Here is a 115,343-nt window from a genome sequence, read left to right on the forward strand (position 1 = left end):
CTCCTCAATCCCGACCTCGGGGTGCCGCGGCCCGCTTCTGTCGGCCACGCCGGGCAATCACAGCGCCGACCAGTCGGGAATGACAGGTGCTATAACGCGATCCTCACGACGAATGCGCAATTCTTCACGCCTTTTTCACGCGAAGTGGCCTGCTGCATCCGGCGAGGCGAACCGACGCAGCCGGTCGACGACGACAACTGGCGAGCGGTGGCGGACGTCGTACCTCGCGACGACCAACGGGACTTCGTCGCCCCGTCGGCCGCGCGATATCTGCTGCTCAGTCTGCGTGAAGGGGTGTGGCACTCGCTGGCGGTCTGCGCCGACGACGAGGTCGTCGGTCACGTCATGTGGGGTTGGGACGACGACGACCAGAGCTACTGGATCGGTGGGATGGTCATCGACGCGTCGCGGCAGGGTGCCGGGCTGGGCCGGGCCACCGTACTGACCCTGGTGCGCTGGCTGATGGAGCGGCCCGACTGTCAGGGCGTGCGGCTGTCCGTACACACGTCGAACGACCTGGCCCGGGGTCTCTACGGCTCGATCGGCTTCCAGGAGTTGAAGCCGGACGAGGACGGCGAGATCGTCGCGGAGCTCACCCGCCAGCGGTTCGCTGATTCGGTGGCCTGACCCGGCACCTCAAGACCGCCCTCGAACAGGGATCACGTGGTGATGGTGCCGCGCCGATGCCACTCGATCATGTATCGAGCGTGATCTTTGAGGGGCCATCTTCGGGATCGTGGCGGAGCGTGGCCAGGCCTACGATGGGCTGGCTCCCTGGCCCTGAGGTGCATCGTCCTTCCGCTCGATCTTGGAGATGTCGTGAAGCTGTTGCTGACGTCCGGCGGTGTGACGAACCCGAGCATCCATACCGCGCTCCGGCAGCTTCTCGGTAAGCCGGTCGCCGAGTCCCGCGCCCTCTGCATCCCGACGGCACAGTGGGGCCACCCGATGTGCGGGCCGGCGTCGGTGCGGGGTCTGGTGGCCGCCGACCCCGGGTCCGACTGGCGGTACCTGTCCGGCCTGGGCTGGGGTTCGCTCGGTGTCCTGGAGTTGACCGCGCTGCCCAGCATCGGCGCGCAGCGGTGGGTGCCCTGGGTTCGGGAGACTGATGTGCTGCTGGTCGACGGTGGCGATGCGACGTACCTGTGTCACTGGATGCGAGAGTCCGGGCTGGCCGATCTGCTGCCCTCGCTGCCCGACCTCGTCTGGGTGGGGGTGAGTGCGGGAAGCATGGTGATGACGCCGCGGATCGGGGCGTACTTCGTCGAGTGGGCGTCGGCGCCGGACGACCGAACTCTGGGCGTCGTCGACTTCTCGATCTTCCCGCACCTGAACCTCTTCCCCACGAACACGCCGGCCGATGCGCAGCGGTGGGCGGCTGACATCGGCGGCCCGGCCTACGCCATCGACGAACAGACGGCCATCAAGGTCGTCGACGGCGCCGTCGACGTGGTGTCCGAGGGGCAGTGGACGAGGTTCGGCTGAATCTCCACCCACGGCCTCGATGCTCAGGCTCGTTGCGAGGCCCGGCCGGCGCCAAGCGAGGCGCCGGTACCGCTCGCGGCCTCACTCCTGCTGGCCCGCCGCCCGGCGTACGGCGCGCTCGTGGCGGTCGACCGCGCGGGCGTGCGCGACGGCGAGGAGCTGGTCGACCTCGGGCAGCAGGTGCGGGCCGGGCATGACGATGCTGGCGAAGCCGTACAGGGCGTAGCCCGGGTGCGGCACGACGGTGTCCAGCCGGGCGAAGTCGAACTCGTGCCGGTGTTCCTCGAAGTCCTTGGGTGGGAAGCCGAACCGGCGCTCGAACTCGGCGCGGCCGAGGTCGAGGTTGAGGCGGAAGACGCCGGGACGGTCGAGTTGGGACGCTTCGTCGAAGCCGGGCACGTCGTGTTCGACGATGGTGGCGAACGGTTGGCGACGGTCCGCGCCGACGTGGAAGAACCGGTCGCCCCAGGCGACCTCGGGTGATCCGTTCTCCTGGCTCGCCACGACCTGCTCGACGCCGGGCAGCGCGAGGATCCGCTCGGCGAGCGTGGCCGCGCCGACGCCGGTCGGGATGTGCAGCACCGCGTCGGCGTGGGCGACGGTGGCGTCATCGAGGGGGAAGTAGCGGTAGTCGTGCGTTCTGCGCTCGGCCGGTTCGATGTCGGACGCCCGGACGTACCGGGGAAGCCCGGTGTCCTGCTGGAGTCTGCCTTCGTAGGTCGACAGGGCGGGCGCTTCGATGCCGAGTGCGGGGCTCGCGCCGAGGCTTCCGACGATCACCGCGTACCGGTCGCCCAGCAGCGAGGAAACGATCGCGCCGGCACCGGCCCACGACAGGTCCGTTCCGGCCATCGTCATCGTGCTCAACTGGCGCTGAAGGTGCGTGTTGTGCGCGAAGACCACTGTGGGTCCGCGGTGTGCCTCCACCGACCGGATCGCGAGCAGGTTCTCGGCCATCAGCGCGTCCCGGACTCCGGCCAGGCGGGCGAAGCGTGCCTCCTGGGTCAGTGGTGCGGCGGCTGCGGCGTGGTAGCGCAGCACCGCGACGGCGGACATGGCGTGGACGAACGCCGACTGCCAGCCCTCGGGTCGACGGGGTGCCTGCAGGTACAACTCGGTCAGCAGGTCGTCGGCGATCACCCGCAGGCGCTGGGCGTCGGCCGAACCCCCGATCGACCTGCCCGGCTCCCAGATCGCTGCCGGGTCGCTCCAGCGCGCCTCGTCGCCGACCAGGTCGTCGATCTCCGCCGATCGGTCCAGGTCGAGGAACTCACACACCCGGACCAGGTGACGCCGTGGACTGGGGGCACCCTCCAGTTCCAACGGGGCGTCGAAGCCGTGGAACGTCAGGCGTTCGGCAGCCGGCCGCCCGGTGTTCCATTCGCGCATCCGCAGCAGCAGGTCACGGTTGGCCGGGGCGGCACCGAACCCGTGACTGAACCCCTCGGCGAGCGCACGGTCGAGCGGGACGGCGGCGGAGCCCTGCACGAAGTCGTCGGCGATCAGCCCGGCAGCCCGGTCGCTCTCCAACGCGATCGACCGGTAGCCGTGCTCGGCCAGCGAGAGGAAGACCTCGTTGCGGATCTGGAGGAAGGCGGATTCGCCGTGCGTCGGCTCACCGAGCGCGAGCAGGGACGGCGGTACGGCAAACAGGTCGAGAAGCGACGTCATTGCATCAACCGTATCGTTGAACCACCGATTGAGGCTTTCAACCGATGGAGCACGGTGACCGCCCCGAAACCCTCCAACCCGGGTGTACGCCGACCGGTCGACCTCGCCCGCCGTCACGGGCTGTCCGCGCAGGCGGTACGCAACTACGAACGAGATGGCGTCCTGCCGCCGGCCGAGCGCAGCCCGACCGGCTACCGCCGGTTCACCGAGGTGCACGCCACCGCGCTGAGCGCCTACCTCGCGCTGATCCCCGGCCACGGCTACGCGGCCAGCGGCGACATCATGCGGGCCGTCAACCGTGGCGACATCGACGCGGCACTGCGCACCATCGACCACAGCCATGAGCTGCTGCAACGCGACCGGGACACCCTCGACGCGGTCGAGGCGGCCGTCGCCGTGCTCACCGGCTCGCCGCCGCAACCGCAGCGCCGCACCGCCGTACCGATCAGTGTGCTGGCCCACCGGCTCGGCGTACGACCGGCGACCCTGCGCAAGTGGGAGCGGGCCGGCATTCTGCAGCCGGTGCGCGACGTGGCCACCGGCTACCGCGTCTACTCAGCAGGCGATGTCCGCGACGCCGAACTCGCGCACCTGCTGCGTCGCGGCGGCTACCGGCTCGACCACATCGCCGACGTGCTGCGTCGGGTACGCGAAGCCGGTGGTGCCGAACCGCTCGCCGCGTCGCTGCGCCAGTGGCGGGACCAACTCACCGCGCGCGGCCGTGCCCTGCTCACCGGGGCCGCCCGGCTCGCCGACCACATCGAAACCCTGGACCCTCCCGCACGGGGAGCGTTCAGGATCGGGTGAACGCGCGAGTTCACCAGGCAATCTGACGCCGACCAGCCAGCGTCCGATGCCGTCAACGGGGGAGTGGAATGAGCATGAAGACGTGGTTTGTCACCGGAGGCACCCCAGGCGGGTTCGGCATCGCGTACGCAGAGGCCGCCCTCGACAACGGCGATCAGGTGGCGGTGACGACGAGGCGGCCCGACGAGCTGCACTCGTGGGCGCGGCGATACGGCGACCGCGTCCTGATCCTGCCCATGGACGTCACCGATACCGAGGCCGTCGAGCAGGCCGTGCGTGCTGCCGAAGACCGTTTCGGTGGCATCGATGTGCTTGTCAACAATGCCGGACGCGGCTGGTTCGGGTCGATCGAGGGCATGGCGGACGCCGACGTCCGACGCATGTTCGAGTTGAACTTCTTTGCCGTGCTCTCGGTCATCCGGGCGGCTCTGCCCGGAATGCGCGCCCGAGGCAGTGGGTGGATCATCACCATGTCCTCGGTGGCCGGGCTGCGCGGTATCGAGGGATTCGGGTACTACAGCGCCGCCAAGTTCGCGCTCGAAGCCATCACCGAGGTGCTGCGCGGGGAGGTCGCGCCGCTGGGCATCCAGGTGCTGGCGGTGGAACCGGGTGCCTTCCGTACCCGCGCCTATGCCGGCTTCGCCGACGAAGCCGTCGCGGAGACCATCCCGGCGTACCTGCCGATGTTGGAGCAGGTACGCGCTGCCATGATCGATCAGGACGGTAAGCAGCCCGGTGACCCGCAACGCGGAGTGCAGGCGGTGATCGCCGCGATGGCCCAGGCCACGCCCCCGCACCGACTCGTGCTCGGCAGCGACGGATTCGACACGGCCGTCGCCACGCTCGAACGCAATCTCGACGACATCCGTGCCTGCGAAGCGCTGTCCCGGGGAGCCGACTTCCCGGCCGCCTGACCGACCTTCGGGGTACGGCATCTGCTGCCTGGTCGGCGACCGCGCGGGAGACCGTCGAGACGCCGAATGTCGACCCTCTCCTCGGGGGAGGCGCGAGGATGACACCGTGACGTTGCGCAAGGGCTTGACCATCGGCGAGTTCGCCACCGTGACGCGGCTGAGCGTACGGACCCTGCGGCGCTATCACGAGTCCGGGCTGCTGGTGCCGGCGACTGTGGATCCGCACACGAACTATCGGTACTACCTGCCCGACCAGATCGCGACGGCGCAGGTCATCCACCGGCTCCGTGAGCTCGACGTGCCGCTTGCCGAAGTCAGGTCGATCATCACGACCGGCGATCCGCACCAGCGGGCCGAGCTCATCGCGGGTCACCTGCGCCGGCTCGAGGCCGAGCTCGACCGTACGCGCGCGGCGGTGGTGTCCCTGCGCCAGCTGCTGCAACCGGACGCCGCGACACTCGACGTCGAGCTGCGTTCCGTGCCTGCGCGGACGGTGGTCGCCATCAGCGCGACGGTCCGGATCGAGGATTCGCTCGTCTGGTTCGACACGGCCATGGACGAGCTGGATGCCGCCTTCCCGCCGGCCGAACGCGCCGGGCCGCCCGGTGGCCGGTACGCCAACGAACTGTTCACCGACGGCGTCGGCGTCATGACCGTCTTCCGACCGGTCCGCAGCCCGCATGGCGGCGGCCGGATGGAGGTTGTCGAGTTCCCGGCGGCGGACCTGGCCGTGGCCGTGCACGCGGGTCCGCACGACGACATCGACGTCACCTACGGCCGGCTGGGGGACTGGGTCGTCTCACATGCCCTGGGCATCGACGGGCCCGTCCACGAGACGTACCTGGCGGGTCCCCGCGACACCGGGGACGCCCGGCGGTGGCGTACCGAGATCGGGTGGCCGGTGTTCCGACTCACTCCCGGCTGACGCCAGTCGAGGCGCCGGAGCGGCGCACTTGACCTTCTCGCCGGGGGAGACCCCACCGTTGGGAGTATGCACATGACACCAGACCGAGAAACCGCCCTCACCTGGGCCGAGTTGCCGACCGTGATCACCGCGTACCTTCGCGCCCACGAAGCCCGGGACACCGAGACCGCCGTGCGCGCGTTCGCCGCGGCCGCCGTGGTGGCGGACGAGGGTCACACCTACCGGGGCCGGGACGAGATCAGGAGCTGGCTGAGCAACGCCGGCAGCCAGTACACATACACCACGGAATTCGTCGGCGCTCACCGGATCGGTGCAGCACAGTTCGATGTGTTGCAGCATCTGGAGGGGAACTTCCCGGGCGGCTCGGCGGACCTGCATTACCTGTTCACCCTGGAGGGTGACTCGATCACCCGCCTCGCGATCGCACCGTAGGCGACGCCGTCCCGACAGGAGAGCGACGGGTGTGCGGCGGGCGGGTCGGGCAGCAGTGCCCGGATCGAGATCGGGTCTTGGCGTAGCCCGCGGCGGACGTTATGCTCCGCCGCGATGAAACCTTCTCTCAGATTGGGGGCCCGGTTCGCACAAGGTGAGTGCTGATGCGCTCCCCGACCGCGAACGCGGATTCCCGTCTCTCCCTCTGGCGGCGCGTACGTGAGTACGCCGTACCGCCGTCCATGATCGAAGCCGCGACTGCGCGTCGTCACGTCGGTGACTGGGCCGGGGCGTGCGCCGCCGCCCGCGTCGATGTCGACCTGGACCTGCGCGCCGTTGCCCGTATTCACGGCCGGGAACTGGCCACCCGGCTGCGGACCGATCTCCGTCACCTCGCGCCGGACCTGCTGCGCTGGCACATGCCGAGGATCGCCCCTGACGGACTGCTGCGCCCGGGCGTGACCATCCCGCTGACCCGGTACGGCCCGGCGGATCACGACGGTGCCGAGGCGGTGCACCTGGTCGCCCGGACTCCACCGGCCTGGGCGGATGCGGGCCAGCGGATCAGCCTGGCGTTGTGGGCCGCCGGATTCCCCGACAGGACCGACAGCTCGCATCCGCATCCGCGCCCGGACCGTCGCTTCCGTCTGGACCTGCATCGTCACCTGTGGGATGCGCGGAGAACCGACGAGTTGCGCACCCGTTCGGGCCTGCTGCCGTCGGCCTCCGACAACACGATGCGCCCCGACCCGCCGTGGGACGCGTTGCGGGAACGTGGTTACGCGGTGGACCGGTGGGTGGCCGAGGCGACGTTGCTGCTCCGACAGGAGGGCCGCACCAACGGCTCGGTGGTGGTGCGGCTCGGCCCTCGGCGTCGTCTGGTCGTGGACGTCGCTGCGGCGAGCACGGACGTACACCCGCCTGCGGCGCGCCTCGGCAGGGCCGCACGGACCGGTGGTGTCCCCGGCGTGCCGGTGCTGCCCGACGCGGCGACCTGGACGCCACCTGATGTGGAACTGCTGCGTCATGGGTTGATCGAGGTCGACCGGCTGCACCCGCTGGTGGCCGCCGCGCTCGCGCCCGGTCACCGACCGAGGGTCACGCCGACGTCTCCGGGCCCGGAAGCAGCGCCCCGTCTCGTGGCCTGCCGGGGCGTCTGGCACCGCATCGGCCTGGTGGACGGTGTGCTCACACCCCTTGACCACGACCCGGCGGAGATCCGCCGGGAGGAGTTGCTGGCCGCGCTGACCGGCACCCCGCTGGCCTGCCTGCGGGCAATCGACGAGGCGCACCGCAGCCCGCAGTGTCTCCCCGACATCCGTGCCCGACTGGACCACGGCGACACGGCAGGTGCGCTGGCCGCCGTCGAGGCCCTCCTCGGACCCGATGCGCTGCTGCGCCACGGGGAACTGCGGAAGGAACTGGAGAACGCCGCGTCGCGGCGGATCACGTACGGGCTGTTCCGCGCCGGATTGATCGGGTCGGGACCTGCCACCTGCTCCCGGGACTGGCAGCCCAAGCGGGCCCGCCGCTCGCACCCACGTCACGCGATCGCCCGCTGACCGGCGGGACCGCTTTTCCTCCTCACTCGGCCCAGGGCCGAGCCACGACGACCTCACAAGGTGATCACACATGTCTTCCACCCGTACCTCGATCGACCCCACCCCGATGCCGCAACTCGACGTCGCCGCCGACCTGCTCACGCTGCTGGCCGACACCAGCACCGAGATCCGCTGCGACCCGCAGCTGGAGGCGCTGACCCTGGCTGTGGCCGCCGACCTGCCGGTGCTGCTGTGGGGCGAGCCGGGAATCGGCAAGACCGCCGCGCTGACCCAGCTCGCCGCATCCCTGGACCTGCCACTCACGACGGTGATCGCCAGTGTCCACGAGCCGTCCGACTTCGCGGGGCTGCCCGTCGTCGGCGATGACCCGGCGCACCAGGGCGTGCCGATGGCACCGCCGGACTGGGCGGTGCGCCTGGTTCGCGCCGGCCGCGGACTGTTGTTCCTGGACGAACTGTCGACCGCCCCGCCGGCGGTGCAGGCAGCGCTGCTCCGTCTGGTGCTGGAACGCCGGATCGGCAGCTTGCGCCTGCCGACCGGAGTCCGCATCGTGGCGGCGGCCAATCCGCGATCCTCGGCCGCCGACGGCTGGGAGCTGAGCCCGCCGCTGGCGAACCGCTTCGTCCATCTGCAGTGGACCCACGACCACGAGACCGTCGTACGCGGGCTGGGCGGGACCTGGCCCCGGGCCGTGCTGCCCCGGCTCGATCCGCAGCGGCTGCCGGAGGCCGTCACCTTCGCACGCCGTGCCGTGTGCGGGCTGCTGTCGGCACGCCCGGCGCTCGTGCACCGGCTGCCCACCGGTGAGGCCGGTCGGGGCGGCCCGTGGCCGTCACCGCGCAGCTGGGAGATGACGCTGCGCCTGATCGCCTTCGCGACCGCAGCCGGCTCCTCTCGGGAGGTGCTGTCGTTGCTGGTCCGAGGTGCCGTCGGTGACGGTCCCGGACTGGAGCTGCTGGCCAGCCTGGATCGGATGGACCTTCCCGACCCCGAGGTGCTGCTCGCCGACCCGGACGCCGCCGTGCTGCCCGAGCGGGGCGACCTGCGTCAGGCCGTGCTCGACGCCGTGGTGGAGGCGGTACGCCGACGTCCGGAGCGGGCCCGCTGGGACGCGGCCTGGGACGTGCTGGTCCGCGCGCTGCAGACAGGTGCCCCGGATCTGGTGGTGGTGCCCGCGTCCACGCTCGCCCGGCTGCGTCAGGAAGGCTGGGACGTGCCCGCGTCGATCGAGCAACTCGCCGGGGCGGTCTCGGTGTCCCGGCGGGCCGACCGGACGGCGGCCCGGGTCGCGGCGGTCGCGGGGACCGGCCGATGAGCACCGGCCAGGCCGGGACACTGGACCGGGACAAGCTCTTCACCGCCCGGCTGCACGCCGCCCGGGTCCGGCCGTACCTGGCGACGGCATTGTTCGCCCTGCACGTGGTCGAGTCCCGGTGGGTGCCGACGATGGCGGTGGATCCGCACTGGCGGTGCTACGTCTCGCCGAGGTTCGTGGACCGGACACCCGTGGAGGAACTCGCCGGAGTGTGGGTGCACGAGGTCTCGCATCTGCTGCGTGACCACCACGGGCGCAGCGATCGGGTGGCACGGGAACGCGGGCTGACCGGGCCGGGGGAGCGGCTGAGGATGAACATCGCCGCGGACTGCGAGATCAACGACGACATCTTCGGCGACGGGCTCGCCCGCCCGGAAGGCGCCGTCGAGCCCGGTGACCTGCTGCTGCCCGCGGGCCAGTTGATGGAGGCCTATCTGCGGCAGTTCCGGCTCGGGCCGCGCCTCCAGCATCTGGCCTGGCTGGACTGCGGCAGCGGCGCCGACGGACTGCACCGGCAGTGGGACCTCGGGCCGGACGGCGCGCACGCCCTGAGCCCGCAGGAACGGGACGCGGTGCGGTTCCGGGTGGCCGAGGGCATCACCGGTCGACCCGGAAACGTCCCCCAGGGCTGGCGACGGTGGGCGGAACGGGCGTTCCACCCACCGCAGCCGTGGCGGGAACTCCTGGGAGCCGCGGTCCGCTCGGCGGTATCCGCGCCCGGTGTGGGGGAGGACTACACCTACGGGCGGCCGTCGCGGCGCTCCGCCGGCACACCCGGCGTGGTCCTGCCGGCGCTGCGACGCCGGCCACCACGGGTATGCGTCGTCATCGACACCTCCGGCTCGGTCAGCGACGCCGAACTCGGCAGCGCTCTGCTCGAGGTCGCCGCGATCTCCCGGGCCGTGGGTGGCCGCCGCGACCTGGTCAGCGTGCTGCCCTGTGACGCGGCACCCCAGGTCGTACGCGCAACGTGTCAAGCCGAGGACATCCCCCTGATCGGTGGCGGCGGCACCGACCTGCGCGCCGGTTTCGCCAGGGCACTGCGCGGCAGGCCGGGCCCGGATGTCATCGTCGTACTGACCGACGGGCAGACACCCTGGCCGACGTCACGCCCGCCGTGCCGGACCGTGGTGGGGCTGTTTCCGCGGGCCAGGCGGTGGGACGAGGACGACCCCGACCACGTGCCGGACTCACCGCCGCAGTGGGCGCGCGTGGTCACCATCGGATCCGCTCCCGCCGCAAGGTGAGCCAGAGCGGCAACGCCATCGCATCGACGCACGTCAGCGGTATCACGTGGGTGCCGACGGGGTGGGTGGCGCAAATCACGGTGAGTTGATTGATCCGAAACTCATCGCAACCAAGGGCTGGTGCATTGCCGTTCGTCGTTGGATGATGACCGCCGGTACACGACGTTGATCTCGGCGCCAGCGCCCAGACGGAGGGCTATTCCGTGAAGCACGACCATTCGCCTGTCCTGCCAGGTCAGGGCGCTACGGACTATGCGCGCTACATGCGTATCGATGCGCTGCTCGGTTTGCAGCGGTCGCCGGACGAGGTCATACATCGCGACGAACTGCTTTTTCAGGTGGTGCATCAGTCGACCGAGTTGTGGCTCAAACTGGCGGCGGCGGAGTTGGCGGAGGCGACCGCACAGGTGGCTGCGGGGCGGCTGGCGGCGGCGGAGGCGTTCCTGGTCCGGGCGACGCTCGCCGTCCGCTTGATCACCGACCAGTTGGAGATGTTGCGATACCTGTCACCAGTGGATTTCCAGGCGATGCAACCGGCGCTGGGCAACGGCTCCGGTGCGGAATCACCTGGTTGGCGCGACGTCCAGCGGGCCAGCCGAAAGCTCGGTCGGGCGTTCGACGAGCAGCTCGCCACCCGCGGCATCACGGCCACGGCACTGTGCCCGACCGATCCGGCGGAACCGCTGCACCGGCTCGCCGAGGCGATGGTGGAGTGGGACGAACGGGTGTCGGTGTGGCGGGTCCGCCACTACCAGGTGGCACTGCGAATTGGCGGCCATCGGCCCGCCGGCAGCCCCGGTAGCGCGGCGAACATGCTGGCGAAACTCGCCGGACACCGATTCTTTCCCGAGTTGTGGCAGGCGCGGACGAGCCTTACCACCAACGAATAACCCTGCTCAACTCAGCATCTGCGGTCGACGGCAGCGTATTCGTATTTTCACGTTTTGAGGGGTGGCATGTGCGTGCGTTGACTTCCTGGTTGTCCGGCCCGAGTGAACCGCACAGTTTTCCCTACTCGCCGGTGCTTGCCGAATTTCACCGACTCGGTAAACACTTTGTCGAAAAGGATTGCCTCGCCCTGCTCGACAGCGCCCGGCAAGCAGTGGCCGGCCGGGCCACCACCACCGGCGACGCCGCGACCCGGCAGCTGACCGACTTCCTGGACATCGCACTCGACAAGTGGGACGGCCGCTACGACTATCGCAGCTACCTGGCTCTGCGGCTGCTTCGACTACCGGATTCCGCCGACCATCCGCCCACAGTGGAGGCCGGTGACGGGCGGCGGGCCCGGGACCGGCTCCTCGTCCGCCTGGTCGCCGACACGCTGGCGTTCGAGTTGGCCGCCGCCGCGCACACCACCGGGCTGCTTCCCCAGGAGAGGCCCGGGCCGGTGCTGGTGGCCAAACGGTGCCGGCTGGGGGTGCGAGCCGTCGCCCCTGCGCTGGCTCGTCTCGGGGTGGTCGAGGCGGTCGGCGCGGGCACCCCGGCCGCTGCCACGGCCCGCCTGCTCGCCGTCGCCCGTGAGCTGGTCTCCCCGGGGGACCCGTCATTGCGGCTGAGCATGCTGCCGGTGCATGTGACGCACGACGAGTACCTGTTCATCCGGGTGCTCCAGGCGTACGAGTGCATCTTCGCCGGCGTCGCCGAGGAACTTCGCGCGGCAGTGACGGCCCTGGCGGGAAACACGCCGGCCACCGCCGCCGACCGGCTCGGCTACGCGGGTGACCTGCTGCGCACCGCAGGGCCCCTCTTCTCCCTGCTGGCCACCATGCAACCGGAATCGTTCCGCACCTTCCGGCAGTACACCGAGGGCGCCAGCGCGATCCAGTCCCGCTCCTACAAGCTGGTCGAGTCGCTGTGTCGTACGCCCGAGGTGGGCCGGCTGGACTCGGTCGCCTACCAGTCGGTGCCGGAGGTGCAGGCCCGGGTACGCGACGGCCAGCCGACGGTGGACCAGACGTACCGGCGGGCGGTTGCCGACGGCCGGCTCACCGGGGCGGACGCCACCCTGGTGGCACGGCGGATGGCCACGTTCGCCGGTGCCCTGACGCAGTGGCGTCGTACCCATCTGCGGGTCGCGGTGCGGATGCTCGGTGCCCGGTCCGGCACGGGCTACACCGAGGGCACGCCCTACCTGGCGGCGGTCAGCACCGCACCGGTCTTCGCCGCCGTGACCACCGACGCCGCCACGCCCGAGCAGAACGAGAGGCGGTGCGCGTGAGCCAGCCCGAGCAGAGCCCCCGGTGTCTCGACGCCGCCGCACACGCCGCCCTGCGCGCGGAGTTCCCCCTGCTCGCGAGCTGCGTCTACCTGAACAGCAACTCCACCGGCGTCGTGCCGAGAGGCGTGGAGACGGTACTGCACGACTACTGGGAGACCCTACGCACCTGGCGCGACGACGTCTGGCAGGACTGGCACATCGGCCTCGACCGGTACGCCGACTCGGTGGCCACCCTGCTGGGCGCGCCGCCGGGCAGCGTGCTCACCGACGCGAACCTGAGCACCTTCCTGGCCCGAGTGGCGTCCTGTTTCGACTACCGCCCGCCCCGCAACCGGGTGGTGATCACGGATCTCGACTACCCGACGGTGCCGTTCATCTTCCGGGCGTACGGCCGATACGGCGCGCAGCTCGACGTGGTCGGCACCGGCGGCCCCCACCTCGACCAGGACGCGCTGGAAGCCCGGATCGACGAGCGGACGCTGCTGGTGTGCGTGCCGCACGCCAGCTTCACCTCCGGCGCCACCGTCGACCTGTCCCGGCTGGTGACCCGAGCCCACCAGGTCGGTGCGCTGGTGGTGGTGGACGCCTTCCAGACCGTCGGGGTGGTGCCGTTGGACGTCACCGCGCTCGGCGTCGACGTCGTCCTGGGCGGATCCCACAAGTGGCTGTGCGGCGCCGGCACCGCGTTCCTCTACGTCCGGCCGGACCTGGTGTCACGGCTGACTCCGGCGGCCACCGGCTGGCAGGCCGGCGACCGCGCGTTGACGTTCCGACCGTCGCCCGGCTGGGCGCCCGGCATCCGTCGCTTCGCCGGCGGCACACCGTACCCACTGACCTCCCTGATCTCCCAGGTCGGCCTGGACCTGCTGCTCGACGTGGGAGCCGACGCCATCCGGCGGCACTCGCTGGCGCTCACCGGGCGGCTGCTGGACCGGGCCGACGCCGCCGGCATCACGGTGGTCAGCCCCACCGACAGCGCGCGGCGAGGCGGCGTGGTGTGCCTGGACGTCCCCGACGGTGAGGCCGTCAAGCAGCGGCTGGCCGCTCGGGACGTGATCTGCAGCTGGCGCGGCTACCTGCGGGTCGGCCCGCATGTCTACAACACCCTCGACGAGATCGACCTGTTCATGGATGCGCTGGAAGAGGAGCTGCACCGGTGACCGTCACCCTCTCGCCCCGGGCGTTGATGAGCCTGCTCGTCAACGGCCCCAAGGCCGCGGACGTGCTGCACACGGCACTCGACCTGGGACTGCTCGACGCGCTGGAGGCCGGACCGGTCCGCCTCGACGCGTTGGCCACCCGGTTCGGGGTGCTTCCGCTGCGGCTGTACAAATTCCTCGACTGCATCGAGAGCCTCGGCCTGCTGACCCGCGACGAGCCCGACGACGACATCGGCGCGACCAGCTACCGCGCCGTACCGGGACTGCGGGACGCGGTCAACGCGGTGGTCGGTCCCGACGCCACCGAGCGGGACAGAGACCGCTACCCGTGGCGGCAGTTGCACGGCCGACTGGCCGAGAGCCTGCGCGGTGAGGTCAGCATCGACGACGGGTTCGCCTGGCCACCGAAGACAGCCGAACAGACCGCCGAGTTCGAGCGCAGCATGGCCCTCGGGCTGGGACCGGCGATCGAGACGGTACGCCGGCACTCGGATCGACTCTGGTCGGACCGCCACCGGCTACTCGACGTCGGCGGCGGTGACGGAACCCTCGCCGCACACATCCTCGACACCGCGCCGGACCTGCGGGCCGACGTGTACAACCTGCCGGCGGTGGCACCACTGGTGGCCGCCACCCGCGACGCCCGTGGCCACGCCGACCGGCTCGGCTTCGTCGGCGGCGACTTTTTCGTCGAACCCCTACCGCGCGGTTACGATGCGCTGTCCTTCGTCCGGGTCCTGCACGACTGGCCGAACGCGGTGGCCCGCGAACTGGTCCAGCAGGCGTACGCGGCATTGGACCCGGGCGGGCTGATCCTGATCTGCGAGGAGTTCCGCACCCCGGACCGGCTGGCCATGCAGTTCTTCTGGAGCTACTTCCTGATCGGCGTCGACAGCAGCGTCAGTCGACTCCGCGAGGCGGACTTCTACACCAAGCTGCTCACCGAGGTCGGCTTCCAGGACGTGGCAGTGCTGCCGGGCACCTGGGAACTCGTCATCGCGTACAAGCCGTCCGGGCGGGAGTGAGCGCCGTGTCCGGCGCGTCGACAAGGCGAGTCACATCCTGACCGAGGGAGCCCTTCCAGTCCTCGGCGCCACCCGGTAGGCCACGACCCGCGACGCTGGCAACGCTGTCGGCCGATCCCTGTGGCCACCGATGCGACGGCATCGGTGGTTCTCGTGGGGACGACCAAACGCGAACGGGGTGCCGCACGACAGTGGGTTGTGATGATGACATTGCCCAAGCACGGAGCATGGGCGGTACTGACCGCCCTGACTGCGGGCCCCCTGCCCTGGCAGTCGACCACCCTGATGGCGGGCATGCTGGCCGTCTGCACCGCGATGAGCCTGCTCGCCGAGTGGCAGGCGCGAGGCAGCCTGGTCACCCCGACCCGCGCCGCTCTCACAGTCCGGCTCGAGTGCTGGAACGCGACGGGCGTGCAGACTGTCCGGCTGATCTGGAATGCCGCGGCAGATCGGCACCGACAGCAACCAGGGACGTGATGTGGGGTCCGTCGAGTCCCGGCCAAAGCTCACCAGAGCCCAGGTCGAGCAGATCGAACAGCTCTACCTGCATGAGGCCGAGGACCTGTACCGGTATGCCCACTCGCGTTCGTGGATCCGGGCCGGCGATGCACATGATCTGGTCCAGACCACGTTCCACGAAGCCATCCGCGCCTGGGAGAAGGTCGAGCCGCTCGGTGTCGACGAGCGCAGACGATGGCTACGTCAGGTGCTCAGGAACAAAGCAGTCGATGTTTGGAGAAAGCAGAACCGGGTCGATCTGGCCGTCGATGTCTCCGAGCTGCACCCTACGTCCGACGACGAGACAGCCGAGCACGTGGCGCTGACGATCGCCCTGGCCAACTGCTGGAGGGCGATCGAACAGATGCCACCGCGTCGGCGGATGGTCGCGTTCCTGGTCTGGGGTCAGGCATGGGATGTCAAGCGCGCCGCCGAGCACCTCGGGCTGGCGGCGAGCACCGTTCGCGTCCATCTGCGAGAGGCACGTCTGCAGCTGAGAGCCAGCGTCGGCCACCTGGTGCCGTTCATCGAAGACGAGGAAGACTGGGAGTCTGCGTAATGACCGACAACGAGGAGCGGATGCCGCTCACGTTCGCAGAGGTCTACCGACGCGCCCGTGCGGCCGGGGGAGAGGCGATCCCACCGTTTGACCTCAGGCGCGGCCTGGACGAACTGAGGGCCTGGATCGACCGGGAAGTCGACGTCGTGGAGGAGACGGGAGAACACCGCGCCTCTGCTGGGGTGCGACGCTCGCAGATGGAACTGCGGGGACGCCATGACCTGCTAAAAGAGTTGCTGACCCTGGCACACCGACCCGCAGCGGGCGGTCCGGCCGTGCTCGTCGGGGCAGGCGGTTCGGGAAAGTCCACGTTGGCCGCTGCCCTGACGGAACGGGCGCGAAGCTGGGACCGCCAGCTGTGGTGGGTCTCCGCCGCCGATCCGGCTGGCTTCTTCGAGGGTTTGACCAGGGTGATGAGCGACCTCGGCGGCTCCACCACAGACCTGGAATCGATCGCCAACGGGGCGTCTGACGGCCCCGACCGGCTCTGGCGTCTGCTGGAACGCTCACCCAGAAGATGGCTGCTCGTCATCGACAACGCCGACGATCCCTGGATCCTTGCCGCGGCGGACTCGCCGGCGGGTATCCAGGACGGCCGAGGCTGGGTGCGGGCGTCGCAGCGAGGCCTGGTCGTGGTGACAAGCCGGGAAACCGACGCACGCATGTGGGTGGGTGCCCGACTCTTCGCGGTCGGTCAGCTGAGTGAGGTCGACGCCGCGCAGGTCCTCCGCGATCTCGCGCCGCAGGCCGGGGACGAGACCGAGGCCCTGGCCCTGGCGCGACGTATCGGTGGTCTGCCGCTCGCCCTTCACCTGGCCGGGACCTACCTGGGCTCCGGGATCGCGCAGTCGCACACCTTCGCCGCCTACGAACGGGCCCTCGGCAGCCGGGAGGGAACCATGGTGGACCGTACTGCGGAGATCTCGCTGGACGGGCTGGCTCAACAGGGCATCCCTCAGGCCCGGACGCTACTGCGGCTGGCCAGCTGCTACGCACCCGAGTCGATTCCGACCCGCATGCTGTCCATGAGTGGCCTGCAAGAGGCGCTCGACGGGTTGACAGGTGTGGGTCTGATCCAGAGCGGCGTCGCCGCGATCACCCTGCATCCCGTCGTCACCGCCACCCACCGCGCCCGCCTCGCGGGACCAGAGGTCTGGCAGACCGCAGTCGCGCATCTGGTCGACGCACTGCGGGAGCTCAGCCACAGCCAGCCGGAATGCTGGCCGGAGTATCGGCGGCTCAGCCAACACCTGCTGGCCCTGCTCGATGCCGTCGCCGAACACGGAGACCACGAGCACCTCGCCCTGCTGGCCGACGCCACCGCCGATGTCGCCAGGGCCTTCAACCACAGCGGCGCGTTCGGGGCCGCCGGCATGCTGTGCCGGATCGCTCTCGACCGCTGTGCAGCACTGGGTGAGGAACACCCGGCGGTGCTGGGCGTCCGGCACCAGTTCGCCTGGACCGTCGCCAACAGGGGCGATCTGTCCCAAGCGGAGAGCATCTACCAGGAGGTGCTCAGCATCCGAGGGCGGGTCCTCGGCGACTACCACCCCGACACCCTCCGCAGCCGCCACGAATCCGGGTGGATCGCCAGTCTGCTCGGCAGATGGGCCGAGGCTGAACAACGCTATCGGGACACCCTTCACGACTGCCTGCTCCACCTCGGGCCGGACTCGCGGGACACCCTGACCACGCGCCACGAGCTGGCGTACGCGATCGCCCGGCAGGGCCGCCTCGACGAAGCCCAACCGATCTTCGAGGACGTCCTGCGCGACCGGCGACGTGTCCTTTCCGATCTCGCTCCACAAACCCTCCAGACCCAGCACGCGCTCGCGTGGATCACCGCCAGCCAGGGCAGATGGGCAGCGGCCGAGGCCCTCTACCGCCAGCTCCTCGACCTGCGTCAGGTGCTCGAGGTCGACCACCCCCACGTCCTGCTCACCCTGCACGAACTCGCCTGGACGATCGCACGTCAGGGCCGCCGAAGCGAGGCGGAGACCATCTACCGACAAGTCCTGGAGCGACGCGACCGCACCCTGGGCACCGATCACCCCGAAACCGAGACCACCCGATGGGCGCTGAACGAGCTCCTGCACGGGCGGATTGTCGACGCCGTACACCCGGCCTGACCGTTCGGAGACCCACATGATCTTCGAGGAACACCTCGCCACCGCCCTGGCAGGCCTGCACCTGACCGAGCGCCCCGTCATGCTGCACACCTCACTGCGGTCCTTCCGGACAGTGATCGACGGCGGTGCCGACGCCATACTCGACGCACTGCTCAACCGTGGTTGCACCGTGATGGTGCCCGCCTTCACGGAACCCCAGTTCGCAGTGGCTGCCCCCACCGACATGCGTCCGGCACGCAACGGCGTCGACTACGCCGCCCCGCCGGTCGAGGACACCCTGCTGGAACCCAGCCCCTACCGTGTCGACTGCGGACTGATCAACCCTGCGCTCGGCCTGCTTCCGGCTGTGCTCGTCGGGCGCCCCGACGCCGTACGCGGCCGGCATCCACTCAACTCCTTCGCCGCGGTCGGCCCGGAGGCCGCCCACATCATCGACGCCCAGAGCCCCGATGATGTGTACGGGCCGATTCGCGAGCTTGCCGACCGCGACGGCGTGATCCTGCTCATCGGTGTGGGCCTCAACCGCATGACCGCCCTGCACCTGGCCGAACAGTGGTCCGGCCGCCGCATGTTTCGCAGGTGGGCAAAAGACATCGACGGTGCCGTCCGCATGGTCGAGGTCGGCTCCTGCTCCGCAGGGTTCCCGAAGCTGGAGCCGGTCCTCGGTTCGCTTGACCAGAACATCATGGTCGGCGCCTCGCGCTGGCGCGCCTTCCCAGCCCGGCAGACCCTCGCCGCCGCGACGGCCGCCATCGCCGCCCAGCAGGACATCACCCGTTGTCCTGACACCGAATGCATGCTCTGTCGAGACGCCGTCGCCGGAGGCCCGACGACTTGCCACACACGTCGGCCCGCCTTCCGAACGTGAACAAGTCCGCATGGTCGACCTGGCATCTAGATCGAACAGCGCTGAGCCATTCTCATCATGGATAGCGGGCGTCCTCGGTGGCTTGGAAGACGAGGATGGCCTCTTGCATTGATAGCCCTGTCCGTGAAGGTCAGCACGTTCGCGCTGTCAAGGGCGTCAATCAGGCCGTGGGTTTGGGCGGCGGGTCAGGTCGTGCACTGAGCCGGGCGGTGAGGTCGGGATTCGGAGTCGCCACAGATGTCTTCGGCTTTCGAATCCCACTCACCGAGGCGTGTACTTGTCGCAAGTGGTTGACGCCCAAGCTGCGTTGTAGACGTAATCATTGTGCCAGTAGCACTTATTGATGATCGACGCGACGTGAGGCGGATTTGTTTTCCAACACTGCTGAGTGTAGTTCGAACAGTGGTACCTCCCATCAGCGGCTGACGTCGGCTCGCGGGCGCGATCACTGGCCGGCCGCCGGGTTCGATCTTACTGAGGCACTCCTTTGTCCCGCCTGCCGCCGGGGTCACTGCGTCGCTGATCTCGCACTGTTCTGTAGACCCGGGTGGACGCCGGCCGGGTGTCCGGTGTGCTCGGCGAGCCGTTGCAGGACGGCGATGAGATGTCCGCGTTCGTTGGCATCGAGCGGAGTGAGGATCTCATCCTCGTGCTGGTCGGCGATCCTGCGGGCGCGGGGTAGCAGGGCGCGTGCGGCGTCAGTCAGGTGAATGGCGTGGGCGCGGCGGTCGGTGGGGTGTCGCCGACGTTCGATAAGGCCGCGATGCTGAAGGTCGTCGAGGAGTCCGACCATGACCTTGCGGTGGATGCCCAGCACGTCGGCGAGCTGTTGCTGGGTGCTCCCTTCGCCGCGCTCAAGGTGCATGAGCAGCCCGAAGTGATTCGGCCCGATGCCCAGCGGCGCCAGTCGCGTCGCGAAGGTCTGCGCGGTGTGGAACCCGAGCTGGGAGAGCAGGAAGTTGGCCCGGCCGGCCAGCGGCCGGTCCGTGCCGGGTGCGAGATCATCGGACACCCCATTATTGTACGCCTTCGTGACTGTCTTGTACGGTAACAGTTACCACTGCTCCGCAGTTGGGGATCGGATGAGGCTCACCGCACTGTCCCCTCTACGCCGAAGGATGCCGGATGTCCTACCCGCTGCCCCAGTTCGTCGAGCCGGAACCACACGGATTCATCTATCTGGGCTTCCAGGTCGAGCCCCCGCGACAGGCACCCGTCTACACCCACACCCCGCGCCGGCAACGGGCGGCGGCGCGGCTCGTCCAGGCCGTCCCCGCACTCCTGCGCCGCCCGGACGTGGCGTCCGTACGCATCTTCCGTGCGGTGTTCATCCCGCCACTGCCCGGCGCGCCCCGCTACGACCTGGCGACGCTCATCCGGACGAAGCACGTGGACGACCTGAAAGCGGTGCGCACCTGCGGCGAGGTCGCGGCCCTCGACGGCGAGCAGATCCTGGCCGGCGTCAACGTGGCCCGGATAGGTGACACCGAGGCCCGCACCGACGGTGTCTTCCTGCTCAACCACTTCACCGCCGCGCCCGGCACCGACGCCGACGCCGTCTGGCGCTCAGTCGCCGGCTGGTACACCACCAAGACCGCAGTGGACAACTCCACTGCCCTGCGGCCCACCGAGCCTTCGCCGTTCGCCTTGGTGAACTATGCGCGGCTGCCGGCCGGGCCGATCCGTTTCCTGGTCGGGCAACTCACGCGTCCGAGCTTCCACCGCTTCGTGCGGGCCCGCCTCGACGCCCACGGGATGCGGGCGCTACCCGCCTTCCACCGGCTCGTGCACACGTCGGCGTGACGTCGAACGGAGGTCGACCCTCATGCGTTTTTCTCGTCCTGCCGGGGTGGCCAGGACCTCGACAGCGTCAGGTTGCGGCGAGTGCGGGTGGGGTGATTGTGCGTAGGAATATCCGCGAGGGGTTTGCGTGACTGTCCGATGCGGAATAGCCTCGGCTCACTCTTCTGGATACCGGGTATTCAGATGAAACCGGGCGATGGGGTCGGGCGTGTGTAGTACTGGCAGGGCTGGCCCAGCGTGACCGACCTGCGCCGCGAACAGGAAGTCACCCACTCGAAGGAGTCCGTCGATGGTAACCAGACGAAATGCCCTTGCGGCCGGCGCGTTCGCCGCTGCAGCGCTTCCGGTGACCGCAGTGATGATGCGTGGTTCGGCCTCGGCCGAGTCGACGCCGACCGGCGGGCAGACCGCCCCGCGTACGTTGTCGCGACGGGCAGGCCGGGTGCGCGCGGGCGCCCGGGTGAGCGGCACCTCGTTCCCGGTCAGCCACCTCGGAGTGCGCTGGGCGGGTGACAATCCTCTGCGGATCCGCTTCCGGACGACTTCCGGATGGGCGTCCTGGCAGATGGTGAACGGCTGCGACGGCGGTCATGACGATGCCGAGGTAGGCGGCCACGCCGCTCTGATCTCCGCCCCGCTGGCGACCAGCTACGAACTCGACGCGGGTAGTGCCGACGCGGTGCAGATCATCGAGCTGAACACCGTGGACGGGCCGCGGGACCTGCGACTCGCGGGTGCGCGCCGAGGAATGCCGATCGGTGACCGGGTCGTGCCGGTGCGATACCTCAGCCGGGCAGCCTGGGGGGCCGACGAGTCGTTGCGGTTCAACCCGGACGGCACCCCGAAGTTCGGTGCCGACCAGTTCTTCCCCGTGCAGACCGTGACGGTGCACCACACCGCAGGCCAGAACGACGATCCGGACCCGGCCGGGTTCGTCCGAGGGCTGTACCAGTTCGACCTCGACCGCTACGGGGACCTCGGCTATCACCTGATGATCGACGAGGCGGGCACCGTCTACGAGGGCCGCGCGTCCGGCAGTGACTCGCAGCCGATGTTCGGACCGGCCGGTGCCGACGGCCGTCCGCTGATGATCAGCGCCGCCCATGTCGGCGGCATGAACAGCGGCAACCTCGGCATCGCGCTACTCGGCGACTTCACCAGTCGGCAGCCGACCGCAGCGGCCCGGTCGGCGCTGACCAAGGTCCTGGCCGGTATCTGTGCCGTACAGCGGCTCGACCCACGGGCCGCCACCACCTTTGTCAACCCGGTCAGCGGTGCCCAACTGGCAGTCGACACCATCTCCGGTCACCGGGACTGGATGGCCACCGAATGCCCCGGCAACGCCTTCTACCCCAAGCTGCCCGCGCTTCGGAAAAAGGTGGCAAGCCTCCTGCGCTGACCCTTCTCACAGACTCCGAGACGGGGTCGGTGGCCGGCAACCGCGGCAACGATGAGGCGGCGCTGATGAGCAACTCGCATCCGCCGCCTCACTGCGCTCCCCGGTAATCGCGTTCTGCCGCCTGTGGCCGTGCCATAGACTCCGCCGGTGCCTGAGGTGTCGGGGGACTTCGACGGTGCAGCGTTGGGAACGCGAACTGCGCGGGGTGGGGATATACCCATGCCGCTCGAAGATCGAGGCGGCCCCATGGTGCGTCGGCGTACCGCAGTCGGACGAGCAGGTGGTAGCCGAGCCGGGTGGCCGGTACTTCGAGCATCACGTCAAACTGCTGTTACCCACCACGGCGGTTGCGGATCTGGTGGCTCTCACCGATCTGGTCGCGCCGCACGGGGCGCGGCTGTCTCGCAACGCCCGCCGGGAGCTGGCGGACGGCGCGCAGGAACGCTTCGTCAACCAGCGCTGTCACGGTGTCGGGCTCGCCACGGCCCGGCATCGGCTGGACAAGCTCGTCGAAACCCTTCGAGCCGCAGGCCACGAGCCGACCACAGTGGAGCAGGAGTACGTCGTCTTCGACAGCGCCCTGCACCACGACCATGGCTGGCTGGACTCGCCGGAGCCGGCCGCGAGCGGTTACCAGCGGAAGCGCGAGAACAGGATGAGGTCCGCGCCGGCCGACTCCCCGGACTACCCGCCGACCTACCGGCCACTACCCGCCGGCCCGACCGTACGCCAGCGGGCGGCCTTCGACCCCGCCCTCAAGCAGTACCCGAACGCCTACCGCGCCGGCGAACCCGACTTCCTGGTGCCGGCCACCGGCCAGCGGTGGACCGACGCCCGACGTACCGCCATGAATCACATCCTGGCGGCCGCCGCCGCAACCACCTGGAATCAACATCTGGTCCTGCGCGGCAGCGTCACCATGGCGGCCTGGGTCGGCGACGCCGCCCGCGAGCCGGGCGACCTCGACTTCGTCGTCACGCCGCACACCATCACCAGCGACAGCACCGACGCCCGCACGCTGCTCGATGACATCAAGACCACCGTCCGCACCGCGACCGGCGGCGGCCTGCAACCGGACCGCATCACCGAATCCGCCATCTGGACGTACGAACGCGCTGACGGACGCCGCCTGCTCGTGCCGTTTCGCACCCCGGAGGCGCCGGACGGTCACGTACAGATCGACATCGTCTTCGGTGAGCGACTGCCCCTCCCGCCAGAGGTGCTGATCCTGCCCGGCGTCGACGAGCCGTTGCTGGCCGCGCCCGCCTCGCTGGCGCTGGCGTGGAAGCTGCTGTGGCTGGCCACCGACATGTACCCGCAGGGCAAGGACCTCTACGACGCGGTCCTGCTCGCCGAACACACAAGCGTCGACCAGGCGCTCGTCCGCGAACTCATACGACCGGAACTCGGCGTCGAGGCCGACACCTTCACCGCCGAGACCGTGCTGTCCTGGCAGGTCGACTGGTCCAACTTCACCGACGAGTACCCCGGTATCTCGGGCACCGCCGAGCAGTGGACCAGGCGGCTGGCACTGGCCCTCGACCAGGCCTGGAACTGACCGAACCGGAACAGGTCGGCGGCAGGGACCGCCCGGCTCAGCGTGGTCCCAGCCCGGTGCGCCCGTCGATCAGCTCGCGCACGACATCGAGGTGACCGGCGTGCCGAGCGGTCTCCTCGATGACGTGCAGGGCAACGGCTCCGCCGCGCCACGGAAGACCTCCTGGAACCGGTGGCGCTCGGCATGCCCGAGATGCTCCACCAGGCCGAGCGGCGACCATCCGGAGGGCAGGACGGGCACCGCGCGTCTGGTCGTGGAGGCGCAGGGCCACTGGTCCGCAACGCCGGGCTCACAGTTGGACGACGTGGCCCACCCGTGGCGGCGTGCGGCCCGCGAGGACGTCGAGCCAGGCGTGTCGCAGCGCCTCGGGACCATTGCCGACCTGCACGTCGAGCCACTTGTTCAGCACCGGCACGAATCGCTGCCACGCAGCGGTGAACCGTTCGTCGAGGCCGTCGCGGCCCCAGTCGCGGCTGCGCTTGCGCATCTGCACCGGCGCGAAGAAGACCTGCCCGGCGGCGTCGGCGTTGGGAGTCTGCTGGGTGAGCCCGACGGCGATGTCCCGGACGAGTCGGTCGCCGAGATGGTCGCGCAGGGCGCGTCGGGTGGCGGGTGCTCCGGCCAGGTCGAGGTAGACGGTCGGGACCGGGTCGAGGGCGCTGATGTCGTCGTAGGTGAGGACCGTGTCGTAGCAGCCGAGTGACCGGGTGAACGCCAGATTGCCGGGGGAGGTGAGCCCGATCAGGCGCGGTCCGCGGCCGTGCAGTTCAAAGGCGGCAGCGTACGCCGTCTTGCTCGACGCCGACGACAGCACGAGCGACTGCGCACCGTAGTGGTCGTTGTCGATGATCTGGTCGGCGAGCATGAACGAGGTGAAGAACAACGGCCGGAACAGGATCAGCAGGTCCTCCTGCTCCGCCCGGTAGGCGGGGTCCCCGGTGGTCGACCGGTACGCGTTGTACGGCGAGGGCAGATCGGCCCGGTGCCCGCTGGCGTCCCGGAACCCGGACGCGTCCACCCGATCGGGGCGTACCACCAGATGCCCCGCGGGCGGCAGGTAGCCGTAGACCCGCTGACCCGGCTCGACGCCGGCCACGGTGGACGCGATCACCTCGGCGAAGCCCCACAGCGGCGGAAGCCCCCACTGCCGGTCGAGCCCGCGGGGCTCAGGCGGAAAGAACTCCCAGTAGCGCATCGCCTCGCCGAGCACCGCGTACGTCACGTTGTTGGCGGTCAGACCGACCCGGTCCACGCGCAGCAGCGCCTCCCCGTCGGCGACAGCGGGCATCGGGCTGTCGACGAGTGTGGTGCGAGCACGGTCGTCACGGGCCACGGCGAAGGTCCACGAGTCAGCCATGCTGTGACGTTAGGCAGACGCGAACCCGGAGACAAGTGCACTGGGAGTGCAAAATCCCACTCGTGGCGGGCAGGGGAGACGCGTCACCACGAGGACCTGTCGGGATATCGGCGAGGAGGCGGTCTCTTATTGACCACCGACCAGGTCGCCGCTGCCCTGTTCCCGTCCCTGGACTTCGCCCAACGCCGGCTCCTGCCGTCGACGGCTCACGGTAGCCCTGCGACGAGCTGACCGGTGTCCCCAGCGAGAGGACCGAGCCACCGCCCTGCCCGACGCGGTGGCTCGGTGGACGACGCCACGGTCCTGATCCCGTCCCGGTCACCCGGGACAGTCGTCCCTGGTGCCTGGGTCTGTGGCCCGCACAGACTCACCAGCCGGAGCCGACAGGGAGGAACCGGTGGAGAGCGCACGTCACGAACCCGTCGCAGGCACGCTGCTGGAGGACGAGGACCCGGAAAGTCATGTCGGGGAGGCGGTCGACTTCGACCTCTTCGACCACGAGGACCAGGCGGAGCCGGAGCCCGCTGCGGAGGACCCGGCAGGGTTGCGGGCGGCGTACCACCTCGCGCCGACGCTCAGGGTACTGCGCGACGAGGTGGACCGGCGCTGGCCGAAGCGGGACCGAACCTCGGACGGCTGGATCGGTGACGCCGCGCACCGGGGCACCCGGTCCGACCACAACCCCGACGCGGACAACGGGTCGGTCAACGCCCTGGACATCGACCGGGACGGCATCGACCCGATGCTGGTGGTCCGCCGGTGCATCGTCCATCCCTCGACCCAGTACGTCATCTTCGACCGGACCATCTGGAGTCGGACCCGCAACTTCGCCGCCGCCCGGTACACCGGCAGCAACCCCCACGACCGGCATCTGCACGTCAGTGTCAGCCACGACCGGGCGTTAGAGGCCAGTACCCGGAGCTGGGGGATCGCCGACGCGGTCGTCCCGAAACTCGGCGACCGGGTGCTGCGCCGCGGCAGTACCGGCAGCGACGTGCGGGAACTACAGACCCTCGCGGGCCGGCTCGGCGGCGACCTCGCCGTCGACGGTGACTTCGGGCCCCGGACCGAGACCTGGGTCCGCGACTTCCAGAAGGCGCAGCGGCTCACCGTCGACGGTGTGGTCGGTGCCCAGACCCTCGCCGCACTGCGGGCGGCGACCGCACCCGCCCCGCCCTCGGCCGGTCGCCGGCCCGGTTCGCGGACCGTACGTCGGGGCAGCACCGGCGAGGACGTGGCCTTCGTGCAGCGATTCGTCGGCGAGCGGCGGTGTGGGCCGGCGACCGGCTCGTTCGACGCGAAGACCGAATCGGGCGTGCGGTGGTATCAGGGAATGCGTGGGATCACCGTGGACGGTGTGGTCGGCCCGCTGACGTGGCGACAGATGGGTGTCCGGGTGACCTACTGACCCTCGCCCCGGCCGGGCCGACGGTGACCGGGGGCTGCAGGGCGGCGGTGGGACCGAATGGGCGCGGTGGTGTCGCAACGGTGGATCGTCGGTGCCGGGAGGTCGGACGGGTGAGGCATGATGCGTGCGGCGTGACCGACCCGGCCGGATCCGGACCGGACCCGGCCGGCGGCCCGGCTGTGGAGGACGCGATGGCGATGGCCGACCCCGATCGGGGCCGTCCGGTCGTGGCGTGGCTGGTGCTCGCCCTCACCGGCGGGCTCACCCTTGGCGCGGCGGTAGCCGGGACGGTCGCCGCACCCCCCTGGCGGTCGGACCTGCTCTGGTGGCTGGTCGACCTGACCGTCGGCGCCGGTTTCGGGCTGGTCGCCTGGCTGACCCTGCTGCGCTGGTCGCACCCGGCGGCCGGGCTCGCCGCGCTGGTCGGGGTGGGTGCCGCGGCTTCGGCGGCGGCCGCCGGGTGGGCGGCCTCGGCCCACCGCTGGCCGTACCTCTGGGCACCGGAGATACCCCCTGCCGGGGCCGGGTTCGTACCGGCCTGGTCGGCCCTGATCGTGGTGCTGCCGTGGCTGCTCCCGGTGCGGCCGGTGGGCCGGTCGGTCCGGATCGCCGTGGGAGCCGCCGTCGCGGCGCAGGTGTTCCTGTCGACCGTGCGGTACGGGTGGGTACCGGATGAGCTCGTCGGGTCGGTCCGCGACACGCTGGCAGTGGCGCTCGGACCCGGGCTGCCGGCCGTTCTCGCGGTGCTCGGCTTCGCCGCCACCGCCGGGGTGCTGGCTCGCCGCCGTGCCCTTCCCCCATGGCAGCGGCACGGCCTGGGGTGGCTCGCCGTCGGCACCCTGCTGCACGCGCTGGCCCTGCTGGGGTCCACCCTCGACCCGGTCCTGCCGCGCGGGGTTCCGGTCGCGCCGCTGCTGATGCTCGCCGCGCAGGCGTTCCTCCCGGCGTCGGTGCTGGTGCTGGTGCTGCGCCAGCGGCTGTGGGGGCTTGCGCACACCGTCCGGCAGACCCTGGTGTGGGCGCTGACCACCGGCCTGCTGATCGGCGGGTACGCCCTCGGGGTGGTGACGCTCGGCAGCCTGCTGCCGGCCACCTCGGTGCTGCCCGAGGTGCTGACGACCGCAGCGTTGGCGGCGGTGTTCCACCCGGTTCGCCAGTGGGTGCAGCGCCGGGTGGACCGGCTGGTGCACGGTGACGGCGGGCAACCGTTGATCCGCCAGGTCGCCGAGCGGCTGCGTGATGTCGACGGGGGGATGCAGATGCTCGACGCGGTGGCCGACGGGATCGCGGACTCGTTGGGGCTGGCAACCGTGACGATCACGGTGACCGGGAACCCTGGCGGGTGGCTTCCCGCGCAGTGGCTGAGCGGTGCGTGTCCGTCCCCACCGTCCACCGGACCCGGACCGGCCGTGCCGGCCACCGGGCCGACCCCGTCCACCTCGGCCACCGGGCCGACCCCGTCCACCTCGGCCACCGGGCCGGGCCGGGCCCACGGGTCGACGACGTCGGGCACGGTGCCGCCGCTGACGATCCGCCTGGTCGCCGGCGACCGGTCGGTGGGGGTGCTGCGGGCGTGGCCACGTACCGGGGAGCGGGTGGCCGGCCGGGCGGCCTCGGTTCTGGCCGACCTGGCTCCGGTGCTGGCGGCGCTCGCCGAACTGGCGGTCGCCCAGCAGGCCCTGCAGCGGTCGCGGCTGCAACTGGCCAGGGGTCGCGACGAGGAGCGCCGCAAGCTGCGTCGGGACCTGCACGACGACCTGGGGCCGGTGCTGAGCGGGGTGTCGCTGGGGCTCGCCGCTGGACGCAACATGCTGCGTCCGCACCGGCACCTGCCGGCGGTCGCGGCGGCCGACGATCTGCTGGAACGGCTGGTCGCCGAGGTCGACCGGCAGACGGTGGCGGTGCGTGACAACGCCAGGGACCTGTTGCCCCCGTTGCTCGACGACGGCGCGTTGCGGCCGGCGCTGGAGCGGTTACGGCAGCGCTACGCCGACGCGGGGCTGCTCCTGCGGGTCCGCTCACCGGAGGTGAACCTCCCCGAGCCGGTGGCGACGGCGGTGTACGGCATCGTGGCCGAGGCGGTCCGCAACGTACACCGGCACGCCGATGTGGACTCCTGCACGGTCGAGGTGACGAACGGGCCGGAGGGGTTGGAGGTGTCTGTGGTGGACGAGGGCAGGGGCATTGCGCCCGGGGCGGCGGTGGGGGTCGGCACCCGCTCCATGCAGGAGCGGGCGGAGGGGATCAGCGCGGACCTGAGCATCGGTCCCCTGTACGCCCGGCCGGTCCGCCCGGGTACCCGTGTGCGGCTGCTGCTGCCCGGGAGCCTCCGGTGAGCCGGGAGCAGCCGGAGCGACCGATCCGGGTCGCCGTCGTGGACGACCATCCGGTGTTCCGGCTCGGCATGACCGCGCTGCTCGGCACCCTGATCGGCATCGAGTGCGTCGGTGAGGCGGTCGACGTGGACTCGGCGCTGGACCTTGTCGCCGGTCATCTCCCGGACGTCGTCCTGATGGACCTGCATTTGGGGGATCGCTCCGGGGTGGAGGCCACCCGGTTGATCCGGGCCCGGCATCCCGAGGTCGCCGTGCTGGTGGTCACGATGTTCGACGACGACGACTCGCTGTTCGGGGCGCTGCGGGCCGGCGCGTCGGGGTACCTGCTCAAGGGGGCGGCCCCGCAGCAGGTGGAGCGGGGTGTCCGGGCGGTGGCCAACGGCGAGTTGCTGCTCGGTCCGGAGATCGGCGCCCGCGCGGTCGGCTTCTTCGTCCGGGGCGCCGACCCGGTGCCTTTCCCGCAGCTCACCGACCGGGAACGGGAGATCCTCGACCACGTGGCGCAGGGGCTGGACAACGCGACCATCGCGCACCGGCTCGCGCTCAGCCCGAAGACCGTGCGCAACCACCTGTCCAACATCCTGGTCAAGATCGGTGTCGGCGACCGGGCCCAGGCCATCGTGCGGGCCCGGGAACACGGCCTCGGCCGGCGCTGAGACGGACGGCTCCGGCGTGGGCGGCCCACCCAGCCGCTCTGCGGATCACGGACGGCACCGCCCCGACCGCCCGTCCGGATGCCGGACGGGCGGCGAGGTCCGGGTCAGTGCCCGGTCGCCCCGCCCGCAGCGGCGTCGGGCGTGTACTCGTCGGTGTCCGGAGGCCAGAGGAGCGCGAGCTGAAAGGAGCCGGCGACCGGCGAGAGACCGGCGTAGCCCGCCGCCACGGCCACGCTGGCACCGAACCCGGGCGGGTCCGCCGGAGCGAGATCGACGAGAGCGGCCGTGAGGGCTGCCTGGGCCCAGTCCGCCTCGGGGCCGGTGCGCGGGTCCAGCAGGCGCGGCCCGGGGCCGTACACCGTATGGAAGACCGCCCGGAGCCCGTCTGCGGCCCCGTGCTCGCCCAGCACCTGCTCCGGTAGCACGGTGTGCCACCGCAGCAGCGCCGCCACCGCCTGCTCGCTGGTGAAGACCTCGCCGAGGGTGGCGTCCCGGGACGAGTCCGTCCCGTGGCGCACCAACGGGCCGGTCGGTGTGCTGCTGCCCGGGTAGCGCCAGCTCCGCTGCCGCAGCCGGTTGATCCGTCGGACGGCGAACCGCCACATCGCCCGACGCAGCCCGTCGGTGGTGCGCAGCGTCATCACCAGGCGGTGCACCGCGTGCCACCCCTGCAGGTGGTCGAAGACCTCGCCGTCGGTGGGGCCCAGCGGCAGCAGGTCGTGCGGGTGCACCCGGCCCTCGGCGTCCCGCAGCCCGTACAGGGCGAGTCGGCCCGCCTCGCGGGCGTGGTGGCCGGCCGCACCGTCCGACCAGACATCGCGCGCCCACCACGGCTGCGCCGGCCAGATTCCGTACCGGCCGAGGTCGCGCCGGTAGCCCGTGGGGTCGATGAACTGGTAGTAGGCGAGCAGGGCGGCCAGGTCGCCGAAGCCGTCGACGCCGAGCGACCAGCGCAGCGGTCCCAGCCGTAACCGGTCGGCGCCGCTGGCGTCGACTGCGTCGAAGTGCGTCCCCCCGCCGGCCTCGGCCACCGCCCGGATCACCCGGTACGTGCTCAGATCGGCCCGCGGCAGCGGCGGTGTGTCGTTGTACTCCGGCGGGATCAGTGACTGCGGGGTGAGCGCCGCCTCCGGCCAGAGCGCGGCGCCGGCCACCACGGGACCGCCGGGTGTGCCGGTGCCCGGATCTGGTGCGGCGTACCGCCCGAGCGCAACCCGGCCGGGCCCGCCCGGCAGCCGCCGGGCCGCCGGGATCGGATGACGTTCCAGGTGGTCGGTGGCGTACACGCCGAGGGTCGGGTCGGTTTCGTCGGCCGGGTGCCAGAGGTTCGCTGTGACGACCTCGCCGGGCACGTCTGCCTGCATCCGGTACGCGTCGACGGTGGCGGCGTTGCGGGTCTGGAGGCCCTTCGCGTCGGGGGTGAGCCAGGTCTTCAGCAGGGTGGCGGTGTCCGGGTTCAGGCACCCGTTGATCCGACCGTGGTAGCGGCGCACCGCCGGTAGCACGGCGGGGTCCACCGGGTTGCCGGCCTCGTCGAGCCGGAGCTTGTGGACCCGCGCGAACCGGGCCGAGATCTGGAACTCGCGCAGCGCCGACGCGGTGCGCGGACCGAAGCTCCCGACCGGGTCCGGCGAGGTCGGGAAGCCGAGTTGGGTGAGGTGCTGCTGGAGGAGGCGCACGTGGGTCCCGGGTTCGCCGTGGGCGATGCCGCCGTACCGGCCGTCTGCGTCGCTGTCGCCGAGCCGCAGCGGATGCGCGCCGTAGGTGTCGAGCGCCCGGGGGGCCACCGGCCACGAGCCGATGGTCCAGCCGTCGGCGGCGAGCCCGTCGCGCAGGAACTGTGCGAACCGGATGGCGATCACGTCCATCATCGCCTTACCCCATGGGCTGGCGAGGCCGTCGTCGAAGAACTCCCTGCCGGCCAACTGCAGCGCCTCGGCAGCACTGCGCACGTGCGCGGCGATCGTGATCTCGGCATACTCGGTCAGGGTGACGGTGCCGGTGGTCACGTCGTAGGTGTGCGGGATCGCCGGGCGGGCCCGCCGGACGAAGAGGTGGAAGCGGTTGTCGGAGTGCAGCACCCGCCGGTCGGGTGCGGTGCCGGTGGCGGCCGGGCTGGGGCCGTAGTAGCCGCGCAGTAGGTCGGTCAGTGGGGTGGAAAGGCTCGGGTCGAGCGCCTCGAATTCGGGCATGAGCAGGATGCCGTCCATGTCGCCGAGCATGTCGTCGGTGGCGCAGTTGCCGGCGGCGGCGTCCAGCCAGCCGAGCGGTACCGCCAGGGAGGCCGGGTCCGTCGGTTCGGTCCACTCCCGCCCCGCCCTCCTGGCCTCATCCTTCGCCTTCTTCCGAGCCCGGTTGTACCCCCGCCACCAGGAGGCGAGGTCGCCGGTCCAGCTCATCGCGCCGTACGGATCGGTCCGGACGGAGAGGGCTACTGCGGCTGTCGCCAGCCCGTTGAGGGCCGCGTCGGCGCAGACCCAGACGTGGGACAACTCCACCGCGGGGCGGGGTCGGGTGCCGAGTTCGCCGTGCCAGGTACTCACCGAGCCGGCGCCGACCAGACCGTCGAGGGTCTCCTGCGACGCGTGCTCCCAGGACAGTGGTGCGTGCAGTCGCGACGAGTGGGAGTTGAGGATGGTGTCGAAGGCCGGGAAGCTGCCGTGCCGACCGTAGTGCAGCATGCGGATGCGCTGCGCCGTCTCGCCGCTGTCGCGGATCCTCGACTCGACCTCGGCCACCCAGTCCAGGTACTGCTCCAGGTCGGGGCTGAAGGCCTTGTACTCGCCGCCGAGGGTGACCGGGCCACCCGGCCAGCGGCGGCCCTGCTCCGGTAGCGTCCGCACCGCCGTGGCGAGGACGGCGGCGACCGGGTCGGCGGTTTCGGTGCTCATGGTGCTCCCTCGGCCGGTAGCGGCCCTGGTGGTGATGGACGTCGGGGAAGGGGCCGGCGGCTCACGGCGCGCCCGGCCCGGCGGGGCGTTCGTCCGGGCGCACCAGCCACAGCCGGGCGGCGATCTTGTTCTCCCACTGGGCTGCGGAGAGATGCGGCGGCGGCGGGGTCACCGGGTTGGTGCTGCTGCGGGTCCACAGGGCCCGGGAGTCGGCGCGCCCCAGTGGGGCCAGGTCGGCCAGCGGCGGGTCGGGGGCCAGCCCCAGCAGGGCCCGCTCCTGCTGGTGCAGCCCGATCAGAGTCCCTCGGAGTTCGAAGTAGGCGGGAGAGACGATGCACCCCGCCGACCCGGTGCTGGCCGCCACGTCGTCCCCGGTGTTGGTGTGCCCGTCGTGGAACCGGATGTAGACCTTGCCGTCGAGGTCGTCGGCCACGTGCAGCAGCGGCGGGAACGGCTGCCAGGTCTGGGGGGCACCGGGCAACGGCCGGGGGTTGCTGATGTCGTCCAGGTAGTAGCGGCCGTGGGCGACGTGGTCGTCCTCCCCGGCGGTGACCACCTTCAACGAGTAGTTCTTGAAGGCGTCACCGGACCGGAAGGACCGGCACTCGTAGTGGGTGTTGCCCCGGATCGCCGACCGGTTGCCGCCCTGGTACCGCCACGCCGAGAAGCTGGTGAACGAGTACGCCGCGTGCTGTCGGCCGCCGTGCACGACGACGGCCACCCCACCGTAGTGGTCGGTGCCCCGGCGGTCGGGCCGGAACCCGGTCGGGATCGGGTCGAACCGTCCGCCGACGCCGGCCGGGATCTGCCAGGACGAGGACTCGCCGTCGAGGGCCGGCTCGCCGTCGAGGGTCAGGGTCCGGGTCGCCAGGTCACACCCGACGATCCGGTACGTCCCCGAGGGGCGGGCCACGTCGGCGGGCAGGTGGATGGTGTCGAGGTTGAGCACGAGGAGGGTGAGCCCGGCGTCGCCGTCGAGGACCACCTGGTTCGCCGCCGCACCGGGCCGGGCACCGGTGCCGACCAGGTGCGGTCGTTCGCCGACCGGGTCCACCACCACGATCTGCGGGCGGCGGCGCAGCAGCCAGGACTGGTCCGGGCCGACCAGCTGCGGGCTGCCGTGGACGGTGACGGTCCGGGTGGCCGCCTCGACGGCCGCGACCCGGAACCACCGCTGGGCGGCCGGCGCGGTGCCGGCCAGGAAGAGCAGGTCCCGGTGGGAGGTGGCGGGGGTCTGGCCGTCCGTCCGCCACACCTCGGTCAGATCGGCGTCGCCGTCGAGGCGCAGCCGGAACTGGTTCGGCGGATGCGGCGGCAGGGGGGTCGCGGCGACCCCGCTCGGGTCGAGCAGGTCCACCCGGTGGTACCCCGGGTCCTCCGGTGGGCGGGGCACGTTGCGCCCCACCTGATCCCCGGCGGTGCGGGGCAGCCAGGGGTCGTTCAGGTTCAGGTAGAACTCGGTGACCGCCTCCAGGTGGAACAGGTTCCCGTCGGCCACGTCCAGCACGTACGGGGGTTCACCCCCCTCGTCGACGGCGAACCCGGCCCGCACCATCAGCCGCCGCCGCCACAGGTCCTTCTGCGCGTTGCCGACCTGCCGCCACTGCGCCGGGGTCAGCGGGGTCCCGTCCCGGGCCGCCGTCAGGGTGGCCCACGGGTACAGCTCCCTGGTGGTCCGGGACAGCACGGTGGCGGCGGGCAGCCCGGCCAGCGCGGGCCGGACGATCCGCGTCGCGTCGGGCATCCCGTGGTGGCCGGGTCGCCGCCACAGGTCGATGGTGCCCGCGGTCTCGTCGTCCAGCCGGCCGTGCGGCAGGCCCAGGTGCCGCCGGTGCGCCGGACGTCGAGAGTCTCCGGCGACCCCGGCGCGGGTCGCCGTGACCTCCCGGTGGGAGGCCACGAGTTGCAGCTCGCGCAGGGCACTTTCGGTGGACGCGTCGAACCGCCCGGTCTCGGCGACGGTGAACCCGAGTTCGGTGAGGTCCCGTTGGAGCAGGGCCACCGGGGCCTGCGGTGGGCCGGCGGCCCGCATCTGCCCGCCGAAGCGGCGTTCGGCGTCGCTGTCGCCGTGGCGCAGGTGCCAGCCGCCGTACCGGCCCAGGGCGGCCGGTGCGGCCGGCCAGTCACCGGCGCTCCAGCCGTCGCCGGCGGCGCCGGCCAGCAGCGCCCCGGCGAACCGGTCGACGAGTTCGGTGAGCATGGCCATCCCCCAGGTCCCGTGCAGCGCCTCAAGGGCGTCCGGCACCGTCCAGGCGTGCCGGTGCCGCCCCAGGTGCTGCCGGATCACCAGGAACGTCGCCGCGCTCATCACCGGAGGGCGCAGGGCGGCGGCGAGCCGGGCCGGGTCGGACTCGCGGGGGATCGGTGGGGTGGCCGTGTCGTACAGCAGGCGGAACCGGTTGTGTGCGTGCCGTTCGGTCGGGTCCGTGGTGGCCGGACCGGCCGGGTCGTAGTAGCGGGCCAGCATCGTGCTGACCGGGGTGGCCGGATCCCAGGCCGCGGCGAGGTTCAGCCCGTCGACCACCGCGAGCAGCCGCTCGATACCGGCCCGTTCGGCGATCGCCTCGGCCAGCCACTGCCGGGGGCGGGCCAGGTCGGCCGGGTCCTCGACCCATATGTCACCGACCTCGCGGACCGCCTGCTCGGCGGCGCGGCGGCGCAGCTCGTAGCCGAGCCACGCCTCGGCCAGCAGCCCCGGCCAGCCGAGCAGTGCGGCCCCGTCGTACAGCGCACCCTGCGGGGTCGGCTCGCCGAGGCGCTGGTCCAGCAGGCACCAGATCGGGTACGTGTCGACGAGCCGGGGCGTACCGGTCGGTCCGACCCCGATCTGGAGCCGTCCGGTGCGGTACAGCCCGTTCAGGGCCGCCCGGGGGGCGTCGGCGACGGTCAGCGGGGTGCGCGCCCACGGGTGCGGGTGGGCGATCAGCTCGTCCGGCTGCCAGGTCTCCGGTGGTTCGCCGCCGCAGATGAGCAGCCGGATCCGGCGGACCACCTCCTGGGGCTGCCAGGGCGGCTGGTGCGGGCCCGCCTCGACGGCCGCCAGCCATGACCGGTAGCTGCGCCAGCCGGCCAGGTGGGCGCGTTGCTCGCCGGCCAGAGCGGTGGGGCCGAAGGGCCAGCGTTCGTCGGGGCGCGCGCGCAGTGCCTCGACCGCCTCGATGACGGGGGCGGTCACGACTGCTCCGCCGGAGGTCGGTTCGGTGGGAGGCCGGGCCCTGCGGGTCGCGGTGCGGCCGGCGGACCGCCCGGCTCGGGTGCGCCGGGCAGACCCGGCGCGGTGACCGGGCCGGGCCAGAGCACGTCGTGGTACCGGCCGCTGGCACCGCCGCCGCGGCCGACCCGGGTGCGCCGGCCCAGCCACAGGTGTTGGCGGCCGTCGGTCCAGCGGGCGTACTGCCAGGCGCGGGTGAGGTGGGTGCCGGCCCGGGTCACCTCCTCCCGGTGCAGCCGGTGCTGGCGGAGTTCGGCCAGCAACCGGCCCCAGGGCAGCGGGGCGGGCGTGCCGTCCAGCGGCGGGACCGCCCCGAGGTCGAGCATCTGGGCGGCCTGCGGCGACGGGTCCAGCGGGAACCAGTGGCCCGGGGTGTCGGTCCGTAGCCGGTAACGCAGCGGCAGGTCCGGGTCGGCGGAGGGGGTGACGGTGCCGCCGGCGACGTGGCCGGCGGCGTGGCGTTCCGCCCGGTCCACCGGTCGTCCGTCGGGACCGCAGGCGGTCGCTTCCACCGCCCACACCTGGTTGGCGCTCTCGTCGCGCAGCAGCCAGACCTCCTCGACGGGGGCCGAGTCGTGGCTGTCGTCCAGAGTGGGCAGCAGGGTGAAGGTGCTGTCCCGCAGCGAGAGGGGCCCGGTGCCGCCACTGAGTGGGTCGTACGCGCTGTGCTCGTAGATGGCGAACTCGGCGCCCCGCACCGCCGACCGGGTGGGCGGTACCAGCATCCGCTGCCCGAAGGTGTCGTGCACGACGAGCGAGGAGACCCGGCACACCGAGCCGACCTCCATCGCCACCGGGAACAGGAAGAAGTCGTTGCTGTAGACGGTGGCGTACTCGACGAGCAGCATGGTGGCGATGCTGTCCCCGGCGGCCCGGACGCTGCCGAAGTCGACCGCCGCGTTTTCGAACTCCCACCACCGGGCGGCGGGCATGCCCCGGAAGGTGACCGGGGTCGGGATGCCCGAGGCGAGGAACGGGCGGCCCGTCCCACCGGGGTCGCTGGCGACGGCCCCCAGCGACCCGCCGGGCACGTGGTCGAATGCGTACCAGTCCAGGCTGCCGGAGGCGTACTCGTCGGTGGTGAGGACGAACTCCGGTTCGCCGCCGACGGCGGGGGCGGCCAGCGACACCTGGTACTCCAGCCGCTGCGGCGACCAGGTGGGCAGTTCCGGCAGGGCCCGCCCGGTCACCCCGTCGTACCAGGCGAGGAAGCGCAACGCCGCGGCCCGGACGGGCCGCGCGGCCGCGCTGGTCAGGGGCGGCTGCGCGGGCAGCGTCGGACGCCCCCCGTCGGGCGGGCGCAGCCCCGAGTCGAGGGCGGCGAAGAGCGCCACCCCGTCCGGCACCCGGGCCGCCAGCAGCCGGTCCCCGGCCGGCAGGCCCTCGGTGGGGACGGGATGCGTGGCCAGCAGCCCGGCGACGTAGCCGGCCTGGCTCTCGGCGGGCAGCATGGTGCCCTCCCATTCCTCGGCCAGCAGGGTCAGGAAGTACCCACCGGCCCGCAAGGCCAGGTCCCGGGTGCCCTCGGTGCCGACCACCGCCGGTTCGGACTCGACCAGGGCCTCCAGGGGCACGGTACCGACGTCGTACCGCAGCCCCGTGGCGCCCGGGCCGGTGGGGGGTGGCCCGGGACGTAGCCGGGTCAGCCCGGTGACCGTGCCGCGCAACCGGGCCCAGACCGGGGTACCGGCGTCCGTAGCGGCGAACTCGCCGAGCTGCCACTGCCGGGTCAGCAACCACAGGGGATCGGCGATGCCCGCCTGTAGGCCCTCCTCCCCGGTCCGTTCCCGGACCGTCGGCTCCAGCCGGGCCCAACCGTTCTGCATGCTCATGACTTCTCCCCGCTCACACGTCGGCGCTGGTCCAGGACATGACCTCGTACGTGAAGGCCCCGGCGAGCTCGTGGTACGCCTCGGTCGACGGCTCGTCGTGCTCCCACGCCCCCTGCACGGCCAGGGTCGCGGGCACCGGCGTCCAGTGCTTGATCTTGATGATCGGTTTGCCGCGGTCGTTGTATTCGACCGGCGGTTTCGGGCGACCGGGCACCCGCAGGGTCACCGCCGCCCTGCCCGGCACGGCGGCCGGTACCACCCCGGTCACGGGCAGGTCGAGTCCGAGCACCCGGAAGGTGATCGGTGGATCCCTGTGCGGGATCGGCACTGTCGGCAGCAGGTGGCCGTCGACCTCGAGCACCACGGTGGCGTCGTACTGGTCCTGGCGCACGACGGCGGGGGTGACGGCGGTGATGGTGACCCGGGGGGTGACGCGGACCAGCCAGGTGGCGATGCCACCCCGGGTGACCAGCCGCAGTTCGTACGTGTCGACCGCGGGGTAGTCGGTGCCGGTGCGGGCCGCGCTCAGTTCCAGTTCGGTCTGGTCCGGCGACTGGGCGAGCACCCGGAGCCGCAGCCCGGGCTTGTCGACGCTCCACGTGCTGGTCTCCTGCGGGATGTGCAGGTTCTCGCCGGTGACGATGACCTGCACGGTGCGCCCCTGCCGGATTCCGGCGAGCGCTGTCTGCGTTCCCTTCAGGACGACGGAGCCGATCCGGGGCTGCCCGGCGACCTTCGGCACCCCGAAGGTCGCCGGCACCGATGCCAGCCGGCTCACCTCCACCGCGCCGGGGGCGGTCGTCGGCCACAGCGGCAGGTACGCCAGCGAGCTGAGCAGGTGCTCGGGGATGAGGTCGGTGCGGTCCACGGATCGGAGCTTGACCAGGTCGATGGTCTCGTTGACGGTCGCGGCCAGGTCGTCGAGGGTCCAGCTGCTGCCGGCCGGCCGGGGCGAGACGGCCAGCAGCACGGCCTGCGGTGCCTGCGCCCCGGGCGCGTCGTAGTGGTACGCGACCGCCGTCGTCTCCCGGCGGGCCGGCACCACCTCGCCCCACTCGTCGAGCAGCAGCCCGGCCAGCGAGCCGGTGGCGGCCGGGCCGGCGCCGACCGCGACGAGCGAGGTCACCCCGGTCGGCACGGTGTCGGCCGGGTCCAGCGGCGGCAGACCGACCCAGCGCCGGGCCGGTTCCCCGGCGGCCGGCGCGGGCACCTGACCGATCCTCAGGTCCAGACCCCACCCGGTCGCCAGCGCCTGACCGAACCGGCAGACGGTCTCGACCGCCGCGACGGCCGGCCGGATCCGGGCCGTCCGGGCGAACCAGGCCAGCGGCTCCTGACCGGCCGGCGCGCCGCTGACCGAGGTGCCGGCGAACGCGCGGGCGAGCTGGCCCGGGTCGGCCGGGGTGAACCGGGGTACCACCAGGAAACCCGGCCCGAAAACGGCCCGGAGCAGGTCGACCCAGTCCGGTGCCCGGCTGGCCCGCGCCGCGATCTCGTCCGCCGCCATGCTGCGGCGCCGCACCTCGGCGTAGCCGGCGAGGACCTGGGTGGTGAGGGTGGACACGGCGGCGGCGGTCACCTCGGCCGCGGGCCCACCCTCCGCTGCGGTGGCGTCGAGGATGTGCCGGGCCACCGGCACCACGTTCGGCACCCCGAAGGCGGTGGCGGTGAGCAGGTGCGCCGCCGCCGTGCTCAGGTCGGCGACGCCCTCAGGGTGCCCGTGGTCCTCGATGTCCCCGACGGCGTCGCGCAGCGCCGCCCGCAGGGTGGTCAGGCCCAGGTGGGCCACCGTCGCCCGCTGCCGCAACTCCTCCAGGAGCACCCCGTCCGGCTCGTCCTCGTCGCCCGCCGTGCCACCGGCGACCAGGTCGGTGCGGGTCAGCGGACGGGCGGTGGAGAGCACCGCCGCGATCGAGCGCACCACTTCCAGCAGGTCGGTGAGGTAGACCTGGCCGGCGCTGAGCGGACCGGCCGGGTCCGGCAGGAGCCGCACGGTGGCGTCCGGTCCGACGTCGGTCGGGCGGCGCGCCGGGTCCAGGTGATGCCAGGCGAGCCGGCTCTCGATCCCGGCCGGGTCGTCGGCGTACCCGAGCAGGTCCAGTGGGTACGGCAGCGCGTCGTCGAGGGTGACCCGGCGGTTCGGGGCCAGGGCCGCGCCGGTCGCCGGGTCGACGAAGGTGAGGTCGGCGACCACCCGCTCGGCGGGGCCCAGCACCGCCGCCACCCAGGCGGCGAGGGCGGGCTCGGCGGTTTCCCGGGGGCCGGTCTGCCACCCGCCCGGCCCGGTGCCCGGCGGGGGCGCGTCCAGCATCAGCAGGAGCCGGTGGGTGATCCCGGCGCCGGTGCGGGGGGTACGGACCACCTCCAGCTCCGGTGGGGCGACCCCGTCGACCTTGCCGATCGCCAGCGCCGCGCTGGCCCGCTGGTAGTTGCCCTGCAACGTGTGGTGCAGCCCTTCGGCGACGGAGAGGTCACCGACCGCGTCGAGGGCTTCCCGGGCCACCTCGATCGCCGGTCGGACGGCGGTCAGCGGGGGCAGCCCGCCGACCCCCCAGCGCAGCTGCCCGGCGGTGTGTGCGGTGAGCAGCGCGACTCCGTCGACCACCTCCTGCTCACCGGTCTGACCGGCCAGCGCGGCGACCGCCCGACGCAGCGCGGGGATGCCCGCCGCCTGCCCGGTGTCGTGCAGGGCCCGTTCGATGCGGTACCCGATCAGCGCCGCCAGGGTCTGCCCCTGGCGCAGCCCTTCGACGACGGCGGTGCCGAGCCGGACCCGACGGGAGGAGAGGTCGAGGGCGAAGGGGCTGGTCCCGGTGGCGCCGGCCTCCTCGGCGTGGTTGAGGTGACCGGCCCGCAGCACGGCGGCGGTCGCCGCCTGGGCCACGCTCGGCGCGTGCAGGTAGCCGGCGTCGCTGGCGCGGCGCAGCAGGCCGGGCGCCTCACCCGGCGGGATCTGGTCGGCCGGTACGGCGAGGTCCTGGCTGCCGGGGGTCAGGTTCTCGACGAAGCCGTATCCGCCGAGGGCGAGCCCGGCGTGCGGGTCGGCGCGCAGCCGGGCGAGCCTCCGGGTGGCCACCGAGGTGGCCCAGGCATCGAACCGGAAGCCGGCCAGGTCCAGCGACTCCCGGGTGGCCAGATCGACCACCCGGGCGGGCCGGGTGGCCAGGTCGTCGAGGGCGGCCAGCAGTTCCTCGTACCGGTTCAGCGGCGGCGGTTCGGCGGCGGGGTCGCCGAAGTGGCCCCGGGCCGGGTAGCCCCGCACATCCGGGGCCGGACCGGTGGCGACCAGCCGGGCCGCGTGCCGCAGCAGCAGGTACAGCACCGAGTCGGCCGGCTTGCCCGGCCAGCCACCGGCCTCGACGTCGGCGGGCAGGGTGGCCAGCATCCGGGCCCGCAGGGCGGCGAGCCACGGCACGGTCGGCGCCGTCAGGTCGGCCGCGACCGTCGGCAGGTGCCCGTCGTGGAGGGTCGCGCCGGTGAACGCCTTCACGGCGTCGAACGCCGTGAACGGCGGCACCCCCAACGCCGCGCTGATCCGCTGGTGCATGAGCTGGGCACCGACGACCCGCCCGGCCAGTTGGGACCGGTCGAGCCCCTCCGGTCCCCCCTCGAAGCCGAGGGCCCGGTCGAACCACTCGTGCGCGCCGAAGACACCCCGCATGGCGTAGCCGTCGGAGACCGGGCGGCGCTTGAGGATCTCCAGCACCGGTTTCGTCTCCGGTCGGCTGGTGGTGAGGGCGGCCAGCCAGGTCGGGCGCAGGCGGCGGACGAGGTCGGCCACCCGGGCGCCGGTCGGGTCGGTCGGGTCGGCCTGGTAGCGGTCCAGGGAGACGACCGGGAGCACGCCGTACGGCTGGTTGCCGATCCGCAGTGTGGCCAGGGGGCCCCGGGCCCGGACCCAGTCCACGAAGTGCCGCCGGTACGGCTCCAGCCGGGTGGGACCGACGGTGGTCAGGAACCGTTCCAGCAGGTACCCCCAGGTGGCGGGCCAGAGGGCGGCGTTCATCGCCTGGGCGTCGCGCGACTCCCGTCCCTCGGCCCCCTCGACCCGGCCGAACACCTTGCGGGGTACGCCGAGCGCGGCGGCCAGCCGGGCCCCGTCGGAGCCGTCGTCGGCGGCATCGGGGAGGAGTTCCCGGCGGCTGGTGGTGGCGGCGAGGCCCGCCTCGTCGAGGCCGGAGGGGCCGCGTTCGGTGTTGTTCGTCGGGGTGCCCTGGGCGACCAGGGCGAGTCCGTCGGTGTAGCGGTGCGAGGTGAGCAGCGCGGCGAGGTCGGCGGCGCCACGCACCCCGGCGGTGCCGTCGGGGTCACCCGGGCGGGCCTCGACCCGGACCCCGAGGACGACGAGCCGGTCCAGGACCAGTTGGGTGGGGCTGAGCGGGACCCGCAGCAGCATGCCGTTCGCCTCGCCCTCGGCGGGGTCGATCATCCAGGTCATGCCCGGCGGCGCGTCGAGGGGGTCCGGCCGGTGCCCGGAGGCATCCGGTGCCGGCGGCGGCGCAGGCGTGACGGCCTCGCCCGGCGGCGGGCTGACCGCGAGGTCACGGGGGATCGGCGCGGTCTCACGCTGGAACACCAGCTGGCCGGCGCGGTACCCGAGCACCACGAAGCGGTCCGGCAGGGCGCGGGCGCGCACCGGCTGCGACCACATGGCCGGACGGTCGCCCAAAGGCTCCCCGTCGGTGGGTCGCCGGGCGAGCCAGGCGGCGCGGGTCTCGCCGAACTGTTCGACGAGCCGGGCCCACGCGGAGACCACGTCGGGCGCGTCCGGGTCGGGATCGCGCCCACCGGCGGCGAGGAACTCCTTGCGGGCCTGCGTCTCGACCGGGGTCAGCCCCGGCTCGTGGGAGTCGAAGTGGATCTGGTCGGGGTAGACCCGGACCAGCAGGTCGGCGCCGGGCTGGCCGCCGGACCGGGGTAGGTACCGGGTCTCGATCCGGTACGGCAGCAGGGCGATCGGCGTGCCGGTGGGCACGGTGGTGATGTCGGGCATGGTGTCTCGTTCTCCGGCCTCAGTCGGCGGTGAGCAGGTCGGCGGCGTGGATCAGCACCCGCAGTGGCAGCCGCAGGGTGCGGCGGGCGACCTCGGCGGCGGTCACCCCGACGCCGGCGAGGGGGTCGCCGGTGGGGGGCGGGCCGAACCGGGTCTCGGTGGGTTGTTCGGCGAAGACGAAGAACCAGCCCGGGGGGTCGGTCAGCCCGGTCGCCTGCTCCTCGGTCAGGTCGAAGCCGAAGTAGCGCAGGTCCGCGCCGAGGGTGCCGCCGAAGATCGGGTACGCCACGTTGCCGGTGCCGGCCTCGTCCGCCGGGGCGGTCCGTGAGGCGGCGCGGACCGCGTAGACGGCCGTACGCGGGTGACGGCGCAGCAGTTCACCACGGACCGCCAGGACCAGACGGGCGGCGTCGCCGGTGACCACCTGGTCGAGCCGTCGGTCGGCCGGCCACTTGTCGATTGGCGGCACGTCGGCAGTGCCGTCGCCGCCCTGGCCGCGCTGGTCCCAGAAATGCCGGAACAGGGTGGCCCGTTCGGCCAGGGGAAAATCTCGCCACCGCAGCTCGCTGGCGAGTTCGGTGGTCAGCCCGGCGAGGAAGGCGGCGACGAAGCGGGGGTTGGTCTCCAACGCGACCACGCTGTCCGGCGGGATCCGGTCCGCGCCGGGCAGCAGGAACTGCGGTGCGAGCCGGGCCAGTTCGCCGACCATCGGGGTCGGGAAGGTCGGTGCCACCCGGATCCGGTCCGGCTGGTCGGCACCGGTGGCCCCGTTGAGCCGGCTGTCCACCCGCTGCTTGACGGTCCGGGCCGGTTCGAGGGCGCGGGTCAGGGCTGCCACGTCGGCCGGCGCGACGGTGACCGGGGCCGGTGCGGCGACCCGTCGGGCGATGGGGCCGCGCCGCCGGCTGACCCGCCGGTACGCGGTCGTGGTCACCACCGCTGCCCCGGCGGTGCGTCCCAGCGGCGCCGCCAGTTGGGTCAGGGTCAGCCCGTCGGCCGGCAGGCCGGTGAGCCGGCGGGCGTGCAGACTGCCGTTGACGGTGTTCGCCACGTCGCTGGTGGCCAGCAGCCGGTTGACCGGCCCGACGTCGCCGGCCTGCTGCCAGGCCGCCGCGACCAGGTCCTCCTGACGGTCCCGGACGACCGCGGCGGCCAGCCCCGCGACGCCCCGGTACCGGGGGTCGAGGTTCAGTTCGGCCAGCCAGCCGGTGTCGCCGACCGATACCGTCCGCCGGTCGACGTGCTCGCCGCCGTACAGGGGTGCGGCGCTGCCCGACCCGGTGCCGACGAGCGGAGCGAGGGCCTGCCGTACCCAGTCCGGTGGGGCGGTGTGGCCGCTGCCGGGGCGTACCAGCGCGCCGTCGAACGGGGGCAGCGGCGCCGCCCCGGTCGGGGCGGTGAGCCCGCTGCCGGCCAGGTCGAAGGGGCGCCGGCCGACACCCTCGGGAGCCGATCGGAACCGCAGCGCCCGGACCAGGTCGGCGAAGCTGTGACCGGTGCCGGTGCTGAACTCCCAGTGGTGGTAGACCGGCAGGGTCACCTCCTGGTCGGTGGCGTGCCAGGCCGGTCCGGTCCCCTCGGGCAGCGGCAGGTTCAGCCCGGCCGCCCGGCCGATGGCGAAGGTCGGCACGAGGCAGGCGTGGTAGCGGGCGTCGGGTCGTAGCGGGGTGGGGCAGATCAGCCGGGAGACGGTCCGCTCCGGCGCCTGGCGCAGCACCTGGGCGGCGGACTCGCCGGTGGCGAGGGCGCCGACCAATTGCACGTGCGCCCAGGCCCAGGAGTGGGTGAGGTCGGGTAGTTCCCGCCGGGCGTCGGCGGGCGCGCGGATCTCCAGCACGGTGGTGTTGCGCACCCCGTCCGTGCGCAGCCGGACTCCGGGCTGTTGGCGGACCGCCACCAGGCAGAGCCACGGCGGGAGCCGGTCGCCGGTCGGGGGCAGCGGGGTGAACAGCCAGGGCAGGGTCGGCGAGTCGAGGTCCAGGGTGGGGTAGTGATCCGGCTCGAAGCCGAGGGTGTCGGGCGGCGGGTCGGTGCGGAGGATCTGGTGCGGGGCGAGCCCCGTGACGTCGCCGGGGCCGAGGGTGGCGACGGCGATGTCGCCGAGGGACTCCTCGTTCAGGGTCGCGGTGACGGTGACGTGGCCGCGGCGCGGGTCCTCACGGGGGCCCGGCGCGCGGAGCCGGTTGGCCAGGCCCTCCCTGGCCCAGGGCAGGAAATGGTAGGTCGAGGACACGGTCACTCCCGGGGGACGTCGTCGTTTTCGATGAGCTTGCGGACCCCGCCGGCCCCCTGGGCGGCGAGCGCCTCCCGGGCTTGGGCGAACCGGGCCGGTGGTCGGGCCGGGGTGAGCACCGCCAGCGCGCCGTCGGTGGGCGGGGTGGCGGTGACCACCGCGTACAGCGGCTCGGCCAGGCTGATGTCGCCGGCGGGTCCGGCGAACGCTCGGACGCCCTGCGCGCCGGCTCCGTTGACGGCCGCCGCGCCGGCCCCGGCCTGCACCTTCATCCGGTCGTCCGGGATCGGCCGGGTCACGGTCTGCCCGGTGCTGCCGCTGTCGGGAGTACGGGTCACCACCTCGTCCTCGGTCCGGGCGGCGACCAGGCGCCAGGCCGGCTCCGGGGGCAGGGTCAGCGCCGAGTCGTCGACGCGGAAGCCGGACGGCCACCGCTCGAACGAGGGCGCGGACAGCTTCTCCATGTCGTCCAGGTCGAGGTACTCCGCCGGGGGGAACAGGTCGTCGACCGGCGTCGACCGGGCCGGGACACCGTCGAGGGTGACGGCGCCGAGAGTGAACCGCCGTACGTCTCCGGCGAGGGCCGCCGTGCCGTACCGGTCGACGGTCACCTCCAGCGGGGCCACCTTCTGCCGGACCGTCAGCGACCCGAGCGGGTGCACCAGGACCTCGGTGCCGGCAATGGCCGACTCGGCGAGGGTGACAAGCGGCCCGGTCCCGGTGGGGGGCTCGGCCGTCCAGTTCGCCGGATCGGCCAGGGCCGCGCGGATCCGCTCCGCGAGGTTCACCCGCAGCGGCGGGGGATTGACGGCGCGTCTGCCGACGGTGACGTCGAAGCGGATGGAGTGCCGGCCGAGGAAGGTGAAACTGGCCCGTCCCACCGCCCGCCAGGGGCGGGGCCCGGTAAGGCTGCCGGCGAGTTCCACCGCGAGGACCGGGTCACCGTTCCAGGTGAGCGCGACCATCGCGTAGATGTCGATGGCGAAGGAGAGCGGTTCGAGCACGATCAGCGCGTCGAAGCTGAGCACCGCGGCGATGGCGAAGGTCCCGACGAGCGGCACCGAGATCCCGGCATACAGGTCGAGGCGGGCCCCGAACTGGACGGTGTTCGAGGTGATCGCCAGGTACGACGCCAGCCGCAGCCGGGGGTTGCCGTCGCCCAGCGACAGGGTCAGCCGGGACAGCACCGGCACGGTGTCCGGCTGCGGATAACGCGGGTGGAACCCGCCGATCGAGACCAGGAAGGACGGTCGGTCTCCCCAGTTGGCGCGGACGGCCATCCGCCCGGTGAGGGTGAACCCGGCCAGCCGGGAGTCGCGCAGCACCCCGTCGATCGCCACCGTCCGCTGGCCGAAGTCGAGCGTACCCACCAGATCCACCTGGATCAGCGCCACCGGTTCGGTGCGCCCGGGCGGCAGCGCGATCCGTAGTTGACCGGCGAGCACCACCCGCACCGGCGTCGGGAACTGCACGAAGAGGCCCAGCCGGGCGGTGAGCAGGCCCTGCGCGCCCCAGGTGAGTTCGACCGTCGGCCCGACCACGTGCTGGCCGACGGTGGTGGGGAAGAACCGGTCGAGGTCCCGGATCAGGCGGGGGGCGTTGCCGATCGGGTCGGCGGGGAAGAGCAGGCCGTCCAGCCCGCCGTCGGCGAGCCCGTCACGCATCGCCTGTGCCCGGACCGCCCGGTTGACCCCGATCAGACCGCCGACCCCGGTGAGCGCGAAACCGAACCCGAGCTGGACCGGGGGAAACCGCACCGAGATGAGGACGAGCAGGGAGAAGCCGGGGGAGCCGTCCGGCATCCGGGTGTCGAGCAGACCGACCGCGGACAGCGCCTGGTCGAGGAAGTTGAGCTGGACGACGCCGCCGTACCGGCCGTCGTCCTGGGCGAGCAGGAACCCGCCGCCGGTGACGATTCCGGCGTCGACCGCGATCCCGATCCCGGACGGCCGCAGGAACGCCAGGTCCACGTCGATCGGGCCGAGGCTGCCGGCACCGTCGGCGGGGGTCAGCGCAGCCCGCACCCCGAGACCGGTGGCCGAGGCGGTGACCGGTCCGAGCCGTACCGTGAGGTCGGTGGTCAACCGCACCTCGGCCCCGGCGGTGGAGACGGGGCCGGTGGCGCCGCCGCCGGGCAGCCCGGTGCTGCCGGCCCGCACCCCGGCGGTGACGTGCTCCACGTGCAGCGGGCCGAAGCTGGCACCGACCGGCAGGGCCAGCTCCAGCCCACCACCGGCGGTGAGGGTCAGGCCGTGCTCCGGTGACCAGCGCAGCCCGGCGTCCAGGTCGATCCGGATCGGGTAGGGCGGCAGGACCGCGGCGAGGAACCCGTCGTCGCCTGGTGCGATCAGCAGGCGGGCGCCGTCCAGGCTGAGGACGAGGTCACCGGTGGGTCCGGTGGCGGTGAGCCGGCCCTGCGCGGTGAATCGAAGCTGGTCGACCTCCAGTCGGGTCGCGTCCGGGGCACCGAGGCGCAGGGCCGGCTCGCCGGGGGTGGGGCTGGCGTACCGCAGCTCGACCGAGCCGGTCAGCTCGGCCCCGGCGGGCGGGGTGGACCCGTCGGCGGGCCGGAACCGCACGCCGTCCCGGGTGACCACGACCGGGGTGACCAGGCCGGTGAGTCGACTCTGCAGGGTCCACTGGCCGTACTCGACCGTGGCGTCGAGGGTTCCCTGGGGTGCGAGCACGAGGGCCAGCGGCGGGTCGAGCGCATCCTGCGTGGTGTCCCGGGCCAGTCCGGCGGCCAGGTGCAGGGTGGCCTGTCCCAGCGGGTCACCGACCGGGTCGGTGCCCGTCTCGTCGGGTGCGCCGACCGGCGCCGACCAGGACAGGTGCAGCAGGCGCCGGGCGGCGTCGCGCTGCGCCGGGCTGAGCCCGGACTCGGCCGCGTCGACGCCCGGGGTGCCGTACGAGGCAGGCACGCCGACGCCGGTCAGCCACCGAACCAGCGGTTCGCCGAGGGCGTCGGCGATCTCGGCGGGCAGCGTGGGTGGGCCCTCGGGTCCGAACAACCGGTCCCGGAGCACACCCACCGGGTCGACCAGCAGCCGGCCCACCGGGTCGACCGTGAAGTAGGGCCGTTCCCGCCGGTCCCGGGCCTGCCTTCCGCCGATCGTGACGGGCGCCGTGGCGGTGACCAGCCGGCGCACACCGAGCACGTCGAGCGCGACCCGCAGGTTCGGGGCGTAGAGCGCCAGGTGCGCGTCGAGCAGGTAGCTGAACAGGTCGGTGAGGAAGAGCCGGTACGGGTCGGCGTCCTGGTGTGGGGGAGCGGGTCGGCCCGGCGCACCCGGGGCGGGTGGGGGCCGCCAGCCGTCGAACAGGTCCACGACGGCCGTGACGGCGGTCCGGATCTCGGTGAGACACCACGCCGCATCACCGAGGTCGTCGAGGCCCGCGTCGATCCGGGCGGCGACCCGGGCCACGGTGTCCCGGCAGCGGACCAGGGCGTCGACGAACGCGGGAAGGTCGAAGCCGGCGAGGGCGGAGAGGTCCCAGCCCATGCCGCGCAACAGCCGGTCGCGGGCCTGGGTGTCGCCGGCCGCGTCGGTGAGGGGGCGCAGCAGTGCGACCGCGTGTTGGACGAGGATCGCCTGTACCGGTCGGGTCATGGGTGGCACCGACCGGCGCGGTGCGACGGGACGTCCGAGGTGGACCCGGTGGCTGCGGTGGGACCCCGGCCCGGTGGGCGGGTGCTGTCGGGCATGACGACGGCACACCTCTGCGGCATGGTGGAACTCCTGTCGGTGGCTGGCCGGACGGTGCTGGGCGAGTCTGTTCGTGCAGCGGACCCAGACACCAGGGACCGTTGTCCCGTCCACTCGGGACACGACCGGGCCATCCGAAGGGGTGCGGGATCCGACCTGTCGGACGACAACCACCCGGGAGCTTCGGCGCATCGTTAGATCCGGCGGCCGTCGACCCGGGTGACGTATGGTTCGAACGCGGTCCGCACGGAACCTCCACGCACGCTCCACACCATGGTGATGTCGTGGTCGCGTCCCGGACGGTCGTGCCGTGCTCCTGCGACGACGAGGCCCTGCGCATCACGACGAGTGGTACGCGAGCAACCGATCGAGGCTGAGAGACCGTCGATCGGACGGGCTCGGCCTTGCGATATCGTCAACGTGCCCACCCCGGCGTCGAGCAGTCCGCGTCCGTCGGCTGTCGGTGGACCGCAGGGCGCCCCACCAATCCAGGGAGAACCCGATGCCGGAGCCTGAGCCCGTCCAGGACGACCACGCGGCGGATACCGAATCCTCAACCACGGCCGAGACCGACCAGCCTGCCGTTCCCGCAAATCGGGCTGCCCGGCGCGCGAAAGGCAAGGTCGCCTCGCCTCAACCATTTGGAAAGGGCCAGCACATCAGCGGTCGGGGCTCGGTCCAGAGCCCGCGCCAGTGGGGTAACCGCCGAAGCGGCTGATCCGTTGGTGGAGCCCGTTATCAGCACCCATCAACGATCAACACAAGCCGCAGGGTAACAACAGCCCTGATCATGTAGTCGAGGTTCAGCTCGCCCCTCGGACACGTACTGTCATTCCACAGTAATCAGCGTCAGGCTTAGTGCTTGGGTTGGTAAATCCTTCGGGGGTTATGCGGCCAAGGCCGATGCGGCAGGTTGGTGATCGCAGCCGGGAGGTTGTTGGGGGTTGAGTTCTTTCTGCTCGTGCCGCTCGATTCGGGCCATCAGGTCTCGGGTTGGGAGCACACGGACCGGCTCGGGGAGGCCTGCTCACCTGACGTACTCGGCGGCTTCCCTGCGGGCCGGCCCGGCGAGCGAGTAGGCGATCAGTCCGCCGACGGCGAGTGCCGTGGCTGTCAACGCGGCGGGTCTGTTGCCGGGCAGTTGACCCTGCCAGGTCGCCGCTGCTCCCCAGGTGCCTTCCTGGGAGTACATGACCGAGATGGTGGTCCAGCCCAGCGGCAGGAACCAGGACCGGTCGGCGCCGACCACCGCTGTGCACAGGGCGGTCAGCCCCATCAGACCGGCGGCGTCGCGGAGCACCAGGGCGGCCGGGCCGAACCGGGCTCCGGTGTGCAGGGTAGCGATCTGGACTATCACGATCACCCCCAGGCCGGCGAGCAGGTGCAGGGCGCGCCGCCAGGGCCAGCGCAGCGAGGCGGTCCGGTCCAGGTTCTCGTCCGGCCCGGCGAGGGTGGCCGACAGCACCGCGGCCATCAGCAGGATGGTCATGGCGACCACGTACGTGGGGATGTCCGGCTTCGCGGCGAAGGCCAGCCACAGCGTCCAGATCACCGCTGCGCCGCCGAGGGCCACGGCCAGGGCCAGGGGTACGCGCCGGGAGCGCAGATACAGGATCGCGAAGGTCACCGGGCACCCCCGGACAGCAGCCCGCTGACGTCCGTGCAGGCCCGAAGGGCGTCGCGGACCGCCGTGATCCGGGCCAGCGCCTCGGCGTCGGGTAGCTCACGCAGGCCCTGCCACAGGGTGACGGCTTCGGCGTTGATCTCAGGCTCCTCGAAGATCATTCCGGGAACCAGTCCGACGTCCGACCGCGGCTTGCGCCCCATCAGCCAGTAGGCCGCCGCACGCTCGACCGCCTCGTCACCCTGACGACAGTTTCCGTCGTACTCGACCCCCAGCCGCCTGAGAATCCCGGGAACCACGGCGGCAGGATGCGCGAGCCCGCCCCGTCCGTCGATCCCGATCTCGATCGTGACGACGCCATCCTGGGTCGACCGGACGTCGCCGAGAACGTACGAGAAGGTGTCCTCATGTACGGCCGTCGGCGCGTCCGGCAGTTTCGCAAGCATCGTCAGACCTTCCCGGGCCAGCGGGGTCAGGGTGTCGAGCACGTTGGCGTGGACCCGGCTGACGCACACGGTCGGGGTGTCGTCAGTACACACCAGTTGCCGCGCGACCGGGTCGACCGGCCAGTTGAGCACGTCCTGGTCCCTCGGGACGACCGCGATCGCCGCGGTGATCCCGAGCACCGCCGGCAGCAACGCCGCCGTACGGCCACGCCAACCGCCGGCCCTGAACAGCAGCAGGCCGGTGAGGGCGAGCGCGGTCATCGAGATCGCAAGCGTGCCACTGACCCGGTTGTCGATCGTCTGGTACGCATGGAACGGGCTCGAACCGTGCGCCGGGGAGACCGCCGCAGCCAGCCGGTCCGGAAACCGGACGACGCTGAAGAAGATGAGCAGGACGCCGGCCACCCCCAACGCCGGGGCGGTCGCCAGGGCGGGCAGCATGCGCCCGATCCCCAGGCCGAGCCACGCCGCGGCGACCAGGGACAGCGCACCGACAGCGGTGACGACGATGAAGTTCAGCAGCGGCCGGTGCTGGGCGGTGGTGATGATCCAGGCGAGGCCCGCTGCGGTCACCAGCAGGTACGCGAGCCCGAGTGCGACGGCCATCGCGCCGAGAATCGGCAGCATCCGTTGGGCGCGGGGCCGGGCGGTGGTGGCGAACAGCTCGCCGACTCTCGCCCGGTGCTCCCGGCGGCCCTGCCAGGCGCCGGCGGCCAGCGCCAGTGGCCACAACAGGAGCAGGTACTCCCGCATGGTCATGGCCAGCGCCATCCAACCACTCGACCACCGGCCGGTCGCCGCATAAAGTGCGCCGGCCCCGATCATCACCGTGATCAGTGCGGCACCGGGCGCGGCAGAACGACGCAGTTCCAGACCGAGGATGTTCATCGGGCGGCCTCCATCCGCTGCCGGCGCAGGAGAGCGGAGTAGCCGCGCTCGGCCGGGCTGTCGCCGGCGTCACCTTTAGCGCCCTGTGCTGCGAGCGCATCGGGAGTGCCCTGCCACACCAGCCGGCCCTCGTTGACCACCACGACGTCGGTGCAGGCCGCCACCACGTCCTCGACCAGATGGGTGGAGACCAGGACACAGCTGTCGGTGCCGAGGTCACGCAGCAGTTCCCGGAAGTCGAGGCGCTGTTCCGGGTCGAGACCGACGGTCGGCTCGTCGAGCAGCAGGAGCTGCGGATCATTCACGATGGCCTGGGCGATACCGGCGCGGCGCAGCATGCCGCCGGAGAGGGTCTTCATCCGGGCGTCAGCCTTCGCGGTCAGCCCGACCCGGTCGACGGCTCGCTGCACCGCCGCCGGGATGTCGGCCTTGTGCATCTCCTTCAGCCAGGCCATGTACCCGACGAACTCGCGTACGGTGAAGCGCGGGTAGAAGCCGAAATGCTGCGGCAGGTAACCCAGGGCGCGGCGCACCGATCGCAGGTCCGAGCGACCACCGACCGAGCGCCCGAGCAGCGTCAGCTGCCCACCGGCCGGAGCCAGGACAGTTGCCAGGGCGCGGATCAGCGTGGTCTTTCCGGCACCGTTCGGGCCGAGCAGCCCGTGCACTCCGGTGGACAGGGCCAGGTCGAGGCCGTTGACGGCCAGGTGCCGCCCGGCCCGGACCCGCAACGCCTCCGCATGGATCGCCCAGGGATAGACGGTGGCGGCTGTCTCGGCCGCACTCACGGCACGCATCATCATCAACTCTTTCGGTGGTCGTCGGTGGCAAATGAGCAGAAGCGTTCTTCGCTAGCCGTGTTGGGAGAGACGCCGGAATCCGTCGGCCCGGAAGAAGGCCGCGACGGTCAGCACAACCGCGGCCGCCGCCCAGATGCCGGCGCTCTCCATTGCCAGCACTGCCGGAATCCGGGCGATGGCGAGGCTCGGTGCGATCACGACGAGCGTCCAGGCCGCGACCAGGCCGAGCGCGGCCCGGCGTACGCCGATCAGGGTGCCCAGCAGCAGCGTGGCGGCGGTGAAGGCCAGGCACGGCGCCAGCATCAGGGCCAACGACACCCCGGTGCGGGCGCCGGCCACCGCGAGCGCCGGAATGACGAAGGCCAACACCCCTGCCGTTCGCCGCAGCAGCGTGGTCAGACCGGCGGCGGGCGTGGCGGCGATCAGTTCCCAGGCCGGATCGGCCCGACGGTGCCAGGCGACCGCGACGCCGGGTAACGGAGCCAGTGGTGCGATCAGCAGCACCAGCGAGGGCATCCCGACCCACAGCTCGCCGAGCAGCACGGCGCAGGCCAGCACCGCGGCGGTCATCGCCAGCCACGGCAGCAGCGTGCCCACGAACCAGCGCTGCCGCAACACCGACCAGGACCGGATGCGGCCGGCGGGGACCGGCGACAGCGCAAGCTCACGGTCCAGGTTCATCGCGACCCGGTCGATCAGGGAGCGGGCATCGGCGGTGGTGCTGGCGGCCAGCCTGGCACGGCAGTCGGCGCAGTCCTCAAGGTGCACCTCGACCGCCCAGACCTCGGCCTCGTCGAGGCCGGGATCCCCGGCGGCGTACCCGTCGATCTGGGTCAGGCTGGGGTGGGTGTTCATGACAGCGCCTCCCGTAGGGCGATCCGGGCTCGGCGTACGCGAGACTTGACGGTGTTCTCCGGCACGCCCAGCAGCACCGACGCCTCCCGCGCGGAGAGCCCGTCGAGAACCGTGGCGCGCAGGGCGGCCCGGACCTCGGGCGGCAGCACGAGCAGGGCCTGCTCCAACTCCTGCCCCACCCGGGCGGCCATCACCTCATCCTCGGCGGCCGGGGCCGTACTCGGCATGAGCTGCACCTGCGGCACCCGCGCCTTCCGCGCGCGGCGACGGAACGCGTCGACCAGACGGTGGGCGGCGATGGTCCACAGCCACCCCACCGCGCTTCCCCTGGGCTGGGCACCGGCGAAGCTGCCCGCCGCTCGCCAGACCGCGAGGTAGGTGTCCTGAAGCACCTCGGCGACCAGGTCCGGGTCCGCGCACCGGCGGCGCAACCGCACCTCCAGCCACGGTGCCGTACGCCGGTACAGCTCGTCGAACGCCTGCCGATCTCCGCGGGCGACACGGCGTACGAGTTCCCCCTCGTCGGCGGCATCCATGCTTGCTCTCACAACCGGTATGACGACGGGCTTACCCGAATCGGGTCCCGATTCGGTGCGACAGTCGTCACACTCGCCATCCGCCTGGCCCTGGGCGGCGGGAAACCGGCTACAACTCCCGGTCGATCAACGCCCGACCGGCCGGGCTGGCGTAGGCCAGGAACACCGCGAGCGTCGTCGCGGCGGTCAGCCAGGGGCGGCACGCCGAATCGCACCGACCAGAGGGCACGGCTGGTTCGGCCACAGCGGTGAATGGCTCGGGGGCTGTGCAGCCTTCGTTCGACGGAGCCCGGACCTGCAGGTTGTTCCAGCCCGTGATGCCGTCCGATGGCAGCTGAATATGTGCTTGTTTGGTCAATGTTCGTTGCCCGGGTGGCATTGGCCTGGGTTGAGACGGTCTGCCAGTTCGCGTACGGCCGCTTCATAGGTGCGGTCGGTGTGGTAGGGCCAGTGCCGCGCGATCGGTGGTGGGACGGTGTCGTCTGGGGCGGCGACGACCGCGTGTGGATCGCGTAGCCTCCGGTCGACCGTGCCGGCTGGCCCCGGCAGTGGCGGCTCGCCGGGCCGGTGCGCCGAGAAGATGGGCCCGCCGATCGGGTCGGTGTCGCGCCACAGGTTCACCCACCGCCAGCCGATCCGGCTTCCCAACTCGTACAAGGTCGGGTCACCGAGGAAGGCAGGGCAGAGCCGGGCGTAGAGCCGGTGCAGAGGGCTGCCGTGGGTCAACAGCGCCACGCGGGACCGCACGTCGGCTGGTAGCTGAAGCAGCGTGGCGGCGGCGAGGACCGAGCCGTGGCTGTGCCCGGACAGGATCACCGCACCCCGGGTGGTCAGCGCGGTGATCCGCTTCGCGAGTTCTGGTACCGCCCGCTCGGCGTAGCAGGGCGGCGCGAAGGGATGCACGGTACGCGGCCAGAACGTCCCCAGGTCCCAGATCACCGCCACCGTGCGCCGGGTGCCTTCGGACCGGTAGGACAGCAGCCCGAGGACCAGGATGCCGAGCCCGATCAGGCCGATGACGTACATTCCGACATCGGTTGCGAGCGCCAGCGCAGTAGCAGCAGCGCTGCCGGTGTGGGCGAACCTGGCGCTCAGGTCGGACGGGCCCAGACCGGCGACGTCGAGGGCGGTCGTCGTGACGCCGAGCAGCGACAGCACGAGGAAGACGATGACAGCTGGGTTGAGCTGTTCGGGTATCGCGGCTCGGGCGACGGCCGTCCGGACGTCGTCGCGGCGGGGCAGCGCCTCCGGCGGCACATCGGGGAAATCCCGCCGGACGATGGCCTCGGCCATCCGCGCGCGTCGGCGCCGGGTCGCCAGCAGCTGCCAGAAAATCGTGGCCGCGACGACCAGGACCGCGACCAGCCCGGCCAGTGCCGCCCAACGGTAGGAGACGGGTGGCTCCAGCAGAGGCGCACCGGGCTTGCTGGGTCGGACCGGATTCGGGATGTCACCCCGGTCGAGGAAGTCGGCGACCCGGTAGACCAGGGCGGCGGAGAAGCCGTACGCGGCGGCGACCGCTGCGGCGGCGAGGACCGGGGAGGCCAGTCCGCTGAGCCAGGGCGAGGCGACGTGGTGAGCGCGTCGCCGCTGCGCGAGCGTGGCGGCGGTGAGTACGGCCAGCAAGGCAGCCTGTACCGCGACCAGGGCGGCGACAGCACCTTCGTACCCCGGCAGTTGGCCCTGCGGCAGCTGTGCGGACTGAGGTACGGCGGTGTAGGCGATCGCCAGCACCGTGAGGGTGGTGGCCGCGATCTGCAGTGTGCGGATGCCGCGCAGGTCGGCCGGCCCTCGTTGCGACCCGTCCTCGCTGCGGCGAGCCGGTCGGACGAGTAGGACGGCGCAGGCGGCCAGCAGGCCCCAGGCTGCGATGAACAGGACGTACGCGATGGGGTGGGAGTAGCGTTGGATCTTCGCCCCTAACAGCATGACGTCGAGGGTGCCGAGGCCGACCGCGACGTGGATGACCCGTAGTCGCCGTACGACGAGGGCGTCGTCCCAGAAGCCGGGCCGGTCGATCCGCTCCTCGCCGTGATCCTGCCCGCGTGCGGCAGGGAACGCCTCGAACACCCGGGCCGAACGTTTCCCGAGCCACCAGAGCAATCGCAGGGCGGCGACCGGCAGTAACGCCAGCAGCGCCAGACGCGGCCCCAGCGGCAACTCTGCCAGCCACGCCAGGTAGCCACGGCCCCGCAGGCAGGATTCGTAGGGAGTGCACTGCCACCCCACGATGTCGACGGTCCCCCGACGACCGACAGGACGAAAGCGGCGGTCAGGGTGGCGGCGATCAACCGGCAGACCGGCCCGATGATCCCACCATCGCCGCCAGTCGGCGGTCGTGCCCACACAGCGAGATTGATCAACATAAAAGGGAGGAGAAACAGCAGTGACAGGGTGCGCACCGCGCTGCCCGCAGTCAGCGCACCCCAGCGGTACGCCTCCACCCGCAGGCACTCCGGGCGGTCGCTGATCCCGAACCCCGGGCGGGGCCGATAGAAGCCGGCGTGGTCGTCGCCTGCCACCCGGGTCACCACAGGATGATCCAGCAGCGCCTCGGCGGAGGTGCCGGAGACCCCATGCACCCGCAGCTCGACCACCTCGTGCGCCAACGCCCCCATACCCCCCCGGAGCTGCCGATCTCGGTTAACGGTAGTGATCTGAGCTGCCGTGGAAGGGCGAATAGGGCAGAACCGCCGGCCGCCACACTCACTCCGAACGGCGGCTTCAAGCCCCGCTCCTCGACTCACAACCTCGAAGGACGACGAACCCGGGCCGGATCGGACCGTGGTGGGCGGGCTTGTCGCACTGCCGTCGTCACCCTCAAGGGCGGCAACGTCCTAACCGGGCTCCGCTGCCGCCCAAGGGCTCATCCCGTCAGCGGGAGTAGTACTCCACCACGAGCTGCTCGTCGCAGACCACCGGCACCTCGCGGCGGGCCGGCTCACGCAGCAGCGTGGCGCGCAGCCCGCTGAGGTCCACGGACAGGTACGGCCGGGGCTGCTCCTCGGCGTGGGCGCCGGCGGCGGCGAGTTGAAACGGTGGCAGGGCTTGGCTGCGCTGGCGCACCGCGACTACCTGGCCCGGCCGCAGCCGGTAGGACGGGCGGTCGACCTTGCGCCCGTCGACGGTGAAGTGGCCGTGCCCGACGAGTTGGCGTGCCTGGTAGATGCTGCGGGCCATTCCGGCCCGCAGCACCACCGCATCGAGGCGCTGTTCCAGGAGCGTGACCAGTGACTCGCCGGTCTTCCCTGTGCGGCGGGCGGCCTCGTCGAACGTCCGGCGCAGCTGGGCCTCGCTGACGTTGTACTGGTGGCGCAACCGCTGCTTCTCCAGCAGCCGCACCTGGTAGTCGGAGGTCTTGCGCCGGCTGCGCCCGTGCACGCCCGGCGGGTAGGGACGCCGCTCGACATACCGCACGCACTTGCGGGTCAGTGGGATGCCGAGGGCGCGGGAGAGTCGGGCCTTGGGGCGTGGGTGGTTCACGTCGACGTCTCCGATCGGATGGTCTAGCCTGTTACTTAGGTAAGCCTAACCTATCTTGAGGAGGTCGGGGTTATGCGGCCCAGCCCGGCGGAGATCGTGCGCACCCTTGTCGCGGGCCAGCTGCCCGCCCTCGTCCACCTGGCCCGGCACGCCGGCCCGCACCAGGTCCGACACGCCACCGACCCCGACGGACGAGTGCTGCTGCTGGTGCCGGTCGTCAGCGACCTCGCCATGGCGCTGGTGCCGCCGGCCGGGGACACCGACGTCGCCACCGTGCTCGACGTCCTCGACCTGCCGCCGGCCGCCGGCGCGCCCTCGCTCGGCCGGGCCTGGATCTCTGGTTGGGCCCAGCGGCTCGACGGGGAGGAGGCGCGCCGCGCCGCCATCGACTTCGCGACCACCCAGCCGACCACCGACCTGCTCGACGTCGGCGTCCGGTTCCACCTGCATCGGTTCGAGGTGGCCGAGGTCCGCTGGGAACGTGGCGGCGAGGTCCGCCGAATCGACCCCGAGGCGTACGCGGAGGCTGAGCCCGACCCACTGCATCCGGTCGAGGCGGAGTTGCTGGCCGATCTCACCGACCACCACACCGAGCAGGTAGCCGGATACCTACGACGGCGCCTGACACTGACCGGGGGCGAGTCACCCCGGGTGGTCCGGATCGACCGGTACGGACTGCTGGTGGCGTACGGCAAACCCGGCGCGACCAGGCGTACACGGCTCGCCTTCGACCGGCCCGTGGCCGATGTGGCCGAGCTGTCCCGGCTGCTGCACCCCATGATCTGCCCCCGGGCCGCAGCTTGATTTCCGCCACCACGACTGCGCGCAGCTCGCGCCACACGTACCGCATGCCATGGCCGCTCGGACGATGAATCGCCACCAGGAGGACGACGGCGCGACGAAGTCGCCTTTGGCTCCCCCAGCCGCGGTTGATCCCAACCCCGCCTGCTCCGGGCGGCACCGTCCCCCACCCCCTTCACTGCGGCGACCACAGTGGCACCGCGTCCGGTGAGCAACCGCCGCCGACGGCACCCAGATCCACACCCACCCTCGTCGCCGACGTCACCAGCATCGCGGCGTCTCGGTCGACGATGGAGGTTCTCGACGACCTCTCCGATCGGCTACGGCCGGGTGCCGGCCTTGGGGTGTGGGACATCCACTCGCCCCGGGTGCCGTCTGGGGTGGCGCGACCGGGTCAGGCGTTGGGTGTCACTCGCGGGTGAGTCCTGGTGGCAGCGCGTCTTCGTTGGGTCGGACCCGGCGGGCGTTGGCCAAGGGGTCGCGGTGGAGGGCGTTGATCAGCGGTTCCGGGCCGCCGACGCAGGTCCAGGTGTCGTCCCAGAGTGCGGAGACCAGCCATGATCGATCGGCGGGGAAGAACAGGTCGGGTAGCGATCCGCGGCCGTGGCGCATGTGACCGGTCCGCCAGGTGAGGGCCTGCTCGGGTCCGGCCTCGACCAGCACGTAAGACCAGTTCCAGTAGAGCGACACCCTGGGGGCGCGGGGAAAGACGATGTCGTGGGCGCCGGTGTCGAGGTAAGCCAGCCACCAGGGCTGGTCGGGGGTCTGCGTGATGAGGCCCTCGACCAGGGCGTGTTCATAGGCGGCGACGGTGACGTCGTCGGCCTGGTGGGTGGTGGCGTAGGCGTCGAAAATCGGCGGGATGGCGGTGGTGATCGAGATGCCGGCAGTGGTGTGACCGGCGATCCACGACACGTCGGCGGCGGTGCCGACCCGCCAGTTCCGTCCGTCCTTGCTGACCTGCACACCGCTATTCAAGTCGCTGCGGTGACGGTTGGCGCGAAATAGGGTGTCCTCGGCGTGGCCGGCGGCGCAGCCGGCCGCCTCCGGGACAGCCGCGGATCCGGGTCATGGCCACGGTGAGGTCGTCGGCGGTCGCGGCCAGCAACGTGATTGCCTCGCGGACGTAGCGCCAGGCGGTGGCGACACCGACACCGATACCGAAGCCGGAGGCGAGGCGGGTGAAGGTGTCGCCGTTGGGCAGGTGGGATTGAGGCAGGGTAAGACAGCAACGAGGCTCCCGGTGGGGGCATCCTTCTTGGCCGCTGTCCTACCGGGAGCCTCAACCCGACCCAACAGCGGGGCGCCCGAGCCCACCCTCTCCCAACGCAAACCCAGTTGGGAAACGCTCAATGACGTCCTAATCGTGATTAGTGAACTGGTGCGCAGATCTTGCCGGGCACCCGAAGCGTTGTTAGGTTAGCCTAACCAAACTCGTGCGGAGGTCGGATGTCGTCGCGTGCTGCGATCACGACGATCGACGGTGTCGGTAGCACCGTCGACATCACCAACCAGGTCAAGGTCGAGACCCTCGCCGAGGTCTACCGCCGAGTGCACGCCCACGACCTACACCTGGTCGACCATCGTGCGCCGACGGTGGAGGAGCGCCTCCAGTGGACCGTTGACGCTCCCGGTTTCGAGGCGGCTCTCGGGTACGTCGACGGTTACCTCGTCGGGGCGGTTGCGGGTTGCCCATTACCACCGGAGACCCTGTGGTGGCGCGACCTGACCGCAGCCGACGACCCTGACCTCGCAGTGGAGTGGCCCGGCCGTACCTTCGCCGTGTGCGAGGCGTTCGTGCTGCCCGAATTCCGCCGGCACCGCCTCGGTATCCGGATGACCACGGAGTTGCTGACGCGGCGCGGTGAGGAACGAGTCTGCCTCGCGGTCGCCGAGACCAACACCCGGGTATGGCACGCGCTGCAACGGACCGGATTCCGCCACGCCGGTGGCACGGTGGGAGTTCGTGGCGGCCGATGCTCGCCAGTCGTTCCAGATCCGCCTGGGGCGGCTTCCGCAGGGAACCGAGTTCGGTGACTGGTATGTGACGGCGACGGATCCCCGCAGCACACCGCTGGCTTTCGAGACGGAGGAAGAGGCTCGCCGTGGCTACCATGACGAGGCTCTGCGGTTGCAGCGGTTCAACGATCCTGGCCGGTGGCGTGAGCTGACCCCGGACTGAGCAGACCCTCGGCCTCTGCCGGGTTTGTGCCCCCGCCTCTCCCTGCCCGGCACCGCCGACGGAAACGACCAACCGCTCCCGGCCCACCTCCCGGGGCTCTCGCAGGGAAATTGGGCCGGGAGCGAGTGGCGGCCGTAGTCCGCTCCCGCTGGTGCCCCGCAGGCTGCTGGCGGTGGTGGCCCGGCCCGACCTGTCGCGGATCCGGTGGCGCCGACCCACCGATTCCTGGCCGCCACGCCAACCGCGCTCATCAAGGCCGCCCTCGGGCGACCGGTGCAGGCAATTCCGTTCAGGTACCGGCCCTGCGGCAACGCCGAGCGTCTGATGGATCTCGAAGAGCCGCTGAGGTGAACCAGCGCGGGTAGGGGTTGCCCATACACGACTGTGGGCGGCTCGTCCGTGTTACGGCGGGGTGTCGGCTTCGGCGTGGCTCGGTGTCGTTCAGTCGCTCACACTGCGTCTACCAGGGGTTTTGTCTCCAGAAATAGCCTGCGTCGGACCTCTTGACGGGTCATTCATGTTGCGGCTACGTTTCCGTCTACCGTACACCGTCGACGATAAGTCGCCGGACTTGATGAGTCCGGGCCCTCCGGAAGGTTGTCGCATGGTCAACTCGGCCGAATCCGCCGCGTCCGTCGCCGCGCTGCGTGTGCCTCAAAAGGTCGTGCTCAGCGAGTCGACCTACGATGTGCTGCGGGCGGCGATCTTGGACGGCACACTGCCGCCGGGCACTCGGATCGTCGAGGAGTCGCTGGCCCGGCAACTCGGCGTCAGCCGCGCGCCGCTGCGCGAGGCCATCTGGCTGCTCAAGCGGGACGGCCTGCTCGTCGAGGAGTCCGCGCGCACCACCCGCGTCGTCCAGTTGACCGAGGACGACGTCCACGAACTGCACATGATCCGCACAGTGCTCGAGACGCTGGCGTACCAGCAGGCGTCACCGCGCCTGCAACCGTCCGACGTGGCCGAGCTCGAGGATCTGATCTCCCAGATGCACGAGGCGTCGGCAGCCGGCGACACCCGCCGGGTCGCCGCCCTCGACTACCGGTTCCACCGCGCGCTGTGCGCGCCGTGCGGACTGCCCCGGATCATGAAGGCCTGGGACGAGCAGCATGTGCTGTTCCGCCTGTGGTTGAACATGGTTGGCCCGACGCTGGGTGTGCAGGACATCGCAGAGTCGCACCGGATCCTGCTCGACGTGGTGCGCGGCGGCGACGCCGAAGCCATCTCCGAGCAGGTGATCAACCACGTCTACCTGGTCGGAGGTGTGATGGCCGACCAGCGCAGCCGCTGGGCAGCGGCCCAGCCGCGCCTCTACTTCCCGCAGGGCGCCGTGGGCGCCTGACCGGCCGTCGAGCGCTTCCGCCCGGCCAGCTCACCCGGCCCGGCGTACCGGACCGTACCCAGAGATAGCGAGGCCCGATGAGAACCGTCAACCTGACGCTGCCGTTGTATCCGTTCATGCCGGTCGGCAACGTGTGGGCCTGGGACTCCCCCTTCCAGCTCACGCCGGTGACGACCCACGAACGGCAGGGCGTCGCGATCCACCACATGAGCTTCCACAGCGAGGCCGGGACCCGGCTCATGCTCGGCGCCTGCTACGACGACGACGCACCCAGGATCCACGAACTCGACTACGGCACGCTGGTCAACCGCGAAACGGTTGTCATCGACGTCCCGAAGCAGGCCGGCGAGGAGATCGAAGCCGACGACATCGAACGCGCCGTGGTCGGCGATCCCGACTACCGCGACGGTGACGCCGTGCTGCTGCGCACAGGGTGGGGCGACGACGAACGCTACCGCACTCTCGGCGACGAGTACGCGACCACCACCCCCCACTTCTCGCTGGACGGCGCGAAGCGGCTGGCGGAGGTGATGACCGAACGCGGCAGCGACCTGATGCTGACCGACTGCGCGTACATCGGCAATCTCGGCGAGCGCTTCATGTTCCCGGAGTGGGCCTCCCGCAAGCCGTGGGACCGCCCGCCGTTCCCGTCCCCGCAGGCCCGCATCTACATGCGGCACTACACCCCGCAACGCGGCGCCGGCGGCGGCGCCCCGGACTGGGGGTCGTCGGTCGTCCTGCATCTCGCGATGTCCCCGGTCGCCGCGGTGGCCAACTGCGGCGCGCTGCGCAGCAAGCGGGTACGGGTCACCGTGCTGCCCCTGTTCCTCGCGGGAGCCGAAGGAGCCCCGTGCACCGTGCTGGCCGTGGACGGCGACGAGACGGGAGAGGCCCGATGACGCTACGCACCATCAACCTGACCCGCCCGATCACCACCGAGTCACCGGCTGGCAGCTTCTTCCCCTGGGAGGCGCCGTACCGGACCGAAGCGATCGCCACGCTGACCTACAACGGCGCGAACCTCTTCCACATCACGATGGGCAGCGGCTCCGCGACCCGGTTGCTGGGTCCGGCGCTCGGTTCGCCGACCGGAGCCACCGTCGACCAGTTGCCACCACAGCGGCTGCTCGACCGAGCGGCGGTCGTGCTGTCCTGCCCGGTCGAGCCAGGCGGTGAGATCTCCACTGATGCGGTCCGTGCCGCACTGGACGACGCCGACCTGCGTACCGGGGACGCGGTGGTCCTGGCCACGGGATGGGGAGACGATCCGGATCGCTTCACCGACGCCGCGTACTACCTCGACGGGCCCTACCTGAGCGTCGCGGCGGCGCAGCTATTGGTCGAGCGCCTCCACGCCAACTCGTCGGACCTGCTGCTCACCGACTGCCTCTACCTCGATCGGCCGGGCGGCGACCACGCCCGGACCGAGTGGACCGCACTACAGCCCTGGCTGCGACCGCCGTATCCGTCGGACGCCGCCACGACCTATCTCACGCATTACCGGCCGGAGAAGGTGCGCCAGGACTGGGCCGCCACCCTGGCTCTGACCGAGTCCATCTGGACCGTGGCCGGACTGGTCGGATGCAGTGCCCTCGTCGGGCGTCGAATCCGGCTCACCCTCGCCCCGCTCAACGTCCAAGGCGTCGGCGAGGTGCCCTGCACCGTGGTCGCCCAGATTCCCGGCGACAACCGTGCCCCTGAAGTACCGGTCTTCTCGTCAGGAGAACCGACATGAAGCAATCGCTCCGATCGATAACACGAACCCTCGCGACAGCCCTGACCGTGACCCTGGCCGTCGCCGCCTGCGGCGGAGGCAGCGCCGGGAACCAGGGCCCGGAATACACCGGCGACACCTTCGACTGGAAGCGCTACGACGGCCAGTCGATCAAGGTCTACGTGGCCGACACCGGACAGGTGGAGAGCCTGCGGGCCGGGCTCGGCGAGTTCACCGACCTCACCGGCATCACCGTCGAGATCGAGGGGGCCGACGTCACCAGCTACCGGCAGAACCTGCCGGTACGACTCACCTCGCGGGCCTCGGACTTCGACGTCATGGCAACCTTCCCCGAGGTCGACGGCCTGCAGTTCGCCAAGAACGGCTGGTACACCGACCTCGGCCCGTACCTGACGAATCCGGGAATGACCAACCCGGAGTACGACTTCGAGGACTTCGGGGCCGGCATCCGCAAGGCGATGACCGTGCAGGAGCAGACCGTCACCATCCTCTGGGAGATGCAGACCGACCTGGTCTACTACCGCAAGGACCTGCTGGAGAAGGCCGGTCTGGAAGTGCCGACCACCTTCGCCGAGTGGGATGCCGCCGCAGCGGCCGTGCACGACCCCGGCAACCGGCTGTACGGCTTCGCGCTGCGCGGCATCCCGTACCAGACGACCACCCCGTTCTCGTCCTTCCTGTACGCGCACTGCGGTGAGTGGGTCACCGACGGCAAGGCGGCGATCAACACGCCGGAGGCGCTCAAGGCGTACGAGGCGTACGGACAACTAGGCGCGAAGTACGGCCCACCTGGTATCGCCGGCTTCGACTGGCCGGTGCCGTCCCAGCAGTTCGCGCAGGGCAACGTGTTCGCCTTCCTGGACGTGAACCTGTTCGTCAAGGACCTGGAGGATCCGACGAAGTCCCGGGTGGCCGGCAAGGTCGGATACACCACCGTCCCCCGCGCCGACTGCGACGCCGCGCCGTTCATCGGCGGCTGGGGTTACGGCATCAACCCCTTTTCTGAGAAGGGCGACGCCGCCTGGTACTTCATCCAGTGGGCCACTAGCAAGCAGATGAACCTCGACCTGAAGCTCACCGGCTGGCCCAGCCCGCGTGCGTCGGCCTGGGAGTCTCCGGACTTCAAGCAGGCTGACAAGACCCCCGAGTTCACGCAGGTGGTGCTCAACAGCACCGAGACGGCACGGGCCCGGATGAATCCGCCGGTGACCCCGGGTGTCGAGGCCCGCGAGATCGCCGGGCTGGTCGCCAACAAGGCTCTGGAAGGCCAGACCGGCGACGACCTGAAACGGACGGCCGACCAGCAGAACGACAAGCTGCAGGGCCTGCTCGACGCGATGCGCTAGTGATCGGTCGCGGCCGGAGGCCCCGCCTCCGGCCGCGGACTTCGCAAGGAGGACCTGGTCCCGATGGCTCCGCTCACTCAAAGCCCCCCACGGTCTGCGCCCAAACCCTCGCAGCCCGTACCACGCCGCACCGTGCTCGACGTTCTGGACCGCTACGACCGGTACATCCTGCCGGCCCCGGCACTGATCGTCGTTGTCGCGATGTTGGCGTTCCCGATCGGCTACACCATCTATCTCAGCTTTCACGAATGGTCCGGCGGGCTGCGGCCCCCGGAGTTCGTCGGCCTGGACAACCTGACCCGATCACTGAGTGACAGCCAGTTCTGGGGCAGTATCGGGCGCACCATCTACTTCGTCACCCTGTCGGTGGGGTTGCAGGTCGTCCTCGGCGTCGGGGCGGCCCTGCTGTTCCACCAGCGCTTCCCTGGCCGAGGCCTGGCCCGCACCCTGTTCATGTTCCCGATGATCGCGACGCCGGCCGCTGTCGCCCTGGTCTGGAAGATGATGTTCGACCCGACCATCGGCATCCTCAACTACCTCGTGCAGTCCGTCGGTGGACCGACCCTGCTCTGGATCAGTGACGCCAACCTTGTCATCCCCGCGCTGGCGATCGTGGACACCTGGATGTGGACGCCGTTGGTGATGCTGATCGTCCTGGCCGGGCTGGCCGCCCTTCCGCAGGAGCCGTTCGAGGCGGCCAAGGTCGACGGTGCGGGGCCGCTGCGCACCTTCGTCAGCATCACTCTGCCGCTGCTGAGCCCGGTCATCCTCGTCGCCGCCCTGTTCCGGCTCATCGACGCCATCAAGACGTTCGACATCATCAAAGTCATCACGGACGGCGGTCCCGGCACCGCCTCGGAGACTCTCAACCTGTACGCCTTCAAGCAGGGCCTGTCGTACCTGCACTTCGGGTACGGGTCAATGCTGCTGGTCTGGCTGACCCTGCTGGTCTTCGTCGTCGCGATCGTCTTCACCCGCCTGCGGGCGCGCACCGACCAGGGGTAACCGATGTCCGAAACCCTGACCGCTACCAGAGCCACCACGACACCATCGACCCGACCGGTGGCCAGAACCCGCCGACGGCGGGGATCAATCCTCGGCCGCATCGCGCTCGCCGTCACCGTCACCATCGCGCTCGCCCCAGCGCTGTTCGTGTTCTTCTGGATGCTGACCTCGTCGTTCAAGCAGCAGGTCGACATCTATACGATTCCGCCGAAGTGGTTCGACTTCACCCCCACCCTGGACAACTACCGCACAGCGCTGACCCGCACCCCCTTCGCGCACTACATGACCAACAGCTTGGTCGTCGCCACCTGCTCTAGCCTGCTCGGACTGATCATCGGTGTGCCTGCGGCCTACAGCATCGCCCGTTACCGGCAGACCAAACTCTCGCTGTCGCTGTTGACGGCCCGGCTGCTGCCCGGGGTGGCCTATCTGGTGCCGTTCTTCGTCGCGTTCACCGCGCTGCGGATGGTCGGCACCTACCCGGCACTGATCCTGTCGCACGTCATCATCACGTTCCCGCTCACCGTCTTCATCATGGTGAACTTCTTCGCCGCCCTGCCCGACGAGGTCCACGACGCGGCGCAGGTCGACGGGTGCGGGAAGCTGGAAACGTTCTGGCGGATCGCCGTGCCACTGACCCGGCCCGGCATGCTCACCGCCGGAATCCTGGCGTTCATCTTCAGCTGGAACGACTTCAAGATGGCGCTGATCCTCTCCGACGGCGACAGCCGCACCCTGCCGGTAGCCGTCTTCAACTTCGTCCACGAGGCGTCCCTGGACTGGGGGCCGATGATGGCCTACGCCTCGATCATCATGCTGCCCGTCTTCGTCCTCACCCTCGCCGCGCAGCGGCACATCGTGACCGGAATGACGATGGGCAGCGTCAAGTGACCAGCACCTCGGGAGGCACCATGACCAGCACCGTACCCGCCGTCGTCAGCCGCGCCGCCGGCAACGGCCGCGTGATCGCCGCAAGCATCAAGCCCGGCGCCCAGCTGACCGACTCGATCGAGCAGGTGTGCCGCGACCACGGCGTGCACACCGCCGTCATCCTCTCGGTGATCGGCACCATCCAGGAGGTCTACCTACGCAATCCGCGCGACATCACCACGCTGCCGATCCACCGCGAGCACGAGTTCGCCGACGAGATCGACACCGTCGTGTTGCAACGCCCGATGGAGATCCTCTCCGTCCAGGGCAACGTCACCACCCTCGATGGCAAGCTGTGGGCGCACTGCCACGCCCTGTTCTCCGAGGCCGGCGGCAACGTACGCGGCGGCCACGTCTTCCGGGCCACCATCTGGAGCCAGGGCGAGGTCTTCCTGCAGGAACTGACCGACATCCGCATCGACCGCGAGTACGACCGGGAGGTCACCGGCCTGCCGCAGATCCGCCTGCATGGCTGCGACGCAAGGCCTGCTGATGACCAGTGACCTCTGTCTGCTCGGCGTCGACATCGGCACCTCGAGCAGCAAGGGCGTCCTCACCGACCGGGCGGGGACCGTGCTGGCTACCGCAACCCGCCCGCACGGTGTGTCCCGGCCCCAACCCGGCCGGGTGGAACACGACCCCGAGAAGATCTGGTGGGGCGAATTCATCGCCATCGTCCGGGAACTGCTCGCTGCGGCTCCCGCGCCGGTCGCCGCCGTCGCGGTCAGCGGCATCGGACCGTGTGTCCTGCCGACCACCGTGGACGGGCAGCCACTCCGCCCCGCGATCTTGTATGGCGTCGACACCCGAGCGACGGCAGAAATCGCCGAGCTGACCGACACCATCGGCGCCGACGAGATCGTCCGCCGTGGCGGCAACCGGCTGACCAGCCAGTCCGTCGGGCCCAAGCTACGCTGGATCCAGCGGCACGAACCGGAGGTCTGGGCTCACACCCGCCGCGTGTTCATGGCCAGTTCTTTCCTGGTCCACCGGCTCACCGGCGAGTACGTTCTCGACCACCACTCGGCCAGCCAGAGCGACCCGCTCTACGACCTGCACGCCCAGGCGTGGATCGACGACCTGGCCGCACACATCGCCCCGGGGATGGAACTGCCGAGATTGCTGTGGCCCACCGAGATCGCCGGCCGAGTGTCGCGCGACGCCGCACGTGTCACCGGCCTACCCGAGGGCATCCCGGTTACCGCCGGAACGGTCGACGCCTGGGCCGAGGCCGCCAGCGTGGGCGCCACCCGCCCCGGTGACCTGATGCTGATGTACGGCACCACCATGTTCCTCACCCGCGTGGTGGCCGCACCGGTCGTCCATCCACGGATGTGGTCGACCACAGGCGTCTTTCCGGGCAGCTTCTGCGTGGCGGGTGGCACCGCCACCTCGGGTGCAGTGGTCGAGTGGCTACGCGAGCTGGTCGGCGGCACCAGCTACGAGCAGCTAGCCGCCGAGGCCGCCGTCGTCCCCGCCGGCGCCGACGCCCTGGTGGTACTGCCGTACTTCGCCGGTGAACGGACCCCGTTGTTCGACGACAAGGCACGCGGTCTCGTCGCCGGACTGACCCTCGACCACGGCCGTGGGCACCTCTATCGAGCGGTGCTGGAAGGGACCGCGTACGCGATACGCCACCACCTCGACGAGATGACCGGTGCGTTGACACCACCGCAGCGGGTCATCGCGGTCGGCGGCGGAGCCCGCCCACTGTGGACCCGGATCGTCTCCGATGTCACCGGCCAAACACAGCTGATCCCCGAGCAGACGATCGGAGCCAGCTACGGTGACGCATACCTTGCCGGCCTCGCCGTCGGGCTGGTTGATCGTGCTGACGACTGGACACGGTGGGCCGCAAGGGTCGAACCGGACCCATCCACTGCCGCCGCCTACCATCGCGGCTATACAGCCTACCGCTCCCTGTATCCGGCGACTCGGACGATCATCCACGACATGGTCAACGGCTGGCGATCATCGTCTGGCCACACGACATCCACGACAGCCCCGACCGCGAACGGAAGTCCCTGACGCATGTCTCGCAACTCGGTGAAGGTGTTGCCGGACAACGGTGCTGGCGTCACCTCGCGAGGGATGATGTTGTGGAGATGGGCGCTGCCCCGGCGCTTGCGGGGCCGGGCAGCCCGGCCCATCGTCGATAGCATGCCGCCGTGATTCGTGAGATGCGCTTCGTCGTGTCGGTGCCGGATGAGGTTTCGGCCTATGCCGTCGCCGAGAAGCTGGCCGAGCGCGGCCACCTGCTGGTCGCGGTACGGGAGGTGCCGACCGACCTGCTGGAGGATCGCTTCGCCGGCTGGTGGCGAGCCCACTCGCTGGCTGTGGACCCGCCCTACGAGGGTCTGCTGGAGGTCTCACCGGCCGAGAAGAAGGCCGTTGCGGCCATTGCCCGGAAGTACGGCGGGCAGGTCAACTCGGCGTGCGGCCAGTTTCCGGACAAGGCGATCGAGCGCTTCTCCCGGGAGGGCCTCGCGTACGAGCTCGACCGGGCCGAGGCCGACCGGATCCGCGCGGAGCTCGTCGGCGGGCAGACGGCCGCCGCGTCGTCTCTGCCCGCGCCTCCTGGACTCAGGTGCGGTGGTTTCCGTCGTCCTGCCGCCGATCTTCGTGCGGCCGTCGAGGTGGTGCCCTTCGAGGGCCGGACCTTCGACGGTGTGGGCGACCTGATCGCGGCGATCGCGAACGACGCGTTCCCGCAGGGCTCGGTGGTGCCCGCCACCCCGGGTGCTGTGCCGCGGCTGGCCGCGCTGGCGGGTGCCGACGGGGTGAGCGACTTCTACCGGGCGATGACGCTCATGGTGCTGTTCCAGATGAGCACCGCGGGTCGGCGGCGGCTGGCCTACCAAGCGGACGCCCCGGAAGACGGCGGCGCCGAGACGCCTGCGGAGACAGCGACCCGGGCCGCGGTCGCGGCGGTGCTGCCCGGTCTCGCCGTGGGCCGCAGCGAACTGGTCGAGTTCCTCCTCGCCGGGCTGTCCGCGGCCACGCGGGAGGCGGGGGCCGCAATGCCGGCCGGCCTGGAGCGGATCGCCGGGCGGTACGCGGGCACCGCCCGCAGTCCGGTGGTGGACCTGATCCGGGCCGTGGCAGACGGGGCCGAAGAGCCCATCCGGACCGCCACCGCAGCGGTGGTGGCGGCCCTGCCCGAGGTGGTCGACGGCGTGCAGAGCACGAAGGCCACGGTCGAGGGGCGGGCACTCGACACGCTCGATACCGTGCTGCAGTGGGAGCTGGACAACGCGCGGCTGCCCAAGCTGGGTACGGTCTTCGGCCCCCGCTGATGACTGCCGGCCCACCGCCGTTGGGACCGCTGGACAACGCTGGCGACCGCGAGGCCGCCCGCTCAGCCGCCTACGACACGTCCCACGTCGCCGTGGACGACGCGGTCGCGGTCACCCCCGTTACCCTTTTGATCGTCCCAGCCGGGGACTCCTCGGTCGTCCGGCCCGGTATGACGGCAGGAAACCGGGCGTAGACGGCTGGTCCGGGTGAGCGTCGACGGCAGCGGGGCACAGCGCCTACGTGTACGGCGACAACCCGTGCGCCCTGACCGTGACCACGGCCTTTCTGGTGACCCGGCACGCCCGACCGGGCGTGCCGCGCAAGGCGTTGAAGCTCGGCCGAGCCGGCCCACATCACCTCCGTCATCGCCGCCCTGCACGCGGGCAGACGCTGGATCGACCCGGACGTGTCCGCACGCGCCGTCACCGAGGACAACCCGCTCACCGACCGCGAAGCCGACGTGCTGCGGGTCACCGGCGAGGGCTACTCGGTCACCGACATCGCCGCGCGGCTGCACCTCGCACCGGGCACCGTACGCAGCTATCTCTGCAACGCCATGCGCAAGACCCGACCCGGACCCGACACGAAGCGGCGCGCTACGCCCGCGAACACGACTGGCTGTGAACATGGCGATCAGGGGTCGCGGCCACCATCATGGACATTCGCGCCGAGGCTCGCCCGGAAGACAACTCGCCCGGAAGACAACAGGAGGACACGTGATGGTCGTAGTGACGGACGTTCCCGAGGCCAAGCGGTACGAGGCCCGGCTTGATGGAGAGTCCGAGGTCGCGGGCATCGCGGAGTACATCCGTACCGCGGAACTCGTCGCGTTCGTCCACACCGAGGTGTCGCCGAAGTACGAGGGCAGGGGAGTCGGGGCGGCCCTGGCCCGCGCGGCCCTGGACGAGGCGCGTGCCGCGAACCTGCGGGTTCTGGCCACCTGTCCGTTCATCGCGGGGTGGATCGACCGCCACCCCGAGTACCAGGACCTGCTGTACCAGGCCCGCAGCAGAGTCAGCGACTGAACAGATCTCGGGTGCGGACGCGGCGGTGAACTCCGTAGAGTGTCGCGGCATCAGCGTGTAGCTCAGTGAGCAGAGCACCGGGCTTGCCTCCCGGAGGGCGCGGGGGCGGGGCCCGCCACGTTGGCGTGAGCGACAACGACATCCGCGTCGGCGTGGGCTTTCCCCTGGGCCAGCTCGCGCGTGCCCTGACCACCGCCGGGACGCATGAGGCTCCGGCCATCCGGCAGCGGGCGGAGCGGCGGGTACGCCGCTGGCAGCAGGTCGTGGACGGGATGGCCGCAGGGACGCTGGACATCGGTTCGCGTACCCCGGTGCGGGGCCTGCCGGTGTGGGTGACGCCGGAGGTCATCCACGGCGGCTTCGCGACCGGGACGCCGGCCGCCGGCGGCGCGCTGCGCCCGGACGAGACCGACCGGGCCCGGCGCCTCGGCCTGCCGGCCGAGCGTCGGGTCCTGTTCTGGTCCTGGCTGACCGACGCGGGCCTGGTGGAACTGGGGGAGCTGCTCGACAGCGGCCGCTACCGGGTGGAGTACGCCGAGGAGGCGGCGCTGCCGGTGGTGGCGTGGTTGCTGCGCGCCGGCGAGCGCGACGCCGCCGTGAACCTGCTGGAGGAGATCGCACCGTACGCCGACCGGCTGCGGTTCACCCCGAGCCCGAACGATCAGCCTGCCGTCGACCCGGACGTCGTCTACCGGCAGACGGCCGGCGAGGTGCGCCGGCTGCTGGAGCAGCGGCAACCGAACGCGCAGATCGAGACGATGCGCGAGGCGCTGACGGTGTGGAACCCGTTCGCCGACGAGTTGCTGACGCGGTGGTGCGAGACCGTCGTCGACGGCCGGGTCGACGCGGTGACGCCGGACGACTGGCTGCCGCGCGCCGCCCAGCTGCTGGCCCGCTACCGGCACCTCGCCGCCGCGCATCCGCGCTGCGGCAGGCATCGCCACCGCAAGGGCAGCATCGGCGTGCTGCGCACCGCGCTGGAACGACGGGTGGCCGGAGCGGAGCTGACGCCGCGCGAGCGTGGCCTGGTCCAGAGCGTGGTGGAGGCGATGCTGCGCAAGCGCGGCCGTCCGGGCAGCCCCGAGCACACGGCGTTGCGTGAGCAGCAGGCCCGCGAGGCGGCGCTGCCCCGCCATCACCGGCTCGCGCAGCTGGTGGCCGCCCGGCTGGCCGCTCTGCCGCAGGACGTCGGGATTCACGACGTCGACCACGTGCTGCGCCCGGTCGACGCTGACGAATCCCACCTGGCGGGTGTGGTGGCGGGCTGGCCGGCACCGGCGCCGGTCGCCCGGGTGGTGGCCCGTGCGACCGCCGCAACCCTGGAGCAGTTGATCGCCCGTGGCGTGATCGCCTCGGCGGAGGAGTTGGCCCGGCTCACCCCGCGGTTGGCGGCGGCGACCGCGGCTTCGGCGTACCCCGATCCGGCCCTGCGCATTCTGATGGACGCCACCTACCGGGCCTTCCGCGCTCGCCGTTCGCTGTTGCTGCTGAACCTGGAGCATCAGGTACGCCTGGCCGAGCTGCCGTGGGTGCGGGCGGTGGTGTCGGCCCGGATCGACACCAGCGACACCCGTGATCAGGCCCGTCGCACCCTGGCCCGACTGGGGTCGGCGGCGGTGACCGGATTCCCGGCCACGGTGCTGCCCAACCCGCTTGTCAAGGAGCTGTCGACGCTGTCGACGCAGGCGAGCCTGCCGCTGCCGTGGGTCGAGGAACTCGCCGCCGACATCTTCATGGGCACGTTCTCGGCCAAGTTCCTCCAGGCCGCCACGCTCGCCGGCCGGCGGCTCGCGGGCAGCCTGTACGCGCGGTACTACGACATCGACTATCCGGCGATCGCCGGGATCGACGACACTCGTCGGCGGCTGATCCGGCGTGCCCGGACCTCGAACACCTTCGACGAACTCTGCCGCGACCGGGCCGGTGCCTCCCGCAGGCGGTCGTGGTTCCAGGTGGCGGCCAACGGGACGATCATCGAACAGGCGCAGATCCTGACCACGCACAACCTGGCCACGATCGTCGAACTCGGCATCGACCTGCCCGCGATCGACCTCGCGAAGCAGTGCCTGGACGCCGTGCTGCGGCTGACCGCACGCCTTCACCACAACCCTCGGCCGCTGGGCACCGTCAAGAACACCGCGTACGCGTGGCGGCAGATGGTGTTCTTCCTGTCGCTGTCGACGGGTGAGGAGCAGACGGCCTTCCTGTCCCACGCCGCGCAGCGACTGGCCGCCCAGCCCGACCACGTGCGGACCCGGCTCGCGCCGGCCGTGATCGGGCTCGGGCACATCGTCGGCGGCGGGACGTTCGATCAGGACGGTCGGGCCGGTACGGGCCGACGACTGCTCGGCTGGACCACACGAGAGCACTGGATGCTGGACCCGTCTCTCGATGTCGGGTAACCGCAGCCACCGCGTGATGGTGTCCGTGGTTATTGGCCTGATCCGTCGCATTTGCCTACCGCCACCGGCTACGCCGCCAAGTTTCACCAGGTCAGCCCCTTGACCATCACCAGACCCGCGCCTATGTTCAGTGATGTCTACAGACCAACGAAGACATCACTGGACAAGCGAGGAGTGGGCGGTGGCCACGGCTCAGGAACTCACCCCTGCCGCGATCAGGGCGCTCACCCGAGAGGTCTCCGCGGCCGAGGCCGAGGCCCTGCACGAGCAGATCTCGCAGCTGATGCGGCAGCGCATCGAGTCGGGCGAGTGGCCGGAGCATCTGAAGTTGCCGGCGGAGCCGGAGCTGGCGGGCGCGCTGAACGTCTCGCGGGGCACCGTCCGTCGGGCGATCCGGACCCTGATCGAGGCCGGCCTGCTCAAGCAGACCCGCGGCAAGGGCACCTTCGTACGCGGACAGATGCTGGAGCAGGAGTTCGCCCAGGAGCTGATCTCCACGGCGCAGAGCCTGGACCGGGAGGGCGTGGAGTACCAGACCCAGGTGCTGTCCGCCCGGGTCATCCAGGCGCCGAGCCACATCGCCGCCCACCTCGGCCTGCCCGCTGACGACCTCAGCGTGCTGGCCATCCGGCGGACCCGATCGGTCGCCGGTGAGGTGGTCTACCTGCTGGACAACTACCTACCCACCGTCCTGTGCCCGGATCTGTCCCCGCAGGTCCTACAGGACCGGTCGCTGTTCGGCGTGCTCGAACACGACTACGGCGTGACCGTCGAATCCGTCCGGCGGACCTTCTCCGCCATCCTCCCCGACGACGACGTCAGTGCCGCGATGTCGCTGCGCCCCGGCGTGCCCCTCCTCTACCTCGAACAGATCTCGTACCAGGCCAACGGGAACTCCGTCGAATACTCCGACGTGTGGGTACGCGGAGACCGCGTACGAATCTCCTCCTGGATCAAGCGGTAGGCCCCCGCCTGCCACCTTCCCCTCCCGCTCCACACCCCCCCACCCCCACGCGTACCGACGGTGGCCGACCACCGCCGTCGATACGTGCTGCCAACAGGAGACATCATGCGACACGAGGCTTCATTCAGGCTGTCCCGCCGTGGCTTGTTGACCAGCGCCCTCGGCGTCGGCGGCGCGCTGGCCCTCGGTGCCTGCGCCTCCCGCGAGGGTGACACAGGCACCCCGAGCGCCACCACAGGCACCCCGACACTCGGCGCGTCCGGCATGCAATGGGACCGCTTCAAGGGCGAGACCCTCAACCTCCTGCTCTGCGAGCACTGGTGGACCTCCGCGGTCAGCAAGCGATTCCCGGAATTCGAGGCCCTGACCGGGATGAAGATCAAGGCCAACACCCTGTCCGAGGACAGCTACTACCAGCAGGCCCTGGTGGCACTCTCCTCCGGCGCCACCACGTACGACGCGCTGATGGTCGGCAACCTGCAGGCCGGGCAGTACATGAACGCCGGATGGCTGGAACCGCTGGACAGCTACTTCGGTGGCAGTGGCCTGGTCAACGCCGACTGGTTCGACACCAACGACTTCTTCGCGCCGGCCCGCAAGGCCAGCAGCCTCAACGGCGAGTTGATGGCGCTGCCGCTGTCCGCGGAGGCCGGTGTGGTCATCTACCGCAAGGACCTCGCGGCCCAGGCCGGCGTCACCGCATTCCCCACCCAGGAGAGCCTGGTCGACGCCAGCGCCAAACTCTCCGCCGCCATGGAACGCCCCTTCGCCGGCCGGGGCCGCCGCGGACTCGACATCGTGTGGACCTGGACGAACTTCTTCCTCACCCAGGGCGGCGAGTTCTACAACGGCAACACCCCGACGGTGGACAGCCCCGAGGCGGTCGCCGCCACCGAGCTGTACGTGCAGCAGCTGCTCACCAAGTATGGCCCCAAGGGCGCGTCCAACATGAGCTGGCTGGAGGCCACCGGCAGCGTCAACGAGGGCCGGGCGGCCCTCTACACCGACGCCAGCGGCCTGCTGTCGGTCGTACTCGACAAGAACAGCAGCAAGCACACCGACCAGATCGCCGTGTCCCGGTGGCCCGACAGCGCCGCCGCCAAGGCCGCCCCGAACTACTGGTACTGGATGGCCGGCATCCCCAAGGCGTCCCGCAAGAAGGAGCAGGCCGCCCTCTTCTACGCGTGGGCGATGAGCAAGGAGACCGCCACCTCGGTCAGCGCCGAGTCGGGCAGCCCGTCGGCCCGCGAGTCGGTGTGGTCGAACGACGACTTCCTCTCCTTCTACCCCGGCGACATGTCGACCGAGATCGTCGCCAACCTCCAGGCCGTACAGCCGGACCGGGTCCCGTACGCCCGGCCCACCTTCCCGAGCGAGGCCGACGCCCTCTCCCTCGAACTGATCAAGGTGCTGGTGGACGGCAAGGACCCGAAGCGTGCCATGGCCGACGCGGCTGCCGCGATGGCCCGAGCGGGCCGATGAGTCCCCGTCCCGCCGGCCCGACCGGCCGGCGTCGTCCACGCCGAACGAGGTTGTGATGTCCGCAGACCGAACAGCTGTGCTGTCGCGGCAGGCCGCCGGCTCCCCGCCGGCGGCACCGCCGGGCACCACCGGCCGTACGCCCCGACCGGACGACAGGCGCAGCAGAAGACTGTTCCTCATCGGCATGCTCGCCCCGATGACCGTGCTGCTGCTGGCGTTCACGGTCTACCCGTTCGTGTCGGTGCTGGTCAACTCGCTGCGGCACAACAACCTCACCCGACCCGACGAGCAGGGCTTCGCCGGGCTGACCAACTTCGCCAACACCATTGGGGAACCAGGCCTGCTCCGGGCGCTGCTGCTCACCGTCGGCATGGTCCTGGTCGCCGTGGTCGCCGAGTTCGCCCTGGGCACGCTCGCCGCCTCACTGCTGTGGCGACCGCTGCGCGGCAGCCGCCTCTACCTGGCCCTGCTCGTGTTGCCGTTCGGCGCCACCCCGGTCGCGGCGTACCTGTCCTGGCGACTGATGCTCAACCCGGACGGCGGACAGATCAACGCCGCCCTGGCCGCCGTCGGGCTCCCCACACCGGGCTGGACGTCGGAGCCCATGCTGGCCGTGGTCGCCCTCGTGGTGGTCGACATCTGGCAGTGGGCGCCGTTCATCACCCTGGTCATGCTCGCCGGCCTGAAATCCCTGCCGGACGAAACGTTCGAAGCGGCCGCACTCGACGGCGCAAGCGCCCTGCAACGGCTGGTCCGCATCGCGCTGCCGATGCTCAAGCCACTCGTGGCCTTCGTGGTCACGATCCGCGCGATCGACGCGGTCCGCACCTTCGACTCCATCTGGATCATCACCGGGGGAGGACCGGGCGCGGCGACCGAGACGCTTGTCGTACGCATCTACCGGACCGCCTTCAACGACCTGCACATCGGTGAGGCGTCCGCGCTCGGCCTGCTGCTGCTCGTCGTCCTGTTCATCGTCGGGAAACGGTTCGCCGCACCCGCGCTGCAACGGTTGGAGCACTAGTGCACGAGACTCGAAAAGGGCGGATGCTGCGGACCGCGGCGATCTGGGCCCTCATCTGCTGGTCGATCCTGCCGTTCGCCTTCATGCTCCGCGTCGGCTTCGCCGCGCCCAGCGACATCCGCGGCGGTGCGCCGGACTGGCTCGCCCCGCTGTACGTGTTCAACTTCGTCGACCTGTTCGGCGATGCCGAGTTCATGGGGGCGATCGGGCGGTCGGTTCTCGTCGCGGTGGTGTCCTCCGCGATCGCCATCGCCGCCGCCACACCCGCCGCGTACGCCTGCGCCCGGATGCAGTTCAAGGGGCGGTCGGACTTCGAGTTCTGGGTGCTGTCCACCCGGATGCTCCCGGCGGTCGTCGTGGTCATCCCGTACTTCGTCCTGTTCCGCCAGGTCGGCGGCATCGACACGGTGTGGGCGCTGACCGTGATGCACACGGTGGTCAACCTCGCGGTGACCTTCTTCCTGCTGCGCAGCTTCTTCGCGGACCTGCCGGCCGCGGTCTTCGAGGCCGCCGACCTCGACGGCTGCTCGGAGACGAAGAAGTTCATGAGCGTGGCGTGGCCGATGGTCCGCAACGGTGTGGCCGCTGCGGCCGTGCTGAACTTCATCTTCTCCTGGAACGAGTTCGTCTTCGCCCTCACGCTGGCCAGCGGTGAAGCGAAGACCGTCTCGGTGGCGATGCTGGGGTTCATGCAGTTCCAGTCGGTGGCGGTCGGCCCGATGATGGCCGCCGGAACCCTGGCCGTGCTTCCCGTCGCCGTCGTGCTCTTCCTCGCGCAGAAGCAACTGGTCACCGGCATGAGCTTCGGGGCGGTGAAGGGATGACCGACGTCGTGTGCGTCGTGGACGCCGGCACCACCGGCATCCGCTGCGCCCTGGTCGACGATCAGGGCGAGGTGCACGCGCAGCGCAGCCACGAACTGGTCATCGACCATCCCCACCCGGGTCACGCCGAGCAGTCGCTGTCGGCGATGTGGGAGGTGACCGTACGACTGCTCCGGGACACCCAGGTCCTCGCCGCACAGGCCGGGCATCGCATCGTCGCGCTCACCCTGGCCACCCAGCGGGCCTCCGTCGCCGGACTCGACAAGGACCTGCGACCGGTCACCCCACTGGTGCTCTGGATGGACCAGCGCGGTGACAGCGAACTGGCGGCCATGGGCCGGTCGGTGGACCCACACACCTACAGCCGAATCTCCGGCATGCCGTTGAGCACCATGCCGGCCCTGGCCACCCTGGTCTGGCTGCGCCACCACACCCCGCAGGCGTACGCCGACTGCGCGTACTTCGTCGGGGTCCAGGAGTGGCTGCTGCACAGGTTGGCCGGCGGCCCGCCGCAGGTCGACCGCAGCTGCGCCTCCTGGTTCGGACTGCTCGACCTGCACGCCGGGCGCTGGAGCACCGACCTGCTCGACGCGTTCGACATCGGCGAGGACCGGCTGCCCACGCTGCGCGCCTGCACCGACGTCGCCGGTCGACTTCTCGACGAGGTGGCCGACGCCACGGGTCTGCCCGGCGGGCTGCCCGTGCACGTCGGCGGCGGCGACCAGCAGTGCTCGGCGGCCGGAGGCGGTGGTGTGCGTGCCGGTGCCGCCACCGTCAACCTGGGCACCTCGGCGACGATGGTCTTCCCGGCCGCCGTCGGCGACGCCCCCGACGTCGCCGGATTCGTCCGCGCCGCGCACGTCGTCGAAGGCCACGTGTCGGTCGAGGGGACCATCCCCGCCTGCGGATCGGTGCTCCGCTGGCTGCGAGCACTGCTGCGCTACGGCGACGACGACGCCGCGTACGAGCGGATGTCCGCCGACGCCGACGCGGTCGAACCCGGCGCCCGGGGTCTGCTGTTTGCACCGACCATGGCGGGCATCGGAACCCCGCACTGGACGGCCGCGAACGGCCGGATGAGCGGCCTCGACTTCGCCCACGGACCCGCATTTCTCGTCCGTGCCGCCATGGAAGGCATCGCCCTGCAGGTCCGTGACGTGCTGCAGCACCTGCCACCGGCACTGGCCGGGCCGACGCTGACCGCGATCGGCGGCGGCGCGCGGTCCGCGGTGTTCTGCCAGATCCTGGCCGACGTCACCGGCACCGCCGTCGAGGTGCCGGCGGGTGACCCGCAGGCGGCGCCGCTGCGCGGCGCGGCCATGTCGGCCTGGGTGGGACTCGGCCGCTACGACGACCTCGCCCACGCCGCCGGCCCGCTGCTCGGCGCTGCCCGACGCCACCGGCCCGACCTCACCACCGCCCCTGTTTACGACGCGCTGTACAGCCGGTACCTCGACCTGTCGAGCCTGGCCGCGGCGTGACGCGCACGAGCAAGGAGAACACGAGAATGGAAGCCCACCCTGCCGACGAAGAGTCGATGCGGGCGTTGATGCTGACCGGTGACCGCCACTCGGAGGTGCGCCAGGTGCCGCGCCCGGTGCCGGCCCACGACGAGGTGCTGGTCCGGGTGACCGTGTCCGCGGTGTGCGGCAGCGACCTGCCGCACTACCGCAAGTCGGCGCAGGATCTCGGCCATCGGCTGCACACGGTCCCCGGCCACGAGGCGGTGGGAGTGATCGCCCAGGCCGCCGCCAGCGGCGACGGACCGGCCGAAGGCACCCGGGTCATCGTCTACCAGCACTCGGGCTGCGGCGACTGCACCTTCTGCCTCAGCGGTGAGCCGATGTTCTGCGCCGACCGGCGCACCCTGGGCAACCACCGCAGCGGAGCGGACGGCGAATACCTCACCGCGCCGGCCACCGGAGTCCTGCCCGTACCCGCCGACGTCAGCGACGCCATGGCGGCCCTGATCGCCTGCAACTTCGGCACCGCGTACTCGGCGTTCCGCAAGTCCGGGGTCGCGGTGGGTGACCGGGTGGCGGTGTTCGGCCTCGGGCCGGTGGGTTGCTGCGTGGTGGCCCTCGCGGCGGCCGCCGGAGCAGAGGTCTTCGCCGTCGATCCGATCGAGGGGCGGCGGGACCTGGCCAAGACCCTCGGCGCCGGTACGGTCATCGACCCGATCGCGCAGGACCCGGTCGCCGCCGTCGCGGCCGTGACCGAGGGGCGCGGACCCGAGGTCATCTTCGAATGCTCCGCCAACCCGGCCGCACAGACCCAGGTGATGAAGCTGGCCCGGCCGCACGGCACCGTCGTGCTGCTCGGCGCCAACAACAGCATGGAGATCGACCCGGGGGTCGACGTGATTCGCAAGGAACTGCGGGTCATCGGCAGTTGGGTCTTCACGCAGCCGGAGTTCCCGGCGGTCCTGCGGGCGGCCCGCAGCCTCCCCGCGCTGCAGCACCTGATCACCGACCCCTTCCCCGCGCAGCGGGCCCCCGAAGCGTTGGCCGCCGCTGACGCCGGGCACATCGGCAAGGTGCTGATCGACTGGTCCTGACCCGATCAGGCGCACCTCCCGCTCCGGCAATTCCCTTTCCATCACCCTCCCGGTTCGACCCCCATCCGTGCGGTTGCCGGCGAACTCACGCCGACCGCAGGGTGCCGCACGCCCGCAGAAGGAGATTCCGCAATGACTTCCGCTACCACGGCCCTGCCGGCCGACCTGACTCCGGCCGCCCTCGCGCCGTACATCCAGCACACACTCATCGAGGTCGGCACCACCCGGGACCGCATGATCAAGCACGCCGAGGAAGCCCTGAGGTACGGCTTCAACGCCGCGATGGTGCCCGGTTCCTGGGTGTCGGTCGTCGCCGACGTGCTGCGCGGCAGCGGCGTCCAGGTCGCCTCCGCGCTCGACTTCCCGACCGTCGGGGTCACCACCAGCGCCGGCAAGGCGTACGAGGCGGAGAGCCTGGTGCGCGCCGGTGCCCAGCAGATCGACATCGGTGTCCAGATCGGCTGGCTGAAGAGCGGCATGTACGACGAGTTCCGCGAGGACATCGCCGGCGTGGTCCGCGCCTCCGGCGTCCCGATCAAGGTGATGCTCGAACTGCCGCTGCTCACCGAGGCGGAGCGCGAGACCGCCGTCGAACTGTCCATCGAGGCCGGTGCCGCGTACCTGAAGAACGCGAGCAGCGGTGCGATCGAGGTCGCCAACCCGGCCAGCATCGGCTACCTGGTGGACCGTGCCGGCGGCCGGACCAGGGTCAAGGCGTCGGGCAGCATCAAGTCCTACCCCCAGGCCGTCGGACTCCTGCGTGCCGGTGCCGAACTGCTCGGCACCAGCGCCGGCATCGCGATCGTGACCGACTCGGCCAACGAGGAGACGGTCAGCTACTGACCGGGTGGACCGCACCCCGGGGGTGTCGGTTGCCGGGCGTCGTCGGGTCCACCGACGTCGTCAGCAACGGCGACCGGCGTCCCGGGGTTGCGTCCTGGTGCTCTCTGTCCAGGGCATTGGCAACAGAGGATCTGCACGGGCTTCACCCTCCCGGCACAAGGCATAGGATCTGGCGTCGGGGCTGTGGTGATCGAGCCGACGCAACGCCCCAGAAAGCCGGGGAAACACCGTGCCTCGATCGCCTCGTTTCGGTCTGCTCCGCGAGCCCGACTTCCGCCGCTTCTTCGGTGCGACAGTGGCCGGTCAACTCTCCGACCGGTTCGTGTTTCTCGCGCTGCCGCTGGTGGCGATCGTCTGGCTCGATGCGGATGAGTTCGAGGTCGGCGTCCTGACCGCGATGACGACGGCAGGATCACTGCTGATAGGGCTGCCGGCAGGGGCCTGGATCGACCGCTGGCGCAAGCGCCCGGTCATGGTCAACACGGATCTGGTGCGAGCGGCGCTGTTGCTGCTCGTGCCGCTGGCCTGGTGGACGGACACGCTGACGATCTGGCTGCTGTTCGCGGTCGCGCTTGCCCACGGCCTGCTGACCGTGCTGTTCGAAGTCGGCTACACCAGTTACCTGCCGGCGCTGGTTGGCCGCGAGCACCTCGTCGAGGGCAACGCGAAGGTCGCCGCAGCCCGTTCTGCGGTGAGTATCAGCGGCCCGGGCCTGGCCGGGCCGCTGGTCGCCTGGCTGGGCGCGCCGTTGACGTTGGTCGCGAGTTCCGCCGGAATGCTGCTGTCCGCGCTGGGAGTGCTGCGCATCCGTACGCCGGAGCCGCAGCCACCGGCTGCCGCCGGCCGGCACCTGGCGCGTGAGGTCGCCGAAGGGCTGCGGTTCGTGCTCGGCCATCCGCTGCTGCGACCGACGCTGTTCACAGACGGCATCTTCAGCCTCTTCCTCGTCACCTACCAGACGATGCTGCTGGTGTTTCTGTCTCGACACCTGGGCCTGGGGTCCTTCGGCATCGGGCTGGTGCTGTCCGCGATGGCCTGCGGCGGGTTCGCCGGCGCGCTGCTGGCCCGCCGCGTGGTCGCCCGGATCGGTCCCGGCCCGGCCGTCTGGCTGGCTCCGCTGTGTACGGCGCCGGCCGCCGGCCTGATGCCGGCGGCGCGGCCCGGCTGGCTGCTCTGGCTCGCCGTGGCCGGTCTGGCCCTGCTCTCCCTGGGCGGCGTGATCCGACTGATCGCGCAGGTGGGCCTGCAACAGCACGTCACGCCGGACCGGCTGCTCGGCCGGATGAGCGCCACCGTTCGCTTCGTCCAGTGGGGCAGCATGCCGATCGCGGGCCTGCTCGGCGGCCTGCTCGGTAGTCTGCTCGGCGCGCCGGCAGTGCTGTGGATCGGCGCGGCCGGGATGACCGCCGCGTTTCTGCCCGCACTGCTGTCGCCGCTGCGGGCAACGCGCCAGTTGCCGGTGATGGACGAAGGGCTCAGTCGGGCGTCGGCGAGGCCACCGGGTGGGGGACCGGCTCACCCGGGCCCCCGATGCGGTGCAGCCCATCCCGGGTGAGCCGGTCGTCAGTGCTCGGCGTGCGGGTCGAAGCCCTCCGGCGCGCGGTCCAGGAACGTGGTGACCGAGCTGATCCGCCCGTCCGCGTCGAACACCAGCACGTCGGTGCCGGCGGCGAACGACCGACCGCCGTCGAGTTCGATCTCCCACATCAGCCGGGCCCGGTCATGGTGGATCTGCGGCGCCGCGCGCCGCTGGAACACGGCGACACCCACATGCTGGGTGAACTGCCCGCGAAAGTCGATCAACGCCTGCACTCCGGTGAGCACGCCGACAAGCGCGTGGTAGCTGACCTCCTCGGTGAAGGTGTCCGCCGCCAGCCGGCGCTGCTCCTCAGGCTGCCCGGTGTTCCAGAACCGGACGTACCGCTCGACGGTGTCCTCGTACGCTTCGGACGTCATGGGGTCGTTCCTCTCCCGGTCGACAGGTCGGGTACGGCGAGCGCCGCGTAACCACCGTGCGCCGACGGCCCACAGCATGTCGATTACCTGCGAGGTCATTGCCGCCCGGCGGCGGCCTGCGCCAGGCTGTGGTCCATGACCAGGGGTGAGCCGGTGGGAGTGCTGATCCGGCGCTGGCGTGAGCGGCGCGGCCGCTCACAACTCGACCTGTCGTCGTCGACCGAGGTGTCCACGCGCCACCTCAGCTTCGTCGAAACCGGCCGGGCCACCCCGAGCCGGGCGATGATCGAGCGGCTCTGCGACGAACTCGACGTGCCGCTGCGCGAACGCAACACCCTGTACCTGGCCGCCGGCTTCGCGCCGGTGCACCCGGAGAGCGCGTACGTCGACCTCGGCGCGGCCCGGGCCGCCGTGGCGGCGGTGCTCGCCGGCCACGAACCGAACCCCGCGCTCGCCGTCAACGTCCGCTGGGAACTCCTGGCCGCCAACAACGCCATGACCGTGTTCCTGGCCGGTGTCCCGGAATTCCTGCGTACGCCGCCGGTCAACGTGCTGCGCGCCACCCTGCACCCGGACGGGCTGTCCGGGCGGATCCGGAACCTGGCCCAGTGGCGTGCGCACGTGCTGCGGCGCGTACGCCGCCAACTCGACCGCACCGCCGCGGAAGGTCTGGCCGACCTGCTGACCGAACTGGAAAGCTACCCGGCACCGACGGCCGCGCACGCCGACACCGGTCCGGGGGAGGACCTGGTGATCCCGCTGCGGCTGTCCACTGAGTACGGCAATCTGGCCTTGTGTTACGCGACGACGGTGTTCGGCGCACCACGCGACGTCACACTCGACGAGATCTCCATCGAGACGTTCTTCCCGGCCGACGCCGCCACGGCGCAGCTGCTACGCGCCATGGCCTCCGCCACCCCGTAGCCTGCCGACGCTCACCCGACGCCTGCCTCAGGCAGACCGTCGCGGAGGCGGTCCAACTCGGCGAGGTACATCGCCTGCATGCGGTCGTAGTGTCGGACCAGCAGCATGACCTCCTCGACGCTGTAGCCCTCGATGAGTTGCTTCGCCCGCTTGGCGAACCCCTCGTACGGTCGCTCCAACTCGGCGGTCCGCTCCGGCCGCAGGGTCACGATCACCCGCCGCCGGTCCGCCGGATCGCGCTCGGCCGTGACGTAGCCCGCCTGCTGGAGTCGACGGAGCATGCTGGTCACCGCACCGGTGGTGAGGTTGGTCCGCTCGGCGATCTGCCCGGCGGTGGCCGATTCGACGTCCGCCAGGTAGTCCAGGCACTCCAGGTCGCTCACGGTGAGACCCAGTTGTTCCGCGATGGCGTACCGGAACACCATGGACAGCCGTGACATCTCCCGCCCGGCGCGCATGAGGTCGGCGATCGCGGACGCACGGGTGGGCTCGTGGGACATGCCCGCAATCATGCCTCCGGTACGGTGACCCGGTGCAGCCGAGGTAATACGCGGGTCAGCACCCAGTGCGGTGCGGTCGCGCCCCCGGTGAGGCGGCGCATCAGAGCGGCGGCGGTGTCGACGGCGCGGAAGGCGTACGGCACCATCTCGTCCTGGTAGCGGGCGATCGCCCGCTCCACCGGGGCGCCGCTCGCGCGGGCCTCGACAAGCCTGCGGCCGAGCAGGGCGGCGTCGCGCAGCGCGGTGTTGCCGCCGTGCGCGCCGAACGGCGGCATGACGTGTACGGCGTCGCCCATCATCGTCGCCCGGGGCAGCGCCCACCGGTGCGGGCGTTGGCCGGTGGCGAAGAGGTTGAGCACCATGGCGTCCAGTTCGGCATTGTCGACAAGTCGCCGCACGAGCGGGTGGAAATCCGTACTCATGTGGCTGGCCAGGTCCTGCAGTGCCAGCAGGTTCCGGCGGATGGCGGTGGGTACTTCCTCCTGCCGCAGCAGCAGCCCCCACATGACGTAGTCGTCGCCGGTGGGTGCGTAGCTGCCCGGGGCCAGGCGCGCGAACGCCTCGCGCGGGTTCTCGCCGAACCGTATCGAGGTGAAGAAGAAGGCGCGGCCCGGCCGGTCGTCGATGGCCAGGACTCCGCTGGTACGCAGCGCGTCCGGGATGATGCTCTCACCGTTTCGTCGCAGCGGCGTCCGGCCGTAGATGCCGGCCATCGGGGTGTTCGCCGGTGCCGCGTCCGGCATGAGCTGTGCGCGCAGCGCGGAGCCGACGCCGTCCGCGCCCACGATGACGCTCGCCGGCACGGACCCGCCGTCGGAGAAGACGAGCCGCAGTCGTGCCGGGTCGCTGCTGTCCACGCCGGCGGCGGCCTTGCCGTAGTGGATGCGCCCGTCCAGCCCGGACTGCAGGATCGACCGCAGGGTCAGCCGGTCGACCTGGCGGGTCGCGTGGGTCTTGTCCTTGAAGGTGATGGTGAAGGCGTCGCGTAGCCGCCGGTCGGTGAAGCGCAGCTGCCCGCCGGGTTCGTCGCCGGTGGCCAGCGCCAGGTGGTACAGCGGGCGGGGCAGGCTCGTACGCAGTGCCTCCAGCCCGTACTGGTCGAGAATGATCCGGTAGCCCTGCTGCCTGACGAAGGGGCCCGGATCCCGCTCGTAGACGTGCACGTCGATGCCGGCGCGCATCAGGTACTGGGCGAGGCAGAGGCCGGAGAGGCCGGCACCGGCGATCGCCACCGAGAAGTCAGTCGATGTGTCCATGCAGTTATCTTAATGACTAAGATGATTTGGCCAAGGGCTGTCGGTACACGGCGTAGGGATAGTCGGCATATTGCCGGGGTGTACCCGTGAACCGGTAGGTCAGAGTGCGGTGGTGTTTCGTGTTCGGCGGCTCAGTGACCAGGAGGGTCAGCAGCTGCTGAGGATCACTCGTAGAGGTACCGGTTCGCCGATCCGGTTGAGGCAGGCGATGATCGTGCTCGCTGGGGCCAACCCGCCACCCGAGCGGCCTGACCCCAACACGTCAACGTTCGTGTTCACGATCGAAGCGACGACGCCTGCCCGTCGCGGACCATGCGAATCTCCCGCACGCCGTCCTCGACCTGGACCGTCCCATCAGCAACGAAGCCGTGCTTGCGGTAGAACGCCTGCGCGCGAGGGTTCGGATCGGCGACCCACAGCGCCGCCGACTCCGTGGGGTCGATAACTGCCTGCAACAACGCCCGCCCAGCACCCCTCCCGTGATCGGCGGCAAGCACATAAAGCACGTACAGCTGCCTCGTCCACGCCGCAGCAGCGTCCGGCGGCGGACCCGACATCGCGATCCCGACCACTTCGCCCTCCCGCTCGGCCACAGCCGCCCGGTTCTCGCGATAGCGCTTGTCAGTCAAAGCAGCAGTCCAGAAGCGTTCCCGAACAGCTGGGAAACCCGGATCATCCAGTACCGAATCCGACATGAGGCCTCGATACGTCTCCTGCCAGCACCGAACATGCACACACGCCATCTGGGCGACGTCGTCGACCCGGGCTGGGCGAACAGTCAGCGAGCAACCCACCGCCGAATCGTACGGCCGACAGCACCCAGATGCTCGACGACCGGGACTTGCCGCGACCGCCAGGCCGTCAGCCCAGGCGCCGTGTCAACCCCGACACCGTGAACGTTCGTGGTCACGGCACTGGCGACCCGACGCCCGTTGAGGTGCCTCCGGGTGTTCTCCGCAGAGGCATCCGGTACTACGGTGCTTCGGTCCTCGGCAGCTGCGGCAGGATGGTCCGGCTGCGTCCGGGGCGGGGGTACGCCTCGGCGGCGGCCGCGAGCCGCGCCGCGTGTTCGCGTTGCTTCTGCCAGTGTCCGTAGAGTGCGCCGCGTTGGGAGAGGCGGTCGACCTGCCGGATGGTCTCGGGGTCCACATCGCCCGGTGGGGCGTCGCGCCACGGGGTGCCGGGCAGCGGCATGAAGGTGTGGGCGTGGATGCGGGCGCCGACCTCGGCGAGTTCACCGGCCAGGCGGAGGGAGTCGGCGACATCCTGCTCGCTCTCGCCGGGCATGCCGAAGATCATGTCGACGTTGATCCGGAAGCCTTCCTCGATGCCGAGGCGGGCGGCCCGTTTGACCTCCTCGACGCCGTGGCCGCGTTTCGCGGCGTCGAGAACCCGGTCCGAGCCGGACTGGGCGCCGACGATGATGTTGTTGTTCGCGCAGTACTTCTTGACCAGCCGCAGCGCCGCCCGGCTGACATGCTCGGGTCGGATCTCGCTGGGGAAGGAGCCGAAGAAGACCCGCCCGTTCGGCCCGATGCCCTCCTTGCAACTGGCCAGCAGTTCCTCGACCGCGTCGAGGTTCGGTTCCTCGGTCTGGCTGCCGTAGCTCAACGCGGTCGGCGTGATGAACCGGACGTCGCGCAGCCCACGAGCCCGCATCCGGTCGACGTGCCACCGCACGTTCGCCACGCTGCGGTGCCGGAACTTCGCCGAGAACATGAACGGGGTCTGGCAGAAGCGGCACGAGAAGACACAGCCTCGGGTGACCTCCAGGGCGTTGAAACGGTCCCACCGCAGCGAGAAGCCCCGGAAGTCGTCGAGCGGTCGCCGCTGCGGTCGGCCCGTACGCACCACGGCGCCGGTGTCGTCGCGGTACACCAGCCCGGTGATCCCGGCCGGGTCACCGACGGCGTCGACGAGGTGCAGCAGCGTCGTCTCGCCCTCGCCGACCGCCGCGATGTCCCACCCGGCGTCGAGGGTCTGCACCGGCTCGGCGGTCGCGTGCACGCCGCCGGCGATGTGGGTCACGTTCGGGGCGTCGGCCAGGGCCCGGATCTCGGCCAGCTCCTGGGCCAGGGCGTGCGCGTCGGGGGAGTAGAACGACCACAACACCAGCACCCGGGTCGCGGTGGTGGCGGCGTCGCGGATGTGCGCGGCGGTCGTCTCCGGGGTGTCGCCGAAACGCACCTCGTACCGGGTGGAGGTCTGGTGGGTCTCCAGCGCGCCGAGCAGGACGTGCAGCCCGTACGTCACCGCCTTGCGGTAGCGCAGCACCAGCACCAGCTCGGCAGCTTCCATGGCCGCGATTGTGTCAGGGGGACCGGCCGTGATGTCGACGGGCACCGGGCCGACCGTGCGGCCAGGTGCCCGTCGGCGTCCGGTCAGTACCGCAGCTTGCGCAGGTAGCGGTAGCCGACCTCGGCGGTCTGCTGGGGCGTCACGTCGGGGGTGTCGTTCTCGACGATGTACTCCTGCACGGCGTGGCCCCGGAAGATCCGCGCGAAGTCGATCATCCCGGTGCCCAGGTCGGCCATGTCTCCGTCGGCGGCGTGCCGGTCCTTCACGTGGTACTGCAGGACCTGCTGCGGCGCGCGACGGATCACGTCGAGCGTGAAGCCCTCCGGGTCGGCCGCGCCGGCACCGGACTCGATGCCACCGGTGACCGCCCAGTAGATGTCGATCTCCAGGTGGACGAGCTTGGGGTCGAGCTCCGCGGTCAGGATGTCCCAGGGCGTACGCCCACCGCCGAGGTCGATGGTGAACTCGTGCGCGTGGTTGTGATACCCGTACCGCAGACCTGCCCTGCGTGCCGCGGCGGCCTCGACGTTCATCTGCTCCGCCCAGCGCTTCCACTCGTCGGCGCTCTCGGAGTAGAGGTACGGCACGACCATGTACTTCTGGCCCAGGGTGACCGCGTCCTGGATCTTCTGCCGTAGTCCGGCGGCGTCGGCGCTGATCCCGTCGTGGCTGGAGCTGGCCTTGATCCCGATGCTGTCGAGGAACCGGCGCAGCTGCCCGGCGCTACGACCGAAGTAGCCGAGTGCCAACTCCACCTTCGGATAGCCGATGCGGGCGAGGTGTTTGAGGGTGGCGTCGTAGCCCGGCGAGCCGTTCAGCGCGTCGCGTACCGTCCACAGCTGGATGCTGATCAGACCCGGCGGCACGTGGTGTCGCCCGGCGTGGCCGTGGCCCGGTCCGTGACCGTGACCGGGCCCGTGGCCGTGACCCGGACCGTGACCGTGGCCGGGACCGGCGGTCGCGGCGGTCGCACCGATTCCGGACGCGACCAGCCCCACACCGGCGGCGGCTGCCAACGAACCGCGCAACAGGCCCCGCCGGTCGATGACGGACCGCCGCAGCGCGGCCTCGCCGTCGTACCCGTAACACATGTGGCACTCCTCTCGTGGTGCGTGGACCCGGACCGAGGTCCCCGGCCGACCGGTATCGACCAGGGACCTCGGTCGGGGACTTACTGGGTGGGGACCAGGACGACCTCGGTCGTGCCGGTCAGCGGTGGCAGGCCGTCACCACCCGGATCGGTGTACGACGCGACGAACACCGCGGACAGGTTGTCGGTCGCCGGATCGTGCCCGGAGGGCACCGTGGTGGTGATCGTGCCGGTGCATCCGTTGGCCGTGGTGATCGGGTGGCCGTGGTCGTCGTGACCCAGGATGTACGTCACGCTGACCCGGGCGCAGTCCACCGGCTGGTCGTCGGTGACCCGCACCTCGAACTGCACCACGTCACCGAAGGTGAACGGCTGCCCGACGACCGGGCTGACCAGCTCCACCACCGGCGTGGCGTTGCCGACCACCACCCGCACGGAGGCCGACGCCGACCGTCCCTTCTGGTCGGTGACCTTCAACGTCGCCTCGTAGCTGCCGTTGCGGCGGTACGTGAACGTCGGGTTCGCCTCGCGGGAGTCGACCTTGTCGTCGTCGTCGAGGTACCACTCGTACCGGAGTCGGTCACCGTCCGGGTCGGCGGTGCCCGCGCTGGAGAACTCCACGGTCAGCGGCGCGAGCCCGGCCGTCTGGGTGGCCGACACCTGCGGCACCGGGCTGTGGTTGCCGTCCCAGCCGATGTGGTCGACGCGGGCCAGCTGGGCGTCCGGGTTCTCGCTGAAGTAGCCGTCACCGTATTCGAGCACGTAGAGCGCGCCGTCCGGGCCGAACTCCAGATCCATCGGGTTGTCGAAGACCACCGACGGCAGCACCGACTCGATGCCGCGCAGCTCACCGCGCCGATCCAGCTCGAAGGCCTTCACGTAGTCGCGGGTCCACTCGTAGAACAGCGGCTTGCCGTCGTAGTACGCAGGCCAGCCGGACGGGTTGCGGCCGCGGGTGGTGGAGCGGTCGAACCGGTACGCCGGACCGGCCATCGGCCCGATGCCGCCGGTACCCAGCTCCGGGAACTGCGGGGACAGGCCGAAGCCGTACCAGACCTGCGGCTGCTGCACCGGCGGCAGGTTACGCAGACCGGTGTTGTGCGGCGAGTCGTTTACCGGTGCGGTGCAGTTGAACGGCGCCCCCGGCTGGGAGGTGGCGAAGTCGTAGTCGAGGTACGGCTGGTCCGGCGTGATGCAGTACGGCCAGCCGTGGTTGCCGGGCTCGCGGGCGGCGAGCCACTTGCCCTGCCCCGCCGGTCCGCGATCCGGGTTGGGTTGGCGGGCGTCCGGCGAGTAGTCACCGACGAACAGCGTGTCGGACGTGCGGTCCAGTTCGATGCGGAACGGGTTGCGCAGCCCCATCAGGTAGATCTCGGGCCGGGTGTTCGGCGTCCCCTTCTTGAACAGGTTGCCCTTCGGGACGGTGTAGCCGCCCTTGGCGCCCACCTTGATCCGCAGGATCTTGCCACGCAGGTCGTTGGTGTTGGCCGAACTGCGCTGCGCGTCGTACGCCGGATGACGGCCGGGGCGCTCGTCGATCGGCGCGTACCCGCCGGACTCGAACGGGTTGGTGTCGTCACCGGTGGACAGGTACAGGTTGCCCTTGTTGTCGAAGACGATGTCCCCGCCCACGTGGCAACAGATGCCCCGGTCGACCGGCACGTCGATAATCTGCTGTTCGGACTTCAGATCCAGCTTGTCCTTGACGAGGCGGAACCGGGACAGCCGGATCACCCCGCGGAAGGGCGCGACGTCCTCCTCGGTGCCCCAGGCCGGCGCATCGCCCTCGTTGACATCCGGAGTGGACGGATCGTCGACCGGGGTGTCCATCGGGGGCGAGTAGTACAGGTAGACCCAGTTGTTGCCGCCCTTGCCGAAGCCCGGGTCGATCGCGACGTTCTGCAGACCCTCCTCGTCGTGCTGGTACACGTCGAGGGCCGCGGCGATCGTGTTGCGGCCGGTGGCGGGGTTGTGCAACCAGACCTGACCGGCGCGGGTCACGTGCAGCACCCGGCGGTCGGGGAGCACGGCGAGGTCCATCGGCTCGCCCGGTCGGTCGTTAAGTGTGACTTTCTGGAAGGCCGAGTCCGGGGGAGCGCTGGTGGGCGCCGGTGCGGCCATCGTCGGGGTCGGCGTCGCGGTGAGCGCGATGGCGGTCAGACCGGCCACAGCGAGCGCGAGTCGTCTCTTCAACTGCCTCTCCTTCGGTGAGGGATTGGTCGGGCAGGTCGTAGACGTGGTGGCTGGTTCCTTCTCGTGGGATGGGGGCAGCACGGAACCGCCCGTCAGCACCGCTTGCGCGGCAGTCCGGGCGTGTTCTGATGGACAGGGACGCAGATGTGGTCAATGGCGAGGTCACGTCCGAGGAGCGGCGCCTGTATCGATTTACCTCGACGTAACATCTCGCCTGAAGCTAACAAAGTGATGCAGATGTGTCTATGGCTTTCGCCGATCTTCGTGGAACTTTCCGTCAGGACAGCGAAAGAGTTGTCCATGCAGGACGAATCCCAGCTCGACGGGAGCTCCTCCGGTCCGGTTCCAGCAACATCCGCCGGCATCCCGCGTCCGTACGGGTCAGCGCTGCGCGGCGCGTAGGTGCCGGATCAGGACATCCACCGGAATGCCCAGCACGCCGGCCAGCAGGACCATCGGCTCCGGATGACCCCGCGCGTTCAACTCCTCGTAGATCGCCAGCAGGCCGCGTAGCCGAGCCTCGGCCTCCTCGGGTCGGTGCGGCAACTCGGCCAGCCGTTGCTGGACGAACCGGCGCGCCATGGTCTGGTTCGCGTCGACGGCGGGGACTTTCTCGTCGCGCGGCTGCGGATTCCGTTCGCTCGACACGGCGATGTCCTTCCTGTCAGGGCGGGCAGAGGGCGGTCAATGTGCGACGGTGGCGTGCCAGTCCCGCAGGAAGGCGTCGACCAGGTCGTGGGCGCGCCGACGTACGTCGAAGGACTCGCCGATTCGCCGACGGGCCATGTGGGACAAAGCGTCGGCGGCCTCGTTGAGCGGATGGCCGCTGTGCCCCTTGACATGCTCGAACGACAGCTCCGGCCGTTGCTGCACGAGCTGGGCGAGCCGGACGAGGGTGGGCTGATCGGACCACTGGCGGGGCCGCAGGCTGTAGCCCGCCGGCATGGCGGTCGTCTCGCCGGCCTGCCACTGGTGCAGATAGCGCAACGCGGCGAGGCTGTCCAGCAGCACGACCATCCCCACCGGCGGCACGTCGTGGGCGCCCAGCAGGAAGTCGACCGCGCGTAGTTCGTTGATCAGGACCCGGGAGCACCCGGTGGTGTCCATCCGCACGCTGCACCGGCCACGCAGGCCGTAGTGGCCGTCGCTGACCACGTACCCGATGCCGCCGGCCCGGTCCTTCCAACTGGCGTCGGTCGCGGCGACCATGGCCCCGGACGCGCTCGCCCACCGCGCCACCCGGCCGCGCCCCCGGCGCCTGTCCGGCCTGGTGCGGCAGGCCGCACCGTGCTCAACGGCCTGCTGCTGTGCGGTGTCGAGCAGGTGGCGGGCCGAGGAGAACTCGTCGTATCGCGCGGCGGTCAGGCACAGCCGCAACCCGTCACCGATCAGCTCGCACTTGGCACAGTGAGTCGGCCGGACGTAGGTCTGCAACGCGAGGGCGGACTCGCGCAGGTCGGCGGGAAGCAGCTGCACGGCGCGTAGAAACTCGTCAGGACGCACGACGTTCTCCCTCCGCTCGGAAGTGGAATGTGGTGGGGCGGGTCCTGGCGCAACCCGCCCCGGTCGATGCGCGCGGGTCAGTTCAGGGCGACGGTGACTCCGCCGGAGAACGGCGAGTCGTGCAGCTCAAGCTTGGTGAGCTTGACGCCCTTGGGGATGTCGAAGACGACGACGCCGGTGACCTGGTTGCCGGGGTTGATGTCGTTGAGGAAGGTCTCGGCGTTCTCGTTGGCGTAGATGGCGGCAGCTCCGTCGGCGGAGTACTCGGTGCCATCGGCCGCGTACGCCTTCTGGCTGCTGCCGTCGAACATCTGCGACTTCTTGCCGATGTTCTTGACCTTCAGCGTGACCAGGCAGAACTGGCCCTGTGCCTTGGCGCCGAGCAGGTCGCTGCCGACCTTGCGGACGCCGCACTTGGTCGACTTGACGGTGAATTCGAACTTGCCGTCGCGGGCCGGGTCGCCGACCTTCGCCACCTTCTCGGCCTTCTCGGCCTTCTTGTCCTCGCTCTTGGCAGCGACGTCGCCGCCACTCGCGTCGCCGGCTTCGTCGGTGGCTCCGGCACCGCAGCCCAGGCCGATGAGAGCGGTGGCGAGCAAAGCGATCAGCGTGGTCTTACGCATAGTTGTCCTCCAGTCATCATTGTGCGGCGTCAATGAGAACACTGCCCGTGAACACTGTCAACAGACATGTTGCTTGACAGGTGTGGCACACTCCGAACGTGCAGGTGAAACCGACAATTACGGCGGCCGAAATCGCCCGGCTCGCCGGGGTCGGACGGGCCGCCGTCAGCAACTGGCGCAAGCGGCACGCCGACTTCCCCGCCCCGGTCGGCGGAACGGCGGCCAGTCCCGAGTTCGACCTCATCCAGGTCGAACAATGGCTGTGCGTCCAGGGCAAGCTCGCCGAGCAGGCCACCGCCGACCGGCTCTGGCGGCGGATCGCCCCCACAAGCGAATCCCCCGCCGCAGCGCTGGCCGCCGTCGGCACCCTGCTCCTGGCCCGACAGCGCGGCCAACGCCCCCGCCGCCCCGTCGACCCACATCTGAAACCGCTGCTGCCCGACCTCGAAGCCCTCGCCGACGAACTCGGCCCCCAGGGCGCCTTCGACGAACTGTGGCAACGCTTCTCCGCACCCGGTCCCGGGCGGTCCTTCGCCACCCCCGACGACCTCGCCGACCTGATGGTCGGGCTGGCCGGCGTCGATGGCTGCACCGTCCTCGACCCGGCCGCCGGCTCCGGAGCCGTGCTGCGCGCCGCCGTCCGCGCCGGCTGCACCACCGCCCACGGGCAGGAACTCGACGAGGGCCTGGCCCGACTCGCCGAACTCTGGCTCGCGTTGCGCGAGGTGCCCGGCGACATGAACGTCGGCGACTCGCTACGCGCCGACGCGTACGCCGGACACACCTACGACACCGTGGTCTGCCACCCACCCTTCGGCGCCACCAACTGGGGCGACGAGGAACTCAGCCACGACCCACGCTGGATCGTCGGCACCACCCCGCGTACCGAACCGGAACTGGCCTGGGTCCAACACGCCCTGGCCCACCTGCGGGCCGGCGGGCACGCCGTCCTGCTGATGCCCCCCACGGTCGCCAGCCGCCGCGCCGGCCGACGCATCCGCGCCGAACTGCTGCGCCGCGGCGCCCTGCGCGCCGTGATCGCCCTGCCGCCCGGGGCAGCCGCGCCGCACGGCGTACCGCTGCACCTGTGGGTGCTGCGGCGGCCCGCGCCCGACACACCACCACCGGCGCGGACACTGCTCGTCGACGCCGCCGGCGTCGACCTGACCACGAACGGGCCACGGATCCTGGCCGCCTGGCGGGCCTTCGACACCGACCCCGAGGCCGAGGAGCCCGGCTTCGCCCGCGCGGTACCGGTGATCGAACTGCTCGACGAGGAGGTCGACCTCACCCCCGCCCGCCGCCAACCCGCCGTCGCGGGCGAGGCCACCGGAGAACAGGTGGTCCGCACCAGAGAACGCCTCGCCGCCCTCGTCGGCGACCTGCCGGCGCTGATGCCGCAGGTCACGCCCGCGCAGAAGGGGCCGGACGGCGAATTCCTGACGGTGGGGGAGCTGATCCGCTCCGGTGCCCTGCAGCTGATCGGCCCCATCCGCGCCACCCCTGCCTCCGAAGCCTCATCCGGGGCTGCTCCGGCCGACGGCGGCTCGTCCGGCACCGCCTCAACCGCAGCGGGTGAGGCGGCGGACGGTCCACGTGTGTTGACCGTGCATGACGTCCTCGACGGGAAGCCGCCGTCCGGCCACGACGACGGCCGGCTCGGCCAGCAGATCTGCCTCGCCGTCGGCGACGTGGTGGTGCCGATGGTCGCCCGACAGCTCACCGCCCGGGTGATGGCCGCCGAGGGTGCGCTGCTCGGACGCAACCTCTACCTGCTGAGACCCAACCCGGCGGCACTGGATTCGTGGTTCCTGGCGGGGCAGCTACGCACCTCGACCAACGAGAAGCAGGCGTCGAGCCTGTCCGGAACGCTGCGCTTCGACATCCGCCGCGCCCAGGTCCGGCGGATGTCGCTGGAGGACCAACGGGTGCAGGGGGCGGCGTTTCGCCGGCTGGACGCCTTCGAGTCGGCCATCCGGCAGGCCGCGACGCTCGGTGCGGAACTGGTCCAGCTGACGGCCGACGGCCTGGCCAGCGGGTCACTACAAGAAGGTCGTTGACCGCCCGTCCAGCAGCTCACCGCACGAGGCAAGCACGATCCGCGGGACGCAAGCACGATCGGCTGTCGATTGTGGTCCGTCAGGGCGACGTTGCGCGCCAGAGGGCCGGTGGCTTCCCATTGACGGGCGTTGTACGGTCATGCCTCCATGCAGCCCGAAGCGCACCAACGCGTCGGGTATGGGCCATTGTGGAGGGGGAGAACCAATGGCACTCGGCAACGTCGGCGGGTACACGCTGGTGGAGCCGCTCGGGTGCGGCGGTATGGGGGACGTCTACTTCGCGATCTCCCCGATCGCACAGCGGGTCGCCCTCAAGGTGATCAAGAAGCATCTCATCGCGGCGCCGACGATCCGGGAACGCTTCGCGTCCGAGGTGGAGAGCCTCAAGCTGGTCTTCGGCTCGCGGGTAGCTCGGCTGGAGGACGCCGACGCCACCGGCGACCCGGCCTGGCTGGCGGTCGAGTACGTACCCGGCGCCACCCTGCGCGAGTACGTCGACGCCCGAGGCCCGCTGCCGCTGCCGCTGGCGGCCATGGCCGGTGCGATGCTGGCCGAGGGGTTGGCCAAGGTGCACCAGGCCGGTCTGCTGCACCGGGACCTGAAACCGCAGAACATCATCCTCGGCCCGGACGGCCCGAAGCTCATCGACTTCGGCCTGGCCGTGCTCATCGACCGCAGCGACTACCTGACCGCACCCGGCGCAATGGTCGGCACCCCGGCCTACATGTCGCCCGAGCAGGTCCGGGGCGAGCGCAAGCTGACCCCCGCGGTGGACATCTACGGCCTGGCGGCGGTGCTGGTCTTCGCGCTGACCGGTCACGCTCTCTACCCACCGACCAACTCGTGGAACCTGCTGCTGCGGATTACCGAACCGAGCGACCTGCCTGACCTGTCCGGTGTGCCGGCGGAGTTGGTGCCACTGCTCGGCGCGATGCTCGCCTTCGACCCGTCCGCCCGGCCCGCGCTCGCCGACGTCCAGGCCCGCCTGCTGGCCGTGGCCACGGCGACCAGTGGCAGGACGGTCCATGACCTGCGGCAGGAGGTCGCCGCGCGCACCTACGACAGTGCGACCGAACTGCTGGTCCCGCCCGACCTGCAAGACCCGAAGCAGGATCCCGAGGACCCGCCCGTGGTGGCGAGCGAGCGGGCGGACGACCGCGCTGTCGAGGAGAGAAGCACCGTCGCGGTGCCGGAGCCGGCCCCCACGAAGGTCGATCCCGAGCGCGTCGGGAGCGGCCCGCCGGTCGACGTGACCTGGCTGGTCGAGAAGCTGCGCCGCCAGTACGCCCGCCGAACCACCCTGTAGGAAGGCCGCACCACCGATGACCACCGCCCAGGAGGCGACCTTCGCCCCCGGTTCCCGCATCATCGTCCGCGACGAGGAGTGGCTGGTACGCAGCGTCAAGACCGGCACCGCCGACGGCACCATGATCAAGGCTGTCGGTGTCTCCGAGTTCGTCCAGGACGTCGAGGCGACCTTCTTCACCGCCCTCGACGCCATCGCGCCGATGCGGCCCGAGGAGACCCAACTGGTCCGGGACACCTCCTCCCGGTTCCGGCAGAGCCGACTGTTCCTGGAGGCGGTGCTGCGGCGTACGCCCCTGCCCCGCACCGAACGCGGCCTGGCCCTGGCCGACCGGTTCCTGCTCGACCCGCTGACCTACCAGCAGCGTCCGGTCGAACTGGCCCTGTCCGGCCTGCGACCGCGGATCCTGCTGGCCGACGTAGTCGGCCTGGGCAAGACCCTGGAGATCGGACTGATCCTGGCCGAGCTGATCCGCCGGGGGCGCGGCGACCGCATCCTGGTCGTCTCACCGCAGCAGGTGCTCGAACAGTTCCAGCGGGAACTGTGGACCCGGTTCGCCATCCCGCTGGTACGCCTGGACTCCACCGGCATCCAGCGCATCCAGCAGGAAATCCCGGCCGGGCGTAACCCGTTCACGCACTTCAAGCGGGCCATCATCTCCGTCGACACGCTCAAGGACGCCGGGCAGTTCGGCCACCACCTCGACGCCACCACCTGGGACGCCGTGGTCATCGACGAGTCACACAACCTGATCAACAAGGGCACCAAGCGCAACGAGCTGGCCCGCCGGCTGGCCGCGAAGACCGACGCGCTGCTGCTGGCCAGCGCCACCCCGCACAACGGCGACAAGGAGTCCTTCGCCCAGCTCATCTCACTGCTCGACCCGGCGGCCATCGCCAACCCGAAGGACTACCAGGCCAGCGACATCGCCCACCTCTACCTGCGCCGCACGAAGATCAGCCAGGAGGTACGCGACCAGATCGGCGACCGCTGGGCCGACCGTGGGCCGTCCCAGCCCCTCCACTGCCAGGCCACCCCCATCGAGGAGCAGATCTTCGACGAGCTGACCGATGTGTGGCTTGCCGGCAAGTGGAGCGACGAGTCGGTCACCGGCCAGCACCGGCTGTTCCCGTACACCCTGTTGAAGTCGTTCCTCTCCTCCCACCGGGCGCTGCACGAGACGGTGACCAACCGGAGCAAGAAGGCCACCGGCACCGAACGCGCGGCGCTGGACCGGCTCGCGGAGCTGACCTCGGCGATGACCGACCGCGACTCCAGCAAACTGCGCCGCCTGGTCGAGGAGCTGAAGGAGATCGGCGTCGGCAAGGGCAGCGACACCCGGGCGGTGGTCTTCTCCGAGCGGGTACCGACTATCAAATGGCTCGCCGACACCGTCCCCGGCCTGCTCGGTCTCAAGCCCGACGCGGTGAGAGTGCTGCACGGCGGCGTGGCCGACTCCGACGAGCAGCAGATCCTCCAGGAGTTCGAGTTGGCCGGCAGCGGCGTGCGGTTGCTGTTCACCGGCGATGTCGCCTCCGAGGGCGTCAACCTGCACCAGCAGTGCCACCACCTGATCCACTACGACATCCCGTGGAGCCTGATCCGCATCGAGCAGCGCAACGGCCGCATCGACCGGTACGGGCAGCGCCACCAGCCGCAGTTCCGGGCGCTGCTGCTCACCTCCGCCCGCGAGGACGCCAAGGACGACCGTACGGTCTCCGAAGTGCTGCTGCGGCGTGAGGAGACCGCCCACCGCACCCTCGGCAGCGTGGAGGCCGCGACCGGCCACTACGACGCGAAAGCCGAGGAGGACCGCCTGGTACGCGACCTGCTCCACGGCAAGACCGTCGACGAGTCGTACGCGCAGGCACACACCCAGATCGACGTGCTGGCCGACCTGTTCGGCGACGTCGGCAGCGCCCCGGTCGTCGAAGAGGTGCCACAGGCCCGGGTGCCGAAGCTGTTCGACTCCACCCGCGACTTTGTCGACGCCGCCCTGCACGAGATCTACGACGACCGACCCGAGGACCGCATCGACCTGCGCCGCGAGGACGAACTGCTGACCTTCCGCGCCCCCGACGACCTGGTGCACCGGCTCACCGACCTGCCGCGCTCCTACCTGCGTACCCACCGCGAGGGCGAGGACCTGCGGCTGAAGGTCACCTTCGACCGCAGGCTCGCCCAACGCAAGCTCGACCAGGCGCGGCAGAGCAGGACGCCGATGTGGCCGGAGATCGCCTTCCTCAGCGACGTCCACCCGATGGTCGACTGGCTTGTCGACAAGGTGCTGATCCGGCTGGGCCGCCAGCAGGCCCCGGTGCTCACCGCCGACGTGAGCACCCCGACCTTCCTCATCCAGGGCGTCTACGCCAACCGGCTCGGCCAACCCACCGTGGTGCAGTGGATGGCCGTGGCCGGTCTGCCGGCCGAACCGACCATCGCGCCGATGGACGAGGTGCTGCGGGCGGCCGGGGTCGGCCCCGACATGGTCAACCGGGCCGAGACCATCGACACCGGCGCGCTGAGCGAGCGGCTGCCACGGGCCGTGGCAGCCGCCCGCGATCACCTGGAGGGCAAACGGGCCGAGTTCGACGCGGCCAACGCCGAGCCGCTGCGCCGCCACCGCGAACGACTGGTCACCTTCCAGCAGGCCAGCCTGGTCGACGAGTTGCCGGGCGCGCACCGGGAGCGCCGCCGCCAGCGGGTCGACGCCACCGTCGCCGAGCAGCACGACCTGCTCGACCGCCTGGAAACCGACGGCGAACCGCTGCTGCGGGTGCTCGCCGTCCTCGTCCCCTCGCCGGAATCCGCCCCTGAGCACGGAGTGCCAGCATGAGTTTCGAGTCGCTGACCAACCGTGGCGAGTACCTCTCCGCGCACTACCTCGCCGAGATCCTGCCCACCACCCTCAAGAGCAGCGACCTGGTCAAGGGCTGGATCGCCACCGAGAAGGCCGGCGGACAGACCCCCCGCACCGGCCTGCGAGGTCTGCGCCGACCCTACTTCGACGCCAAGACCGAGTTGGCCGACGAGGAGTTCTTCGACCCGGAGCGGCTGCGCAAACTGCACCAGGAACTGCTGAAGGCCCTCGGTTTCGAGCCCGCCCCGCAGACCATCACGGTCGAACGCGCCGGCCACGAAACGGAGATCACCGTCGCGCACGCCGAGCTGGGCACCGGGCACGGGATCGTCGCGCTGGACTGCGGCTGGGCCGTGGACGCCGAGGCCGCCCAGGACCCGGACGCCGCCGGCCGACTGCTCGCCCCGGTGACCCTGCCCGGCAACGAGACCGTCACCACCGGCGCGAAGCTCGCCTCCTGGCTGTTCGCCGTCGAGCAGCCACCCCGCTACGTGCTGATCCTCAGCGGCGGCGTGATCACCCTCGCTGACCGGGCCGCCTGGGGTGAGGGCCGCTATCTGGCTGTCAGCCTGGACACCGCGTACGCTCGCAACGACGACCGGGAGTACGACGTCGTCGCCGCCCTCTTCGGCGCCGACTCGCTGCGCCCACCCGCCGAGGGCGGCACCGAACCCCTCGCCGACCTGGTTGCCGGCTCCCGCCAACACGCCGTCGGGGTTTCCAGCGAACTCCGCGAGGGCCTGAAGGTCTCCGTCGAACTCATCGCCAACGAGGTGCTGGACCGCATCCGCGCCGCCGGCTACCAGCCGCAGCAGGTGATGGTGCTCGACGAGCTGGCCAAGGAACTCGGCCGCGAGGCGCTGCGCTACCTCTACCGCATCCTGTTCCTGCTCTACGCCGAGGCCCGACCCGAGCTGGGCGTGCTGCCGGTCAACGACCCGCAGTACGTCGAGGGCTACAGCCTGGCCCGCATCGGCGACCTGGTCGCGCGTCGCCTGCCCCCGTCCGCCGAGGACGGCACCCACCTGTACGAGTCGCTGGACCTGCTGTTCCGCATGGTCAACGACGGCCACAACCCGCGCGGCGGCACCGAGGTCGAGGCAACGGCCAGCGAGGGCGAGGGCCTGCGCTTCGAGCCCATGAAGTCTGACCTGTTCCTGCCGGAGAAGACCAAGCTCATCGGCCGACTCATCCCGGTCCCCGGCAGCGACGAGGACGACCCCGACGGCCCGACCATCGACACCCGGCTGCGCAACAAGGTCCTCTACGAGGTGCTGCGTCGACTGATGCTCACCAAGGGCGGCAAGCGGCGACGCGGCGGCTTCATCTCGTACGCCCAGCTCGGCATCAACCAGCTCGGCGCGGTCTACGAGGGCCTGATGTCGTACACCGGTTTCGTCGCCACCGAGCAGCTCTACGAGGTCGCCAAGAACGGCGACCCGAAGGACGGCTCGTGGATGATCCCCGCCTCCAAGGCCGACGAGTACGACGACAACGTCTTCGTCTACCGCGAGAACGCCTACACCGGCATCCGCAGCCGCGTCGTCTACGAGGCCGGTCAGTTCGTCTACCGGCTCGCCGGCCGGGACCGGCAGACCAGCGCCTCCTACTACACCCCGCAGTCGCTGACCGAGGTCACCGTCCAACTCGCCCTGAAGTACCGCCTCGACCAGAACGACACGATCACGCCCGCCCGCGAACTGCTGGACTGGACGATCTGCGAACCGGCGCTCGGCTCCGGCGCGTTCCTCAACGAGGCCATCAACCAGGTCGCCGCCGAATACCTGCGCCGCCGCCAGAAGGAACTCGACACCACCCTCGACCCCGAGGACTACCACCTCGAACTCCAGCGGGTAAAGGCGTACATCGCCCTGCACAACTGCTACGGCGTCGACCTCAAACGTATGCCGGTCGAGCTAGCCGAGGTCTCCCTCTGGCTCAACGTCATGCACGCCGGCCTGCAAGCCCCCTGGTTCGGCCTGCACCTGCAACGCGGCAACTCCCTCATCGGCTGCGGACGCAAGACCTACGAGGCGAAGCAACTCGCCGACAAGTCTTGGCTCACCACCGCCCCGGCCGAGAAACCCTTCCGCGACGGCCCGATCGACCCGGACACCATCCACCACTTCCTGCTCCCCGCCGACGGCTGGGGCGCGGTAGCGGGGGAGAAGGAAGCCCGCGAACTGGCCCCCGCCGAAACCGCAAAGCTAAAAGCTTGGCGTACGGCGATGAAGCGCACGCCGTCCGCCAAGGGCAAGAATTCCCAGGTCAAACGCCTGCAAGCGCTCGGTCGCCGGGTCGAGTTCCTGTGGGGGCTGGTGCAGCAGCGCCTCGCCATCTCCGAGCGGGAGATCCGCCGCGACATCAAGGTCTGGGGTGCCGACGACCTGCCCGAGGTGCGCGAAGCGGTAGCCCGCGAGGACATCCTCGCCGACCTGACCGCACCCGGCACCCCGTACTGGCGACTCAAGACCCTGATGGACGTCTGGTGCGCCCTGTGGTTCTGGCCGCTGGACAAGGTCGGCCTCCTCGACGGCTCCGACCCCGCCTACCCGGCCACCCCCGTCCAGGTCGAGCACGTCAAAGACATCCCCGCGTACGACGAACCGGCTGTGTACGAGGCCGCCGACCTCTTCGGCAACGTGCAGCCGCAGCAGATGAAGCTGCTTACCAAGCCCACCGGCGGCACTCGACGGATGACCGTCGCCGAACAACTCCGCCAGCAGGTCCCCCTGACCAACCTGGACGACTGGCTAACCTTCGCCGAAGCCCTCATCGGTCGCACCGACGCCGACGAGAACACCGAGGCGTTCTACGGCCGCAAGCTCACCAGCCTCGACGAGATGAGCGACTTCGAGCAGAAGCTAGACGGCGTCATCGGCGTCGACTCCCCTTGGACCCTCTCCGACCGCTTCCCCTGGCTCCTCACGGCCGATCAAATTGCAAGGGAACAGGGGTTCTTCCACTGGGAACTAACCTTCGCTCAGGCGTTCGCCTACGGCGGCTTCGATATCCAGGTGGGAAATCCTCCTTGGGTCCGCCCACGCTGGCTGGAAGATGGGGTCCTCGCTGAGCATGAGCCATGGTTCAAGCTTGCAGACAAGCCTGCGGTGCCTGCATGGCGAGCGCGCAAGGAAGAAGCGCTACGAGTGCAGGCAACCTTGAACCAATTTCTCACCGAGTTTACCGCCAACGCGGGGATGGTTGCTTTCCTGGGAAGTTCTGCAACCTTCGACCTGATAGCTGGGACGCAGCCGGATCTGTACCGGGCCTTCATGTGCCGAGCGTGGAGCAACCTCAGTGCTGAGGGGATGGCAGGCTTAATCCATCCGGACAGCCATTTCAATGGTGCTCTCGAGGGGCGACTTCGGGCAGAAACTTATTGCCGTCTGCGTTTACATGCCCACTTCCAGAACCAGCGTCTACTCTTTCCGGAGATCGACTGGAGTCGTCAATACTCGGTAAACATCTATGGAAGCAGCAGGCAAATATCTTTCCTTCACCTAAGCTGGTTGTTTGATCCCGGGGTGCTGGTCGCCTCACTGACTCACGACGGTGCCGGTCCAGTTCCCACCATTAAGCATCATGGTTCCTGGGACCTCCGCCCGCACGCGTCCCGCGTGGTCCGTGTCGACAGAAGCATGCTCGCCACTTGGCGCCGGCTGCGGGAAGACGGAACGCCAGTAGAGCGGACTCCCCTCCTATATCCGGTGTCCGCTGAGGAAGACGGCGCGCTAGCGGCGCTTGCGGAGTACCCCGACCGGCTCGGTGTGCGGACGATGTGGGTAACCAGCGGTTACCACGAATCAAACGCTCCGAAGTCTGGCCTAATCCGCGCCGAGTTTCGGCAACCGTCTTCTTGGGATGAGGTAATTTTGCGAGGTCCGCAAATATCGATTGCCACCCCCTTCGCGAAGCAGCCTCCGAACACTGGCCGCTACGATCCTCCGACAAATCTGGAGTCGCTGTCGCCTCATGCTGTGCCCGCTACCGACTACGTTCGCGCCACCGATTTGGCAACCTACAACCAGGCGCAAGATATCTGGGAGGGTCGCCGCTACACGACGTATTACCGGCTGGCTTGGCGGCGACGAATTCCGTACAATACCGAGCGGTCGCTCTTTGCGGCATTGATTCCACCGGGGCCAGCACACGTCAACCCAGTACATACAGCTGCCTTCTCCCGCCTTGTCGATACAGTTCTCGCCGCAGGCTTCTGGGCGTCCCTTCCGCTTGACTACCTCCTGCGCATTACAGGACGGGCTGACCTGCTTGCCGGAGAGGCCCGAGCGATGCCTGCTGGTGATGCCAGCCATCCCCTATCATCCAGTCTTCTGCTGCGTACTCTGCGATTGAATGCCCTCACGGATGAATACGCGCCGTTGTGGAGCGAGCTTTTCGACGAGGTTTGGCTGGCTGAGAGCTGGGCGGTGCAGTGGCCGGGTCTTCCGCAGCTGTCGCTAACCTCTACCGGCCCGCTTGGGACGACTTGGACAGCCGATACGCCGCTTCGGACAGAGCGAGCGCGCCGGGCGGCCCTGGTAGAGATCGACGCACTGGTGGCGGCGTGGCTCGGGATGACAGCCGAGGAACTGGTGGCCGTCTACCTCAGTCGATTCCCGCAGCTTGTTGACTACGAGTCAACGACGTGGTTCGACGCACACGGGCGCAAACTTGTCGCCGACAGGAACGCGTTCGGCCGTGGTCAAACAAAGGAGCACTACGAACAGTTAATCGCGTACCTCGATGATCCGGAGCAGAACGCGGTCCCTGAGGGTTACACGGCACCGTTTTACAAAGCTGATCGAGTGAATGAGTATCGACAGGCTTACGCGGTTTTCAGCATGCAATCGATGCGGGGCAGTGTTACGTGACCGCGCTTTTTTGCGGTTGGCGCTTCACACCAAGGGGGATTTGAATGACTAAGAGTGAGATCCGAGACAGCGAAATTCGCGCACTTGCGGAGCGCGTTCGCAAGCGTGCATACAGGAAGTATCTAACCAGCATGCGGTTGGTCAAGATACGAAGCTTTAGTGACCGCGAGATCCGGTTCGACTTCCCAGTGACAGCATTAGTGGGTCCAAATGGTGCGGGCAAGACAACGATCCTAGGCGCTGCGGGACTAATTTATGAGAAGGTGAAGCCGCGTCGATTCTTTGTAAAGAGTGGCGCATATGATGACAGCATGAAAGGCTGGCGTGTCGAGTACGATCTAGTTGATAGCTCCCAAAAGCCAGGATCTACGCTGTCGCGAACAGCTAGTTACTTAAGGGCAAAGTGGAATCGGGATGCCGTTAAGCGAGACGTGGTTATCATTGGAATTGCTCGAACCCTTCCTGCAAGTGAGCGCAATGACCTGTATAGGTTTGCTCGCAATGATTTCTCTGCCGCCGGTGAGGTCTCATTCGATCCGCCTGTCATTGATGCCGTTCAGCGTATCCTTGGCAAGGATGCCGACAATTACTTGAAGGTTGCAGCGGATAAGGCAGGGAGATCGCAGATCTTTGCGCTCAGAGACGCCGGCCAGCCCGATGGGAGTTATTCGGAGTTTCATTTCGGAGCGGGAGAGGCGAGCATTATTCGAATTGTATCGAAGGTCGAAGACGCCGCAGATGACTCCCTTATCTTGATCGAGGAAATCGAAAATGGGCTGCACCCGGTGGCAACTCGGCGGCTAGTGGAATACTTGATCGATGTGGCAAGACGTAAGTCTTGCCAGATAATCTTCACCACCCATTCCAATGATGCGCTTGCTCCGCTGCCTACTGATGCGGTGTGGTCGTCCTATAAGGGGCGTCTCACCCAAGGCAAGCTTGACGTAGCGGCTCTGCGCACTCTTACGGGTCAGATTGATGCGCAGCTTGCGGTATTTACCGAAGATCGATTCGATGAGATGTTCGCTGATGTCACTCTCCGCTCATATGCCCAAAGAAAGTCGTTGGACCGATCGAGTATAAAGATTCATGCGCTTGGGGGGGCCGCGCCAGCCCGAGATCATACTCGGTTTCATAACGGTAATCCGACCCGGACTTTTCCTGCGGTTTGTATGCTTGATGGTGATAAATCGCTGGAGGATGGATATGAGCCTCGTGCTGTAACCCACGTGCGCGGTGGGATCGAACAGGCTGGCGTTGACATTGTCTTCGCTCCAGGCTCATCGGATCCCGAGCAGCACGTCTTTGAGACTATTTTTTCGAATTTGGAGAAGGGTAATCTAGTCGGCAAGCTTACCCTTGCGTTGCAACTCGATACGCCTATGCAGTCTCGTGTTCGAGAATCGATAACCGAGCGAGCGAGCACGAATAGAGATCCCCATCTAATCTTCGCTCAGATCGGAGAGGATTTGGATTTCCTTAGCGAGAGTGTAGTACAGCGGGCCTTCGTTACGACCTGGGCCTACGCATTTGCTGACGAGGTGGACGCCATTTGGGATCCGGTTCGATCCCTTATTCCTGCAGTAGCAAATGACGTGTAGCCAACAAGCCTCGTAATCGGCGCACGATTAGGCTGCCTCGTTCCTGCAAGCGTAAATTGCTGCATCCTTTTGAAGGGCTCGGTGGGATGATAAATCGGAGTGCCTCCCTACGTTTCGGGCGGGCTTTGCTGACCCAGGCGTAGTGGCTAATCGCCTAACCTCGGCGGTTGTGTATTTGCTGAATCAGGTAATGGAACGCACATCGACGGCGCTCCTATCTGGTGGGGTCCTCGCGGCGGGGATATCGCACCGCCGTCGGTCGAGCCGACTGTGGTGCACAAGGCTTTCATTGCGACACCATATATGCGGTGCTATCGAAAGATTTGTTGAGGGAGAGGTTGGCGGGAGCGCCTCCGGCATCTCTGCCGGCAGACGCTCTCGATCGACAGGTGGGTCAGCGCTCGTTTTTGGTGGACTGGACGAAGGTGGTCCAGGCGGTGGGGGAGAAGGTAAGGGCGGGGCCTGCTGGGTCCTTGCTGTCGCGTACCGCGACGAGGCCGGGGATGTTGTCGGCGACCTCGACGCAGTTGCCGTTGTTGTCGCCGCTGCGGGTGCTCTTGCGCCACTGCGCACCAAGCAAATCGTCAGCCATGGTAGACCTCTTCCTTGATCTTGCTGATCATCCTTCTTGATTGTTCCTCATCAAGTGAGAGGCTGACGAGGCTTGCCCAGACCTTCTCGTAGACCGCGAACTCTTCCGGCCGGTCGAGGTAGAGCGCACCGGTCACCGACTCGCTGTAGACGATGGACGGATCCGGGAAGACTCGGTTGCCGAGCGGAAAGTCGAGCATGACGAACGCCCCGGCCAACGCGCCGTAGTGAGCGCCTGCCGCCAGTGGGAGAACCCGGATCGACACGTTGGGCAGGGTGGTGCGTTCGAGGAGACGGTCAAGTTGCTCAGCCATGGCGGCGGGGCTGCCGACGCATCGAAGCAGCACGGCTTCGGACAGGACCCATTCCAGATTCGGTGCCTTTGGGAGTCGCCGAACCAGGATCTCCTGACGCCGTCGGCGAACTTCCAATACCTCTTCCAACTCCTCGATTGGCATGTTGGGCCGGTTCTGGTAGACGCCACGGGTGTAACCAGGAGTCTGTAGAAGCCCTGGCACGAGAGTGTCGTCGTGCTCGCGTAGGCGGGAGGCGGCGGATTCGAGGCCGACGTACAGCTCGAACCAGTCGGGGATGGCGTCGCCGTACGAGTGCCACCAGCCCTTGGCCTTGGTTTCCCCGGCCAGGGCGGTGAGGGCAGCGGTCAGCTCGGGGGTGGCGGCGTACAGCTCGCACAGGGCCTTGACGTCGACGGCGCGGGTGGGGCCGAGGCCGGTCTCGATGCGCCACATCTTCTGGCGGCTGCACTGCATGGCCTCGGCTGCGCCGTCCAGGGTCATGCGTGCTTCGGTGCGCAGGTCGCGCAGTGCTCGCCCGAGCTGTCGCCTGGGGACTGTCGATCCCATGTCGTCGGCCATCGGCCACCCCTCTCGTGTTGCATTTTGTTACATCCGGACGCCATCGGTGAAACGTGGAACCGTTGCCTGGGAATCGATTCCCCAGGTTCATTTGCGCGTGAGGTAATTCCTTCCTGACTCTACAAGACATCCCTGACATCGGTCATCACCGCGCAATTCCCACGCGCTGCAACTCGTGCGCCAGAGCGCCGGTTGCAGGGCGGTGAGCTGCTACGGGGCTGGGGGCTGTCCTGCAACATCACGCGACCCAACGGTGCAACACATGGGGATTGCGAAAAAGAAAGTCAGCGAAATCCCGCGCAATTGTGCCGTCCGGCGTTGCATTTTTCCTGCGTACTGTCATTTGATTGCCGCAGCGCGGCGGCCGGGTCTTCCCCCGAGCCGGCCGCCGCGTTTTTTCGGCAACGAGAGGTGCGGGACATGGGCAGGCGATGGAAGTGGTTCCTGCGGCCCGGAAAGGTCGCGGTGGATCTGACCGGACAGGCAGTGCCGGACGGTGACGTGCCGGGGCGGTTCCGGCGGCTGGTGGTCGAGGATGTCGTACCAGAGCTGCGAGTGACCTCGCGCTGCGACGACGCGGTCGTCTACGAACGGCCCGAGGAACGGCCGGTGTCCACCGACCACAGTCAGCGCGCGGACGACCACCACCCGGGAGTGTTGCGGCGCCTGCTGCGGGCGTACCGGCGATGAACGCCTTCGACCTCTCGCCCGCCCAGATCCGTAACCGGCTGATCCTGCGCGCCCGGCAGGCGGCGCTGGCCGCCACCGGACGACAGTTTCCATGGTCGCGCGGCCGGGCCAGGCGACGCGGACCCGGCCGCCGGTCGTGCCCCGCGTGACCGTCACCGCCGGGCAGGTGGTCCAACTGGGCGAAACCGATTACCGGTACGCCACCGGCGCGCTGCGCCTGCGGATCCTCCGGGTACGGCTCGATATCAGCCAGTGGTACGACGGCGAGTGGGTGTGGCTCGAAGGTGTCGAGATCGGGCCGGACGGCCGACCCGGGGCCTTCCGCCCGGTCCTGGCCCGGGTCGCGGCGCTGCGCCCGGTTACCTGAAACCCTCGGCCGTGGCCGGCCTAGTGCGGCGGCATCAGCGGTCGCAGCCGATGCCGTCACCATCGCGGTCGAGGTCGTAGATGTCGTTGCCGATCACCCGTACGGGTCCCTCGACGTAGGCGGGACCGTTGCCGCTGCCACCGGCACAGTCGACATCGCTGGCGATGGGCACGCAGGCACCGGCATAGTTCGGGTCACATCGCGGAGCCTCCTTGGTGCCGATCCGGACGACCCGGGTGACCGGCTTCCTCGTGACCTCCGACTTGATCAACTCCCGCTCGGTCTCGACCCCGTCGACCACGGTCACCTCGTACGTCAAAGTCTTGACGCCTGCCACGCCACGGGTACGCACCTTCTCGGTGCCCTTGGCCAGGGACGAATCCTTGACCGTCCTGGTCTTGTACGGCACCTTCTTCGTCACGGTGACGGTCCGCGTCAGCGTCTCCGGCGTCGGAGACGGCGTCGGGCTCGCCTGCTGCGACGGTGTGGGCGCTGCTGCCGTGGTCGGTGATGAAGTGCCTTCAGCCCGCGCGGACGGGACTGCCTCGGCAGCGAGATCCTGCTGTCCGGGAGAGTCGGCCCGGGGCGCGACGATCGCCGAGATCGTGGCCACTCCGCAGCACAGGAGCACGAGGGCGACGGCCCCGATCAGGACGAACATCAACGGGTTCGTCCGCTTCGGTGGTTGCAGCACCCGGCCGCCGACCATCGGGAAGACGGTGGTCGGGTGCGGCATCCCACCGCGGTGGCCGGGCGGCGGGACGTGCGGGAAAGAGGCCGGCGGCGAGGGCTGCCACTGCCCCGGGTCCTGCGGAGGCTGGTTGGTCACCCTGCGAGTCTGCTCAGCAGAGCCGGATTCCTCACCGGCCGGTCGGACCCGTTTTATGTCGATCAATCGACAAGGTCACCGTACGATCGTAGATTTCCATCCGTCACTCCATACCGGACGATGAACGATCGTCTACCCGTTTTCGTCGGAAGCCGTAGACGTCAGCCAGACGGACGAAAGGTATCGGTCCGAGTCACGAGATGGCTGGGATGATCGCCGACGACAGATCGGTCAGGTCGATGACGCCACGTCTCCGGCTATGCTCGCCCGATGCAGATGCGGTGGCGGTGAACGGGTGACGAAGTACCGACGTCGGGGACATTGGCGAAGGAGTTCGGGCGGCTCTTTGCACTGGGTGAACACCCACAACGTGACACGTTCCTCGTCGAGATTCTCCGCGCCACGGCGTCAAACCTACGCAAGATCGACCCCGCTGGTCTCCAGCCGTGCGGTGCCCAGCAGGCCGGTGGGATGGATCAGCCCTAATGCCCACTGCCCCGTCTGCGGCGCATCGGTCTATTTCTACGCCAATGAGCATGGCAGCCGCGTCTTCTTCGATGAACTGGGACCGCCGTGGCCCAAGCACCCGTGCACCGACAACGGCACAGCGCACGTGACCGCGGCGGGTGGCCGCCAGACGCCAAGCCGTCACGACTTCAGGCTCGCGCAGAACCCGGGCCACCTGCGCGACCCTCGCTGGAAGTCTTATGCGGTCAAGAGGGTCACGGTTGAGGGCGGCTATTCGCGCATTGCTCTTCAGGCGCTCAACGGGTCCGGGATCGGGCCTACCTGGACCGTCTCGGAGCGGGTGTCGCTACGAGCGGATGATCTCGTGTTCGTAAGAGCACAGCAGATGTCTTACTTCGATACCGCTGTGGGTGAGCCCGTGGTCGTCCAAGACGACAAGCGCGCTGCGTGGCTCGCGGGAAAGGTGATCACTGAACGGGACAGACAGCACATCCTGGCGATGCTGGATGCGCGAGTCGCTGCGGGCGAGGTGACGCCCGAGGAAATGGCGGCGGTGACGACAGCTGTCGTGACGGCACGGAATCGCGGCGATGTCGCCGACGCTTTCGAGATCAAGGTTGCGGACCTCAAGGTCGCGCCGCCCCGTTTCGGCGACCTGTTGCTGCTCGCGATCGCGTTCATACTCATGATCGTGGCGACCATCTTTGCCAACGACGCACGTTCTGTTCAGATGATGCTGCCCGGACTGCCGCTGCTCATGGCTACGGCGGTATACCGCCTCAACCCGGGCATGCGCCGCGGGCCGAGGATCCTATTCGCTGTGACGGCATCCCTGGTGGCGATCTGTCCCGCTGGGTTCATCGGCGGCGCGATTCAGGTCGTACTCCTCAATCGCTGACCGGGCAGGGTCAGTCTCCGAGGGCACGTTTGTGGAGCGACCACATCCGCCATACGTGACGAGGTGTCGCGTATCTGACCGAAGCTCCGCTATGGCTGATCGAACGGTCAGCCACAGTGGATATTGACGTAGCATGCCGCGGGTGATGCGCTCATGAGGCCGACGATTGCCGCCGACACCCTGCGCCGGACCCTCACGCAATATCTGACCACCACCTTCGGGTTGACGGAGGAAGGCGTACGCCACGGTCTGGAGGGTTTTCTCTCCCACCCTGAGCAGGGCATCTTCCGTGGGCCGTACCTGCGCATCCGCACCCCCTTCCGCTCGGCGGAGGGCGACTGGCGGGCGAGCCTGGACTGGGCCCCGGTCGACTTCACCCCCTACCGGCACCAGGCGAAGGCGTTCGCCCGTCTGTCCACCAAGGGGAAGGCCGCCGAGCCGACGCTGATCACCACCGGCACCGGCTCCGGCAAGACCGAGTCGTTTCTGATTCCGATCCTGGACCACTGTCGGCGACGTAGGCAGCAGGGACAGGGCGGCATCAAGGCGATCCTGCTCTACCCGATGAACGCCCTGGCCACCGACCAGACTCACCGCATCAACGAGATGCTCACCGACCCGGCGCTGGCCGGGGTGACCGCCGGCCTCTACATCGGTGACGTTGCGGAGATCGAATACCTGCACGTGTTCACCAAGCGGTCGGAGATGCGCCGCACCCCGCCGGACATCCTGATCACCAACTACAAGATGCTGGACCTGCTGCTCCAGCGCGCCGACGACCTGCCGCTGTGGGAGGGGGCCGAGCCGGCGTACGTGGTGCTGGACGAGTTCCACACCTACGACGGCGCGCAGGGCACCGACGTGGCGATGCTGCTGCGCCGGCTGTCCGCCGCGCTCGGCCTGGCCGAGCCGGGCCGCCCGCTGGGGCCGATCTGCCCGGTGGCCACCTCCGCCACCCTCGGCGAGGGTGGCGGCCGGGACGGCCGGACCGCGATCCGGGAGGTCGCCGAGCAGGTCTTCGGCATCGCGTTCGACGCGGACTCGCTGGTGGGGGAGGAACGCTACGAGCCCGGCGAGTTCATGGCCGGTCAGGATTTCAACCTGCCGCTACCCAGCCCTGAGCAGCTCGCCGCCGTGGACGGCCGGGACCCGGCGAGGATGATGGCTGAGATCGCCGAACTCGTGCTCGGCGAGGACTGCCTGGACAACCCGAAACAACTCGGCAAGCTGCTGCTCAGACATCCGCTGACCAAGGCGGTGCTCGACTCGCTCGGCCCGGCGCCGCGCACCTTCGACGAGATCATCGACGTGTTGCCGCGTAAGAACGCCACCGGCTGGGGCAGCGCGATGAAGAGCCGGCCCGAGATCACCGCGAAGGCCCTGGCCCGATTCGTCGGGCTGCTGTCCATGGCCCGCAACCCGCACGACAACCGCCGCCCGCTGCTCAACATCGAAACCCACCTGTGGGTACGCGCTGTCTCCCGGCTCCTGCGCGGCACCTCCCACCAGGCCACCTTCGGCTGGTACGGCGAGGCCCCGCGCGAGCTGGACCCCTACGCCACCGAGCGGGACGCGGTCATCGCCGACAATCGTCACCTGCGGCTACCGGCCGTCTACTGCCGGCACTGTGGCCGCTCCGGCTGGACGGCGTTGTCGCCGGAGAAGGATCCGCAGGAGCTGGAGACCGACCCCGACAAGATCTACCGGGCCAGCGTCGGCCGGGACAAACGCCGGGTACGCGCACTGATCGCCGCCACCGACGACGAGATCCGCCAGCGCGCCGCCGGTCTGCTGGTGCTCGAACACGGCCGGCGGGTGCGCCCCTACGACGAGCAGCGTGATCGGGCGTTGGGCGACGACGAGATCGCCGTGCTCGGTGACCTGACCGCCGTCGACGCGGCCGAGAAGGACCGCTGCCCGTCCTGCCAGTTGGATCACGGCATCCGGTTCCTCGGCGCCGGCCTGGCCACCCTCGCCTCGGTGGCCATCACCCAACTCTTCACCGGTGGTGAGCTGACCGAGGCGGAACGCAAGACGCTGCTGTTCAACGACTCCGTCCAGGACGCGGCACACCGGGCCGGTTTCGTGGCCAACCGGTCGTACACGTTCTCCCTGCGCTCCCTGCTGGCCGACCAGCTCACCCCCGGTGCGGCCGTCGGGCTCGACGACCTGGTCACGAAGATGGTTGCGGCGGCGGCCCGGCCGGAGATCCTCTCCACCGTCGTGCCGCCGGACCTGCACGGCCAACCGGGCGTGGACGGCCTGCTCGCCGGGGACGAGACCGGCAGCCGACAGACCTGGTCGCTGATCGGTGAACGGCTGGTCTTCGCCACCGTGATGGAGGCCGGGTTGCGTTCCCGGCAGGGGCGCACCCTGGAGTTGACCCGGGCCGTCGCCGTCGAGGTGGCGCTCGACGACCCGGCCGCAGCGGTCGCGCTCTGCCGCGACGTGCAGCTGACCGGCCCCGGCCAGCTCGGCGTTGCCGCACCCGACGACGCGAGCTACCTCGCCTTCCTGCGCGGGCTGCTGGAACGGCTGCGTACCCGGGGCGCGGTCTACCACGAGTGGCTGGTGCCGTACCTGCGGCGCGGCGGCACCCGGTGGCAGGTGTGGGGCGGCCGTCCCGCCGGCATGCCCGCCTTCCCCCGGGGCGTCTCCGCGCCCGCCTTCCTGCTGGCCACGTCGAAGTCCCGATCCGAGTTCGACGCGATCACCGCACGCGGCAACTGGTACCAGGACTGGACCGCCCGCTGTCTCGGCCTGGATCTGGGCGAGGCCGCCGGCTACCTGAGCCGACTGCTGCCGGCCCTGGCCGCCGCCGGGATCGTCGCCGCCGGGGACACCGAGGACGGCAACACCGTGTACGGGTTGCTCCCCGGCCATCTGCGCGTCACCCGACTCGACGACACCGCCGCCGTGGCGGCCGGGGTGGGTTGCGACACCTGCCACTGGCAGCAGACCGAACACCCCGACCGGGTCGCCGACTGGGTCGGCCAGCCGTGCCGGCAGTACCGCTGCCGTGGTCGGCTCCGACCCGCACCCGACGACACCACGCCGGACGACTACTACCGGCGGCTCTACCTGGAAAGCCCGGTGTTCCGGGTGGTGACCGGCGAGCACACCGGCATGCTCACCCGCGCCCAGCGGGAAACCGTCGAGCAGCAGTTCCGCGACGGCAAGCGCTACACCGACCCGAACGTGCTCTCCTGCACCCCGACCTTGGAGATGGGCATCGACATCGGGGCGCTCTCCGCGGTGGTGCTGGCGTCGTTGCCGCACGGGCCCGCCAACTACGTGCAGCGGGCCGGTCGTGCCGGTCGCCGCAGCGGCAACGCGCTCGTGCTCACCCTGGTCGGGCGCACCGAACGGGACCGGTACTACCTCACCGAGCCGCGCGACATGATCGCCGGGCAGATCGTGTCGCCCGGCTGCTTCCTGTCCGCTGTGGAGATCCTGCGCCGGCAGTACCTGGCCCACCTGATCGACCTGGCTGCCCGTGGCCGGCTGCCCGGTGTGCTGCCGATGCCCCGCCGGGCGCACGTCCTCTTCGGCCCGAGCGGCTGGCTGGGCCATCTCGCCGAGATCGGCCGCCGGGAAGGACCACACCTGGTCGAGAACTTCCTGGCCCTCTTCGGAGACAAGATCCTGCGGGCTGCGGCCGACGAACTGCGGGAGTTCGCCGTCGACGGCATCGCCCACCGGGTCAAGGAGGCCGATGAACGGTGGGAGCTGCGCCTGGCCGACCTGCGGCGCCGGCTCCAGGAGATCGCCGCCGCCCGAGCGAAGCTGGTGTCCAGCGACCCCGACCACGCCCGCGAGCTGAAGATGCTCAAGGCGGAAGAGGCAGCCGTACGACGTCGGCTGCGGGAGATCAGCGCCGCCGCCGCGCACGGCACCCTGGTGGAGTTCGGACTGCTGCCCAACTACGCCCTCATCGACACCCGTACCGACCTGGAGGCCACCCTCACCTGGGAGGAGCAGGTCGACGGTGACCGCCGGTTCCACACCGAGTTGCGCGAGTACGCCCGCCCCGCCCGTGCGGCACTGGTGGAGATCGCCCCCGGCAACAGCTACTACGTGCGCGGCTACCAGCATGAGATCTCCGGCCTGGAGGTCGGCCCGGCCGACCGGCCCGCGTACGAGCAGTGGCGGATCTGCGGGCAGTGCGGATACGTCCGCACTCACCTGGCGCAGGAGGACACCAGCGTCTGTCCACGCTGCGCCGACCGGGGCATCGCCGACCACGGCCGACTGTTCCAGGTGCTCCAACCGACCCGGGTCTACAGCCGGGACAAGCGCGACGACGCCCGTATCCGCGACGACAGCGACGACCGGAAGCGACGCTTCTACGCCACCACCGCCGCGGTCGACATCGACCCGGCCAAGGTCGACTCCTCCTGGCGGCACGCCCACGAGACCTTCGGGGTCGACTACACCCGACACGCCATGATCCGGCACTTCAACCTGGGCTCCCAACGCTTCGACCGGGCCGCCGAGACCTTCGCCGGAGAGGAGGTGCGGATCAACAAATTCCACACCTGCACCGCCTGCGGCGGCACCACTGTCGACGGGGCCCCGGTGGCCAGTCAGCAGCTCGCCGCGCAGGCCTCCGGGGCGACCGTCATGCAGGGTGCCGAACACCATCGGCCCTGGTGCCCGTACCGACGATCGCCGGCCGCGCCGGACACCCACGTCGACCTGATCCTTGCCCACGAGCTGGAGACCGAGGCGCTGCGCATCCTGATCCCGGCGGCGACCGCACTGGTGGCCGAGCGGGTCGTGTCCTTCGCCGCGGCGATCCGGCTCGGCATCGCCGCCCAGTACGGCGGCGACCCCGCCCACCTCCAGGCGGTCGTGGCCACCATGCCCGACGGGCAGAGCGACGGCACCCGCAACTTCGTCGTCGTCTTCGACACCCAGCCACGGGGCACCGGCTACCTGCACCGGCTCGCCGAGCCGCAGGAGTTCCGCCGGGTGCTGGAACTGGC

89 protein-coding genes, 1 tRNA gene and 3 pseudogenes (2 of these 93 cut by a window edge) are annotated in these 115,343 nt (G+C 70.3%); 57 read left to right on the forward strand and 36 right to left on the reverse strand.

The window, feature by feature from the left end:
* Positions 1-48: the start of a hypothetical protein gene (locus EG812_RS29235; RefSeq protein WP_199743807.1), read on the reverse strand. Its footprint begins 90 nt before the window's first position; the window shows 48 of its 138 coding nt (coding positions 1-48); its start codon is at positions 46-48; its stop codon lies beyond the left edge, outside the window.
* Between the two features lie 159 nt (positions 49-207).
* Between EG812_RS29235 and EG812_RS05550 the strand changes: the two genes are divergently transcribed.
* Both EG812_RS05550 and EG812_RS05555 read left to right on the forward strand, forming a co-directional pair.
* Positions 208-627: a GNAT family N-acetyltransferase gene (locus EG812_RS05550; RefSeq protein ID WP_233579385.1), complete on the forward strand. Its 420-nt coding sequence runs from the start codon at positions 208-210 to the stop codon at positions 625-627.
* 192 nt (positions 628-819) lie between these two features.
* Positions 820-1,485: a Type 1 glutamine amidotransferase-like domain-containing protein gene (locus tag EG812_RS05555; protein WP_126710924.1), complete on the forward strand. Its 666-nt coding sequence runs from the start codon at positions 820-822 to the stop codon at positions 1,483-1,485.
* A gap of 81 nt (positions 1,486-1,566) precedes the next feature.
* Here the strand turns inward: EG812_RS05555 and EG812_RS05560 are convergent, their stop codons facing one another.
* The gene (locus EG812_RS05560) at positions 1,567-3,156 is read right to left on the reverse strand and encodes a DUF6194 family protein (RefSeq protein ID WP_126710925.1); all 1,590 of its coding nucleotides are present in this window, start codon (positions 3,154-3,156) and stop codon (positions 1,567-1,569) included.
* Between the two features lie 54 nt (positions 3,157-3,210).
* On the opposite strand from EG812_RS05560, the gene EG812_RS05565 reads away from it, so the two are divergent.
* The 15 genes from EG812_RS05565 to EG812_RS05635 all read left to right on the forward strand — a co-directional run bounded on the left by EG812_RS05565 (position 3,211) and on the right by EG812_RS05635 (position 18,818).
* Positions 3,211-3,963, forward strand: a complete 753-nt coding sequence (locus EG812_RS05565) for a TioE family transcriptional regulator (protein WP_126710926.1) — start codon at positions 3,211-3,213, stop codon at positions 3,961-3,963.
* A 74-nt stretch (positions 3,964-4,037) separates the two neighbouring features.
* Positions 4,038-4,877: an SDR family NAD(P)-dependent oxidoreductase gene (locus tag EG812_RS05570; RefSeq protein ID WP_126710927.1), complete on the forward strand. Its 840-nt coding sequence runs from the start codon at positions 4,038-4,040 to the stop codon at positions 4,875-4,877.
* A 106-nt stretch (positions 4,878-4,983) separates the two neighbouring features.
* The gene (locus tag EG812_RS05575) at positions 4,984-5,802 is read left to right on the forward strand and encodes a MerR family transcriptional regulator (RefSeq protein ID WP_126710928.1); all 819 of its coding nucleotides are present in this window, start codon (positions 4,984-4,986) and stop codon (positions 5,800-5,802) included.
* 72 nt (positions 5,803-5,874) lie between these two features.
* The gene (locus tag EG812_RS05580) at positions 5,875-6,234 is read left to right on the forward strand and encodes a nuclear transport factor 2 family protein (RefSeq protein WP_126710929.1); all 360 of its coding nucleotides are present in this window, start codon (positions 5,875-5,877) and stop codon (positions 6,232-6,234) included.
* A 164-nt stretch (positions 6,235-6,398) separates the two neighbouring features.
* Positions 6,399-7,796, forward strand: coding sequence for an amino acid adenylation domain-containing protein (locus EG812_RS05585; protein WP_126710930.1), 1,398 nt, complete (start codon positions 6,399-6,401; stop codon positions 7,794-7,796).
* Between the two features lie 70 nt (positions 7,797-7,866).
* The gene (locus EG812_RS05590) at positions 7,867-9,111 is read left to right on the forward strand and encodes an AAA family ATPase (protein WP_126710931.1); all 1,245 of its coding nucleotides are present in this window, start codon (positions 7,867-7,869) and stop codon (positions 9,109-9,111) included.
* Positions 9,108-10,358: a vWA domain-containing protein gene (locus EG812_RS05595; protein WP_126710932.1), complete on the forward strand. Its 1,251-nt coding sequence runs from the start codon at positions 9,108-9,110 to the stop codon at positions 10,356-10,358. Before EG812_RS05590 ends, EG812_RS05595 begins: the two co-directional genes overlap by 4 nt.
* A gap of 203 nt (positions 10,359-10,561) precedes the next feature.
* Positions 10,562-11,248: a tryptophan 2,3-dioxygenase family protein gene (locus tag EG812_RS05600; RefSeq protein ID WP_126710933.1), complete on the forward strand. Its 687-nt coding sequence runs from the start codon at positions 10,562-10,564 to the stop codon at positions 11,246-11,248.
* A 68-nt stretch (positions 11,249-11,316) separates the two neighbouring features.
* Positions 11,317-12,579, forward strand: a complete 1,263-nt coding sequence (locus tag EG812_RS05605; protein WP_126710934.1) for a tryptophan 2,3-dioxygenase family protein — start codon at positions 11,317-11,319, stop codon at positions 12,577-12,579.
* A complete protein-coding gene (locus tag EG812_RS05610) occupies positions 12,576-13,739 on the forward strand; it encodes an aminotransferase class V-fold PLP-dependent enzyme (RefSeq protein ID WP_233579386.1) in 1,164 nt (387 codons plus the stop codon). Before EG812_RS05605 ends, EG812_RS05610 begins: the two co-directional genes overlap by 4 nt.
* Positions 13,736-14,764: a methyltransferase gene (locus EG812_RS05615; RefSeq protein ID WP_126710936.1), complete on the forward strand. Its 1,029-nt coding sequence runs from the start codon at positions 13,736-13,738 to the stop codon at positions 14,762-14,764. Before EG812_RS05610 ends, EG812_RS05615 begins: the two co-directional genes overlap by 4 nt.
* Before the next feature lie 204 nt (positions 14,765-14,968).
* Entirely contained in the window at positions 14,969-15,241 is a 273-nt protein-coding gene (locus tag EG812_RS05620) for a hypothetical protein (protein WP_126710937.1), read from the forward strand.
* Positions 15,201-15,821: an RNA polymerase sigma factor gene (locus EG812_RS05625; protein WP_126710938.1), complete on the forward strand. Its 621-nt coding sequence runs from the start codon at positions 15,201-15,203 to the stop codon at positions 15,819-15,821. Before EG812_RS05620 ends, EG812_RS05625 begins: the two co-directional genes overlap by 41 nt.
* A complete protein-coding gene (locus EG812_RS05630) occupies positions 15,821-17,950 on the forward strand; it encodes a tetratricopeptide repeat protein (RefSeq protein WP_158632487.1) in 2,130 nt (709 codons plus the stop codon). Before EG812_RS05625 ends, EG812_RS05630 begins: the two co-directional genes overlap by 1 nt.
* 16 nt (positions 17,951-17,966) lie before the next feature.
* Positions 17,967-18,818, forward strand: a complete 852-nt coding sequence (locus tag EG812_RS05635) for an AAC(3) family N-acetyltransferase (RefSeq protein ID WP_050814758.1) — start codon at positions 17,967-17,969, stop codon at positions 18,816-18,818.
* 65 nt (positions 18,819-18,883) lie between these two features.
* Here EG812_RS05635 and EG812_RS30220 read toward each other — a convergent pair.
* Positions 18,884-19,025, reverse strand: a pseudogene (locus tag EG812_RS30220) (IS5/IS1182 family transposase); the annotation flags it as partial.
* A 301-nt stretch (positions 19,026-19,326) separates the two neighbouring features.
* Positions 19,327-19,830 carry a MarR family winged helix-turn-helix transcriptional regulator gene (locus EG812_RS05645; RefSeq protein ID WP_126710940.1) on the reverse strand — a complete coding sequence of 168 codons (504 nt, stop codon included), beginning with the start codon at positions 19,828-19,830 and terminating at the stop codon, positions 19,327-19,329.
* A gap of 113 nt (positions 19,831-19,943) precedes the next feature.
* Here EG812_RS05645 and EG812_RS05650 point away from each other — a divergent pair, with 113 nt between their 5' ends.
* The 3 genes from EG812_RS05650 (at position 19,944) to EG812_RS05660 (ending at position 23,578) form a co-directional block, all read left to right on the forward strand.
* Positions 19,944-20,621 carry a hypothetical protein gene (locus EG812_RS05650; protein ID WP_126710941.1) on the forward strand — a complete coding sequence of 226 codons (678 nt, stop codon included), beginning with the start codon at positions 19,944-19,946 and terminating at the stop codon, positions 20,619-20,621.
* 289 nt (positions 20,622-20,910) lie between these two features.
* A complete protein-coding gene (locus EG812_RS05655; RefSeq protein WP_126710942.1) occupies positions 20,911-22,020 on the forward strand; it encodes a peptidoglycan recognition protein family protein in 1,110 nt (369 codons plus the stop codon).
* A gap of 175 nt (positions 22,021-22,195) precedes the next feature.
* Complete coding sequence (locus tag EG812_RS05660; protein WP_233579387.1) at positions 22,196-23,578, forward strand: nucleotidyl transferase AbiEii/AbiGii toxin family protein; 1,383 nt, start codon at positions 22,196-22,198, stop codon at positions 23,576-23,578.
* Positions 23,579-23,615: 37 nt separating this feature from the next.
* Here the strand turns inward: EG812_RS05660 and EG812_RS30020 are convergent, their stop codons facing one another.
* From EG812_RS30020 to EG812_RS05670, 3 genes and pseudogenes are all read right to left on the reverse strand, one after another.
* Positions 23,616-23,798 (reverse strand): mycothiol transferase, encoded by a 183-nt coding sequence (locus tag EG812_RS30020; protein ID WP_199743808.1) that lies wholly within the window; start codon positions 23,796-23,798, stop codon positions 23,616-23,618.
* Positions 23,756-23,953: pseudogene (locus tag EG812_RS30025) on the reverse strand (hypothetical protein); the annotation flags it as partial. The pseudogene EG812_RS30025 and the gene EG812_RS30020, both read right to left, overlap by 43 nt.
* Positions 23,868-24,935: a DUF2855 family protein gene (locus EG812_RS05670; protein ID WP_126710943.1), complete on the reverse strand. Its 1,068-nt coding sequence runs from the start codon at positions 24,933-24,935 to the stop codon at positions 23,868-23,870. The pseudogene EG812_RS30025 and the gene EG812_RS05670, both read right to left, overlap by 86 nt.
* Positions 24,936-25,332: 397 nt before the next feature.
* Between EG812_RS05670 and EG812_RS05680 the strand changes: the two genes are divergently transcribed.
* The 3 genes from EG812_RS05680 to EG812_RS05690 all read left to right on the forward strand — a co-directional run bounded on the left by EG812_RS05680 (position 25,333) and on the right by EG812_RS05690 (position 29,335).
* On the forward strand, positions 25,333-26,343 hold the full coding sequence (locus EG812_RS05680) for a peptidoglycan-binding domain-containing protein (RefSeq protein WP_013734103.1): 1,011 nt from the start codon (positions 25,333-25,335) through the stop codon (positions 26,341-26,343).
* 131 nt (positions 26,344-26,474) lie between these two features.
* Positions 26,475-28,679 (forward strand): sensor histidine kinase, encoded by a 2,205-nt coding sequence (locus EG812_RS05685; RefSeq protein ID WP_126710945.1) that lies wholly within the window; start codon positions 26,475-26,477, stop codon positions 28,677-28,679.
* Positions 28,676-29,335, forward strand: a complete 660-nt coding sequence (locus EG812_RS05690; RefSeq protein ID WP_126710946.1) for a response regulator transcription factor — start codon at positions 28,676-28,678, stop codon at positions 29,333-29,335. Before EG812_RS05685 ends, EG812_RS05690 begins: the two co-directional genes overlap by 4 nt.
* A gap of 104 nt (positions 29,336-29,439) precedes the next feature.
* On the opposite strand, the gene EG812_RS05695 is transcribed toward EG812_RS05690, so the two are convergent.
* From EG812_RS05695 to rpsD, 14 genes are all read right to left on the reverse strand, one after another.
* Positions 29,440-32,226 carry a peptidoglycan-binding domain-containing protein gene (locus tag EG812_RS05695; protein WP_126710947.1) on the reverse strand — a complete coding sequence of 929 codons (2,787 nt, stop codon included), beginning with the start codon at positions 32,224-32,226 and terminating at the stop codon, positions 29,440-29,442.
* A 61-nt stretch (positions 32,227-32,287) separates the two neighbouring features.
* The gene (locus tag EG812_RS05700) at positions 32,288-35,401 is read right to left on the reverse strand and encodes a peptidoglycan-binding protein (RefSeq protein WP_126710948.1); all 3,114 of its coding nucleotides are present in this window, start codon (positions 35,399-35,401) and stop codon (positions 32,288-32,290) included.
* Positions 35,398-37,269 carry a hypothetical protein gene (locus EG812_RS05705; protein WP_126710949.1) on the reverse strand — a complete coding sequence of 624 codons (1,872 nt, stop codon included), beginning with the start codon at positions 37,267-37,269 and terminating at the stop codon, positions 35,398-35,400. The genes EG812_RS05700 and EG812_RS05705 overlap by 4 nt, the downstream gene beginning before the upstream one ends.
* A 13-nt stretch (positions 37,270-37,282) precedes the next feature.
* The gene (locus EG812_RS05710; protein WP_126710950.1) at positions 37,283-42,262 is read right to left on the reverse strand and encodes a hypothetical protein; all 4,980 of its coding nucleotides are present in this window, start codon (positions 42,260-42,262) and stop codon (positions 37,283-37,285) included.
* Between the two features lie 19 nt (positions 42,263-42,281).
* Positions 42,282-44,495: a hypothetical protein gene (locus EG812_RS05715; RefSeq protein ID WP_126710951.1), complete on the reverse strand. Its 2,214-nt coding sequence runs from the start codon at positions 44,493-44,495 to the stop codon at positions 42,282-42,284.
* 2 nt (positions 44,496-44,497) lie between these two features.
* Complete coding sequence (locus tag EG812_RS05720; protein ID WP_126710952.1) at positions 44,498-48,106, reverse strand: DUF6603 domain-containing protein; 3,609 nt, start codon at positions 48,104-48,106, stop codon at positions 44,498-44,500.
* Positions 48,107-49,229: 1,123 nt separating this feature from the next.
* Positions 49,230-49,829: a hypothetical protein gene (locus EG812_RS05725; protein WP_126710953.1), complete on the reverse strand. Its 600-nt coding sequence runs from the start codon at positions 49,827-49,829 to the stop codon at positions 49,230-49,232.
* A complete protein-coding gene (locus EG812_RS05730) occupies positions 49,826-51,160 on the reverse strand; it encodes a hypothetical protein (protein ID WP_126710954.1) in 1,335 nt (444 codons plus the stop codon). The genes EG812_RS05725 and EG812_RS05730 overlap by 4 nt, the downstream gene beginning before the upstream one ends.
* Positions 51,157-51,960, reverse strand: coding sequence for an ABC transporter ATP-binding protein (locus tag EG812_RS05735; protein ID WP_431883541.1), 804 nt, complete (start codon positions 51,958-51,960; stop codon positions 51,157-51,159). Before EG812_RS05735 ends, EG812_RS05730 begins: the two co-directional genes overlap by 4 nt.
* 51 nt (positions 51,961-52,011) lie before the next feature.
* On the reverse strand, positions 52,012-52,815 hold the full coding sequence (locus tag EG812_RS05740; protein ID WP_126710956.1) for a zf-HC2 domain-containing protein: 804 nt from the start codon (positions 52,813-52,815) through the stop codon (positions 52,012-52,014).
* Complete coding sequence (locus EG812_RS05745) at positions 52,812-53,351, reverse strand: RNA polymerase sigma factor (RefSeq protein ID WP_126711125.1); 540 nt, start codon at positions 53,349-53,351, stop codon at positions 52,812-52,814. The genes EG812_RS05740 and EG812_RS05745 overlap by 4 nt, the downstream gene beginning before the upstream one ends.
* 109 nt (positions 53,352-53,460) lie before the next feature.
* Entirely contained in the window at positions 53,461-53,595 is a 135-nt protein-coding gene (locus EG812_RS29895) for a hypothetical protein (RefSeq protein ID WP_286047682.1), read from the reverse strand.
* Positions 53,596-53,705: 110 nt separating this feature from the next.
* Positions 53,706-55,580, reverse strand: a complete 1,875-nt coding sequence (locus tag EG812_RS05750) for a hypothetical protein (protein WP_233579388.1) — start codon at positions 55,578-55,580, stop codon at positions 53,706-53,708.
* A gap of 645 nt (positions 55,581-56,225) precedes the next feature.
* Complete coding sequence (rpsD, locus tag EG812_RS05755) at positions 56,226-56,834, reverse strand: 30S ribosomal protein S4 (RefSeq protein WP_013734088.1); 609 nt, start codon at positions 56,832-56,834, stop codon at positions 56,226-56,228.
* A gap of 72 nt (positions 56,835-56,906) precedes the next feature.
* Here rpsD and EG812_RS05760 point away from each other — a divergent pair, with 72 nt between their 5' ends.
* Together EG812_RS05760 and EG812_RS29900 are read left to right on the forward strand one after the other, a co-directional pair.
* Positions 56,907-57,638: a DUF2470 domain-containing protein gene (locus EG812_RS05760; protein WP_126710957.1), complete on the forward strand. Its 732-nt coding sequence runs from the start codon at positions 56,907-56,909 to the stop codon at positions 57,636-57,638.
* Between the two features lie 125 nt (positions 57,639-57,763).
* Positions 57,764-58,057 carry a hypothetical protein gene (locus tag EG812_RS29900; RefSeq protein WP_286047683.1) on the forward strand — a complete coding sequence of 98 codons (294 nt, stop codon included), beginning with the start codon at positions 57,764-57,766 and terminating at the stop codon, positions 58,055-58,057.
* Here EG812_RS29900 and EG812_RS29240 read toward each other — a convergent pair.
* Positions 58,044-58,601 carry a hypothetical protein gene (locus EG812_RS29240; protein WP_199743809.1) on the reverse strand — a complete coding sequence of 186 codons (558 nt, stop codon included), beginning with the start codon at positions 58,599-58,601 and terminating at the stop codon, positions 58,044-58,046. The two genes, EG812_RS29900 and EG812_RS29240, sit on opposite strands and share 14 nt — an antisense overlap.
* A 91-nt stretch (positions 58,602-58,692) precedes the next feature.
* Positions 58,693-58,854 (reverse strand): annotated as a pseudogene (locus EG812_RS05775) (helix-turn-helix domain-containing protein); the annotation flags it as partial.
* Between the two features lie 230 nt (positions 58,855-59,084).
* Here EG812_RS05775 and EG812_RS05780 point away from each other — a divergent pair.
* From EG812_RS05780 to EG812_RS05880, 22 genes are all read left to right on the forward strand, one after another.
* A complete protein-coding gene (locus EG812_RS05780) occupies positions 59,085-59,672 on the forward strand; it encodes a GNAT family N-acetyltransferase (protein WP_126710958.1) in 588 nt (195 codons plus the stop codon).
* 749 nt (positions 59,673-60,421) lie between these two features.
* A complete protein-coding gene (locus EG812_RS05785) occupies positions 60,422-61,159 on the forward strand; it encodes a GntR family transcriptional regulator (protein ID WP_158632488.1) in 738 nt (245 codons plus the stop codon).
* A gap of 77 nt (positions 61,160-61,236) precedes the next feature.
* Complete coding sequence (locus tag EG812_RS05790; protein ID WP_126710960.1) at positions 61,237-62,058, forward strand: cyclase family protein; 822 nt, start codon at positions 61,237-61,239, stop codon at positions 62,056-62,058.
* A complete protein-coding gene (locus tag EG812_RS05795) occupies positions 62,055-62,894 on the forward strand; it encodes a cyclase family protein (protein WP_126710961.1) in 840 nt (279 codons plus the stop codon). Before EG812_RS05790 ends, EG812_RS05795 begins: the two co-directional genes overlap by 4 nt.
* Positions 62,891-64,240, forward strand: a complete 1,350-nt coding sequence (locus tag EG812_RS05800; RefSeq protein WP_126710962.1) for an ABC transporter substrate-binding protein — start codon at positions 62,891-62,893, stop codon at positions 64,238-64,240. The genes EG812_RS05795 and EG812_RS05800 overlap by 4 nt, the downstream gene beginning before the upstream one ends.
* Before the next feature lie 132 nt (positions 64,241-64,372).
* Positions 64,373-65,245 (forward strand): carbohydrate ABC transporter permease, encoded by an 873-nt coding sequence (locus EG812_RS05805; protein ID WP_199743810.1) that lies wholly within the window; start codon positions 64,373-64,375, stop codon positions 65,243-65,245.
* Between the two features lie 3 nt (positions 65,246-65,248).
* Positions 65,249-66,136, forward strand: a complete 888-nt coding sequence (locus tag EG812_RS05810; RefSeq protein WP_126710964.1) for a carbohydrate ABC transporter permease — start codon at positions 65,249-65,251, stop codon at positions 66,134-66,136.
* 20 nt (positions 66,137-66,156) lie between these two features.
* Entirely contained in the window at positions 66,157-66,678 is a 522-nt protein-coding gene (locus EG812_RS05815) for a PPC domain-containing DNA-binding protein (protein ID WP_126710965.1), read from the forward strand.
* Positions 66,668-68,203: an FGGY-family carbohydrate kinase gene (locus EG812_RS05820; RefSeq protein WP_126710966.1), complete on the forward strand. Its 1,536-nt coding sequence runs from the start codon at positions 66,668-66,670 to the stop codon at positions 68,201-68,203. The genes EG812_RS05815 and EG812_RS05820 overlap by 11 nt, the downstream gene beginning before the upstream one ends.
* Before the next feature lie 140 nt (positions 68,204-68,343).
* Positions 68,344-69,471: a hypothetical protein gene (locus tag EG812_RS05825; protein WP_126710967.1), complete on the forward strand. Its 1,128-nt coding sequence runs from the start codon at positions 68,344-68,346 to the stop codon at positions 69,469-69,471.
* 407 nt (positions 69,472-69,878) lie between these two features.
* Positions 69,879-70,244, forward strand: coding sequence for a helix-turn-helix domain-containing protein (locus EG812_RS30030; RefSeq protein ID WP_502697175.1), 366 nt, complete (start codon positions 69,879-69,881; stop codon positions 70,242-70,244).
* A complete protein-coding gene (locus EG812_RS05835) occupies positions 70,192-70,497 on the forward strand; it encodes a GNAT family N-acetyltransferase (protein WP_199743811.1) in 306 nt (101 codons plus the stop codon). The genes EG812_RS30030 and EG812_RS05835 overlap by 53 nt, the downstream gene beginning before the upstream one ends.
* 51 nt (positions 70,498-70,548) lie before the next feature.
* Positions 70,549-70,621: transfer RNA gene (locus EG812_RS29060), tRNA-Ala, on the forward strand.
* Position 70,622: 1 nt separating this feature from the next.
* Positions 70,623-72,899, forward strand: coding sequence for a hypothetical protein (locus EG812_RS05840; RefSeq protein WP_126710969.1), 2,277 nt, complete (start codon positions 70,623-70,625; stop codon positions 72,897-72,899).
* Positions 72,900-73,080: 181 nt separating this feature from the next.
* On the forward strand, positions 73,081-73,863 hold the full coding sequence (locus EG812_RS05845; RefSeq protein ID WP_013734077.1) for a GntR family transcriptional regulator: 783 nt from the start codon (positions 73,081-73,083) through the stop codon (positions 73,861-73,863).
* A gap of 105 nt (positions 73,864-73,968) precedes the next feature.
* Positions 73,969-75,345 carry an ABC transporter substrate-binding protein gene (locus EG812_RS05850; protein ID WP_126710970.1) on the forward strand — a complete coding sequence of 459 codons (1,377 nt, stop codon included), beginning with the start codon at positions 73,969-73,971 and terminating at the stop codon, positions 75,343-75,345.
* Between the two features lie 55 nt (positions 75,346-75,400).
* Positions 75,401-76,369, forward strand: coding sequence for a carbohydrate ABC transporter permease (locus tag EG812_RS05855; protein ID WP_126710971.1), 969 nt, complete (start codon positions 75,401-75,403; stop codon positions 76,367-76,369).
* A gap of 23 nt (positions 76,370-76,392) precedes the next feature.
* Positions 76,393-77,193: a carbohydrate ABC transporter permease gene (locus EG812_RS05860; RefSeq protein ID WP_126710972.1), complete on the forward strand. Its 801-nt coding sequence runs from the start codon at positions 76,393-76,395 to the stop codon at positions 77,191-77,193.
* Complete coding sequence (locus EG812_RS05865; RefSeq protein ID WP_126710973.1) at positions 77,190-78,674, forward strand: xylulokinase; 1,485 nt, start codon at positions 77,190-77,192, stop codon at positions 78,672-78,674. Before EG812_RS05860 ends, EG812_RS05865 begins: the two co-directional genes overlap by 4 nt.
* A gap of 26 nt (positions 78,675-78,700) precedes the next feature.
* Entirely contained in the window at positions 78,701-79,750 is a 1,050-nt protein-coding gene (locus EG812_RS05870) for a zinc-dependent alcohol dehydrogenase (protein WP_126710974.1), read from the forward strand.
* Between the two features lie 132 nt (positions 79,751-79,882).
* The gene (deoC, locus tag EG812_RS05875) at positions 79,883-80,593 is read left to right on the forward strand and encodes a deoxyribose-phosphate aldolase (protein WP_126710975.1); all 711 of its coding nucleotides are present in this window, start codon (positions 79,883-79,885) and stop codon (positions 80,591-80,593) included.
* A gap of 229 nt (positions 80,594-80,822) precedes the next feature.
* Entirely contained in the window at positions 80,823-82,148 is a 1,326-nt protein-coding gene (locus tag EG812_RS05880) for an MFS transporter (protein WP_233579389.1), read from the forward strand.
* An 8-nt stretch (positions 82,149-82,156) separates the two neighbouring features.
* On the opposite strand, the gene EG812_RS05885 is transcribed toward EG812_RS05880, so the two are convergent.
* Positions 82,157-82,549 carry a nuclear transport factor 2-like protein gene (locus tag EG812_RS05885; RefSeq protein WP_126710976.1) on the reverse strand — a complete coding sequence of 131 codons (393 nt, stop codon included), beginning with the start codon at positions 82,547-82,549 and terminating at the stop codon, positions 82,157-82,159.
* Between the two features lie 135 nt (positions 82,550-82,684).
* Here EG812_RS05885 and EG812_RS05890 point away from each other — a divergent pair, with 135 nt between their 5' ends.
* Positions 82,685-83,473: a helix-turn-helix transcriptional regulator gene (locus EG812_RS05890; protein WP_126710977.1), complete on the forward strand. Its 789-nt coding sequence runs from the start codon at positions 82,685-82,687 to the stop codon at positions 83,471-83,473.
* Between the two features lie 11 nt (positions 83,474-83,484).
* On the opposite strand, the gene EG812_RS05895 is transcribed toward EG812_RS05890, so the two are convergent.
* From EG812_RS05895 to EG812_RS05940, 9 genes are all read right to left on the reverse strand, one after another.
* Positions 83,485-83,973: a MarR family transcriptional regulator gene (locus EG812_RS05895; RefSeq protein ID WP_013734067.1), complete on the reverse strand. Its 489-nt coding sequence runs from the start codon at positions 83,971-83,973 to the stop codon at positions 83,485-83,487.
* A gap of 8 nt (positions 83,974-83,981) precedes the next feature.
* Positions 83,982-85,229 (reverse strand): FAD-dependent oxidoreductase, encoded by a 1,248-nt coding sequence (locus EG812_RS05900; protein ID WP_126710978.1) that lies wholly within the window; start codon positions 85,227-85,229, stop codon positions 83,982-83,984.
* Positions 85,230-85,504: 275 nt separating this feature from the next.
* Positions 85,505-85,924 (reverse strand): GNAT family N-acetyltransferase, encoded by a 420-nt coding sequence (locus EG812_RS05910; protein WP_233579390.1) that lies wholly within the window; start codon positions 85,922-85,924, stop codon positions 85,505-85,507.
* Between the two features lie 277 nt (positions 85,925-86,201).
* On the reverse strand, positions 86,202-87,527 hold the full coding sequence (locus EG812_RS05915) for a TIGR04013 family B12-binding domain/radical SAM domain-containing protein (protein ID WP_126710979.1): 1,326 nt from the start codon (positions 87,525-87,527) through the stop codon (positions 86,202-86,204).
* A gap of 83 nt (positions 87,528-87,610) precedes the next feature.
* Positions 87,611-88,618 (reverse strand): sugar phosphate isomerase/epimerase family protein, encoded by a 1,008-nt coding sequence (locus EG812_RS05920; protein ID WP_126710980.1) that lies wholly within the window; start codon positions 88,616-88,618, stop codon positions 87,611-87,613.
* Between the two features lie 80 nt (positions 88,619-88,698).
* Positions 88,699-90,810, reverse strand: coding sequence for a PQQ-dependent sugar dehydrogenase (locus tag EG812_RS05925; RefSeq protein WP_233579391.1), 2,112 nt, complete (start codon positions 90,808-90,810; stop codon positions 88,699-88,701).
* 381 nt (positions 90,811-91,191) lie between these two features.
* Entirely contained in the window at positions 91,192-91,458 is a 267-nt protein-coding gene (locus EG812_RS05930; RefSeq protein ID WP_013734061.1) for a hypothetical protein, read from the reverse strand.
* Positions 91,459-91,494: 36 nt separating this feature from the next.
* Positions 91,495-92,313: a ribonuclease HI gene (locus tag EG812_RS05935; protein ID WP_126710981.1), complete on the reverse strand. Its 819-nt coding sequence runs from the start codon at positions 92,311-92,313 to the stop codon at positions 91,495-91,497.
* Between the two features lie 77 nt (positions 92,314-92,390).
* The gene (locus tag EG812_RS05940) at positions 92,391-92,936 is read right to left on the reverse strand and encodes a DUF4352 domain-containing protein (protein ID WP_013734059.1); all 546 of its coding nucleotides are present in this window, start codon (positions 92,934-92,936) and stop codon (positions 92,391-92,393) included.
* 98 nt (positions 92,937-93,034) lie between these two features.
* Here EG812_RS05940 and EG812_RS05945 point away from each other — a divergent pair, with 98 nt between their 5' ends.
* From EG812_RS05945 to EG812_RS05965, 5 genes are all read left to right on the forward strand, one after another.
* Positions 93,035-94,996, forward strand: a complete 1,962-nt coding sequence (locus EG812_RS05945; protein ID WP_126710982.1) for an HsdM family class I SAM-dependent methyltransferase — start codon at positions 93,035-93,037, stop codon at positions 94,994-94,996.
* Positions 94,997-95,201: 205 nt separating this feature from the next.
* Positions 95,202-96,302: a serine/threonine-protein kinase gene (locus EG812_RS05950; protein WP_013734057.1), complete on the forward strand. Its 1,101-nt coding sequence runs from the start codon at positions 95,202-95,204 to the stop codon at positions 96,300-96,302.
* 16 nt (positions 96,303-96,318) lie between these two features.
* Positions 96,319-99,138 carry an SNF2-related protein gene (locus EG812_RS05955; protein ID WP_126710983.1) on the forward strand — a complete coding sequence of 940 codons (2,820 nt, stop codon included), beginning with the start codon at positions 96,319-96,321 and terminating at the stop codon, positions 99,136-99,138.
* The gene (locus EG812_RS05960; RefSeq protein WP_126710984.1) at positions 99,135-104,036 is read left to right on the forward strand and encodes a DNA methyltransferase family protein; all 4,902 of its coding nucleotides are present in this window, start codon (positions 99,135-99,137) and stop codon (positions 104,034-104,036) included. The genes EG812_RS05955 and EG812_RS05960 overlap by 4 nt, the downstream gene beginning before the upstream one ends.
* Before the next feature lie 44 nt (positions 104,037-104,080).
* Complete coding sequence (locus EG812_RS05965; RefSeq protein WP_126710985.1) at positions 104,081-105,637, forward strand: ATP-dependent nuclease; 1,557 nt, start codon at positions 104,081-104,083, stop codon at positions 105,635-105,637.
* A gap of 394 nt (positions 105,638-106,031) precedes the next feature.
* On the opposite strand, the gene EG812_RS05970 is transcribed toward EG812_RS05965, so the two are convergent.
* A complete protein-coding gene (locus EG812_RS05970) occupies positions 106,032-106,229 on the reverse strand; it encodes a DUF397 domain-containing protein (protein ID WP_126710986.1) in 198 nt (65 codons plus the stop codon).
* Positions 106,222-107,103 (reverse strand): helix-turn-helix domain-containing protein, encoded by an 882-nt coding sequence (locus EG812_RS05975; protein WP_126710987.1) that lies wholly within the window; start codon positions 107,101-107,103, stop codon positions 106,222-106,224. Before EG812_RS05975 ends, EG812_RS05970 begins: the two co-directional genes overlap by 8 nt.
* 420 nt (positions 107,104-107,523) lie before the next feature.
* On the opposite strand from EG812_RS05975, the gene EG812_RS05980 reads away from it, so the two are divergent.
* On the forward strand, positions 107,524-107,793 hold the full coding sequence (locus EG812_RS05980; protein ID WP_126710988.1) for a hypothetical protein: 270 nt from the start codon (positions 107,524-107,526) through the stop codon (positions 107,791-107,793).
* 145 nt (positions 107,794-107,938) lie between these two features.
* Complete coding sequence (locus EG812_RS05985; protein WP_126710989.1) at positions 107,939-108,160, forward strand: hypothetical protein; 222 nt, start codon at positions 107,939-107,941, stop codon at positions 108,158-108,160.
* A 34-nt stretch (positions 108,161-108,194) separates the two neighbouring features.
* On the opposite strand, the gene EG812_RS05990 is transcribed toward EG812_RS05985, so the two are convergent.
* Complete coding sequence (locus EG812_RS05990; protein WP_233579392.1) at positions 108,195-108,989, reverse strand: G5 domain-containing protein; 795 nt, start codon at positions 108,987-108,989, stop codon at positions 108,195-108,197.
* A gap of 466 nt (positions 108,990-109,455) precedes the next feature.
* Between EG812_RS05990 and EG812_RS05995 the strand changes: the two genes are divergently transcribed.
* Positions 109,456-110,355, forward strand: coding sequence for a hypothetical protein (locus EG812_RS05995; protein WP_126710990.1), 900 nt, complete (start codon positions 109,456-109,458; stop codon positions 110,353-110,355).
* Positions 110,356-110,508: 153 nt separating this feature from the next.
* A protein-coding gene (locus EG812_RS06000; protein ID WP_126710991.1) for a DEAD/DEAH box helicase crosses the window boundary here: on the forward strand, positions 110,509-115,343 show its 5' portion. 1,591 nt of this gene lie beyond the right edge of the window; 4,835 of the gene's 6,426 nt are visible here — the first part of the coding sequence; its start codon is at positions 110,509-110,511; the stop codon falls past the right edge of the window.

It is taken from the genome of Verrucosispora sp. FIM060022 (assembly GCF_003977705.1).
Taxonomy (GTDB): Bacteria; Actinomycetota; Actinomycetes; order Mycobacteriales; family Micromonosporaceae; genus Micromonospora; species Micromonospora gifhornensis.

What these genes read in the sequence shown, in the direction of transcription:
- EG812_RS05580 (WP_126710929.1), top strand. Translation starts at nt 5,875, where the DNA reads ATGACACCAGACCGAGAAACCGCCCTCACCTGGGCCGAGTTGCCGACC.
- EG812_RS05635 (WP_050814758.1), top strand. Translation starts at nt 17,967, where the DNA reads ATGATCTTCGAGGAACACCTCGCCACCGCCCTGGCAGGCCTGCACCTG.
- EG812_RS05735 (WP_431883541.1), bottom strand. Translation starts at nt 51,960, where the DNA reads ATGATGCGTGCCGTGAGTGCGGCCGAGACAGCCGCCACCGTCTATCCC.
- EG812_RS05950 (WP_013734057.1), top strand. Translation starts at nt 95,202, where the DNA reads ATGGCACTCGGCAACGTCGGCGGGTACACGCTGGTGGAGCCGCTCGGG.
- EG812_RS05650 (WP_126710941.1), top strand. Translation starts at nt 19,944, where the DNA reads ATGTCCTACCCGCTGCCCCAGTTCGTCGAGCCGGAACCACACGGATTC.
- EG812_RS05895 (WP_013734067.1), bottom strand. Translation starts at nt 83,973, where the DNA reads ATGTCCCACGAGCCCACCCGTGCGTCCGCGATCGCCGACCTCATGCGC.
- EG812_RS05655 (WP_126710942.1), top strand. Translation starts at nt 20,911, where the DNA reads ATGGTAACCAGACGAAATGCCCTTGCGGCCGGCGCGTTCGCCGCTGCA.
- EG812_RS05960 (WP_126710984.1), top strand. Translation starts at nt 99,135, where the DNA reads ATGAGTTTCGAGTCGCTGACCAACCGTGGCGAGTACCTCTCCGCGCAC.
- EG812_RS05590 (WP_126710931.1), top strand. Translation starts at nt 7,867, where the DNA reads ATGTCTTCCACCCGTACCTCGATCGACCCCACCCCGATGCCGCAACTC.
- EG812_RS05920 (WP_126710980.1), bottom strand. Translation starts at nt 88,618, where the DNA reads ATGTGTTACGGGTACGACGGCGAGGCCGCGCTGCGGCGGTCCGTCATC.
- EG812_RS05745 (WP_126711125.1), bottom strand. Translation starts at nt 53,351, where the DNA reads ATGGATGCCGCCGACGAGGGGGAACTCGTACGCCGTGTCGCCCGCGGA.
- EG812_RS05620 (WP_126710937.1), top strand. Translation starts at nt 14,969, where the DNA reads ATGACATTGCCCAAGCACGGAGCATGGGCGGTACTGACCGCCCTGACT.
- EG812_RS05670 (WP_126710943.1), bottom strand. Translation starts at nt 24,935, where the DNA reads ATGGCTGACTCGTGGACCTTCGCCGTGGCCCGTGACGACCGTGCTCGC.
- EG812_RS05915 (WP_126710979.1), bottom strand. Translation starts at nt 87,527, where the DNA reads ATGGAAGCTGCCGAGCTGGTGCTGGTGCTGCGCTACCGCAAGGCGGTG.
- EG812_RS05900 (WP_126710978.1), bottom strand. Translation starts at nt 85,229, where the DNA reads ATGGACACATCGACTGACTTCTCGGTGGCGATCGCCGGTGCCGGCCTC.
- EG812_RS05795 (WP_126710961.1), top strand. Translation starts at nt 62,055, where the DNA reads ATGACGCTACGCACCATCAACCTGACCCGCCCGATCACCACCGAGTCA.
- EG812_RS05810 (WP_126710964.1), top strand. Translation starts at nt 65,249, where the DNA reads ATGTCCGAAACCCTGACCGCTACCAGAGCCACCACGACACCATCGACC.
- EG812_RS30020 (WP_199743808.1), bottom strand. Translation starts at nt 23,798, where the DNA reads ATGGTCGCCGCTCGGCCTGGTGGAGCATCTCGGGCATGCCGAGCGCCA.
- EG812_RS05790 (WP_126710960.1), top strand. Translation starts at nt 61,237, where the DNA reads ATGAGAACCGTCAACCTGACGCTGCCGTTGTATCCGTTCATGCCGGTC.
- EG812_RS05760 (WP_126710957.1), top strand. Translation starts at nt 56,907, where the DNA reads ATGCGGCCCAGCCCGGCGGAGATCGTGCGCACCCTTGTCGCGGGCCAG.
- EG812_RS05820 (WP_126710966.1), top strand. Translation starts at nt 66,668, where the DNA reads ATGACCAGTGACCTCTGTCTGCTCGGCGTCGACATCGGCACCTCGAGC.
- deoC (WP_126710975.1), top strand. Translation starts at nt 79,883, where the DNA reads ATGACTTCCGCTACCACGGCCCTGCCGGCCGACCTGACTCCGGCCGCC.
- EG812_RS05860 (WP_126710972.1), top strand. Translation starts at nt 76,393, where the DNA reads ATGCTGCGGACCGCGGCGATCTGGGCCCTCATCTGCTGGTCGATCCTG.
- EG812_RS05800 (WP_126710962.1), top strand. Translation starts at nt 62,891, where the DNA reads ATGAAGCAATCGCTCCGATCGATAACACGAACCCTCGCGACAGCCCTG.
- EG812_RS05585 (WP_126710930.1), top strand. Translation starts at nt 6,399, where the DNA reads ATGCGCTCCCCGACCGCGAACGCGGATTCCCGTCTCTCCCTCTGGCGG.
- EG812_RS05570 (WP_126710927.1), top strand. Translation starts at nt 4,038, where the DNA reads ATGAAGACGTGGTTTGTCACCGGAGGCACCCCAGGCGGGTTCGGCATC.
- EG812_RS05980 (WP_126710988.1), top strand. Translation starts at nt 107,524, where the DNA reads ATGGGCAGGCGATGGAAGTGGTTCCTGCGGCCCGGAAAGGTCGCGGTG.
- EG812_RS05865 (WP_126710973.1), top strand. Translation starts at nt 77,190, where the DNA reads ATGACCGACGTCGTGTGCGTCGTGGACGCCGGCACCACCGGCATCCGC.
- EG812_RS05560 (WP_126710925.1), bottom strand. Translation starts at nt 3,156, where the DNA reads ATGACGTCGCTTCTCGACCTGTTTGCCGTACCGCCGTCCCTGCTCGCG.
- EG812_RS05955 (WP_126710983.1), top strand. Translation starts at nt 96,319, where the DNA reads ATGACCACCGCCCAGGAGGCGACCTTCGCCCCCGGTTCCCGCATCATC.
- EG812_RS05785 (WP_158632488.1), top strand. Translation starts at nt 60,422, where the DNA reads ATGGTCAACTCGGCCGAATCCGCCGCGTCCGTCGCCGCGCTGCGTGTG.
- EG812_RS05855 (WP_126710971.1), top strand. Translation starts at nt 75,401, where the DNA reads ATGTCCGCAGACCGAACAGCTGTGCTGTCGCGGCAGGCCGCCGGCTCC.
- EG812_RS05940 (WP_013734059.1), bottom strand. Translation starts at nt 92,936, where the DNA reads ATGCGTAAGACCACGCTGATCGCTTTGCTCGCCACCGCTCTCATCGGC.
- EG812_RS05870 (WP_126710974.1), top strand. Translation starts at nt 78,701, where the DNA reads ATGGAAGCCCACCCTGCCGACGAAGAGTCGATGCGGGCGTTGATGCTG.
- EG812_RS05910 (WP_233579390.1), bottom strand. Translation starts at nt 85,924, where the DNA reads ATGTCGGATTCGGTACTGGATGATCCGGGTTTCCCAGCTGTTCGGGAA.
- EG812_RS05695 (WP_126710947.1), bottom strand. Translation starts at nt 32,226, where the DNA reads ATGAGCACCGAAACCGCCGACCCGGTCGCCGCCGTCCTCGCCACGGCG.
- EG812_RS05705 (WP_126710949.1), bottom strand. Translation starts at nt 37,269, where the DNA reads ATGAGCATGCAGAACGGTTGGGCCCGGCTGGAGCCGACGGTCCGGGAA.
- EG812_RS05835 (WP_199743811.1), top strand. Translation starts at nt 70,192, where the DNA reads ATGGTCGTAGTGACGGACGTTCCCGAGGCCAAGCGGTACGAGGCCCGG.
- EG812_RS05595 (WP_126710932.1), top strand. Translation starts at nt 9,108, where the DNA reads ATGAGCACCGGCCAGGCCGGGACACTGGACCGGGACAAGCTCTTCACC.
- EG812_RS05885 (WP_126710976.1), bottom strand. Translation starts at nt 82,549, where the DNA reads ATGACGTCCGAAGCGTACGAGGACACCGTCGAGCGGTACGTCCGGTTC.
- EG812_RS05965 (WP_126710985.1), top strand. Translation starts at nt 104,081, where the DNA reads ATGACTAAGAGTGAGATCCGAGACAGCGAAATTCGCGCACTTGCGGAG.
- EG812_RS05975 (WP_126710987.1), bottom strand. Translation starts at nt 107,103, where the DNA reads ATGGCCGACGACATGGGATCGACAGTCCCCAGGCGACAGCTCGGGCGA.
- EG812_RS05890 (WP_126710977.1), top strand. Translation starts at nt 82,685, where the DNA reads ATGACCAGGGGTGAGCCGGTGGGAGTGCTGATCCGGCGCTGGCGTGAG.
- EG812_RS05625 (WP_126710938.1), top strand. Translation starts at nt 15,201, where the DNA reads ATGCCGCGGCAGATCGGCACCGACAGCAACCAGGGACGTGATGTGGGG.
- EG812_RS05730 (WP_126710954.1), bottom strand. Translation starts at nt 51,160, where the DNA reads ATGAACATCCTCGGTCTGGAACTGCGTCGTTCTGCCGCGCCCGGTGCC.
- EG812_RS05630 (WP_158632487.1), top strand. Translation starts at nt 15,821, where the DNA reads ATGACCGACAACGAGGAGCGGATGCCGCTCACGTTCGCAGAGGTCTAC.
- EG812_RS05740 (WP_126710956.1), bottom strand. Translation starts at nt 52,815, where the DNA reads ATGAACACCCACCCCAGCCTGACCCAGATCGACGGGTACGCCGCCGGG.
- EG812_RS05780 (WP_126710958.1), top strand. Translation starts at nt 59,085, where the DNA reads ATGTCGTCGCGTGCTGCGATCACGACGATCGACGGTGTCGGTAGCACC.
- EG812_RS05850 (WP_126710970.1), top strand. Translation starts at nt 73,969, where the DNA reads ATGCGACACGAGGCTTCATTCAGGCTGTCCCGCCGTGGCTTGTTGACC.
- EG812_RS05720 (WP_126710952.1), bottom strand. Translation starts at nt 48,106, where the DNA reads ATGACCCGACCGGTACAGGCGATCCTCGTCCAACACGCGGTCGCACTG.
- EG812_RS05970 (WP_126710986.1), bottom strand. Translation starts at nt 106,229, where the DNA reads ATGGCTGACGATTTGCTTGGTGCGCAGTGGCGCAAGAGCACCCGCAGC.
- EG812_RS05815 (WP_126710965.1), top strand. Translation starts at nt 66,157, where the DNA reads ATGACCAGCACCGTACCCGCCGTCGTCAGCCGCGCCGCCGGCAACGGC.
- EG812_RS05710 (WP_126710950.1), bottom strand. Translation starts at nt 42,262, where the DNA reads ATGCCCGACATCACCACCGTGCCCACCGGCACGCCGATCGCCCTGCTG.